This window comes from Microbacterium sp. NIBRBAC000506063 (assembly GCF_017968845.1).
Lineage (GTDB): Bacteria > Actinomycetota > Actinomycetes > Actinomycetales > Microbacteriaceae > Microbacterium.
Genome location: NZ_CP072876.1, coordinates 1,062,794 through 1,175,047 on the forward strand (window position 1 = coordinate 1,062,794; position 112,254 = coordinate 1,175,047).

General features: G+C 67.7%; 114 protein-coding genes, 2 tRNA genes and 22 pseudogenes (1 of these 138 running past the window's edge). 96 read left to right on the plus strand and 42 right to left on the minus strand.

All coding sequences use genetic code 11. The features are described 5' to 3' along the window. From KAE78_RS17420 to KAE78_RS19505, 4 genes are all read left to right on the plus strand, one after another. Positions 1–87, plus strand: the 3' portion of a protein-coding gene (locus KAE78_RS17420) for a copper resistance protein CopC (protein WP_262927781.1). 216 nt of this gene lie to the left of the window's left edge; 87 of the gene's 303 nt are visible here — the last part of the coding sequence; its start codon lies off the left edge, out of view; its stop codon occupies positions 85–87. Positions 88–140: 53 nt separating this feature from the next. Then, positions 141–437 (plus strand): hypothetical protein, encoded by a 297-nt coding sequence (locus tag KAE78_RS06060; RefSeq protein WP_223172162.1) that lies wholly within the window; start codon positions 141–143, stop codon positions 435–437. Between the two features lie 186 nt (positions 438–623). Next, complete coding sequence (locus KAE78_RS17425; protein ID WP_262927782.1) at positions 624–1,712, plus strand: copper resistance D family protein; 1,089 nt, start codon at positions 624–626, stop codon at positions 1,710–1,712. Beyond that, positions 1,652–2,086: a PKD domain-containing protein gene (locus KAE78_RS19505; RefSeq protein ID WP_411156019.1), complete on the plus strand. Its 435-nt coding sequence runs from the start codon at positions 1,652–1,654 to the stop codon at positions 2,084–2,086. Before KAE78_RS17425 ends, KAE78_RS19505 begins: the two co-directional genes overlap by 61 nt. 19 nt (positions 2,087–2,105) lie before the next feature. Here KAE78_RS19505 and KAE78_RS17435 read toward each other — a convergent pair whose 3' ends face one another. Beyond that, complete coding sequence (locus KAE78_RS17435) at positions 2,106–2,240, minus strand: hypothetical protein (protein WP_262927783.1); 135 nt, start codon at positions 2,238–2,240, stop codon at positions 2,106–2,108. Between KAE78_RS17435 and KAE78_RS19510 the strand changes: the two are divergent. After that, positions 2,193–2,324 (plus strand): annotated as a pseudogene (locus tag KAE78_RS19510) (PKD domain-containing protein); the annotation flags it as partial. The gene KAE78_RS17435 and the pseudogene KAE78_RS19510 sit on opposite strands and share 48 nt — an antisense overlap. On the opposite strand, the gene KAE78_RS06080 reads toward KAE78_RS19510, so the two are convergent. Continuing rightward, on the minus strand, positions 2,303–2,467 hold the full coding sequence (locus tag KAE78_RS06080; RefSeq protein WP_223172164.1) for a hypothetical protein: 165 nt from the start codon (positions 2,465–2,467) through the stop codon (positions 2,303–2,305). The pseudogene KAE78_RS19510 and the gene KAE78_RS06080 overlap by 22 nt on opposite strands. A gap of 159 nt (positions 2,468–2,626) precedes the next feature. On the opposite strand from KAE78_RS06080, the gene KAE78_RS06085 reads away from it, so the two are divergent. The 4 genes and pseudogenes from KAE78_RS06085 to KAE78_RS06100 all read left to right on the plus strand — a co-directional run bounded on the left by KAE78_RS06085 (position 2,627) and on the right by KAE78_RS06100 (position 7,084). Then, positions 2,627–3,637: a PKD domain-containing protein gene (locus KAE78_RS06085; protein WP_223172165.1), complete on the plus strand. Its 1,011-nt coding sequence runs from the start codon at positions 2,627–2,629 to the stop codon at positions 3,635–3,637. 124 nt (positions 3,638–3,761) lie between these two features. After that, positions 3,762–3,935: a hypothetical protein gene (locus tag KAE78_RS19515; protein ID WP_411155996.1), complete on the plus strand. Its 174-nt coding sequence runs from the start codon at positions 3,762–3,764 to the stop codon at positions 3,933–3,935. A gap of 239 nt (positions 3,936–4,174) precedes the next feature. Next, positions 4,175–6,313: pseudogene (helR, locus tag KAE78_RS06095) on the plus strand (RNA polymerase recycling motor ATPase HelR). Positions 6,314–6,541: 228 nt separating this feature from the next. Then, positions 6,542–7,084 carry a CGNR zinc finger domain-containing protein gene (locus tag KAE78_RS06100; protein WP_223172167.1) on the plus strand — a complete coding sequence of 181 codons (543 nt, stop codon included), beginning with the start codon at positions 6,542–6,544 and terminating at the stop codon, positions 7,082–7,084. 233 nt (positions 7,085–7,317) lie between these two features. Here the strand turns inward: KAE78_RS06100 and KAE78_RS06105 are convergent, their stop codons facing one another. The 8 genes and pseudogenes from KAE78_RS06105 to KAE78_RS06140 all read right to left on the minus strand — a co-directional run bounded on the left by KAE78_RS06105 (position 7,318) and on the right by KAE78_RS06140 (position 12,074). Further along, on the minus strand, positions 7,318–7,914 hold the full coding sequence (locus KAE78_RS06105) for a hypothetical protein (RefSeq protein WP_223172168.1): 597 nt from the start codon (positions 7,912–7,914) through the stop codon (positions 7,318–7,320). 156 nt (positions 7,915–8,070) lie between these two features. After that, complete coding sequence (locus tag KAE78_RS06110) at positions 8,071–8,943, minus strand: Fic family protein (RefSeq protein ID WP_223172169.1); 873 nt, start codon at positions 8,941–8,943, stop codon at positions 8,071–8,073. A gap of 128 nt (positions 8,944–9,071) precedes the next feature. Then, a tRNA-Ala gene (locus KAE78_RS06115) sits at positions 9,072–9,143 on the minus strand. A gap of 28 nt (positions 9,144–9,171) precedes the next feature. Next, positions 9,172–9,245, minus strand: a tRNA-Ile gene (locus tag KAE78_RS06120). A gap of 54 nt (positions 9,246–9,299) precedes the next feature. Continuing rightward, positions 9,300–9,752 (minus strand): hypothetical protein, encoded by a 453-nt coding sequence (locus KAE78_RS06125; protein WP_223172170.1) that lies wholly within the window; start codon positions 9,750–9,752, stop codon positions 9,300–9,302. Beyond that, positions 9,749–10,045, minus strand: coding sequence for a hypothetical protein (locus KAE78_RS06130; RefSeq protein WP_223172171.1), 297 nt, complete (start codon positions 10,043–10,045; stop codon positions 9,749–9,751). Before KAE78_RS06130 ends, KAE78_RS06125 begins: the two co-directional genes overlap by 4 nt. Before the next feature lie 96 nt (positions 10,046–10,141). Beyond that, positions 10,142–10,819 (minus strand): response regulator, encoded by a 678-nt coding sequence (locus KAE78_RS06135; RefSeq protein WP_223172172.1) that lies wholly within the window; start codon positions 10,817–10,819, stop codon positions 10,142–10,144. After that, positions 10,807–12,074 (minus strand): annotated as a pseudogene (locus KAE78_RS06140) (sensor histidine kinase). Before KAE78_RS06140 ends, KAE78_RS06135 begins: the two are co-directional and overlap by 13 nt. A gap of 147 nt (positions 12,075–12,221) precedes the next feature. Here KAE78_RS06140 and KAE78_RS06145 point away from each other — a divergent pair. Further along, a complete protein-coding gene (locus tag KAE78_RS06145) occupies positions 12,222–12,866 on the plus strand; it encodes an SDR family oxidoreductase (protein ID WP_223172173.1) in 645 nt (214 codons plus the stop codon). Between the two features lie 383 nt (positions 12,867–13,249). Here the strand turns inward: KAE78_RS06145 and KAE78_RS06150 are convergent, their stop codons facing one another. The 7 genes and pseudogenes from KAE78_RS06150 to dnaA form a co-directional block, all read right to left on the minus strand. After that, positions 13,250–13,654: a DUF3566 domain-containing protein gene (locus tag KAE78_RS06150; RefSeq protein ID WP_223172174.1), complete on the minus strand. Its 405-nt coding sequence runs from the start codon at positions 13,652–13,654 to the stop codon at positions 13,250–13,252. Continuing rightward, a pseudogene (gyrA, locus tag KAE78_RS06155) lies at positions 13,651–16,208 on the minus strand (DNA gyrase subunit A). Before gyrA ends, KAE78_RS06150 begins: the two are co-directional and overlap by 4 nt. Before the next feature lie 32 nt (positions 16,209–16,240). Then, a complete protein-coding gene (gyrB, locus tag KAE78_RS06160; RefSeq protein ID WP_317451883.1) occupies positions 16,241–18,190 on the minus strand; it encodes a DNA topoisomerase (ATP-hydrolyzing) subunit B in 1,950 nt (649 codons plus the stop codon). Positions 18,191–18,407: 217 nt separating this feature from the next. After that, positions 18,408–18,914, minus strand: a complete 507-nt coding sequence (locus tag KAE78_RS06165; protein ID WP_411155997.1) for a DUF721 domain-containing protein — start codon at positions 18,912–18,914, stop codon at positions 18,408–18,410. Positions 18,915–18,936: 22 nt separating this feature from the next. Beyond that, positions 18,937–20,083, minus strand: a pseudogene (gene recF / locus KAE78_RS06170) (DNA replication/repair protein RecF); the annotation flags it as partial. Positions 20,084–20,251: 168 nt separating this feature from the next. Further along, positions 20,252–21,394 (minus strand): DNA polymerase III subunit beta, encoded by a 1,143-nt coding sequence (gene dnaN / locus KAE78_RS06175; protein ID WP_223172422.1) that lies wholly within the window; start codon positions 21,392–21,394, stop codon positions 20,252–20,254. Between the two features lie 420 nt (positions 21,395–21,814). After that, positions 21,815–23,290: a chromosomal replication initiator protein DnaA gene (dnaA, locus tag KAE78_RS06180; protein ID WP_411155998.1), complete on the minus strand. Its 1,476-nt coding sequence runs from the start codon at positions 23,288–23,290 to the stop codon at positions 21,815–21,817. Between the two features lie 209 nt (positions 23,291–23,499). Between dnaA and rpmH the strand changes: the two genes are divergently transcribed. The 6 genes and pseudogenes from rpmH to rsmG all read left to right on the plus strand — a co-directional run bounded on the left by rpmH (position 23,500) and on the right by rsmG (position 26,579). Further along, positions 23,500–23,637, plus strand: coding sequence for a 50S ribosomal protein L34 (gene rpmH, locus KAE78_RS06185; RefSeq protein ID WP_022879826.1), 138 nt, complete (start codon positions 23,500–23,502; stop codon positions 23,635–23,637). A gap of 1 nt (position 23,638) precedes the next feature. Continuing rightward, complete coding sequence (rnpA, locus tag KAE78_RS06190) at positions 23,639–23,992, plus strand: ribonuclease P protein component (RefSeq protein WP_223172176.1); 354 nt, start codon at positions 23,639–23,641, stop codon at positions 23,990–23,992. Then, entirely contained in the window at positions 23,989–24,339 is a 351-nt protein-coding gene (gene yidD, locus KAE78_RS06195) for a membrane protein insertion efficiency factor YidD (protein WP_223172177.1), read from the plus strand. Before rnpA ends, yidD begins: the two co-directional genes overlap by 4 nt. 72 nt (positions 24,340–24,411) lie before the next feature. Further along, positions 24,412–25,427 (plus strand): annotated as a pseudogene (yidC, locus tag KAE78_RS06200) (membrane protein insertase YidC). Next, positions 25,427–25,921: a protein jag gene (locus tag KAE78_RS06205; RefSeq protein WP_223172178.1), complete on the plus strand. Its 495-nt coding sequence runs from the start codon at positions 25,427–25,429 to the stop codon at positions 25,919–25,921. Before yidC ends, KAE78_RS06205 begins: the two are co-directional and overlap by 1 nt. A 26-nt stretch (positions 25,922–25,947) precedes the next feature. Next, a pseudogene (gene rsmG / locus KAE78_RS06210) lies at positions 25,948–26,579 on the plus strand (16S rRNA (guanine(527)-N(7))-methyltransferase RsmG). 234 nt (positions 26,580–26,813) lie between these two features. Here rsmG and KAE78_RS06215 read toward each other — a convergent pair. Beyond that, positions 26,814–26,978, minus strand: coding sequence for a hypothetical protein (locus tag KAE78_RS06215; protein ID WP_223172179.1), 165 nt, complete (start codon positions 26,976–26,978; stop codon positions 26,814–26,816). 522 nt (positions 26,979–27,500) lie between these two features. On the opposite strand from KAE78_RS06215, the gene KAE78_RS06220 reads away from it, so the two are divergent. The 3 genes from KAE78_RS06220 (at position 27,501) to KAE78_RS06230 (ending at position 30,961) form a co-directional block, all read left to right on the plus strand. Then, complete coding sequence (locus KAE78_RS06220) at positions 27,501–28,379, plus strand: ParA family protein (protein WP_223172180.1); 879 nt, start codon at positions 27,501–27,503, stop codon at positions 28,377–28,379. Next, positions 28,379–29,326 (plus strand): ParB/RepB/Spo0J family partition protein, encoded by a 948-nt coding sequence (locus tag KAE78_RS06225; protein WP_223172181.1) that lies wholly within the window; start codon positions 28,379–28,381, stop codon positions 29,324–29,326. Before KAE78_RS06220 ends, KAE78_RS06225 begins: the two co-directional genes overlap by 1 nt. Positions 29,327–29,392: 66 nt before the next feature. Further along, on the plus strand, positions 29,393–30,961 hold the full coding sequence (locus KAE78_RS06230; protein WP_223172182.1) for a sugar porter family MFS transporter: 1,569 nt from the start codon (positions 29,393–29,395) through the stop codon (positions 30,959–30,961). Here the strand turns inward: KAE78_RS06230 and KAE78_RS06235 are convergent. The 3 genes from KAE78_RS06235 to KAE78_RS06245 form a co-directional block, all read right to left on the minus strand. After that, positions 30,888–32,228, minus strand: coding sequence for an MFS transporter (locus KAE78_RS06235; RefSeq protein ID WP_262927784.1), 1,341 nt, complete (start codon positions 32,226–32,228; stop codon positions 30,888–30,890). The two genes, KAE78_RS06230 and KAE78_RS06235, sit on opposite strands and share 74 nt — an antisense overlap. Before the next feature lie 89 nt (positions 32,229–32,317). Next, positions 32,318–33,229: an LLM class flavin-dependent oxidoreductase gene (locus KAE78_RS06240; RefSeq protein WP_223172424.1), complete on the minus strand. Its 912-nt coding sequence runs from the start codon at positions 33,227–33,229 to the stop codon at positions 32,318–32,320. Further along, entirely contained in the window at positions 33,121–33,432 is a 312-nt protein-coding gene (locus tag KAE78_RS06245; protein WP_223172183.1) for a hypothetical protein, read from the minus strand. The genes KAE78_RS06240 and KAE78_RS06245 overlap by 109 nt, the downstream gene beginning before the upstream one ends. Positions 33,433–33,667: 235 nt before the next feature. Between KAE78_RS06245 and KAE78_RS06250 the strand changes: the two genes are divergently transcribed. The 3 genes from KAE78_RS06250 to KAE78_RS06260 are packed head-to-tail and all read left to right on the plus strand — an operon-like array spanning position 33,668 to position 35,696. Next, positions 33,668–34,777 carry an LLM class flavin-dependent oxidoreductase gene (locus KAE78_RS06250; RefSeq protein WP_223172184.1) on the plus strand — a complete coding sequence of 370 codons (1,110 nt, stop codon included), beginning with the start codon at positions 33,668–33,670 and terminating at the stop codon, positions 34,775–34,777. Then, positions 34,774–35,190 (plus strand): RidA family protein, encoded by a 417-nt coding sequence (locus tag KAE78_RS06255; protein WP_223172185.1) that lies wholly within the window; start codon positions 34,774–34,776, stop codon positions 35,188–35,190. Before KAE78_RS06250 ends, KAE78_RS06255 begins: the two co-directional genes overlap by 4 nt. Beyond that, positions 35,187–35,696, plus strand: coding sequence for a flavin reductase family protein (locus KAE78_RS06260; protein ID WP_223172186.1), 510 nt, complete (start codon positions 35,187–35,189; stop codon positions 35,694–35,696). Before KAE78_RS06255 ends, KAE78_RS06260 begins: the two co-directional genes overlap by 4 nt. On the opposite strand, the gene KAE78_RS06265 is transcribed toward KAE78_RS06260, so the two are convergent. Both KAE78_RS06265 and KAE78_RS06270 read right to left on the minus strand, forming a co-directional pair. Beyond that, positions 35,671–36,408, minus strand: a complete 738-nt coding sequence (locus KAE78_RS06265; protein WP_223172187.1) for a GntR family transcriptional regulator — start codon at positions 36,406–36,408, stop codon at positions 35,671–35,673. The genes KAE78_RS06260 and KAE78_RS06265 overlap by 26 nt on opposite strands. A 91-nt stretch (positions 36,409–36,499) precedes the next feature. Further along, entirely contained in the window at positions 36,500–37,816 is a 1,317-nt protein-coding gene (locus KAE78_RS06270) for an amidohydrolase family protein (RefSeq protein ID WP_223172188.1), read from the minus strand. 284 nt (positions 37,817–38,100) lie between these two features. On the opposite strand from KAE78_RS06270, the gene KAE78_RS06275 reads away from it, so the two are divergent. From KAE78_RS06275 to KAE78_RS06310, 8 genes and pseudogenes are all read left to right on the plus strand, one after another. Next, positions 38,101–39,957 (plus strand): ABC transporter permease subunit, encoded by a 1,857-nt coding sequence (locus KAE78_RS06275; protein WP_262927785.1) that lies wholly within the window; start codon positions 38,101–38,103, stop codon positions 39,955–39,957. After that, the gene (locus KAE78_RS06280; RefSeq protein WP_223172190.1) at positions 39,954–40,757 is read left to right on the plus strand and encodes an ABC transporter ATP-binding protein; all 804 of its coding nucleotides are present in this window, start codon (positions 39,954–39,956) and stop codon (positions 40,755–40,757) included. Before KAE78_RS06275 ends, KAE78_RS06280 begins: the two co-directional genes overlap by 4 nt. Further along, positions 40,754–41,098 carry an ATP-binding cassette domain-containing protein gene (locus KAE78_RS17440; protein WP_262927786.1) on the plus strand — a complete coding sequence of 115 codons (345 nt, stop codon included), beginning with the start codon at positions 40,754–40,756 and terminating at the stop codon, positions 41,096–41,098. Before KAE78_RS06280 ends, KAE78_RS17440 begins: the two co-directional genes overlap by 4 nt. After that, positions 41,083–41,577, plus strand: coding sequence for an ATP-binding cassette domain-containing protein (locus KAE78_RS17445; RefSeq protein ID WP_262927787.1), 495 nt, complete (start codon positions 41,083–41,085; stop codon positions 41,575–41,577). Before KAE78_RS17440 ends, KAE78_RS17445 begins: the two co-directional genes overlap by 16 nt. Before the next feature lie 339 nt (positions 41,578–41,916). Then, a pseudogene (locus tag KAE78_RS06295) lies at positions 41,917–42,998 on the plus strand (ABC transporter substrate-binding protein); the annotation flags it as partial. 42 nt (positions 42,999–43,040) lie between these two features. Next, entirely contained in the window at positions 43,041–43,298 is a 258-nt protein-coding gene (locus tag KAE78_RS06300) for a hypothetical protein (protein ID WP_223172192.1), read from the plus strand. 88 nt (positions 43,299–43,386) lie between these two features. Further along, positions 43,387–43,911 (plus strand): NAD(P)H-dependent oxidoreductase, encoded by a 525-nt coding sequence (locus KAE78_RS06305; protein WP_223172193.1) that lies wholly within the window; start codon positions 43,387–43,389, stop codon positions 43,909–43,911. Positions 43,912–43,920: 9 nt separating this feature from the next. Further along, on the plus strand, positions 43,921–44,265 hold the full coding sequence (locus KAE78_RS06310; protein WP_223172194.1) for a tryptophan synthase subunit alpha: 345 nt from the start codon (positions 43,921–43,923) through the stop codon (positions 44,263–44,265). Positions 44,266–44,352: 87 nt separating this feature from the next. Here the strand turns inward: KAE78_RS06310 and trxA are convergent, their stop codons facing one another. From trxA to KAE78_RS06335, 6 genes and pseudogenes are all read right to left on the minus strand, one after another. Continuing rightward, entirely contained in the window at positions 44,353–44,676 is a 324-nt protein-coding gene (gene trxA, locus KAE78_RS06315) for a thioredoxin (protein WP_223172195.1), read from the minus strand. A gap of 62 nt (positions 44,677–44,738) precedes the next feature. Beyond that, positions 44,739–45,697, minus strand: a pseudogene (gene trxB / locus KAE78_RS06320) (thioredoxin-disulfide reductase). 67 nt (positions 45,698–45,764) lie between these two features. Next, entirely contained in the window at positions 45,765–46,973 is a 1,209-nt protein-coding gene (gene murJ / locus KAE78_RS06325; protein ID WP_262927836.1) for a murein biosynthesis integral membrane protein MurJ, read from the minus strand. A 110-nt stretch (positions 46,974–47,083) separates the two neighbouring features. Continuing rightward, positions 47,084–47,419 (minus strand): annotated as a pseudogene (locus KAE78_RS17450) (lipid II flippase MurJ); the annotation flags it as partial. Then, positions 47,373–48,422, minus strand: coding sequence for a DUF6049 family protein (locus KAE78_RS06330; RefSeq protein WP_223172196.1), 1,050 nt, complete (start codon positions 48,420–48,422; stop codon positions 47,373–47,375). The pseudogene KAE78_RS17450 and the gene KAE78_RS06330, both read right to left, overlap by 47 nt. A 382-nt stretch (positions 48,423–48,804) precedes the next feature. Further along, the gene (locus KAE78_RS06335) at positions 48,805–49,464 is read right to left on the minus strand and encodes a DUF6049 family protein (RefSeq protein WP_223172197.1); all 660 of its coding nucleotides are present in this window, start codon (positions 49,462–49,464) and stop codon (positions 48,805–48,807) included. 319 nt (positions 49,465–49,783) lie between these two features. Between KAE78_RS06335 and KAE78_RS06340 the strand changes: the two genes are divergently transcribed. From KAE78_RS06340 to KAE78_RS06385, 12 genes and pseudogenes are all read left to right on the plus strand, one after another. Continuing rightward, positions 49,784–50,389: a methyltransferase gene (locus KAE78_RS06340; protein ID WP_223172198.1), complete on the plus strand. Its 606-nt coding sequence runs from the start codon at positions 49,784–49,786 to the stop codon at positions 50,387–50,389. Then, positions 50,305–50,886: a hypothetical protein gene (locus KAE78_RS06345; protein ID WP_223172199.1), complete on the plus strand. Its 582-nt coding sequence runs from the start codon at positions 50,305–50,307 to the stop codon at positions 50,884–50,886. Before KAE78_RS06340 ends, KAE78_RS06345 begins: the two co-directional genes overlap by 85 nt. Continuing rightward, positions 50,883–51,101 (plus strand): hypothetical protein, encoded by a 219-nt coding sequence (locus KAE78_RS06350; protein ID WP_223172200.1) that lies wholly within the window; start codon positions 50,883–50,885, stop codon positions 51,099–51,101. Before KAE78_RS06345 ends, KAE78_RS06350 begins: the two co-directional genes overlap by 4 nt. A gap of 52 nt (positions 51,102–51,153) precedes the next feature. Then, positions 51,154–51,513, plus strand: coding sequence for a hypothetical protein (locus KAE78_RS06355; RefSeq protein ID WP_223172201.1), 360 nt, complete (start codon positions 51,154–51,156; stop codon positions 51,511–51,513). Continuing rightward, positions 51,510–51,845: an NAD(P)-dependent oxidoreductase gene (locus KAE78_RS17455; RefSeq protein ID WP_262927788.1), complete on the plus strand. Its 336-nt coding sequence runs from the start codon at positions 51,510–51,512 to the stop codon at positions 51,843–51,845. The genes KAE78_RS06355 and KAE78_RS17455 overlap by 4 nt, the downstream gene beginning before the upstream one ends. Next, positions 51,779–52,201 carry an NAD(P)-dependent oxidoreductase gene (locus KAE78_RS06360; RefSeq protein ID WP_262927789.1) on the plus strand — a complete coding sequence of 141 codons (423 nt, stop codon included), beginning with the start codon at positions 51,779–51,781 and terminating at the stop codon, positions 52,199–52,201. The genes KAE78_RS17455 and KAE78_RS06360 overlap by 67 nt, the downstream gene beginning before the upstream one ends. Positions 52,202–52,269: 68 nt before the next feature. After that, positions 52,270–53,301, plus strand: coding sequence for an LLM class flavin-dependent oxidoreductase (locus KAE78_RS06365; RefSeq protein WP_223172202.1), 1,032 nt, complete (start codon positions 52,270–52,272; stop codon positions 53,299–53,301). Positions 53,302–53,447: 146 nt separating this feature from the next. Next, a complete protein-coding gene (locus tag KAE78_RS06370; RefSeq protein WP_223172203.1) occupies positions 53,448–54,398 on the plus strand; it encodes a DUF1214 domain-containing protein in 951 nt (316 codons plus the stop codon). Between the two features lie 80 nt (positions 54,399–54,478). Then, positions 54,479–54,745 carry a hypothetical protein gene (locus KAE78_RS17460; protein ID WP_262927837.1) on the plus strand — a complete coding sequence of 89 codons (267 nt, stop codon included), beginning with the start codon at positions 54,479–54,481 and terminating at the stop codon, positions 54,743–54,745. Continuing rightward, positions 54,637–55,067, plus strand: a pseudogene (locus KAE78_RS17465) (GAP family protein). Before KAE78_RS17460 ends, KAE78_RS17465 begins: the two are co-directional and overlap by 109 nt. A gap of 171 nt (positions 55,068–55,238) precedes the next feature. Further along, a pseudogene (locus KAE78_RS06380) lies at positions 55,239–55,427 on the plus strand (alkane 1-monooxygenase); the annotation flags it as partial. Between the two features lie 158 nt (positions 55,428–55,585). Beyond that, positions 55,586–56,032, plus strand: a complete 447-nt coding sequence (locus tag KAE78_RS06385; RefSeq protein WP_223172204.1) for a hypothetical protein — start codon at positions 55,586–55,588, stop codon at positions 56,030–56,032. A 34-nt stretch (positions 56,033–56,066) separates the two neighbouring features. Here the strand turns inward: KAE78_RS06385 and KAE78_RS06390 are convergent, their stop codons facing one another. Then, on the minus strand, positions 56,067–57,383 hold the full coding sequence (locus tag KAE78_RS06390; protein WP_223172205.1) for a hypothetical protein: 1,317 nt from the start codon (positions 57,381–57,383) through the stop codon (positions 56,067–56,069). Here KAE78_RS06390 and KAE78_RS06395 point away from each other — a divergent pair. From KAE78_RS06395 to KAE78_RS06415, 5 genes and pseudogenes are all read left to right on the plus strand, one after another. Then, positions 57,382–58,807 (plus strand): annotated as a pseudogene (locus KAE78_RS06395) (CCA tRNA nucleotidyltransferase). The gene KAE78_RS06390 and the pseudogene KAE78_RS06395 overlap by 2 nt on opposite strands. A 775-nt stretch (positions 58,808–59,582) precedes the next feature. Continuing rightward, the gene (locus KAE78_RS06400; RefSeq protein WP_223172426.1) at positions 59,583–60,842 is read left to right on the plus strand and encodes a DUF5979 domain-containing protein; all 1,260 of its coding nucleotides are present in this window, start codon (positions 59,583–59,585) and stop codon (positions 60,840–60,842) included. A 105-nt stretch (positions 60,843–60,947) separates the two neighbouring features. Then, on the plus strand, positions 60,948–62,252 hold the full coding sequence (locus KAE78_RS06405) for a GAF domain-containing protein (protein ID WP_223172206.1): 1,305 nt from the start codon (positions 60,948–60,950) through the stop codon (positions 62,250–62,252). 139 nt (positions 62,253–62,391) lie between these two features. Continuing rightward, positions 62,392–63,941 (plus strand): annotated as a pseudogene (locus tag KAE78_RS06410) (aldehyde dehydrogenase family protein). Between the two features lie 33 nt (positions 63,942–63,974). Further along, positions 63,975–64,373 (plus strand): DUF779 domain-containing protein, encoded by a 399-nt coding sequence (locus KAE78_RS06415; RefSeq protein ID WP_223172207.1) that lies wholly within the window; start codon positions 63,975–63,977, stop codon positions 64,371–64,373. A 4-nt stretch (positions 64,374–64,377) separates the two neighbouring features. On the opposite strand, the gene KAE78_RS18500 is transcribed toward KAE78_RS06415, so the two are convergent. Then, positions 64,378–65,133, minus strand: coding sequence for a hypothetical protein (locus KAE78_RS18500; RefSeq protein WP_317451884.1), 756 nt, complete (start codon positions 65,131–65,133; stop codon positions 64,378–64,380). Continuing rightward, positions 65,096–65,539: a hypothetical protein gene (locus KAE78_RS18505; RefSeq protein ID WP_317451885.1), complete on the minus strand. Its 444-nt coding sequence runs from the start codon at positions 65,537–65,539 to the stop codon at positions 65,096–65,098. The genes KAE78_RS18500 and KAE78_RS18505 overlap by 38 nt, the downstream gene beginning before the upstream one ends. Positions 65,540–65,702: 163 nt before the next feature. Here KAE78_RS18505 and KAE78_RS06425 point away from each other — a divergent pair, with 163 nt between their 5' ends. From KAE78_RS06425 to rplI, 10 genes and pseudogenes are all read left to right on the plus strand, one after another. Next, positions 65,703–65,984, plus strand: a complete 282-nt coding sequence (locus KAE78_RS06425) for a hypothetical protein (protein ID WP_223172551.1) — start codon at positions 65,703–65,705, stop codon at positions 65,982–65,984. Beyond that, positions 65,879–66,604: a phosphate/phosphite/phosphonate ABC transporter substrate-binding protein gene (gene phnD / locus KAE78_RS06430; protein WP_223172427.1), complete on the plus strand. Its 726-nt coding sequence runs from the start codon at positions 65,879–65,881 to the stop codon at positions 66,602–66,604. The genes KAE78_RS06425 and phnD overlap by 106 nt, the downstream gene beginning before the upstream one ends. A gap of 67 nt (positions 66,605–66,671) precedes the next feature. Next, positions 66,672–67,424 (plus strand): phosphonate ABC transporter ATP-binding protein, encoded by a 753-nt coding sequence (locus KAE78_RS06435; protein WP_223172208.1) that lies wholly within the window; start codon positions 66,672–66,674, stop codon positions 67,422–67,424. Then, positions 67,405–68,265 (plus strand): phosphonate ABC transporter, permease protein PhnE, encoded by an 861-nt coding sequence (phnE, locus tag KAE78_RS06440; protein WP_223172209.1) that lies wholly within the window; start codon positions 67,405–67,407, stop codon positions 68,263–68,265. Before KAE78_RS06435 ends, phnE begins: the two co-directional genes overlap by 20 nt. Then, the gene (locus KAE78_RS06445) at positions 68,262–69,029 is read left to right on the plus strand and encodes a tyrosine-protein phosphatase (protein ID WP_223172210.1); all 768 of its coding nucleotides are present in this window, start codon (positions 68,262–68,264) and stop codon (positions 69,027–69,029) included. The genes phnE and KAE78_RS06445 overlap by 4 nt, the downstream gene beginning before the upstream one ends. A 68-nt stretch (positions 69,030–69,097) precedes the next feature. Then, positions 69,098–69,646, plus strand: a complete 549-nt coding sequence (locus KAE78_RS06450; RefSeq protein WP_223172211.1) for a TetR/AcrR family transcriptional regulator — start codon at positions 69,098–69,100, stop codon at positions 69,644–69,646. 213 nt (positions 69,647–69,859) lie between these two features. Continuing rightward, complete coding sequence (rpsF, locus tag KAE78_RS06455; RefSeq protein ID WP_223172212.1) at positions 69,860–70,225, plus strand: 30S ribosomal protein S6; 366 nt, start codon at positions 69,860–69,862, stop codon at positions 70,223–70,225. Positions 70,226–70,230: 5 nt separating this feature from the next. Next, positions 70,231–70,728, plus strand: coding sequence for a single-stranded DNA-binding protein (locus KAE78_RS06460; protein ID WP_223172213.1), 498 nt, complete (start codon positions 70,231–70,233; stop codon positions 70,726–70,728). Positions 70,729–70,873: 145 nt separating this feature from the next. Further along, a complete protein-coding gene (gene rpsR / locus KAE78_RS06465) occupies positions 70,874–71,128 on the plus strand; it encodes a 30S ribosomal protein S18 (protein WP_223172214.1) in 255 nt (84 codons plus the stop codon). A 9-nt stretch (positions 71,129–71,137) separates the two neighbouring features. Further along, positions 71,138–71,592 (plus strand): annotated as a pseudogene (gene rplI, locus KAE78_RS06470) (50S ribosomal protein L9). A 322-nt stretch (positions 71,593–71,914) separates the two neighbouring features. On the opposite strand, the gene KAE78_RS06475 reads toward rplI, so the two are convergent. Together KAE78_RS06475 and KAE78_RS06480 are read right to left on the minus strand one after the other, a co-directional pair. Next, complete coding sequence (locus KAE78_RS06475) at positions 71,915–73,333, minus strand: chaplin family protein (RefSeq protein WP_223172215.1); 1,419 nt, start codon at positions 73,331–73,333, stop codon at positions 71,915–71,917. Between the two features lie 83 nt (positions 73,334–73,416). Continuing rightward, positions 73,417–74,544 (minus strand): hypothetical protein, encoded by a 1,128-nt coding sequence (locus tag KAE78_RS06480; RefSeq protein ID WP_223172216.1) that lies wholly within the window; start codon positions 74,542–74,544, stop codon positions 73,417–73,419. A gap of 506 nt (positions 74,545–75,050) precedes the next feature. On the opposite strand from KAE78_RS06480, the pseudogene KAE78_RS06485 reads away from it, so the two are divergent. The 4 genes and pseudogenes from KAE78_RS06485 to KAE78_RS06500 all read left to right on the plus strand — a co-directional run. Next, a pseudogene (locus tag KAE78_RS06485) lies at positions 75,051–75,746 on the plus strand (DnaB-like helicase N-terminal domain-containing protein); the annotation flags it as partial. 92 nt (positions 75,747–75,838) lie between these two features. Next, entirely contained in the window at positions 75,839–76,234 is a 396-nt protein-coding gene (locus KAE78_RS06490; protein ID WP_223172217.1) for a hypothetical protein, read from the plus strand. Continuing rightward, complete coding sequence (locus KAE78_RS06495; RefSeq protein ID WP_223172218.1) at positions 76,195–77,451, plus strand: DnaB-like helicase C-terminal domain-containing protein; 1,257 nt, start codon at positions 76,195–76,197, stop codon at positions 77,449–77,451. Before KAE78_RS06490 ends, KAE78_RS06495 begins: the two co-directional genes overlap by 40 nt. A gap of 107 nt (positions 77,452–77,558) precedes the next feature. Beyond that, positions 77,559–81,209 (plus strand): P-loop NTPase fold protein, encoded by a 3,651-nt coding sequence (locus tag KAE78_RS06500; RefSeq protein ID WP_223172219.1) that lies wholly within the window; start codon positions 77,559–77,561, stop codon positions 81,207–81,209. On the opposite strand, the gene KAE78_RS06505 is transcribed toward KAE78_RS06500, so the two are convergent. Then, positions 81,206–81,469: a hypothetical protein gene (locus KAE78_RS06505; protein ID WP_223172220.1), complete on the minus strand. Its 264-nt coding sequence runs from the start codon at positions 81,467–81,469 to the stop codon at positions 81,206–81,208. The genes KAE78_RS06500 and KAE78_RS06505 overlap by 4 nt on opposite strands. Positions 81,470–81,812: 343 nt before the next feature. Between KAE78_RS06505 and KAE78_RS06510 the strand changes: the two genes are divergently transcribed. From KAE78_RS06510 to KAE78_RS06560, 11 genes and pseudogenes are all read left to right on the plus strand, one after another. After that, positions 81,813–82,535 (plus strand): TnsA-like heteromeric transposase endonuclease subunit, encoded by a 723-nt coding sequence (locus tag KAE78_RS06510; protein WP_223172221.1) that lies wholly within the window; start codon positions 81,813–81,815, stop codon positions 82,533–82,535. 569 nt (positions 82,536–83,104) lie between these two features. Beyond that, positions 83,105–83,569 (plus strand): helix-turn-helix domain-containing protein, encoded by a 465-nt coding sequence (locus KAE78_RS06515; RefSeq protein WP_223172222.1) that lies wholly within the window; start codon positions 83,105–83,107, stop codon positions 83,567–83,569. A 118-nt stretch (positions 83,570–83,687) separates the two neighbouring features. After that, the gene (locus KAE78_RS06520; protein ID WP_411155999.1) at positions 83,688–84,254 is read left to right on the plus strand and encodes a hypothetical protein; all 567 of its coding nucleotides are present in this window, start codon (positions 83,688–83,690) and stop codon (positions 84,252–84,254) included. Further along, a complete protein-coding gene (locus KAE78_RS06525) occupies positions 84,218–84,757 on the plus strand; it encodes a Mu transposase C-terminal domain-containing protein (RefSeq protein WP_223172224.1) in 540 nt (179 codons plus the stop codon). The genes KAE78_RS06520 and KAE78_RS06525 overlap by 37 nt, the downstream gene beginning before the upstream one ends. A 17-nt stretch (positions 84,758–84,774) precedes the next feature. Then, positions 84,775–85,035 (plus strand): hypothetical protein, encoded by a 261-nt coding sequence (locus KAE78_RS06530; RefSeq protein WP_223172225.1) that lies wholly within the window; start codon positions 84,775–84,777, stop codon positions 85,033–85,035. Between the two features lie 172 nt (positions 85,036–85,207). Continuing rightward, a complete protein-coding gene (locus tag KAE78_RS06535; RefSeq protein WP_223172226.1) occupies positions 85,208–85,621 on the plus strand; it encodes a hypothetical protein in 414 nt (137 codons plus the stop codon). Next, positions 85,618–86,190 carry a hypothetical protein gene (locus KAE78_RS06540; RefSeq protein WP_223172227.1) on the plus strand — a complete coding sequence of 191 codons (573 nt, stop codon included), beginning with the start codon at positions 85,618–85,620 and terminating at the stop codon, positions 86,188–86,190. Before KAE78_RS06535 ends, KAE78_RS06540 begins: the two co-directional genes overlap by 4 nt. Further along, positions 86,187–86,860: pseudogene (locus tag KAE78_RS06545) on the plus strand (TniQ family protein). Before KAE78_RS06540 ends, KAE78_RS06545 begins: the two are co-directional and overlap by 4 nt. 8 nt (positions 86,861–86,868) lie before the next feature. Next, positions 86,869–88,380: a LacI family DNA-binding transcriptional regulator gene (locus tag KAE78_RS06550; RefSeq protein ID WP_223172228.1), complete on the plus strand. Its 1,512-nt coding sequence runs from the start codon at positions 86,869–86,871 to the stop codon at positions 88,378–88,380. 41 nt (positions 88,381–88,421) lie between these two features. After that, positions 88,422–88,616 (plus strand): LysR family transcriptional regulator, encoded by a 195-nt coding sequence (locus KAE78_RS19520; protein WP_223172428.1) that lies wholly within the window; start codon positions 88,422–88,424, stop codon positions 88,614–88,616. Continuing rightward, positions 88,613–88,888 carry an antitoxin Xre/MbcA/ParS toxin-binding domain-containing protein gene (locus KAE78_RS06560; RefSeq protein ID WP_223172229.1) on the plus strand — a complete coding sequence of 92 codons (276 nt, stop codon included), beginning with the start codon at positions 88,613–88,615 and terminating at the stop codon, positions 88,886–88,888. The genes KAE78_RS19520 and KAE78_RS06560 overlap by 4 nt, the downstream gene beginning before the upstream one ends. 179 nt (positions 88,889–89,067) lie before the next feature. Here the strand turns inward: KAE78_RS06560 and KAE78_RS06565 are convergent, their stop codons facing one another. From KAE78_RS06565 to KAE78_RS06575, 3 genes are all read right to left on the minus strand, one after another. Next, positions 89,068–89,208, minus strand: coding sequence for a hypothetical protein (locus tag KAE78_RS06565; RefSeq protein WP_223172230.1), 141 nt, complete (start codon positions 89,206–89,208; stop codon positions 89,068–89,070). Beyond that, a complete protein-coding gene (locus KAE78_RS06570; RefSeq protein ID WP_223172231.1) occupies positions 89,205–89,867 on the minus strand; it encodes a metallophosphoesterase in 663 nt (220 codons plus the stop codon). The genes KAE78_RS06565 and KAE78_RS06570 overlap by 4 nt, the downstream gene beginning before the upstream one ends. A gap of 78 nt (positions 89,868–89,945) precedes the next feature. After that, complete coding sequence (locus KAE78_RS06575) at positions 89,946–90,359, minus strand: zinc ABC transporter ATPase (protein WP_223172232.1); 414 nt, start codon at positions 90,357–90,359, stop codon at positions 89,946–89,948. 386 nt (positions 90,360–90,745) lie between these two features. Between KAE78_RS06575 and KAE78_RS18510 the strand changes: the two are divergent. The 18 genes and pseudogenes from KAE78_RS18510 to KAE78_RS06655 all read left to right on the plus strand — a co-directional run. Continuing rightward, positions 90,746–91,365 (plus strand): annotated as a pseudogene (locus KAE78_RS18510) (beta-ketoacyl synthase N-terminal-like domain-containing protein); the annotation flags it as partial. 68 nt (positions 91,366–91,433) lie between these two features. Then, a pseudogene (locus KAE78_RS18515) lies at positions 91,434–91,481 on the plus strand (hypothetical protein); the annotation flags it as partial. Positions 91,482–91,517: 36 nt separating this feature from the next. After that, a complete protein-coding gene (locus tag KAE78_RS18520; protein ID WP_317451917.1) occupies positions 91,518–91,928 on the plus strand; it encodes an acetyl-CoA acetyltransferase in 411 nt (136 codons plus the stop codon). 55 nt (positions 91,929–91,983) lie between these two features. Then, positions 91,984–92,571 (plus strand): MBL fold metallo-hydrolase, encoded by a 588-nt coding sequence (locus tag KAE78_RS06585; protein WP_223172233.1) that lies wholly within the window; start codon positions 91,984–91,986, stop codon positions 92,569–92,571. A gap of 2 nt (positions 92,572–92,573) precedes the next feature. Then, the gene (locus KAE78_RS06590; RefSeq protein WP_223172234.1) at positions 92,574–92,873 is read left to right on the plus strand and encodes a hypothetical protein; all 300 of its coding nucleotides are present in this window, start codon (positions 92,574–92,576) and stop codon (positions 92,871–92,873) included. Positions 92,874–93,124: 251 nt separating this feature from the next. Next, positions 93,125–94,416 (plus strand): annotated as a pseudogene (locus KAE78_RS06600) (MFS transporter). 148 nt (positions 94,417–94,564) lie between these two features. Next, a pseudogene (locus KAE78_RS06605) lies at positions 94,565–95,472 on the plus strand (CoA transferase). Then, positions 95,448–95,693 carry a hypothetical protein gene (locus tag KAE78_RS06610; protein ID WP_223172235.1) on the plus strand — a complete coding sequence of 82 codons (246 nt, stop codon included), beginning with the start codon at positions 95,448–95,450 and terminating at the stop codon, positions 95,691–95,693. The pseudogene KAE78_RS06605 and the gene KAE78_RS06610 overlap by 25 nt, the downstream one beginning before the upstream one ends. Positions 95,694–95,770: 77 nt before the next feature. Next, positions 95,771–96,406, plus strand: a pseudogene (locus KAE78_RS17470) (CaiB/BaiF CoA transferase family protein); the annotation flags it as partial. Between the two features lie 98 nt (positions 96,407–96,504). Continuing rightward, positions 96,505–96,888: a CoA transferase gene (locus tag KAE78_RS17475; protein ID WP_262927838.1), complete on the plus strand. Its 384-nt coding sequence runs from the start codon at positions 96,505–96,507 to the stop codon at positions 96,886–96,888. A 297-nt stretch (positions 96,889–97,185) separates the two neighbouring features. Further along, on the plus strand, positions 97,186–97,854 hold the full coding sequence (locus KAE78_RS06620; RefSeq protein WP_223172236.1) for a fumarylacetoacetate hydrolase family protein: 669 nt from the start codon (positions 97,186–97,188) through the stop codon (positions 97,852–97,854). A 187-nt stretch (positions 97,855–98,041) separates the two neighbouring features. After that, positions 98,042–98,191, plus strand: a complete 150-nt coding sequence (locus KAE78_RS06625; RefSeq protein ID WP_262927792.1) for an acyl-CoA dehydrogenase family protein — start codon at positions 98,042–98,044, stop codon at positions 98,189–98,191. A gap of 20 nt (positions 98,192–98,211) precedes the next feature. Continuing rightward, entirely contained in the window at positions 98,212–99,060 is an 849-nt protein-coding gene (locus tag KAE78_RS06630) for an acyl-CoA dehydrogenase family protein (protein WP_223172237.1), read from the plus strand. 15 nt (positions 99,061–99,075) lie between these two features. Beyond that, entirely contained in the window at positions 99,076–99,513 is a 438-nt protein-coding gene (locus KAE78_RS06635) for a MaoC family dehydratase (protein WP_223172238.1), read from the plus strand. A gap of 144 nt (positions 99,514–99,657) precedes the next feature. Continuing rightward, positions 99,658–100,830, plus strand: coding sequence for an acetyl-CoA hydrolase/transferase family protein (locus KAE78_RS06640; protein ID WP_223172239.1), 1,173 nt, complete (start codon positions 99,658–99,660; stop codon positions 100,828–100,830). 45 nt (positions 100,831–100,875) lie between these two features. After that, positions 100,876–102,087, plus strand: a complete 1,212-nt coding sequence (locus KAE78_RS06645; RefSeq protein WP_223172240.1) for an acyl-CoA dehydrogenase family protein — start codon at positions 100,876–100,878, stop codon at positions 102,085–102,087. Continuing rightward, complete coding sequence (locus tag KAE78_RS06650) at positions 102,074–102,511, plus strand: nuclear transport factor 2 family protein (RefSeq protein ID WP_223172241.1); 438 nt, start codon at positions 102,074–102,076, stop codon at positions 102,509–102,511. Before KAE78_RS06645 ends, KAE78_RS06650 begins: the two co-directional genes overlap by 14 nt. Before the next feature lie 28 nt (positions 102,512–102,539). After that, positions 102,540–103,532: an LLM class flavin-dependent oxidoreductase gene (locus KAE78_RS06655; RefSeq protein ID WP_223172242.1), complete on the plus strand. Its 993-nt coding sequence runs from the start codon at positions 102,540–102,542 to the stop codon at positions 103,530–103,532. 16 nt (positions 103,533–103,548) lie between these two features. On the opposite strand, the gene KAE78_RS06660 is transcribed toward KAE78_RS06655, so the two are convergent. Further along, entirely contained in the window at positions 103,549–104,256 is a 708-nt protein-coding gene (locus KAE78_RS06660) for a FadR/GntR family transcriptional regulator (RefSeq protein ID WP_223172243.1), read from the minus strand. A gap of 362 nt (positions 104,257–104,618) precedes the next feature. Between KAE78_RS06660 and KAE78_RS06665 the strand changes: the two genes are divergently transcribed. The 3 genes from KAE78_RS06665 to KAE78_RS06675 are packed head-to-tail and all read left to right on the plus strand — an operon-like array spanning position 104,619 to position 105,837. After that, positions 104,619–104,867, plus strand: a complete 249-nt coding sequence (locus KAE78_RS06665) for a carboxymuconolactone decarboxylase family protein (protein WP_223172244.1) — start codon at positions 104,619–104,621, stop codon at positions 104,865–104,867. Then, a complete protein-coding gene (locus tag KAE78_RS06670) occupies positions 104,864–105,367 on the plus strand; it encodes a cupin domain-containing protein (RefSeq protein WP_223172245.1) in 504 nt (167 codons plus the stop codon). The genes KAE78_RS06665 and KAE78_RS06670 overlap by 4 nt, the downstream gene beginning before the upstream one ends. After that, positions 105,364–105,837, plus strand: a complete 474-nt coding sequence (locus KAE78_RS06675; RefSeq protein WP_223172246.1) for an HtaA domain-containing protein — start codon at positions 105,364–105,366, stop codon at positions 105,835–105,837. Before KAE78_RS06670 ends, KAE78_RS06675 begins: the two co-directional genes overlap by 4 nt. On the opposite strand, the gene KAE78_RS06680 is transcribed toward KAE78_RS06675, so the two are convergent. From KAE78_RS06680 to KAE78_RS06685, 3 genes are read right to left on the minus strand one after another with little or no spacing between them, the layout of a single operon-like run. Further along, positions 105,820–106,320: a nuclear transport factor 2 family protein gene (locus KAE78_RS06680; protein WP_223172247.1), complete on the minus strand. Its 501-nt coding sequence runs from the start codon at positions 106,318–106,320 to the stop codon at positions 105,820–105,822. The two genes, KAE78_RS06675 and KAE78_RS06680, sit on opposite strands and share 18 nt — an antisense overlap. Positions 106,321–106,366: 46 nt before the next feature. Beyond that, positions 106,367–106,513 carry a hypothetical protein gene (locus tag KAE78_RS19525; RefSeq protein WP_411156000.1) on the minus strand — a complete coding sequence of 49 codons (147 nt, stop codon included), beginning with the start codon at positions 106,511–106,513 and terminating at the stop codon, positions 106,367–106,369. Continuing rightward, complete coding sequence (locus KAE78_RS06685) at positions 106,510–107,994, minus strand: thiamine pyrophosphate-binding protein (protein ID WP_223172248.1); 1,485 nt, start codon at positions 107,992–107,994, stop codon at positions 106,510–106,512. The genes KAE78_RS19525 and KAE78_RS06685 overlap by 4 nt, the downstream gene beginning before the upstream one ends. Before the next feature lie 86 nt (positions 107,995–108,080). Here KAE78_RS06685 and KAE78_RS06690 point away from each other — a divergent pair, with 86 nt between their 5' ends. The 3 genes from KAE78_RS06690 to KAE78_RS06700 all read left to right on the plus strand — a co-directional run bounded on the left by KAE78_RS06690 (position 108,081) and on the right by KAE78_RS06700 (position 112,244). Next, complete coding sequence (locus KAE78_RS06690; protein ID WP_223172249.1) at positions 108,081–109,133, plus strand: ABC transporter substrate-binding protein; 1,053 nt, start codon at positions 108,081–108,083, stop codon at positions 109,131–109,133. A 73-nt stretch (positions 109,134–109,206) separates the two neighbouring features. Next, positions 109,207–111,018, plus strand: a complete 1,812-nt coding sequence (locus tag KAE78_RS06695) for an ABC transporter permease (protein ID WP_223172250.1) — start codon at positions 109,207–109,209, stop codon at positions 111,016–111,018. Between the two features lie 179 nt (positions 111,019–111,197). Beyond that, positions 111,198–112,244, plus strand: coding sequence for an ABC transporter ATP-binding protein (locus KAE78_RS06700; protein WP_223172251.1), 1,047 nt, complete (start codon positions 111,198–111,200; stop codon positions 112,242–112,244). Positions 112,245–112,254: the final 10 nt, after the last annotated feature.

Consider the following 112,254-nt stretch of genomic DNA (forward strand, 5'->3'; position numbering starts at 1 on the left):
AGCGGTGCGCACGTCTTCTCCATCGGAGAGCCGAGCGCCCAGATCATCGCCCTGCCCCCGACACGACCGGTCCGTCCTGGCTCCTGAGCGTCAACCAGTGGCTCGGCTATCTCAGCCTGCTGCTGACCGCGGGGCTCATCGTGTTCCTCGCCCTGCTCCTGCCCGCCGGACGCGACGCGGATCGCGGTCGCGTCCGGCTCGTACGCACCGCGCGATACGGAGCGCTCGCCACGGCGGTGACCTGGACTCTCGCTCTTCCGCTCACGGCGATGTACCAGTTCGGCGGCGGACCCGGCATCCTGACCGACGGCGACACCTGGACGACGCTCGCGATCCCGGCGTACGCGGTGTCGGCGACCGTCGTGCTCGGGATCGGATGCGCCGCCTGGCTGATCCGCGACGGACGCCGGGCGGGCCTCGCCCTCTCCTCGCCCTGATCGCCGCCCTCCTCGGCCTGTCCGCTCCGGCCTTCACGGGGCACACGAGGGCGGCGACGCCCGAGCTCCTGGCGATCAGCGCCGACATCCTTCACCTGCTCGCCGGGGCGTGTGGCTCGGCGGTCTCGTGGCGCTGTTCCTCGTGCTGCCCGATCTGGCCGGGCGCCCGGGACGCTCGCGGCCGACGTGCTCGCGCGGTTCTCCACGGTCGCGGCGGGCGTGCTCGTCGCCCTCGTCGTGACGGGCACCGTTCTCGCCTGGCGGATCGCCGGCTCTTGGGAGGTGCTCTTCGACAGCTCTTATGGCTGGCTGCTGCTCGCCAAGATCGCCGTCGCCCTCGTCGCCGTGGTGATCGCCGCGGCCAACCGCTTCATCGTGCTACCGCAGATCGCAGTGGCCACCCGGCGCAAGGACAAGCGCGGCGGTGCGGCGATCCTCACCCGCTACGTCGCCGCGGAAGCGGCGGCCCTGGTGATCGTCCTGCTCATCACCGGCTTCCTCGTCGAGACGAGCCCGCAGCGCGACGAGTCCTCGGGTTCGCGCGGCGTCGCCGTGGAGAGCGTGTCGCTGGGCGACATCGAGGCACGGGCCACGCTCGAGCCCGCCCTGGAGGGTCCGGCGACGGTCCTGGTCGAGCTGTTCGACTCGGCGGGGGCGCCGACGGAGGGCATGGACACGCCACGGGTGCGACTGTCGTCCGGTGACATCGACCTCGGCTCGGTCGAGATGACCTCCATCGCACCCGGAACCTACTCCGCCACCGTCGTCCTTCCCGCCCGGGCACATGGAAGGCCGAGATCGCACTGCGGGTCGGAGAGTTCGACAACCCCGTCGGCGTCGCCGAGTTCGAGGTCGGGTCGCGCTGAGAGCCTCCGCTTGACTCCGGAGGGTGATTCGGCCCAGAATCACAGAGAGCGTGTTCATAGATATGAACTGCGTTCAGCCCGCTGTAGTGCTGCTGAAAGGTCACCGTCGACGATGCCCCGCTCCGTGCGTTCCTCCCGCCCTCCCTCCTGCGCCGCGCGTCTCGCGGACTGCGGTCGGTCTTCGCGCTGCCCGTCGCGGTCATGCTGCTCCTCGGCGGCGCCCTGGTCGCGACCCCGGCAGTCGCGGCACCGGAGCCGGAGGCCGAGGGCCGGACCTGGATCATGCGCGCCGTCGACGACCCCGAGCAGCGGTGGGTCTCGGAGGACACCGGCACCTCGATCGTCATCATCGCCCCCGGCGACACGGTCGAGTGGCGCTTCGATCAGGCGGGGCAAGGGCACGATCTGATCTCGCTCGACACCCGCACTCCCTGGCCGACGGATGTCGCCGAGTACCGTGACATCGGCGGTGAGCCCTTCCGCTACACCTTCGACGAGCCGGGGATGTACGAGTTCATCTGCTCGCTGCACGGACCGACCATGGGCGGAATGGTCGTCGTGCAGGAGAGCAGCGGGAACCAGCCTCCCGCTGCGAGTCCGGTCGTCGCCCCGACGAGCGGATCGGCTCCCCTCGTCGTCCACTTCACCGCGAACGCGATGGATCCCGACGGCGACCCCGTCGAGCTCGTCTGGGACTTCGGCGTGGGCGGGAGCCAGTCGACCGCCGATCACGCGATGTTCGAGTACACGACCCCGGGGAGTACATCGCGAGCCTGCTCGTGACCGATGGCCAGGGCGGCTTCTATGAGCGGGAGTTCCCGATCACCATCACCGACGACGAGGCGCCCACCGTGCTCGCGACGGCCGACCCGACGAGCGGCCCGGCGCCCTGCACGTCGCCTTCACCGCGGAGGCACCGGGAGAGCACGCCCCCCATTACACCTACAGCTGGGACTTCGGCGATGGCACGACGGGAACCGGCCTGTCGCCCGAGCACACCTACGTCGACCCCGCCGAGTACACCGCGGTCGTGACCGTGACCAGCGGCGCCGTGGAGATCGGCACCGCCGAGGTGGAGATCTCCGTCACCGCCGGCGCCCTGCCGCAGATCGAGGCGAAGGCGACCCCCGCGCACGGCGACTCGCCGCTCGCGGTCTCGTTCACGACGGAGGTGACCACGAGCGGGCAGTTCCATTCCTACTCCCACGGCCTGACGGCCGCCCCGAGCTCACCGGCACCGGCACGATCGTCCGCGAACGCGGTGCGACCTCCGCATCCGTCGACGTCACCGGGCTCCAGCCCAACCGGTTCCACCAGGCGCATGTGCACGAAGAGCCGTGCACGTCGAATCTGGGCGGCGCGCACTTCCGCTTCGACGAGTCGCAGCCCTTCGTCGAGGAGAACGAGATCTGGCCGTACTTCACCTCGGATACCGAGGGGCGCAGCGGTCTCGTCGAGGTCGTCCAGCCGCAGCGGGCGGGGCACAAGGCGGTGTCGATCGTGATCCACGATCCCGACAACCCCGCGCTGCGGATCGGCTGCGTCGACCTCGCCCCTTCGATCTCCGGCCTCGAGTACACCTGGGACTTCGGCGACGGCACCACGGGCGAGGGTCCCGACCCCGACCACGTCTACACCGCGCCCGGTCACTACGACGCGACCGTCACGGTCGCCCACGCCGGAGGAGGCCCTTCGGTCACCGCCGAGGTCCACGTGATGGTGCACGGTGCGCCGTCGCCGGGCTCGGTGTCGGGTGTGGTCTCCGCCGCGGGCGGCGCACCGGTGGAAGGTGCCTGCGCCTATCTGTACGCGGACGCCCAGGCGCCGTCGGCGTCGTTCGCCTCGTGCGCGGACGAGCTGGGCGCGTACGAGATCACGGGAGTGACGGCCGGCGACTATGTCCTCGCCGTCGCCGATCCCTCCGGGGTCTTCACGACGTCCTGGCGAGAGGAGCCGGTCACGGTCGGCGCCGGGACCTCCACGATCGTCGACGTCGAGCTCGCGGGCGAGCCCACGGGTCATCTGATCGGGTCGATCGCCGGACCCGAGGGTCCTGCTGGGTCGGTGTGTGTGTTCGCGTATGAGCGGGGGTGTCGGATGCGGCGTCGTTCGCGACGTGTGCGGATGCGGCCGGCGGGTATGGCCTGTATGGGATCGACGCGCAGGGCTATGACGTGGCGTTCTTCGATCCGGCCGGGTGCTTCTGACCCAGTGGTGGGATGGCCAGCCCGGGGTGCGGCCTCGCAGGCCGGTGCCGCGGCGGTGGTCGTTCCTGCCGGGGCGGGACGGTCACGGCGGATGCGAGCATGCTGCCGGTTGCGGCCGGTGCGGTGACGGGGCAGGTCACCGCGGCGGGGCACCGCTTTCGGGGGTGTGCATCTACCTCTATGAGGGGGAGACGGGGCCGGCCACCCATGCCACGTGCACGGGTGCGGACGGGTCGTGGTGGATCGGGGATGTGACCGCGGGTGAGTACCGGGTCGCGTTCGCCGATCACTCCGGCGGCCATCACACCCAGTGGTGGGACGGGACCGCATCCGGTTCTGCCGGGTACACCGGCAGCACCGCGTTGACGGTCACCGGCGGGCAGACGGTCACCGGGGTCAACGCCACCCTGGCACCCACACCCTGACGCATCGCGCGGACCGGGGCGGACGTCGGTCCCTGGGCCGGACGCTTCACCCGTCGCCGCGCGGTCGTCGGGTTCGCCGCTCAGGCGGTGGTCCGACACGGACACGCAAAAAGCAGGGAGCCGCGCTCCCTGCCATGTCCAGGATATCGCGGGAGGGGGTCTTGCGGCAAGGCCCCCTCAGGGCGCAGAATGGGTCCTCGCTCGCGTGAGAGACGCGCGAGTCCGAGGAGGACCATGGCATCCGCCCCACCGCCGACCCCTTCGACCTGCCCGCGCGTCTCGCGGCGAAGGCCTCGACCGATCTCATCGGCGACGACCGCATCCGCTTCGCCGAGATCGCGGAGAGCCTGCGCGTGCAGCGCGCCGAGATCGCCGAACGGCTCGCCGAACTGCGCCAGTCTCCCGCCGGCTACGGCCAGGCGGGAATGGAGCGCGACCAGGAGATCCGGCGACTGAACGCCCGGCTCCGCCTGCTGGGCAGGTTCGGGCTCGACCTGTGCCTGGGGCGGATGACGCCGGCCGAGGCTCCGAGCCGATCTACATCGGGCGCGTCGGCCTGTCGGACGAGACCGGGAAGCGCCTGCTCGTGGACTGGCGCGCCCCCGCCGCCGAGCCGTTCTTCGCGGCGACGCTGGAGGATCCGATGGGCCTGACCGGTCGCCGTCGCTATCGCTGGAGTGACGGCCGGGTGCGCGACTATTGGGACGAGGCGCTCACCCTCGGCGAGCTCGAGAGGGGTGGCGCCCTCGACGACCAGTCGGCGTTCATCGCGAGTCTCGGCGCTCACCGTTCCGCGCGGATGCGCGACGTGCTCGCCACGATCCAGTCCGACCAGGACGCGATCATCCGGCGGGCTCCCGCGGCGCGCTCGTCGTGGACGGCGGGCCCGGCACGGGCAAGACCGTCGTCGCTCTTCATCGCGCGGCGCACCTGCTGTACGCCGAGCGGCGCCTGACCGAGGGCGGAGGAGGCATGCTCTTCGTCGGCCCGAATCGCGCGTACCTCTCCTATGTCGACGATGTCCTGCCGAGTCTGGGCGAGGAGAGCGTGCGCATGTGCACGCTCCGCGATCTCGTGCCGGAGGGGTCGGATGCCGCAGAAGAGACCGATCCGGCCGTCGCGGCGCTGAAGGGCGGGCTGGATCCGGTCGCCGTGATCGAGGCGGCGGTGCGCCGGTACGTCCGGCCGCCGGCGTACGCGATCCGGGTGGAATCCCCTTGGGGCGATCTCTTCCTGAGCCGGGCGGATTGGGCGGAGGCCTTCGAGGCCGCTGCATCCGGCGCTCCGCTCAACGACGCCCGCGACGAGGCCTGGGAACGCGTCCTCGAGATCCTCACCGATCAGCTCGACGATCCGGATGCGCCCGCTCATATCATCCAGCGCTGGCTGCGGCAGGACGACGAGCTCACGGGGATGTTCGTCAGGGCCTGGCGGATGCGGGAGCCGACCGATCTCGTCGCGGAGCTGTGGTCGTCGCCCGGCGTGCTCCGAGAGTGCGCGCCTGAGCTGTCGGCCGCCGAGGCGGAGCTGCTGCGGCGCGAGGATCCGCGCGCGTGGACGGTCGAGGATCTGCCCCTCCTGGATGCCGCGCGTCAGCGCATCGGCGACCCGGAGGCGTCGCGCCTGCGGCACCGGGGCGAGGCGGCCCGTGCGGCATCGCGGGAGCAGATGTCGCATGTCGTCGACCACCTCATCGAGAGCGATGACAGCGAGATGCGCATCATGTCGATGCTGCGGGCGCGGATGCGCAGGCGGTGCTCGACGAGGTCGACACGGTGCCGGTCGAAGACCCGGATGTGCTCGCCGGCCCCTTCGCGCACATCGTCGTCGACGAGGCCCAGGAGCTCACCGACGCACAATGGCGCATGCTGCTGCAGCGATGCCCGTCGCGCAGCTTCACGGTGGTGGGCGACCGGGCCCAGGCGCGGCACGGATTCCGAGAGGAATGGGCACAGCGGCTGGAGCGCATCGGGCTCCGGGACGTCCGCGTCGCGTCGCTGCGGATCAACTACCGCACCCCGGAAGAGGTCATGGAGGTCGCCGAGCCCGTCATCCGCGCCGCGATCCCGGATGCGAATGTACCGACCTCGGTGCGCAGCAGCGGCGTGCCGGTGACGTACGCCGCGGCATCCGATCGTGACGGGATCATCGCCGACTGGTTGGAGAGCCATGCGGACGGCGTCGCCTGCGTCATCGGTGACCCGACCTTCGCGGGTGCGCCACGGGTGCGGTCGCTGTCGCCGGAGGAGGCGAAGGGGCTGGAGTTCGACCTGGTGGTGCTCGTCGATCGCGAGGGCTTCGGCTCCGGGGTGACCGGCGCGGTCGATCGCTATGTGGCGATGACGCGGGCGACGGAGCGGCTCGTCGTGCTGGAGTGATGTCCGGTCGACTCGGCGCTGAGGGCGGTCGGCGGTATCCCATCGCGCTCCTGTCGATCGACGCGGAGTGCGCCGCATCCGGGACAGCGCACGTACACGACGATGCCCTCCGATGTCGGATGCCGGGACTGCGTGCACCAGGCGTGCTCATGGGTCCGTGGTGCTGTGCCGGAGGTTCGGATTTCGCGGGTGGGAGTCGTCATGCTCCCACGGTGCTGTAATGGTCTTATGCATCTCAACCCTTACGGAGAGTATGCGGTCCTGCTCGCCGCCTCTCTCGCCCACGAGTGGCCGGCCGATCGCGCCGGGATCGTCGCGAGGGCGCGGAAGTTCGGGATGACGGTCGAGTTCCCCGAAGCAGAAGACGACCATCGTCGCGTGCGCGAGGTCATCGACGAGTGGCTGACGGTGGTGGATGCCGCGGACGCGCGGGATCGCGCCCGCCTGCTGAATCTGCACATGGCCGCGGCGACAGCGTACCCGCGGCTCACCGACCACGACGAGGAGGGGTGGCATCTGCACTACCGCGACGACGACGCCACCTCGCTGCCGCACGTCCTCTCCGCGGTGATCAGCGTCGGCACGGCCTTGCATCTCACGACGCGCGGGATGCAGCGGCTGGCCCGCTGCGCCGCCGGCGCGACACCGGGCGACCCCTGCACGGCGGTCGTCGTCGACGTCACCCGCAACGGCCGCCAGCGGTACTGCTCGGTGCGCTGCGCGAACCGGGCCGCGGTCCGGCGGCATCGCGAGCGCGCCGCCGTGGCGTAGGAAGATGAGTGGGATATCCGTCTCACGGGGGAGGCGGAGCGCTGCCCGACGCCCGCATACTCGGCATATGAGCGAAACCATCTTCACCCCGGAGCCCAGGTCACCACCACGCGCGGATCCGGCATCGTCGTGGATGTCCGGGCCACTGCCTCGGGCAAGTTCGTCATCGGGATCGAGGCTGCGGACGGCGAGGTGGGCTATTTCACGGAGAAGGCTCTCCGGCTCGCGCAGGATTAGACGCGACCGCTGTCCAGGGACGCGAGCCACTCACTATCTGCTGCCCCGGTGCGGCGAAAGGCTCCATCGGGCCGCTTCGTAGACACCTCGTCGCTGCGACCAGAGAACATGGTCGCCTTGCCCCAGCAGGGTCCATCCCTCCCTTCGAGCGGCGCCAGCTCGCCGACGCCGAGCTGCCAGAGGAACCTCGACATGAGGAAACCGGGATCCCGCAGCGGATCCGCATGGTGCTCGTCGGAGAAGTAGCGGACCGGGGAGGGGCAGGCGAAGATCCGGAGGTTCCCGAATCCCTCCCAGCGGACATGCGTGTAGTCGACCGTCTGCGCCGCCCATGCCGTGAAGTCCCTGGTGTCCTGGAAGTCACGTGCCCCGGCGAGTTTGAACTCCAGCCCGAAGACGGGGTGGGGGTCCTTCCAGCCCGAGGCATCACGCGGAGTCGCGATGGCGTCGATCCGCATCCGACGACCGGAGCAATGCGTGCCCCAGCACTCTCGATGGAACTCGAACACGTCACTGAGTTCGTCCACGACGTGGTCGACGAGCTGCTGCTCCGCATCGAATCGAGGCAGTTGTGCGTAGACCTTCCTGACCATGCCGCTCATCTCCCGACTCCGGGTCCGCGATTCGAGGCACCGGGCTCACCCGCAGGGGTAGTCGGCGGAGGAGGGGACAAGGCCCTTCCTCCGTCACAGCCGCGCAACCGCGCCCAAGCCCGGCCCCACCGTGAGCGCGCCACGGCGATCCGGGGGTCAATGCTCCGCGGCGATCATCCAGCGTCCTCGCATCCGGAAGGCGGGGACGGTCTGGCGCTTCGCCTTGTTCGCCGCGATGCTGCCGCGAGTTCCTGCCTCTCTCGCCCAGTCGGACAGCGGGATCACTCGGCGGCTGGTGATCAACGCGATGCGCTTGTGCAGGGATTCGAGCAACAGGAGGGCGAGGAGCCGGGTCATCCCGTCGTGGGAGTTCGTCTTCGCGTACCCGTCGAGGAGCGAGTAGTAGTCGGCCTCGCGATTCTTCGCACGGACGATCACGGGCGGGAGTCCGAGATCCTGCAGCTGCTTGTTGATCAAGACGCGTCCGACGCGGCCGTTGCCGTCGACGAAGGGATGGACGACCTCGAACTCGCAGTGGAACCAAGCGATGCGATCAAGCTCGAGCATTGAGGTGTCTTCGCGATAGCGCGATAGCGCGTCCGAGACGAGACCCGACACGAACGCCGGATTGGCGCCGAGGTGCCCTCCTACCCGAACCCACTCCCCGGCGCGGCGGAACCGCCCTGCAACGTCGTCGCGGATGCCGGAGAACAGCATCCCGTGCCAGTGCAGAATGAGATCCGTCGAGATCTCTTCCGTCGTAGCCAGCACATCGGCGGTGACTGCGGCAAGATTTCTCGCCTCATACACTTCGCGCAGTTCGTGGCCGCCTGTCGGCAAACGCCCGGCGAGAATCCTCTCGGTGTCATCGAGGGTGAGGGTCGAGTTCTCGATCGCATTCGACTGCTGCACGCTCTCGGCCAGCTCCGCGAGGGAGATCTGCTCGAGTGCTTCCGGGTATCGCTCCGCGATGCGACGGAACTCGGCCACGAGCACATCGATGCGATCCCGCGTCGTCCGGTTGATCACACTGGGCCTCCCCGGCCAACTTACCGTGAAAAATATGAGGAACGAGCAGATTTCACGATCACTGAAGGAGCCAAGGATCCGGAAAAGAGAAATCCCGGTCAGATTCAGCGTCTGACCGGGGAAATTTGTGGAGCCTAGGAGATTCGAACTCCTGACATCCTGCTTGCAAAGCAGGCGCTCTACCAACTGAGCTAAGGCCCGAACGGGATGCGCCTCCGGGGAGGAACGTGGGGCTACCAGGACTTGAACCTGGGACCTCTTCATTATCAGTGAAGCGCTCTAACCGCCTGAGCTATAGCCCCGTCAACCTCCAAGACTTTACCGGAGGATGACCGATTTTCCGAATCGAGCCGCTGTCAGTTCCCTGGGCGCAGCGTCGCGCTGCCGGCCGACACCTGCACGTCGATCGTCCGCGAGGAAGTCGACGCCGTGTCGAGGCGGTTGTCGAAGCTGCCCGCGCTCACATTCGACCTGACGTCGTAGACACTGTTCGGCACGGCGAGGACGAGTTCGCCCGCGCTCACGTCGATCGTCACGTCGTCGGGCGCCGATCCGGTGAGGTCGGCTTCGACCCGGCCCGCGTTGATGTCGAAGCGTGCCTGGGCGACATCGCGAAGGGTCACATCCGCGCGGCCGGCGTTGACCAGGACATCGGCGCGTGTCGCCGAGCCGGTCACATCCGCGCGGCCCGCGTTGACCTCGACGTCCAGCCGCCCGAAGTCGCCCTCGGCCACGAGCCGGCCCGCCGACAACTCCAGCGCCGCGTCGAGGCCGGCGGTCTGGTACGCGGTCGGCAGTGTCAGGGTCACACGCTCCTCGTTGTCGAGCCACCAGCCGAACCAGCGCACCGGGGGTCGCACCTCGAGCGTCGAACCGGCACGGTGCAGCCTCCACTCGCGGCCGCCCGCACGCTGAGCACCGCCTCGTCGACGTTCCCGTAGGTGAGCGTGAACTGCGCCCCCGACGACTCGATGTCGAGCGCGGTCACGCCGTTCATCGTCTCGCTCTGCGTGCTGTCGCCCGTGCCGAGCGTCCGGATGCCGACGAACACCGCCGTCGCGATCGCGAACAGCAGCGCGAACGATCCGACGATCGCGATCACCGGGGTGATCCACGATGCGCGGGCCCGGGGTGCGGGAGTCTGCGGCGCGGGGCCTGCGGAGGGACCTCGGCGGGGGAGGCGTGAGAGGGGTGGTGTTCATGAGGAAGCTCCTGTCTGCGGCGCCTGGCCGGTGATCTCGATGTGGGCGAGGGCCGCGAGGACGCGGCGGTTGCCGTGCTCGTCGGGCTCGAGGCCCAGTTTCTGGAAGAGGGAGGTGATGTGCTTCTCCACACTCGCCTCCGAGACGAAGAGGATCGAGGCGATCGCCTGGTTCGACTTCCCCTCGGCGATGAGCGCGAGGACAGTGCGCTCGCGATCGGTGAGTCGCTGCATCCGATCATCCCGATGACGCCGCGTGAGCAGCTGGGCGACGACCTCGGGGTCAAGGACGGTCGCGCCGCCGGCGATCTGCTCGACGGATGCCACGAACTCGGCGACATCGGCGACCCGGTCCTTCAGCAGGTACCCGAGCGCCCCGCCCTGCGCGGCGATGAGGTCCGACGCGTAGCGCTCCTCGACATACTGCGAGAGCACGAGGAGCGGGAGCTCCGGATGCCGGCCCCGCAGCGTGACCGCGGCGCGGATGCCCTCGTCGGTGAACGTCGGCGGGAGCCGCACGTCGAGGATGCAGAGGTCCGGCTTCTCGGCGTCGACCGACTCGAACAGCTCCGCCGCATCCGGCAGCGCGGCGACCACGTCATGACCGGCGTCGTTCAGCAGACGCACGAGCCCCTCGCGGAGGAGGACGGAGTCCTCGCAGATCAGGATGCGCATGGCACGCTCACCTCCAGAGACGTCGGTCCGCCCGCCGGGCTCTCGAGGCGAGAGGTCCCGCCGGCGGCGAGGATGCGATTCATGATCCCATCCAGGCCTCCGCCCGGCAGCACCTGCGCGCCGCCCACGCCGTTGTCTTCGACCCGCGCCCAGATGGTCCCATCGGGGCGGCTGCGGACGACGACCCGGCACTCACTGGCCCGCGAGTGCTTCGCGGCGTTGGTCAGCGACTCGGCGATCGCGAAGTACACGGCGGCCTCGGCATCACGGCACGCACCCGCCGGTCTCGGGTCCATGCGCACGTCCAGATGCACGGGATGTGCGAGCGGCCGGCGAGTGCCGACAGCGCGGCGTCGAGACCGCGGTCGTCGAGCACCGAGGCGTGGATGCCGCGGGCGAGCTGCCGCAGCTCGGTGATGGCCGCCTTCGTGGAGGTGTGCGCTTCGGCGATGAGATCCTTCGCGGTATCCGGATCGTCGTCGATCTTCTGCTGGGCCAGGCCCAGCGTCATCCCGACCGAGACGAGTCGTGGCTGGACGCCGTCGTGCAGGTCGCGCTCGATGCGCGTGCGCTCGACGTCGGCGGCACGCACGGCGCCGGCGCGCTGCTGCGTAGCCACCTCGGCCCGTTGCGTCAGCTCGGTCCGCCGATGCGGCTCGGCGACGATCGCCTGACTGAGCGCCCAGTGCAGCGTGACGAGGCCGAAGATCACCGCGGCCGAGGCGGCGGCACCGAGCACGCCGACCACCGGGACCCAGCCGGCAGGGATGTTCAGCCCGAAGGGACCGGAGGCCGCTGCGTCTGCGAGCGGGCTGAACGCGTAGAAGACGGAGGCGACGAAGGTGGCGACCAGGCGCAGCACGATGACGCCCGCGATCGTCGCGAGGGTGAAGTTGGCCAGCGCGCGCCACATGCCGCCGTCGATCGACTGGCGGCCGAGCATCCGCAGATATCCGCCGAAGCCCGGCCTCTCCTGCCGACGCCAGCGCAGCGGAGCCAGGCCGAAGCCGTAGAGGCTGTCGACGCGGGCGACCTCGAACCAGGCGACGCCGAAGAGCGCGTACACGAGACCGACGAGGATCACCGCGCCGATCCCGAGGATCAGGATGGTACCGAGACCCGCCCCGAGCAGGCTGCCGAGCACGGAGAGGACCGCGCTGCCGATCACGCCCAGGGCGGCCAGGTGCACCACGGTCAGGAACAGCCGCAGCGGTGGCTTGACCGCCGGCGCCGCGGGTGAGGTCTGAGTTGTCATGCTTCCACGCTAGGTGCGTGCCCCTTCCGGCGACACCCTGGCATCCGGAGACCTGCGTTCGGGTTTTCCCTAATCGGGCCGGGGGTCATCCACAGCCGCTACGCTGGCCGGCGACGGAACGGCGAGCCATCCAGAAGAGGAGACGACATGGCGAAGGTACTCATCATCGGTGCGCACGGCAAGGTGGCGCTGCGGCTGGCACCTCAGCTGACGGCGCGAGGCGACGAGGTGACCGGGGTCATCCGCAATGCCGACCACGCGGCGGACATCGCGGCGATCGGGGCGACCCCTCTCGTCGCCGACGTCGAGCGGCTCGATACCGCCGGGATCGCAGAGATCCTCCGCGGGCACGACGTGGTCGTGTGGTCTGCGGGCGCGGGCGGCGGAAACCCTCCGCGCACCTACGCCGTCGACCGGGATGCGGCGATCCGCTCGATCGATGCCGCATCGGATGCCGGGGTGCGCCGCTACGTGATGGTCTCCTACCTCGGGTCCCGCCTCGACCACGGGCTCCCCGAGGACCACTTCTTCTTCCCCTACGCCGAGGCGAAGGCGGCCGCCGATGAGTACCTGCGGGCTACTGATCTCGACTGGACGATCCTCGCGCCAGGGCCCCTCACCCTCGACGAGCCGACCGGCCTCATCGAGGTCGCCGACCCCGGTGAGGGTCGCGTGTCGCGGGCGGATGTCGCATCCGTCATCGCGGCAACGCTGGTGGAGCCGAGGACGCTGCACCGCACGATCGAGTTCGGCAACGGCGCGACCCCGATCGCGGAGGCCATCGCCGGCTGAGCGTCAGCGGTTTCCGGAATCTCGCCGCGTTTCGTCACTTCGACGCGCTGCGCTTGCTCAGTACACCGCTCGGTCGCCTGCGGCGTCCTCGCTCAACGACCGGAGGGTGGCGTCGGCGCGATCGAGGGCTGAGGACCTACCTCGTCCATGCCGGCCTCGTGCTGCGTTTCGACTCGGTCGCTGCGCGGCCTCGCTCAACGACCGGAGGGCGGCTGGCGCGATCGGGTGACTACCTCATACTCCCCGATCCGCGCGCAGCTCGGCAACGCCGGGCGGAGGGAGGCATGCGCCGAAAGCGCCTCGGGAGGGGCCCGCGCGCAGCGCGGGAAGGAACCCGCCTAAGCTTTCGGCGCATGCCTCCCGGAGCCCGGACCCCGAAAGGATCAGTTCGACATGAAGCCGACGAGCAGCCCGCCGGTGACCTTGACCGCCATGTTGTAGACCCCCGCGACGACCGCGCCGAGCACGGTGACCACGATGAGGTTGAGGATCGCGACGACCGCGGCGAAGGCCATGACCTGCGGCAGGCCCATCATGCTGGCCACCGAGATCGAGTTGTCGGTGAGCATCGCGACGAACTCGTCGGCGCGGGTGATGAGGCCCGTCGTCGACAGCACGAGCTGGATGAGGAAGAACGACACCATCGTGACGATCGCGAGGGCGACGGCCGCGAGGAACGACAGCTTCACCGCCGACCAGAAGTCGATGTAGACCAGGCGCAGACGAACCTGCTTGCCGCCGGTCTTGCGGGTGGACTTCTTGGCCAGCTTGTCGGCTACCGTGCTCATGTGTTCAGGCTTTCCTCAGAGTTCTCGGGGTCTTCGCTCCCGGGCGCTTCGTCTTCGAGACCGCGCTCTCCGTTGCGAGCGATGGCCAGGATCCGGTCGTCATCTCCGGTGCGTGCGAACACGACGCCCATCGTGTCACGACCCTTCGCCGGGACCTCGGCCACGGCAGAGCGTACCACCTTGCCGCTGGCAAGAACCACCAAGACCTCGTCGTCCTCGGCGACGATCAGACCGCCGGCGAGTTCGCCGCGTTCGCCGCTGAGTTTGGCGACCTTGATGCCGAGCCCGCCGCGTCCCTGCACCCGGTACTCGTCGACCGAAGTGCGCTTGGCGAAGCCGCCGTCGGTGACGACGAACACGTAGCCGTCCGAGCCGGCGACGGATGCCGACAGCAGACTGTCGTCGCCGCGGAAGCTCATTCCCTTGACGCCCTCGGTGGCGCGGCCCATCGGGCGCAGCGCCTCGTCGGTCGCGTGGAAGCGCAGCGACATGCCGCGGCGGCTGATGAGCAGGATGTCGTCGGTGCTGTCGACGATCATCGCGCTGACCACCTCGTCGTCCTCGCGGAGTCGGATCGCGATGACGCCGCCCTGGCGGTTGGTGTCGTAGTCGGACAGCCGGGACTTCTTCACGAGCCCGCCGCGCGTAGCCAGGACCAGGTACTCGGCCGCCTCGTAGTCGCGCAGCGCGAGGATCTGGGCGATCGACTCGTCGGGCTGCAGCGCGAGGAGGTTCGCCACATGCGTGCCCTTGGCGTCGCGGCCGGCCTCCGGGATCTCGTAGGTCTTCGCCCGGTAGACCCGGCCCTTGTCGGTGAAGAACGCCAGCCAGTGGTGGGTCGTCGTGACGAAGAAGTGTTCGACGACGTCGTCGGCGCGCAGCTGCGCACCCTTGACGCCCTTGCCACCACGATGCTGCGAGCGGTAGTTGTCGCTGCGGGTGCGCTTGACGTAGCCCTCGCGGGTGACGGTGACGACCATCTCCTCTTCGGGGATGAGGTCTTCCATCGACATGTCGCCGTCGAAGCCGTGCAGGATGTGCGTGCGGCGCTCGTCGCCGAAGCGGTCGACGATCTCGGTGAGCTCATCACGGACGATCGTGCGCTGGCGGGCCGGATCGGCGAGGATCGCCTTGAAGTCCGTGATCTGCCGTTCCAGGTCGGCCGCCAGGTCGATGATCTTCTGGCGCTCAAGGGCCGCCAGGCGGCGCAGCTGCATCTGCAGGATCGCCTCGGCCTGCGTATCGTCGATGTCCAGCAGCTTCTTGAGTCCTTCGCGCGCTTCGTCGGCGCTCGGGGATCGGCGGATCAGGGCGATGACCTCGTCGAGGGCGTCGAGGGCCTTGAGGAGTCCTCGCTGGATGTGCATGCGCTTCTCCGCCTCGCGGAGGCGGTACTCGGTCCGCCGCACGATCACATCGATCTGGTGATCGATCCAGTGCAGGATGAAGCCGTCGAGCGCGAGCGTGCGCGGCACGCCGTCGACGATCGCGAGCATGTTCGCGCCGAAGTTCTCCTGCAGCTGGGTGTGCTTGTAGAGGTTGTTCAGCACGACCTTGGCCACCGCGTCGCGCTTGAGCACGACGACGAGGCGCTGACCGGTGCGATCGCTGGACTCGTCGCGGATGTCGGCGATGCCGGTGATCTTGCCGTCACGGGCGAGGTCGCCGATCTTGACCGCGAGATTGTCGGGGTTGACCTGATACGGCAGCTCGGTGATCACCAGGCAGGTGCGGCCCTGGATCTCTTCGACCTCCACGACGGCGCGCATCGTGATCGAGCCGCGGCCCGTACGGTACGCCTCGTGGATTCCCTTGCTGCCGAGGATCTGCGCACCGGTCGGGAAGTCCGGACCGGGGATGCGCTGGATCAGGCCGTCCAGCAGCTCCTCGCGGGCAAGCCCCGGGTGCTCGAGCGCCCAGAGCGCGGCATCCGCCACCTCACGGAGATTGTGCGGCGGGATGTTGGTCGCCATGCCGACCGCGATGCCGACCGAACCGTTGACCAGGAGGTTCGGGAAGCGCGACGGCAGCACCGTCGGCTCCTGGGTCTGACCGTCGTAGTTGTCCTGGAAGTCGACGGTCTCCTCTTCGATGTCGCGCACCATCTCGAGGGCGAGCGGCGCCATCTTCGTCTCGGTGTACCGCGGGGCCGCGGCGCCCATGTTGCCCGGGGATCCGAAGTTCCCCTGACCCTGAGCGAGCGGATACCGCAGCGACCACGGCTGCACCAGACGCACGAGGGCGTCGTAGATCGCGGTGTCGCCGTGGGGTGGTACTGACCCATGACCTCGCCGACGACGCGGGCGCACTTCGAGAACGACTTGTCGGGACGGAAGCCCCCGTCGTACATCCCGAAGATCACCCGGCGGTGCACGGGCTTGAGTCCGTCGCGCACATCCGGGAGGGCGCGGCCGACGATGACGGCCATCGCATAGTCGAGATAGCTGCGCTGCATCTCCGCCTGGAGGTCGACCTGGTCGATCCGTCCGTGCTCGTGGTCGGCGTTCGGGTCGGGGCGTTCGGATGCCGAGCTTGCCGAGGTGTCGTCAGTCATTGCGTTCTTTCCGTGTCCAGTCGCCGAGCGTGTCAGATGTCGAGGAAGCGGACGTCCTTGGCGTTGCGCTGGATGAACCCGCGCCGCGACTCGACGTCCTCTCCCATCAGCACGCTGAAGATCTCGTCCGCCGCGGCCGCATCATCGATCGTGACCTGGCGGAGCGTCCGGGTCGTGTGGTCCATCGTGGTCTCCCACAGCTCCTTGGCGTTCATCTCGCCGAGGCCCTTGTAGCGCTGCACGCCCGAGTCCTTCGGGATGCGCTTGCCGTTCGCGAGGCCGTCCGCGAGCAGGGCGTCGCGCTCGGCATCCGAGTACACGTACTCGTGCGGGGCGTTCGACCACTTGAGCCGGTACAGCGGGGGCATCGCGAGGTACACGAAGCCGGCCTCGATGAGTCCGCGCATGTAGCGGAACAGGAGCGTCAGCAGGAGCGTCGTGATGTGCTGCCCGTCGACGTCGGCATCGGCCATGAGCACGATCTTGTGGTACCGCGCCTTCTCGATGTCGAACTCCTCGCCGATGCCCGTGCCGAAGGCCTGGATCATCGCCTGGACCTCCTTGTTGGCCAGGGCCTTGTCGATGCGCGCGCGCTCGACGTTGAGGATCTTGCCGCGCAGGGCCAGGATGGCCTGCGTGTGCGGGTCGCGTCCCGACACCGCCGAGCCGCCGGCCGAGTCGCCCTCGACGAGGAAGATCTCGCTGATCGAGGGATCCTTGCTCGTGCAGTCCTTGAGCTTGTCGGGCATCGCGGCCGACTCGAAGACGCTCTTGCGGCGCGCGGTCTCGCGGGCCTTGCGGGCGGCCAGACGTGCGGTCGCGGCATCGATCGCCTTGGTGATCACGCGCTTGGCCTGATCGGGGCTGCGGTCGAACCAGTCGCCGAGCTGGTCGCCGACGACCTTCTGCACGAACGCCTTGGCCTCGGTGTTGCCGAGCTTGGTCTTCGTCTGCCCCTCGAACTGCGGCTCGGAGAGCTTCACCGAGATGACGGCGGTGAGTCCCTCGCGCACGTCTTCGCCGGAGAGGTTGTCGTCCTTCTCCTTCAGATAGTTCTTCGACCGGGCGTACTTGTTGACCAGGGTCGTCAGCGCCGCGCGGAATCCCTCTTCGTGCGTGCCGCCCTCATGCGTGTTGATGACGTTGGCGTAGGTGAAGACGTTCTCGTTGTAGCTCGTCGTCCACTGCATCGCGATCTCGACCGAGATCTTGCGGACCGTGTCCTCGGCGTCGAAGGCGATGATCTCGTCGTTGACCGGCTCGGCCTTGCGCACCTTGTTCAGGTACTCGACGTAGTCGACCAGCCCGCGCTCGTAGTAGAACTCGTCGCCCGGCTGCTTCGTGCTGACGGTTCCCTCGTGCTCGACCTCGTACGCCGAGCTCTCCCGCTCGTCGTTCAGCGTGATCCGCAGACCCTTGTTCAGGAACGCCATCTGCTGGAAACGGGTGCGCAGGGTCTCGTAGTCGAAGTCCACCGTCTCGGTGAAGATCGTCGGGTCGGGCCAGAAGGTGATCTTCGTCCCGGTCTCGTCGGTCTCCTCGCCCTTCTCCAGCGACTGCTGAGGGACGCCGCCGTCGGCGAAGGAGTGCCGCCAGACATGACCCTGGCGCTTGATCTCGACCTCGAATCGCGTCGACAGTGCGTTCACGACCGAGGAACCCACGCCGTGCAGGCCGCCCGAGACCGCGTAGCCGCCGCCGCCGAACTTCCCGCCGGCGTGCAGGATCGTCAGCACGACCTCGACCGTCGACTTCGACGGGTCGGAGGAGTGCGGGTCGACCGGGATGCCACGGCCGTTGTCGATGACCCGGATGCCGCCATCTTCGAGGATGGTGACGTCGATCGTGTCGCAGTAGCCGGCCATGGCCTCATCGACCGAGTTGTCGACGATCTCCTGCACCAGGTGGTGCAGGCCGCGGGGACCGGTCGAGCCGATGTACATGCCAGGACGCTTGCGGACCGCCTCGAGTCCTTCCAGCACCTGGATCTCGTCGGCCCCGTACTCGACGGCGGATGCTCCGGATTCGGGGCTTTCCCGTTGTGGGAATTCGGCTCGTCAGCAGGGATTTCAGGCGTCATCTGAGGGGATACTCCACATCACGTTGGTCAGCGTCCAGTCTAGCCCCTATTCATCGCCGAAAGTGGGTTGTGAGCCCGCGTATCGGCCTGAAAACGCTCGGGGTAGTGCCGTAGGTGGATCAACCGTAGGTATCGCGAGGACCCCGCCCTGGAACGGCTCTGGGCCCCCATTTCCAAGAGGGAACGTCCGGCCCGATGAAACGGAGGTTCTCCACACCCGCATCCGGGTACCGTTTCCCGATCTCGGTGAGGATGACCGCGCGCATGTAGGTGAGGTTCTTCGCCCATGCCGTCGAATCACACCGTACCGTCAGCAGGCCGCGCTCGAGCGAGACCGGCTCGGAGTGCTGCGCGACATCCGCTCCGGCGAGATCGGCCCACTTGAGCACGACCTCCTCCTTCGCGAGGACCGAATCCCACCCGGCGCTGCGCGTCAGCTCGGCGATCGCCGCTCCGAGACCGAGGGGATCCCGCCCCGGCGCGAACGGCACGTTCTCGTCGTCATCGCCGCCGCGCCGCCGCTTCTTCCGCCACGACCGGGAAGACGGCGTGAGCCCGCGCAGCCGCAGATAGGTCGCGACGGTCTCGGGGATGTCGGATGCCGCAGCATCGGATGCCGCACTCACGTCTCCCCTTCCCGCCCGGTGCCGTGCGCTCGTCGCTGATCGTGCCGTTGCTGATCCGGACCACGTGATGATGCAGCGCCTCGGGGATATCCTCCTCCACCGCCGCGGTCACCACCACCTGCTCGTAGCCGACGGTCAACGCGGCGAGGCGGCGCCGACGATCCGCATCGAGCTCGGCGAACACGTCGTCGAGGATGAGCACGGGGTCGCCCGCGGGAGATTCAGCGCGCAGCAGCTCCGCCGACGCCAGCCGCAAGGAGAGCGCGATCGACCACGACTCGCCGTGCGAGGCATAGCCCTTCACCGGAAGACCCCGCACCCGCAGCAGCAGATCGTCGCGATGCGGGCCTACCAGGGTGAGGCCGCGTTCGAGCTCGGCCGCGCGCTTGTCTGCCAGAGCCGCCCGGAACTGCTCGGAGGTCGCGATGGCGCCGCCGGCGGCATCCGCCTCCACGCCTTCTTCCGGGTCGCCGCCGAGCACCGACAGCGCCCACCCCAGCTCCGGGTCATGATCGGCACCGGCGATGGCCGTGTACGCCGCGCGCAGGGGCTCCCTCAGGTCGTCGCTGAGGCGCCGGCGCATGTCGATGATCTCGGATCCGAGTGCGACGAGCTTGTCGTCCCACACGTCCAGCGTCGTGAGCGCGTCGGGTCGGATGCCGCGCGCCCGCGCCGATTTCAGCAGCGTGGTGCGCTGCTTGAGCACCCGATCGTAGTCGGCGAGCACTCCGGCCATCCGCGGCATCCGCTGGATGAGGAGCTGATCGGCGAAACGACGGCGCGCAGAGGGATCACCGCGGACGATCTGCAGATCTTCGGGGCGAAGAGCACGACATGCGCGTAGCGCGGAAGGTCGGCGGTCTTCGCAGGGGAGCCGTTGATCCGCGCCTTGTTCGAGCCCTGCCGGTTCAGCTGCACCTCGACCAGCACCTGCCGCCGGCCGTGCGCGAGACGGGCACGGATGATCGCGAAGTCCTGACCGTCGCGCACCATGGGGGCATCCGCGGAGACGCGGTGCGAGCCCAGCGTCGCCAGGAAGACGATCGCCTCGGCGAGGTTGGTCTTGCCCTGACCGTTGCGCCCGACCAGGACGTTGGGCCCGGATGCAGGGTGAGATCGGCGGTCGCGTAATTGCGGAAGTCGACCAGGTTCAGGTGCTCCACGATCACGTGAGTCACCTTACCTTTCGGAACGGACACCGCCCACGGTGTGAGGGATACCCCGAGGTTCGCCGAGGGTCCCTCCCCGCAAGCGGGGCCCCTCCCGATGCTCACATCGGGGGTATCCCTCACACCTCTCCACGTAGAGAAACTGGTGGAAGGGGTGGGGTAGAAGGGTCAGCGCAGGAGCAGGTTCGGCTGCAGCAGGTACTTGAACGAGTCGGAGCCGGCCTGCTCGACCGAGGTCTGGCTCGTCACGAGCACCGGGCTGAGCTTGTTCGCGTTGTCGCTCGAGGTGAACGTCACCCGCACGAACTCGCTCTTGACCGCACCCAGGGCCTCGGTCAGGTACTGCGGGTTCAGCCCGAGCGTGACCTCCTCGCCGCCGGAGAGGTGTGCGTCGACGGACTCGGATGCGCGCGCCTGCTCGCTGCCGGAGGCATCCATCGTCACGGAGTCGGTGCTGAAGGTGAACCGCAGCGGCGCCGAGCGGTCGAGCACGAGGGAGACACGACGCACCGCCTCGACGAAGTCGGCGGTGTTCACGACGGCGTAGTGATCGGTCTGCTCGGGGAACAGGCGCCGGACCGGAGGGAAGTTGCCCTTGATGAGCAGGGAGGTGACCGTCTTGTTGCCCGCGGTGAAGGCGACGATCTCACGATCGCCCTCGCCCGAGAAGGTGATCTTGATCTCGCCCACATGACCGAAGGTCTTGCCGACCTCCTGGATGGTGCGTGCGGGGACCAGCGCTGTCTGCTCCGCGGCATCGCCGTCCCACGGGACGTCGCGGAGCGACACCCGGTAGCGGTCGGTGGCGACCAGGCTCAGCTGGTTCTCGGATACCGAGAGCTGCACACCGGTGAGGACCGGGGTGACGTCATCGCGCGATGCGGCGAACCCCACTTGGGAGATCGCCGTGCTGAAGTCCTCGGCGGGGACGACGCCGGAAGGACCGGAGACCTCGGGAATCGTCGGATACTCCTCGACGGGCATCGACGCGAGTGTGAACCGGGCCGAACCGCAGGTGACGGCGACGCCGCCGTCTTCGGCGACGGCGATCTCGATCGGCGCGTTGGGCAGGCGGCTGGCGATCTCGGAGAGGAGCCGGCCGTGCACGAGGATCGTTCCGGCCTCTTCGACGGTCGCTTCGATGGTCGTCCGTGCCGACGCCTCGTAGTCGAATGCCGAGAGCGTGAGTCCGTCGGCGCCGGCTTCGATCAGCACACCAGCGAGGATCGGCTGGGGATTGCGCTGAGGAAGCAGCTTGACGACGAACGAGACGGCTTCGCTGAAGACGTCGCGATTGACCTGGAACCTCACGGATGCTCCCTTTGTCGTCGTGTTCATGCACATCAGAGGATGCGCAGAGTCAGGGACTCCCATGCTAGTGCCCTCGTCCGATCACGCCACCCGCACGTCCAGTTCGCTTTCGAGGTCATCGATCGACCCTCTTCCGGTTAAGGACTCGTTAATGGTGTTAACAGCTGTGGATACTGTGGATAAGTCGGTGGATATCAGTCGCGAGTAGGAAACTACATCGTTGTGAGATGTGGAAATCCTGAGGAAACCGCGGGATGACGCGGATCCGGGGCGATCGGGTTCTGCGGGAGTTATCCACAACTCAGAGGTATCCGCTCACAATCGTCCCCACGGCCGTGAGCTCCATCCACAAGTTATCCACATGTGCAAAGCCGCATTAGTGGAGGTCGCCGAGTGCTGTCAAGAAGGCAACGGAAGATTTCAGCGGCGACCGAGCTGCGTGGTGATCTCAGTGACCTGGTTGTAGATCGAACGCCGCTCACGCATGAGGTCGCTGATCTTGCGGTACGCGTACATCACCGTGGTGTGGTCGCGGTTTCCGAAGAGCTGGCCGATCTTGGGCAGCGACAGGCTTGTGCGCTCACGGCACAGGTACATGGCGATCTGTCGTGCGGTCGCGATCTGCTGGGACCTGCTGGATCCGTACAGGTCGTCGACCGTGAGCTTGAAGTACGCTGCGGTCGCCGTGATGATGTCGGTCGGCGAGACGACGTTGTCGTCGGTGTGGTCGATGATGTCGCGCAGGACGGTCTGGGCGAGGGTGATGTCGAGCGTCGATCGGTTCAGGCTCGCGAATGCCGAGACGCGGATGAGCGCGCCCTCGAGCTCGCGGATGTTCGAGGAGACGGCCGAGGCGATGTACTCGAGCACATCGTCGGGGATGTGAAGAGCCTCGCTCTGCGCTTTCTTCCGGAGGATCGCGATGCGCGTCTCCAGATCAGGTGCCTGCACGTCGGTGATCAGACCCCACTCGAAGCGGCTCCGCATCCGATCCTCGAATCCGGTGAGGTGCTTCGGCGCGACATCGCTCGTGATCACGACCTGCTTGTTGTGGTCGTGCAGCGTGTTGAAGGTGTGGAAGAACGCCTCCTGCGTCTCGGCGCGACCCTGCAGGAACTGGATGTCGTCGATGAGGAGGATGTCGACGTCGCGGTAACGGGCCTGGAAGGCGGCACCGCGGTTGTTGGCGATCGAGTTGATGAAATCGTTCGTGAACTCCTCGCTGGAGACGTAGCGGACCCGGATGCCGGAGTAGAGATTCGACGCGTAGTCGCCGATCGCGTGCAGCAGGTGGGTCTTGCCGAGCCCCGAGTCGCCGTAGATGAACAGCGGGTTGTAGGCCTTGGCCGGTGCCTCGGCGACCGCGACCGCGGCGGCGTGGGCGAAGCGATTGGACTGGCCGATCACGAAGTTGTCGAAGGTGTACTTCGGGTTCAGCCGGGACTCGTCGCGGATCGGCGTCGGGGCCTCCACCGGCTGCTCGGCGTGGATCTCGGAGGGCGTGAAGTCGGAGATCTGGATCGGGGCGGTGTGATTGTCGACCAGGTCGTGGTTGACGACGACACGGAAGGCGGTGACGTCGTCGCCGGCGCTGGTCAGCGCATCCATGATCGGCATGCGGAGCCGCTTGTTGATCTGTGCGGCCGTCAGGTCGTTGGGAACGTCCAGGTACAGCGTCGATCCCATGACGCCGGCCGGCACCGCCAGACTCAGGAAGCCCTGCAGCTGAGGTGTGACGCGCTCGTCGTTCTCGAGGATCCCCTGCACTGTCGCCCAGATCGGGACATCGGGTTGGGCAGGAGAGGACATGGTGCTCCGGACGAGGCAAAAAGGGGAGGAGCGGTTACCGGCTCCCCTGTGGATAACGTGGTTGCAACGGTAGTCATTGCGCGTCATTTGGGCAACTGGGGATGTGGACAACTTACGCGTGTCGAGGAGCGCTCCGGCTGTGCGGACTGTGCATAATGACAGAGTCGCCAGGCGGCCGGTTTGCCTTGCGTGCCCGCAGGACGTACCCTTAATCGGTTGACTTATGCCATTTTCTTGGCAGTTCCCTATGTCTCCGGTCGTCGTGATCCCGGTGGCAGATTTTCCGGAGTGATCTCATGAGCAAGCGTACGTTCCAGCCCAACAACCGTCGTCGCGCCAAGAAGCACGGCTTCCGCGCCCGTATGCGCACGCGCGCCGGTCGTGCCATCCTCTCGGCACGTCGTGCGAAGGGCCGCACCGAGCTTTCGGCGTAGTGTGCTGGCGCGGCGGCACCGTCTGACGCGCGGCAGCGACTATCGACTCGTCGTTCGCCGCGGCATCCGCTCTGGCGCGCCCCACGTGGTCACCTCGGTGCTCACGACCGGGGAGCACCGACCGCCGCGATTCGGCTTCATCGTCAGCAAGCAGGTGGGTACGGCTGTGACCCGGAACACTGTGCGTCGTCGCCTCAAGGCGGTGTGTGCCGCAGCGCTTCCGAGCGTCCCCGAGGGCACGGATGTCGTCATCCGTGCCCTTCCTGCATCCGCCCGCGCGACCTTCGCCGAGCTCGCCGCCGATGTTGATCGGGCCTTCGCCCGGGTCGAGGCGAAGACGGGCACACGGTCATGACGACGCTCCCCGCCTCCTCGCGCGGAACCGCCCAGCTCCGACCGAGGGATCTTCTCCGGGCCGTTCCGCTCGTGCCCCGCAACCTCGCACTGGGATTCCTCGCCGCGTATCGCACGGTGATCTCACCGATGTACGGAGACGTGTGTGCGTACTACCCCTCCTGTTCCGCCTACGCTGTAGGTGCGGTGCAACAGCACGGTGCGGTCAAAGGCGCGGTGCTGGCCGCGTGGCGGATCCTCCGCTGCAACCCCTGGACCACGGGCGGCGTCGATGACGTGCGCCCTCACGCACACTTCCGATACTCCCTCACACCCCGAGGGTTCGTAGTACCCGCGCGAAAGGACTGACACGTGGGCTTTCTCTCCTCGCTCACCGGCGTGACGAGCGTCGTGGCCTCGGCCGAAGAACAAGGCGGCATCATCGGCTTCTTCGGGACCATCCTCTGGCCGCTGAAGTGGCTCGTCGAGGTCGTGCTCGTCGCGTGGCACTGGCTGTTCACCACCGTCGGCTTCGCGCCCGACGCCGGCTTAACCTGGGTGCTCTCGATCATCGGTCTCGTCGTGGTGGTTCGCGCGGCGATGATCCCGCTGTTCGTCAAGCAGATCAAGAGCCAGCGCAAGATGATGGAAATCGCTCCTGAACTGCGAAAAGTTCAGGAGAAGTACCGCGGCAAGAAGGATCAACTCTCCCGCGAGGCGATGAGCCGCGAGACGATGGCGCTGTACAAGAAGCACGGCACGACGCCGGTGTCGTCCTGCCTCCCGCTCCTGGTGCAGATGCCGGTGTTCCTGGCGCTGTTCTACACCCTGCTGGACATCTCCTTCAACGCGACCCACGGCCGTGGTGGCGTGGGACTGCTCAACGCCGAGCTCACCCGACAGTTCTACGACGCCAAGCTCTTCGGCGTCGCCCCGCTGCACATCCGTCTGACCGAGGCCGTCTCGGAGCGGCCGGAGGGCTGGGAGATCACGACGATCATCCTCGTCATCCTCGTCATCCTCATGATCGCCTCGCAGTTCATCACGCAGCTGCAGATCATCTCGAAGAACCTGTCGCCCGAGGCCAAGACCGGCCAGGCGTACCAGATGCAGAAGATCATGCTGTACGTGCTGCCGCTGGCGTTCATCTTCTCCGGTGTGTTCTTCCCCTCGGTGTCGTCATGTACTGGTTCACCTCGAACCTGTGGACGATGGGTCAGCAGTTCCTCGTCATCCGCGAGATGCCCACGCCCGGATCCGAAGCGGCCAAGCAGCGCGAAGAGCGTCTGGCGCGCAAGGGCAAGGCGATCGACTCGAGCGGCAAGGTCGTTCCCATGGCCGTCTACGAAGCCGAGCAGCAGCGTCTGCTCGAGGAGGCGGAGAAGGCGAAGCGGGAGGCTCCCAAGCGTCAGCAGCCGGTGGGCAAGAAGCGTGCCAAGAAGAAGGGCGGCAAGTGATGACCGATTCCGTCGTGACCTCTCGTGAAGAGCCGACCGTCGAGCAGTTGGAGAAGGAAGGCGACATCGCCGCCGACTTCCTCGAGGGCCTCCTCGACATCGCCGATCTCGACGGCGACCTGAATCTCGACGTGCGCCAGGGTCGCGCCTATGTCTCGGTCGAGGCGGAGGGCGACGGGCTCTCGCCGCTCTCGGCGCCCGACACCGTGCAAGCGCTGCAGGAGCTGACCCGTCTCGCCGTGCAGAGTCAGACGGGTGCGTTCTCCCGGCTCATCCTCGACGTCGGCGGATCGCGTGACCAGCGTCGCCGGCAACTCGAACGACTCGTCGACGCCGCCGTGGTGAAGCTCGATGAGGGTGCTTCGCAGGCGTCGCTGCCGTCGATGACCAGCTATGAGCGCAAGCTCGTGCACGACATCGTCGCCGATCGCGGCCTCGTCTCGGAGTCGTATGGTGAAGGCGTCGACCGCCACACGGTCATCCGCCGGCGCTGAATGTTTCACGTGAAACATCGGATGCCATGAGCACTGTGGAACAGGAACCACCCGTCGCCGAGACGCTCTTCGGCGACCGGATCGGTGCGGCCCGCGAGTTCGCGGACGCGCTGGCAAGAGAGGGGAGGAGCGTGGACTCATCGGTCCTCTCGAACTCCCCCGACTCTGGACACGGCACATCCTCAACAGTGTGATCGCGGCACCCCTGTTCCAGGGTTCGGTCGCGGACGTCGGAAGCGGCGCCGGCCTTCCGGGGCTTGTTCTGGCGATCGCGCGCCCGGATGTGCGGTGGACGTTGATCGAGCCGATGGAGCGGCGCATCACCTGGCTGAACGAGCAGGTCGCGGCGCTGGGTCTCGACAACGTCGAGGTGCTTCGCGCACGCGCCGAGGAGGTGCGTCGACCGGAGAAGTTCGACATGGTGACCGCCCGTGCCGTCAGCGCGCTGCGTACCCTGATTCCGCTCGTTGCGCCTCTCGTGCGCGACGGTGGCGAGCTCGCGCTGCTGAAGGGGATGAACGCACCGGCGGAGATCGACGCCGCCGCGAAGCAAATCCGCAAGTTCGGCCTCAGCGATGTGCGGGTCGAGGTGCTCGGCGAGGGCGTGCTGTCGGAGACGACGCGCGTCGTCCGCGCCACGGTGACCCCCGGTCGTTGAGCGAGCCGCAGGCGAGTCAAAACGCAGCGGCCTCTTCCGATGAACTGACTGCGTTTCGACTCGGTATCGCTACGCGATTCCTCGCTCAACGACCGGACCTGTCTCTTCCCGGTCGTTGAGCGAGGAGCGCAGCGACGAGTCGAAACGCGGCGGTGTCCTCCGGTGGGTTCGGGAGCGGCGTCTTCCGGTCGTTGAGCGAGCGCAGCGAGTCGAGACGCAGAGCATGCCCTGATCTCAGCCGGCGCTGCCGGCCCGCTGTTTCTTGCTCCACCCGACCACCGCGTCGATACCACCCTCGGCGAACGCCAGACGCTTGGCGTGGCTCCAGCCCTGGATTCGCTTCTCCCACGCGAACGCTTCCTCGATGCGTGCGTACGGTGCGCTCCAGAACAGGTACACCGGGAGGCGTGTGCGCGTGTACTCGCTTCCTTCGCCGGCCTGATGCTGGGCGGCCGGAGGTCGAGATCCCTGGTGCTGCCGACGTAGAGGGTGCCGTCGGCGCAGCGGAGCATGTAGACGTAGGCCATGGAGGGAGGGTAGGCGCATCCGCCGACATCGGGAGTGCGCTGCGTTTCGACTCGCCTGCGGCTCGCTCAACGACCGGGAACCGCCACATCCGGTCGTTGAGCGAGGAGCGCAGCGACGAGTCGAAACGTGGCGAGTGTTTTACGTGAAACATCACGGCCGGTGATTGCCCCGTTTCGACTCGCTGCGCTGTGCCTTGCCGGTCGTTGAGCGGAGCGCCGCAGGCGCGGAGTCGAAACGTGCTTGCGCCCGGAGAGACTGTCGTCAACGACCGGATTCGGGCTCCGTCGTGGCGGGGAAGGTCGGGCCCAGCGATTAGAGTGGAACACGGTCTGGAAGGAGCGGATGTTTCACGTGAAACACTCCGCGAAGAGAGCAGTGAAAGAGGTCGCCGAGATGGACACTCCGCTCGCGCGCGAACTGGCCGAGCTGACGGCTCGGCGCCGTGCCCTGGAAGACGTGTCCGTCGAGTTCTCCGGTGACACCCGGATCCTGACGGTCTCCAATCAGAAGGGCGGCGTCGGCAAGACGACGTCGACCGTGAACATCGCGGCGGCCCTGGCGCAGCTGGGCGCTCGCGTGCTCGTGATCGACCTCGACCCGCAGGGCAACGCGTCCACGGCGCTCGGCGTTCCGCACGATGCCGACACCCCGAGCGTCTACGACGTGCTGATCGAAGAGTTCCCGCTCGCCGAGATCGTCCAGCAGAGCCCGGAGTCCGAGAATCTCTTCTGTGCACCGAGCACGATTCACCTCGCAGGCGCCGAGATCGAGCTGGTCGCTCAGGTCGCCCGCGAGCACCGTCTGCGCCGTGCGCTCAAGGACTACCTGAAGACGACATCCTTCGACTACGTCATCATCGACTGCCCGCCCTCGCTGGGCCTGCTCACGATCAACGCCTTCACCGCGGCGGACGAGGTGTTCATCCCGATCCAGTGCGAGTACTACGCGCTCGAGGGCCTCAGTCAGCTGCTGGGCAGCATCCAGATGATCCAGAAGCACCTGAACCCTGAGCTCCGGCTGTCGACGATCCTCTTGACCATGTACGACGGTCGCACGAATCTCGCCCAGCAGGTCGCGGAGGAGGTGCGCACGCACTTCCCCGAGCAGGTGCTCGAGACGGTCATCCCTCGTTCGGTGCGCGTGTCGGAGGCACCGAGCTTCGGCCAGACGGTGATCGCCTACGAAGCGGCATCCGTGGGGGCCGTCGCCTATCGCGAGGCGGCGGTCGAGCTCGTGAAGCGAGCCTCAGCAGTGCAGAAGAAGGAGAACTGATGGCGAAGCGCACCGGACTCGGGCGGGGGATCGGCGCCCTGATCCCGACGGCGGATCAGGCGGAGCGTCCTGTCGACGTCTTCTTCCCGGGAAAACCGACACCGACGACCGAGGCGGCGCCGGAGGAGCTGGAGGCTGTTCCCGGCATCCGACTGGTGCACATCGATCCCCATCAGATCGTGCCCAACCCGCGTCAGCCGCGCACGCACTTCGACGAGGCTGATCTGTCCGAGCTGACGCACAGCGTGCGCGAGTTCGGTGTGCTCCAGCCTGTGGTCGTCCGCCTCAACGAGGCGGGTGCCTACGAGCTCATCATGGGGGAGCGCCGCACTCGCGCCGCCCGAGCCGCCGGGGTCGAGACGATCCCCGCGATCGTGCGCGAAACCTCCGACGACGATCTGCTGCGGGACGCGCTTCTGGAGAACCTGCACCGCTCGGAACTGAACCCGCTGGAAGAGGCCTCGGCCTACCAGCAGTTGCTCGAGGACTTCGGCATCACGCAGGAGCAGCTCGCCGAGCGCATCGGGCGCTCGCGCCCGCAGATCTCGAACACCATCCGGCTGTTGCGCCTGCCGGTTCCCGTGCAGCAGCGCGTCGCCGCGGGCGTCATCAGTGCCGGACACGCCCGCGCGCTCCTCGCCCTCGACGACGCCGAGGAGATCCAGCGTCTCGCCGACAAGGTCATCAATGAAGACCTCTCCGTGCGCGCCACGGAGGAGGCCGCAAAGCTCCGCCGTGGCGGTTCGCCGAAGACCAAGAAGCCCCAGGCCGGCGCCCGCCGAGCGCACCTCGACGAGGTGGCAGCCACGTTGGGCGACCGCCTGAACACGCGCGTGAAGATCACGCTCAGTGCAAAAAAAGGCCAGGTCACGATAGATTTCGCGACCATCCAGGATCTCAACCGCATCCTTGCCGAGCTCGGGGTGGAAGAGTACGGATCGCGCTGACCTCTCGCCTCAGACCGCACTGAGCACCTAGACTCGCGCCTACTCAGCGTCGAGAGAAGGGTCGTCATGTCCGTCTCCTCACCCCGCGCCTTTCGGGGCAAGGTCATCGCCGTCAGCATCGCGGCCGCCCTCGGCGGCTTCCTGTTCGGCTTCGACACCGCAGTGATCAACACGGCCGTCGACGCGCTCGCCAGCCCGCCTCCCTCCGGGTTCGACCTCAGCGTCGGACTGAAGGGCTTCGCGGTGTCCTCCGCGCTGATCGGATGCGCGGTGGGCGCCTGGTTCGCGGGCGTCGTCGCCAACAAGCACGGGCGCATCCCGACGATGGTGATCGCCGCGATCCTGTTCTTCGTCTCGTCGGTCGGATCCGCCTTCGCCTTCGGCGCCGTGGACTTCATCCTCTGGCGCATGATCGGCGGTCTCGGCGTGGGTGCCGCATCCGTCATCGCCCCCGCCTACATCGCGGAGGTCTCCCCGGCGAAGATCCGGGGCCGGCTCGGGTCGCTCCAGCAGCTGGCCATCGTCACCGGCATCTTCACGGCGCTGCTGACCGGGGCGATGATCGCCAACGCGGCCGGAAGCGCCGAGAACGTCATCTGGGGGCTGGAGGCGTGGCGGTGGATCTTCCTCTCGGAGATCGTCCCCGCCACCGTGTACGGGATCATGGCGCTGAAGCTTCCCGAGTCACCGCGATATCTGGTGGCCAAGGGCGACCTCAAGAGGGCCGAGGAGGTGCTCACCACCGTTACCGGAGTCGTCGACGTGGGTCCCAAGATCACCGAGATCACCGGGACCATCGAGACCGAGAAGAAGGAGTCGCTGCGCGACCTGCGCGGTTCGGCACTGGGACTGAAGCCGGTCGTGTGGATCGGCATCCTGCTGTCGGTGTTCCAGCAGTTCGTCGGCATCAACGTCATCTTCTACTACTCCACGACGCTGTGGAGATCGGTCGGGTTCGAGGAATCGGATGCCCTGACCATCACCGTGATCACCTCGGTCACCAACATCGCCGTCACCATCGTCGCCATCCTGCTCGTCGACAGGATCGGCCGGCGCATCATGCTGCTGGTGGGCTCTGTGGGCATGACCGTCACGCTCGGGCTGATGGCCGTGGCGTTCTCCTACGCGGAACTGGTGACCGATGCCGACGGGACGGCGACCGCGGTCCTGGAGGCTCCCTGGTCGATCGTCGCCCTCATCGCGGCGAACGCCTTCGTCGTGTTCTTCGGCGCCACCTGGGGACCGCTGGTGTGGGTGCTGCTGGGCGAGATCTTCCCGAACCGGATTCGTGCCAGTGCGCTGGCGGTGGCCGCAGCGGCGCAGTGGACGGCGAACTTCTTCATCTCGACGACGTTCCCGACCTTCGCCGACATCGGCCTGACCTTCGCCTACGGCTTCTACGCCTTCTTCGCGGCGCTGTCGTTCCTCTTCGTGTACCTCAAGGTGCCCGAGACCAAGGGGATGGAGCTGGAGCAGATGGGCGATCATCCCCGGGTCGTGCGTCGTGTTCGGACAGGACTAGCGCCGGTCGCTGTGCGCCCGTGGGGACAGGCGTCCAAGCTCAGGAACGCCCCCTCGTCGTGCGCAGATCCCAGACGGCGATCCACAGGACGAGGAGAAGGCCCAGGATGCTGAAGCCGATCGGCAGCAGCACGGCGAAGTATCGCTCCGGGAAGGCCGTGTCGGCGCCCAGGTACACGAGGGCGATGACGATGGCGCTGCCGATGGAGGTTCCCACACGCTGTCCCAGTTGGAAGAGCGAGCTGGCGAGCGAACCGAACTCGCGCGGTATCGTCATCATGGAGACCGACTGGTTCGGCGCCGTGATCAGGCCGGCGCCGGCGCCGAGGATCATCTGCGCGGGGATCAGCCAGAGGGTCCATCGCTCGTCCGCCGAGGCTCCGACGCAGACGAGCGCCGTCGCGATCACGCCGACGACGAGGGTGCACAGGCCCACGATGATGACGGTGCGTCCGAGCCGGTAGGAGTGCTTGCTCCCGAACCACGCCGTGATCGTGCTCGCGAGGGCCCCGCCGATCAGCAGCAGAGCGACCTGGAGAGCGCTGAGCCCGAGGATCCGCTGCAGGTAGAGGCCGACCCCGATCTGCGCTCCGGGCAGGAAGAAGAAGAACAGCGTCCCGATGAGGGCGCCGTTCCTGAAGCGACGGTTGCCGAGCACCGTCGGCGAGATGAGGGGGGTTCCTCCCCGGCCCTCGAAGCGGCGCTCCCAGGAGATGAGCCCCACGGCCGCACTCACGGCGACCAGCAGGGAGCAGACGGTCACGACGAGGTGGAAGGCAGGGTCGGGATCGATGGTGATCGGCAGCAGGATCGCCGAGACGAGGAGGGTGAGGAGGAGCAGGCCGATGGGATCGAGGGAGGTGAGCCTCGGTCTCGCGCGGTTCGCGGAAACGGTGAGGGTCACCGCGAGGAGTGCGGCGAGAACCACGGGCACGTTCGCCAGAAGCGCGATCCGCCATCCCCACTCATCGCCGAAGACGCCGAGCAGGGCACCGGTGATCGGCGGGCCGAGGAGCGAGACGGTGCCGACCGTCGCACCCCAGCCGCCGTAGGCCTTCGCGAGCGAGGGCCCTTCGAAGAGGTCCTGGAAGACACCGGTCGTCTGCGGCAGGATGAGCCCGCTGGCGAACCCCTGGAAGAGACGTGCGATCACGAGCGTCTCGGGGTTGGGCGCGAGGCCCGCGACGATGCTGCAGAGGGCGAAGACGCCGATCCCGATGATGAGCATGCCTCGCCGAGACCAGGCGTCCGCCACCCGGCCGGCCGGAGTGAGGGTGATGGCGAGTCCGAGCGCGTAGAGCGAGATGACCAGCTGCTGCTCGGAGACGCTCGCTCCGATCGAGGCCTCGAGTGCGGGAAGGGCCAGCGTCAGCCGGTTCACCTCGAGGATGGCCAGTGTTCCGGCCGCGACGACCGCCGCATAGGCCAGAGAGCGGGGTCGACCTGCGGCGTCGTCCTCGGCCGCGGCGTTCAGGAGCGGACCAGCGGAGGCAGCGCACCCTGAAGGCGGGTGCCATAGCCGTTGGCCTCGAGGAGCGGAAGCACCTCCTCACCGAGCACCTGCAGGTCGGTGACGAAGTCCGGCATGATGAAGATGAGGGAGTCGAGCTCCGCCTTGTCGGAGAGGTCGGCGAGGCGCTCGGCGAGCGTGGCCGGGCTGCCGTGGATCGTGCCCGTGGACAGCGCCATCGTCTCGGCCCAGCGCTTCAGATCGGCCGTGTTGGAGGTGGGATCGAGGGCGGCGCTGCGCATCCCGAACTCGCGCGCCATGTTGTCCAGCGCGACGGTGTCCTTGGCCTGGCTGTAGAGCTCGACCCGCCGCGCGGCGTCGGCATCGGTCTCGCCGGGAACGACCATGAAGATGCACAGGCTCTGCAGGTCGGGCTTGTCGTTCGCCTCGGCGATGCGGCGGGTGCGCTGGCCGAGCTCGATGACGCGTTCGTCCGTGGTCCCCTCGAACATGACGCCGTCGAGCTGCTGGGCGACGAACTCGAGGCCGATCTCCGATGTGGCCGCGCAGATCATACGGGGCACGCCCTGGATGGGCTTCGGGCTCGACTGGCAGTCGAGGAGGGTGTAGAACTCGCCGTCGTAGTCGACGACGTTCTCCGTCCAGAGGGCCTTGACGACCTCGACCCATTCCTTCGCCCTGCGGTACTTCTCCGGGTTGTCGGCGTCGAAGCCGATGCCCATCTGACGCTCGGAGGAGCGGTTCCCGCCGGCGACGATGTTGAGGCCGGAGCGGCCGAGGGAGATCTGGTCGGAGGTCGCGATCATCTTCGCCGCGACGGCGGGGTGGAGGAGGGAGGTGTTGACGGTTCCCCACAGACCGATGTCGTTCGTGGCCTCGGCGAGGCCCGCGGCGGTGGTGAGCGACTCCAGGTTGTCGTCGAAGTGCCGGGTCGCACCACCGTGGCCCGCCAGACGGCCTGACTCAGTGCGAAGTGGAAGCCGTACTGCTCCGCGGAGATCGCGACCTGTCGGTTGTAGGAGTAGGAGCCGTCGAGGACGGGTGCGTTCGTCGATGGGATCCAGCCGCCGCTGCCGACGGGAAGGAATATCCCGTACTCGATGTTCCGTGCCATCTCGATGTCTCCTTGCGTTCGAGCCGTGTCTGAGTCCCTGATGGACAGGCGATCGGAAGGGATCGCCTCGGTCTCATCTTGCGGACCCGTCGTTGCCGTCCAATGAAAGCTGTGTTGCTAATAAGTTACAAATTCGAATTTCGTTTTGATATGAGAAGGAAGACCATGAAGATTATGGCGAGGGGACCGCCCGCCCCAGCGCGTCGGCGGACCATGAATCGAGAGCGAGATGCACATGGGCAGCACCACAACAGAACGGACGATCGACACCGGAGTCTTCCTCCCGGTCGGCAATGGAGGATGGATCATCTCGACGACCACTCCGGACGTTCCCGCCACCTACGGATACAACCGGGAGGTCACCCGGCTGGCGGAGGAACTGGGATTCGACTTCGCACTGAGCATGGCGAAGTGGCGGGGATACGGCGGTCCCTCACAGCACTGGGACTACACGATCGAGTCCTTGTCGACGATGGGCGCGCTCGCCGAGGCGACGGAGCGGATCAAGCTCTGGGGCACCGTGCACACGATGGTGTGGCACCCCGCCGTCGTGGCGAAGATGGTGGCGACGCTCGACCAGGTCTCGGGAGGGCGCGTCGGCCTCAACCTCGTCTCCGGCTCCAATCCCTTCGATCAGGGGCAGATGGGTCTGTGGAAGGACATCGGTCACGCCGAACGCTACGCACTCGCAGAGGAGTGGATCACCGTCGCCAAGCGGCTCTGGAGCGAGGATCGCGTCGACCACAGCGGCACGCACTTCACGCTCGAGGACTGCGTGTCCCGGCCGAAGCCGAGCGCCATGCCGACCATCATCTCGGCGGGCACCTCCGACACCGGGCTCGAGTTCGCCATCCGCAACTGCGACGTGTGCTTCGTGAGCGGAAGCGACGATCAGACGCTGCGCCAGATGGGCGAGCGGGTGAGGCGCATCTCCGCCGAGGTCGGGAAGGAGGCGAAGATCTACGCGCTGTTCATGGTCATCCCCGGGGCGACGGACGAAGAGGCGCGAGAGCGCGTGATGCGCTACGACGCGGGCGTCGACGTCGAGGCGATCGAGCGACAGGCCTATGAGTACTCCACCGACGTCAAGGAGAACTCGATGCGGACGAAGAACCTCCAGCGCCTCGAGGATCCGCGGGCGGTGTCGCGGTCGGCGGTCGTCGGATCGCCGGAGTCGATCGCAGAGCAGCTCGCCACGCTCATCCACGCCGCCCCGCTCGACGGGGTCACGCTCACCTTCCCCGATTTCATCGGCGACCTGCGCACCTTCGGTGAGGAGGTCGTGCCGCGGCTGCGCGATCACGGCATCGTCACCGGCGCCGAGAAGCTCAAGGTCGCACAGTGAGCGGGCGACGTCACATCGATCCGGTCGCGCTGCGGAAGACCCCCGGCTACACGCACGCGGTCGTCGCCGAGGGCACTCAGGTGCATCTCACCGGCCAGGTGGCCTGGGATCTCGAGGGCAAGGTCGTCGGCGTCGGCGACATCGACCGGCAGCTGGAGCAGACCTGGTCGAACCTGCGCGCGCTCGTGGAGGCGGTCGGCGCCACGATGGACGACGTCGTCAAGCTCACCACGTACGCGGTGCGTCGCGAGGACATGCCCGCGATCGGTGCCGCGAAGAGGGCCCAGTTCGCCGCCGAGCGGATGCCGGCGAGCACGCTCGTCTTCGTCGCGGGCCTCGCCGACCCCGATCTGCTCGTCGAGATCGAAGCCATCGTCGTCCTATCCGATTCAGCACTGGAGAACGAATCATGAACCACGCCCCCGACCTCGTCGCCGTCGATCCGTCGACCCTGCGCAACGCCTTCGCGCAGTTCCCCTCGGGTGTCGCCGCGCTCATCGGGCAGGCCGGCGGACAGACCCATGTCATGGTCGCCTCCTCCTTCGCGGTGGGGGTTTCCCTGGAGCCCGCCCTCGCGATGTTCGCCGTCCAGCGCAGCTCCACGACGTGGCCGGATCTCGCCAAGGCCGACCGGATCGGCGTCTCCGTGCTCAGCGACATCCATGCGCCGATCTGTCGTCAGCTCGCGGGACGGGACAAGGACCGACGGCTGAGCGGCGTCGCCCATGAGCGCCGTCCCGGGGGCGCGATCGTGCTGCCCGAGGCGAGCCTTCGGATGGACTGCCGTGTCTACGCGACCCATCCTGCGGGGGATCACGACGTGGTGATCCTGGAGGTGCTGGCGGTCCAGTTCGACGACGAGTGCGAGCCCCTGATCTGGCACCGCTCCGCGTTCAGAGCGCTTGCGCAGGCTTCCTGACCGGAGACTCCACGGACTGCTTGAGCAGCATCCCCTCGACGACCTCCCATGTGGGCCTGCGGTGCTCGATGAGGTGCGCGGAGATCTGGGCGGCGTCGCGGCGCTTGATCGCCTCGATGATGAGACGGTGTTCGTGGATGCCTTCCCAGAGGCGTCGCGGAACCGCGTTGAGCGCGGCGTTGAGGATGAGCTGCGAGGTGCTGTTCAGCGAGACGATGAAGGAGTTCACGCGCTCGGAGTGCGTCGCCTCGCTGAGCAGGCTGTGGAAGCGGGAGTTGAGCTTCGCGTAGTCGTTCGGATTCTCCTCGATCTGCTGCTGCACCGTTTCGAGGGCCGCGATGTCCTCCTCGGTGGCGCGGAGCACGAGCAGCTCGGCCATGACCTGGCTGCAGGCGTTGAGAAGGAGGTGGACGTCCTGGAACTCCTCCAGGGTGATCCCGGTGACCACCGCGCCCTTGTGGGCATCCATTCGGATGAGGCCCTCTGAGGCCAGATCCCGCAGCGCTTCGCGCACGGGGGTGACGCTCACCTCGAGGCGTCGCGCGATCTCGGTCTGCAGAAGCTTCGAGTTCGGCGGGAACACCCCGGAGACGATCGCGTTGCGCAGTGCGTTGCGCACCCGTTCGTGCACGGTCCGTCCGCGTGCGGTGTCAAGCGAGGGGAGCTGCTCGAGCTGATGGGCGATGTCGGTGGGTATGGCGCCGGCGTTCATGCCTTGTCCAATCTGCTGCGACGCCTGATGTGCGTGCGACGTCAATACATTCGACTTTACCTTTTATGGTCGCCTTGTCCACCACTCCGCGTCAATGCCTGCTCATCGCGAAGCGCCGCTGGGCTCTCTTCAGTGCGGATGCGGCTTCGAGGGCGACCTCGTTCTCGTCCACCTTCGTCAGGCGTCGTCCGGACATCACCACCTCGCCGTTGATGATGCTCGTGTCGACGTCGGCGCCGCTCGTGCCGAGCACGAAGTAGTCGAGCACCATGGCATGGTTCGTCCGGTCCAGGAGTGCGTACTTCACCTGGTCGACGTCCACCAGGACGAGGTCGGCGCGCTTCCCGGGTGCGAGCACGCCGGCGTCGAGGCCGAGCGCGGCGGCGCCGTTGCGCGTCGCCATCGTGAGAGCGGTCTTGTTCCGGGTGGCGGTGATGTCCTGAACGGTCGCGCGATGGAGGAAGGTCGCCCAGCGCATCACCTCGAACAGGTCGAAGCCGAGACCGGCGTCCGATCCGAGGCCGACGTTGATGCCCGCGTGCCGGTAGTCGTTGAGGCGCGCGATGCCGTTGGCGAGGAGGGAGTTCGATGCCGGGTTGTGCGAGATGTGCGTCCCGGTCTCGGCGATCATCCCGATCTCGGAGTCGTCGAGCTGAACCGCGTGGGCGGCGATGACATCCGTTCCGAGGAAGCCGAGCTCGTAGGCGAGCTGCGTGGGGCGCTTGCCGAAACGGGAGAGGGCATCCTCCACCTCGGACATCGACTCGTTGAGGTGGATGTGGATGAGCATGCCGAGTTCGCTCGCCGCCTCGCGGACCTCCGTGAGGAGCTCGGGGCTCGCGCAGGGGAGCCACTCGACCCCCATCGCCACTCGCACGAGACCGTCTTCGTCCCGGGCGACGTCGTGGAACGCGCGGATGTTGTCCGCCACGGTGTCGATTCCGGTCTCCGGAGTGGCGATCTCGTTCGAGAGCACGGCGCGCATGCCCACCTCGCGGGCGGCCCTGGCCCGCGCCGGCGTCTGCACGTACATGTCGTTCACGGTGGTCGTGCCGCTCTTGATCGACTCGGAGTAGCACGCCAGCGAGGCCCAGTAGGCGTCCTCGTCGCTGAGCGATCCGATGTACGGGTACCAGTTCTGGAAGAGCATCTCCCACATCGGCGCCCGCTCCTCCGGCTCGCCCGCGGTCTTGCCGAGATCGACGTGGTAGTGCAGGTTGACGAGCCCGGGGGCGACGATGCGCCGACTCGCGTCGATCACCCGGTCGTCGGGCAGGGCCACCAGCTCGGAGGCCGGCCCGATCCAGGTGATGCGCGAGCCCTCGATCACGATGCTGCCATCGCTGTAGAAGGGGTTCGCCGGGTCTTCGGTGAGAATCGCGCCGTTGACTATGACCGTTCTGGACAAGGTCTCCTCCGTAGCATCCTGGGTGAAATGGATTGTGCAAAATCGAAGATATCACCTCGGAGTCGCGAGCAGAGGAGAGGATCCTCGGCGGGAGAGGCCCGAAACATCCCGCTAACACAGTCTTCTCGTCCTGTTTACGGGCGGTGGTGGGTTCCGTGGAAATCAACATATAAATTCGAAAGTGCATTGCACCCCGATGGAAAGACAGCTACGGAGACAGAATGTCCGGTTCTTGGATAGTCGTGAAACGCATCCTCTGGGTGTTTCCGGTTGCCTTCGGAGTCGTGACCCTCACGTTCTTCCTCGCGCGCATCTTCGGCGGCGATCCCGTGGATCAGTATCTGCCCGTCGACGCCGATGACCAACTCCGCGCCACGGTGCGCAGGGAGCTCGGACTGGACAAGCCCATCTGGGACCAGTACATCGGCTATCTCCTCGGAATCCTCCAGGGCGACTTCGGCACATCGTTCGAGACGCGCAAGTCGGTGACCTCCGATCTCCTGCTCCGGATGCCCGCGACGATCGAGCTCGCGATCTGGGGCCTGACGATCGGTGTCATCCTCGGCCTGGTCCTCGGCGTGATCGGCGCGGCGAAGAAGGACGGGTTCGCCGATCAGATCGTCCGCGGCGTCGTGATCGGCGGGATGTCGATCCCCTCCTTCTGGATCGGCCTGGTCCTGATCTTCTTCTTCGCCGTGGTCCTGCAGGTCATGCCCGGACCGGTGGGCCGGCTCCCCATCGGCATGAGTCCGCCGCAGGGGATCACCGGCCTGTACGTCCTCGACTCCCTCCTCGTCGGAGACTGGTCCCGCTTCTGGCTCTCGGTCCAGCACCTCATGCTCCCGGCGATCACGCTGGGCATCGGGATCATGGCGCCCATCGCGCGCGTCACGCGGACGGGCATGGTGGAGGCCCTCCAGTCCGACTACACCCGCACGGCCGTCGCGATGGGATACCCGCGGCACCGGATCCTCTTCCGGTACTCCCTCAAGAACGCGATGCTGCCCGTGATCACGATGCTCGGCGAGGTGCTCGCGTTCGCGATCGGCGGCGCGCTGCTCGTCGAGGCGGTGTTCGCCTGGCCGGGACTGGGAGCCTATGCGCTCCACGCGATCAACAAGTTCGACTTCGGGGCGCTGCAGGGATTCGTCGTCTACACGGCGCTCATCTACGTCTTCGCCTATCTCCTGGTCGACCTTCTCTACATGGCGGCGGATCCACGTACACGCACCGGACTCAAGGGGCGCGATGAGCAGCGAGGTGATCAAGATCGCGAAGAACGCGGCAGTGACGACATCGGCCAGTCCCGCACGGACGAAGGGCCCCGACGGTCATCCCGGTGGAACCCTTCGCTCCTCGGCGGGATCGGGGTGCTCGGCGTGTATGCCGTGCTCGGGCCATCGGCCTGTTCTGGACCCCGTACCCCCGGGAGCCAGCGGCACCGGACCCTCCTTCGCCCCGCCGAGCGCAGAGCATCTCTTCGGGACCGACCGGCTCGGCAGGGACATCGCCTCCATGGTCTGGGCGGCCACCCCCTCGACCTGGGCATCGTCATCACGGCCGTGCTCGCCGCGTTCGCGATCGGAACCGTCATCGGCACGCTCGCCGGCTTCTACGGCAGCGGGCTGGACACGCTCATCACCCGGCTCCTGGAGGTGCTGCAGTCCTTCCCCGCACTGCTGCTCGCCCTCCTCGTCGTGCAGGTGATCGGGCCCGGATTCGCCAACGTGGTGATGGTGCTCGTCCTCATCGGCGTCGCCAACTACATCCGGCTCGCGCGCGCCGAGGTCCTCAGCAAGAAGACCATGCAGTACACGGAGGCGGCCAAGCTCGCCGGGGCGAGCCCGCTGCAGGTCGCATTCCTGCACATCCTCCCCAACAGCTGGGGTCCTCTGATCGCCTACAGCTCCGTCAACGCGGCGTGGTCGGTGCTGATCGTGGCGAGCCTCGGCTTCCTCGGCGTCGGGCTCCCGCCGGGAACGCCGGAGTGGGGTTCGCTGATCGCCCAGGGGCAGACGGCGATCACCTCGGGTCTGTGGTGGGTCTCCCTGTTCCCCGGTCTGGCGATCGTGGGCCTGGCCACGGGGTTCTATCTGCTCGGCGACGGACTCACCGAGCTCACGGATCCGAGGAGGCGATGACCGTGGACGATGATGTGGTGCTCCGGGTGAGGGAGCTGCGCGGACGCTTCGACGGACAGGAGCACGACACCCTCCACGACGTCGGCTTCGACGTGCGATCGGGCAGGATCACCGCGATCGTGGGCGAGACCGGAAGCGGCAAGTCGCTGACCGGGCTGTGCGCACTGGGCATCCAGCCCGCCAGCTTCCGCGTGCTCCAGGGTTCGATCGACTTCATGGGCGTCGAGCTCCTCGGCGCCCCCGGATCCGTGATGCGCTCGATAAGAGGTCGGCGGATCGCCATGGTGTTCCAGGATGCGCGCACGGCGCTCAACCCGGTCTTCACGGTCGGAGCGCAGCTCGCAGAGGCCTATCGGGCCCACACGGGGGCGTCCCCGCGGGAGGCGGCCGCCGAGGCGGTGTCCGCCCTGGAGCGGGTCAGGATCAACGACCCCGCCCGCCGCGCCAAGCAGTATCCGCACGAGTTCTCGGGCGGCATGGCGCAGCGGGTGATGATCGCGATGGGCCTGATCTGCGCGCCCGAGCTGGTCATCCTCGACGAGCCGACGACCGGGTTGGACGTGACGATCCAGGCGGGCATCATGGACCTCCTCGCGGAACTGGCCGAGGGCGGCATGACCGCGATCCTCATCACCCACGATCTCGGGGTCGTCGCGGAGACCTGCGACGACGTGGTCGTGATGCGCGAGGGAAGGGTCGTGGAGACCGGGAGCGCGAAGCAGATCTTCACGGCGGCCCGGGACGAGTACACGATCGCCCTCCTCGAGGCGAGCCGTGCGATCGAGGATGTGGTGGCATGAAACCGGCGCTCGAAGTGAAGGATCTCGTGAAGGTCTACGGCGGCGGGCTCAGGAAGAGCACCGCGGTCACGGCCCTGGACGGCGTCAGCCTCGAGGTCCACCGCGGCAGGACCACCGCCATCGTCGGCGAGAGCGGATCGGGCAAGTCCACGCTCGCGAAGTGCATCCTCGGTCTCGCCGAGCCGACCTCGGGAACGATCGAGATCGAGGGACTCGACCCGATCAAGCGGGGTCAGCATGTGCCGATCAACCTGTATCGCACCGTGCAGATGGTCTTCCAGGACCCCCACGCCTCCCTCAACCCGCGGATGACCGTGGGGCGATCGTGGGAGAGCCCCTGAAGCGGCATCTGCACATGAGACCCGCTGCGCGCCGCGCACGCGTGGCGGAGCTGCTCGAGCTCGTCCGGCTCGAGCCCTCGCACGCCGAACGCTATCCGCATCAGCTCAGCGGCGGGCAGCGACAGCGCGTCGGCATCGCCAGGGCGCTGGCTCCCAACCCGAAGGTCCTGGTCCTGGATGAGCCGACCTCCTCCCTGGACGTCTCCGTTCGACAGCACGTCCTCGACCTGCTCGTCGACATCCAGCGACAGCTCTCGCTCGGATACATCTTCATCAGCCACGATCTGGCCGTGGTGCGCCGCCTGGCCGATCACGTGCACGTGATGCACAGAGGAAAGGTCGTCGAGTCCGCGACGGCCGAGGAGGTCTTCAGCAATCCGCAGCACGAGTACACGAGGGCGTTGCTCGACGCGATCCCGATTCCGCAGTGGCGGGAGTCTCGACGCCGCCACCGCATCGCCGCAGAGACGGCCCCGTAGTCCCGTCTCCGTGTCACCACCCCTGCAACCGAGTACCGAACCCAAGAAGGAGTGTCAATGAGCACCACATCACGAAACCGGCGGCTGTACGCCGGCGTGGCGGGCGCAACGTTCGTCGCCCTCGCACTGGTCTCCTGTGCGCAGTCGCCGAACGAGGATCCGGCGGAGACCGACCCGAGCGAGAGCCGCACCGAGGTCGTCGTCGCATGGACCGGCGACATCAACAGCATGGACCCGCCGAACAACCCGATCGAGTGGAACCGCGAGCTGTCGTTCGCCACCTACGAGACCCTCGTCAATCACGAGTTCGTCGAGTCCGAGGCCGGATCCCTCGTCTGGATGGGTCTGGATGTCGCGCCGGGCCTGGCCGACTCCTGGGAGATCGACGGGCCCACCGTCACCTTCCATCTCAACGAGGACGCGGTCTTCTACCCGAGCGGGAACCCCGTCACCGCGGAGGACGTCTACTGGTCCTTCGACCGGGCGCTCGAGCACCCCGGCGGCTACGGCCTCTTCAACTTCAACCTCGCCGGAATCTTCAGCGCACCCGACCAGATCGAGGTCATCGACGACAAGACGGTCTCGATCACCTTCCAGAACTCGTCCGGCGACCCGCTGCTGCTGCCGTTCTCGGTCACCTCGCTCCGATTCCCCCACTTCGGGATCATCGACTCGGTCGCGGCTCAGGAGCACGCCACGCCGGAGGACCCCTGGGCGGTCTCCTACCTCGACTGGAACACCCTCGGCTCGGGCGCGTACTACGTCGCGGAGCGCAAGGAGAACGAGGAGATCATCTTCGAGGCCGTGCCGGACTACTACCGCGGTCAGCCCGCGGTGACCCGCGTCGTCGCCACGATCAGCGCGAACGCCGACCTCGTCGCCCTCATGAAGAGCGGCGCCGTCGACATCGCTCGCGCCGGCCTGAGCAATCAGCAGCTCGATGAGCTCGAGGCCAGCGGATTCACGGTCCTCACCGAGGCGGTGCCGAACATCGTCCGGCTCGCGCTGGCAATGGACGACGAGCGCCTCGCCGATCCTCTCGTGCGAAAGGCGATCGCGTACGCCATCCCCTACGAGCAGATCAACAACGTCGTGTACTCTGGCCGAGGCGAGAAGGCCGAGTCGATCGTCAACCCGCTCTCCCCGGATTCGTCGAGACGTGGGCGCAGTACGACTACGACCTCGCCGAGGCGCAGAGCCTCCTCGAGGAGGCTGGCGTCTCGTCCCTGGAGCTGCCGGTGTTCTACGACATCGGCATGGTCGGCCTGGAGGACATCGCACTGCTCATGCAGGAGTCCTTCGCCGAGATCGGGATCACGCTCGAACTCATCGGGCAGCCGACTACGCAGCTGGCCGCCGATCGACTCGCCCGCATCCAGGGAGAGGACTCCCCGCAGACCGGGCTCTTCCTCTCGCAGAGCACGATCTGGCTCGACGACCCCGACCCGACGATCGACAGTGCGGTGAAGTCGACTGGCTCGTTCAACTGGTCGCGGTACGACAACCCCCAGGTCGATGCGCTGCACCTCGACAACCGCTTCAACCAGGACTTCGACGCTCGGGCGGACGCCTACGCGGAGATCCAGGAGATCCTCGCGGAGGAGGTCCCGCTCATCCCGATGATCGTTACAGGGCGTTCCGCCGTCGTCGCACCGGGGCTCGAAGGCTTCGCCTTCACCCCCGACGTGATGACACGGTACAACCTGCTCGAGTGGAAGTAACGGTATGAACGCAGGGTGCCGGTGGACAGGGGAAGCCCTTCACCGGCACCCTCCCCGTGTCGGAGATCGCTGAAAGGAACAGCACACCATGGACGTAGTCGTTGTCGCCGGAAACCCCAAGCCGGCATCCCGCACGCTGTCGGCCGGAGTTCGGCTCGCCGAGCTAGTCGCCCCGGACGCCGAGATCGGCACCGTCGACGTTATAGAGCTGGGAGCGGGTCTGCTGGGCTGGGGGGACGCGACGGTCGCGGAGGCGGTGAGCCTCGCGAAGCGGGCCAAGCTGCTCGTGGTCGCCTCTCCGACGTTCAAGGGGACCTACACCGGTGTGCTCAAGCTCTTCCTGGACCAGTTCGAGACGGCGACCGGTCTTGCCGGCGTCACCGCCGTGCCGCTCATGCTCGGCGCGGGCCCGGCTCACGCCCTGGCGCCGGAGCTGCTGCTCAAGCCGGTGCTCGTCGAGGTGGGGCCGTGGTCCCGCACAGGGCCTCTACGTGAGCGACAAGAGATACGACGACCCCGAGGCCTACGCCGAGTGGCTCGATCGCTGGGGCGGGATCGTCCGCCGATTCATCGAGTGACGAGGGCGCCCTCCCTGCGGTGCGGCTCCGCGTAGGCTGGAGGGATGAACGACGCCATCCCTCGCCGCGCCAGTCTCGAGGTGCTGCGTGCCGAGGCGATGGACGAGCGTGCCGTGCTCATCCAGGAGCGGCTCCTCGGCGGAGAAGACCCGTGGGAGTTCATGGAGGAGCTGCCCAGCGTCGACGAGCTCGTCGTGTTCCTGCTCCGGGCGGAGAACATCGTGGCGAACAACGGCGCGATCCCCGGCGAGGCGCGCAACTATCGGGTGCTGCGGCAGATCGCGCTGGAGTACCCGGAGCTCACGCCGACCGTGTGGCGGCTTCTGGGCGCGACGAACACGCACCGGAAGTGGGACACGCGCATCGCGCAGTTGCCGGACGCGTCGTAGGCGCGATCGTTCGACGGTTCGGGCCCTTCGACCGGTTGCTGAGCCTGTCGAAGCACAGGGACCGAACCGGCTCAGGGACCGGGGTCGCTAGGCGAGGATGCCGGCGAGGTCCTGCTCGAGCGCGGCCTTGGGCTTGGCGCCGATGATCGTCTGGGTCACCTGACCGCCCTGGAACACCTTCATCGCCGGGATCGACGTGATCTGGTACTCCATGGCGAGCTTCGGGTTCTCGTCGACGTTGAGCTTGACGATCGTGATCTTGTCGCCGTGCTCGTCTTGGATCTGGTCCAGGATCGGTGCGACCATGCGGCAGGGTCCGCACCAGGCGGCCCAGAAGTCGACGAGGACGGGTCCTTCGGCCTCCAGGACGTCCTGCTGCCAGGTGGACTCGCTCGTTGCCTTCGCAGTCATGAAATCTCCTTGGGGTTGACGCTCACCGGGGTACAACGCCGAAGAGCTCGCGGGTGTTCCCGTCAGACCGCGGCGGCCAGGGGCGAGGTCTCTGCGGCATCCGACAACTCCGCGAGGTAGTGTTCGGCGTCCAGGGCCGCGACGGTTCCGGATGCCGCGGCGGTGACCGCCTGCCGGTAGGTGGGGTCGACGACGTCGCCGGCGGCGAAGACGCCGGGCACCGAGGTCTTCGAGGAGCGGCCGTCGACGGCGATGGTGCCCTCGGCGGTCAGGTCGAGCTTATCGTGCACGAGGTGGGTGCGCGGGTCGTTGCCGATCGCGACGAAGAGGCCGTCGAGGGGCAGCTCGCGCTCGGAGCCGTCGACCGTCGAGCGCAGCTTCACGCCCTTCACGCCGTCGTCGCCGAGAACCTCGACCACGTCGTGGTTCCAGAGGAACTCGATCTTCTCGTTCGTGAAGGCGCGCTCCTGCATGATCTTGGAGGCACGGAGCGTGTCGCGGCGGTGGATGACGTAGACCTTGTCGGCGAAGCGGGTGAGGAAGGTCGCCTCCTCCATCGCCGAGTCACCGCCGCCGACGACGGCGATCGTGCGCTCGCGGAAGAAGAAGCCGTCGCAGGTGGCGCACCAGGAGACACCGTGTCCGGAGAGGCGCTCCTCGCCCTCCACGCCGAGCTTGCGGTACGCGGAGCCGGTGGCGTAGATGAGGGCCTTCGCCTCGTGGGTGGTGCCGCTGCCGAGCGTCACGCGCTTGACGGCCCGTCGACGTCGAGCGCGGTGACGTCGTCGTAGACGACCTCGGCGCCGAAGCGCTCGGCCTGCGCCTGGATCTTCTCCATGAGCTCGGGGCCCTGGATGCCCTCGGGGAAGCCGGGGAAGTTCTCCACGTCGGTCGTGTTCATCAGTTCGCCGCCGACCTCGACCGAGCTCGCGATCACGAGCGGCTTCAGGTTCGCGCGCGCCGCGTAGATGGCGGCGGTGAACCCGGCGGGGCCTGATCCGATGATGATGACGTCGCGCATGTGCTCTCCTCGTTCCACGGTGACAACCCATGGTAGCCGCGGGACATTCCCGCCGCCGACACGGCGCTCAGCGACGCGGGAGGAAGCGCCGCATGATCTCGGTCGCCGCCGACAGTTCCGGCACGCGCATGAGCGCCATGATGCCGATGTACACGGCCAGAACCACGAGCGCGATGACGCCCGAGCCGACGGCGCCGAAGAGCTTGTCCGCGGTCATCCATCCATCCGGGCCGCTGAGCAGCAGATAGGCTCCCCATCCGGCGAGTCCTGCAGGCGCGGCGGCGACGGCGAATCGCAGAAGTGAGGGCATCCACGCCCGCGACCGGATGCTGCCGATGCGGCGACGCAGCAGCAGGCTCGCCGCGACGGTCTGTGCGATGGAGGCGAGGGCCTGCCCGAAGGCGATTGTCACCGCCAGGTACTCCAGCGGGAGGATCTCGGCGGTGGCCAGTGCGCCGGCGCCCAGCGCGGTCGCGACCACGAGCGCGCATTGGAACAGGGTGAAGAAGAACGGTGTGCGGGTGTCGCCGTAGGCGTAGAAGGTGCGTTGCACGATGAACAGCACCGACAGCGGCCACAGCGCGAGCAGGTAGCACAGCAGTACGGGGGCGAGGGCTTCGGCCTCGGAGGCGTTGTTGGTGAAGACACGAGACGCGGGAACGGATGCCGCGGCCATCGCCGCCACCGCGACGGCCAGGAAGAACCCGAGGGCGCGGATGCTGCGTTCGATGTCGTTCTTGACCTCATCCTTCCGGCCCGCATGGGCGTGCTCGCTGAGCTGGGTGAAGTACGGCGTCCCGATGGAGAGCACGATCAGCGAGTACGGGAGCATGTACAGCAGCCAGGCCTGCTGCATGGCGAAGACCGAGACGCCCTCACCGGAGGCGAGGTTCGCGATCCGCGTCTGAACCAACCCGGCGAGCTGTCCCGCGATCACCATGAGGAAGGTCCAGCCGGCGAGCTTCCCGGTCTGGGCGAGACCGACGCCGCGCCAGCGGAAGTCGGGTCGCAGGCTCAGACCCGTGCGCTTCCAGAACAGCAGCAGGACGACCGCCTGTGCGACGATCCCCAGCGTCGCAGTGCCGCCGAGGAGGGCGATGGCATCCGGGGTCCACATGCTCACATCGGTGAGCTCCGTGCCGAACAGCAGGATCAGCAGCACGAACCCGACGATGGAGACGAGGTTGTTGACGATGGGCGCCCAGGCGAACGGCCCGAAGATGCGGCGGGCGTTGAGCGCCTCGCCGACGAGCGCGTAGAGACCGTAGAAGAAGATCTGCGGGAGGCACCAATACGCGAATGCGGTGGCGAGGGCGTGCTGGGCGGGTCATAGGACGGGGCGTAAAGCTGCACGAGCCACGGTGCCGCTGCCATCGCGATCCCCGTGGTGACCAGGAGCACGACGGTGCCGAGCGTGAAGAGTTTGGAGATGTACGCCCGCCCGCCGTCCTCGGCCGTGCTCGCCTTGACGATCTGCGGGACGATCACGGCGGTCAGGATCCCCGTCGAGATGATCGCGTAGATGTTGTTGGGCAGCTGGTTGGCGACGCCGAAGGCGTCGGCGGCGCGGGAGCTCACCGAGCCGATGGCGGTGACGAGCACGATGCCGCGAAGAAGCCCCGTGATCCGCGAGACCATGGTCCCCGCCGCGATCATCGTGCTCGCGCGGCCCATCTCACTCATCGTCATCCCCCGAGGTTCCGGAGGCGGATGCCGCGGCATCCGCCTTTCGCCGCCGCCTGACCGTCCGGATCACGCCGAGCACGAGCAGCAGTCCGACGCCGACGCCGAGCACGACCAGGCCGATGCTCTCCCACTCGGCGCGCACGATCACGTGGGTGACCTGCGGTTCGCCGATCGGCACGCCCGTGGGGCTGGTCAGGTGCAGGTGCACGTCGACCTCGCCGCTGCCGACGCGCGCCTGCACGGGGACGCGCACGCGGGTGTTGTTCATCGGGATCGACTCCACGGTCGTCTGCGCCTGCACCTCCAGGCGAGGGTCGGCCGGCCGCGCCCCGAGGGTGACGGTGATCGGCCAGGGCAGCTCGTTGTGCACCCAGACGGGCAGGTCGACGGCGGCGCTGAGGATCTGCACGTCGCTGGAGGGCTGGATGCCGACCGAGGAGAGGATGGCGGCGGTGCGTTCGCGATGCGCGGCGACCGCGGCGACGAAGCCGCCCTCCGGCTCTCCGACGCCGATGACCTGCAGCAGGCGGATGCGCTCGAGGTCGGTGAGGACGGCGGGGTCCTCCAGGATCGAGGAGAACGCGAGCAGGTCTTGCTCGTCCGCGAGCATCTCGCGCAGGGCGTCCGCGCGTGCGGGGTCGTCGACGGTGTCGATGTCGGTGGGCGCGGGGTCCTCGGCGAGCAGCTCGGCGAGGGTGACGGGCGTCGCAAGCTCTTCGAGGGCGTCCATGGCGTCGCGCAGCGCATCGACGGTGCGTCCTTCATCGCGCTCGAGCGCCAGGAGCACCGTGCCCGGGGTCTCGGCGAGGGCGATGTGGGCGATGGCGTCCGCGAGCGCGGAGGAGCGCGGGGCGGCATCCGATTCGGAGATCGCCCGCGACAGGGCGGCGGAGGCGGAGGAGTCGTGGATGAGCACGCGGTGCCCGTCGACGTCGGCGAGGGCGGGCGGTGCGGTGCCCGTCGAGGCCGAGGAGGGCAGCACGGTCGTCGTGTCGGGGCCGAAGAAGTCGGCGAAGGTGGCGAGGTCCTCGGCGTCCACGCCACCGCGGGGCCACAGTAGACCGGGGGTGGAGTTCCGGATGCCGGTGAGCTCGTCGAGCGTGGGCAGGGCGACCTCATCGGACTCCTCGGGGTGGTGTCGTCGAGGTCGTCGTCTGCGGGGGAAACGAAGTCGGCGGGGTCGAGGTAGGAGGTGAGGCCGGGAGCGTCCAGCGGGGCGTCAAGACCGGCCTGCACCTGCGCGGTCGCATCGGCGTCGGCGAACTGCAGGGCGAAGCGCTCGTTCGGAAGAGCCTCCAGCGCCGTCAGCCACGATGCCGCCGATGCGGGCGCGGCCTCCCCGAGAGCACGGATCGCCGCCGGGATGGACGGGTCCACGGCGAGGATCGCCGCGCTGCCGCTGAGCGCCTCCAGCTGGGCGGTCAGCACCCCTCCGGGCCGGTCGCCTCGGCGAGCTCCTCCGCGGTGAGCAGGCCGCCGTCGACCGGGGTGAGCGTGATCGGCACGAGCAGCGCGACGGATCGTTCGACCCTCGTGAACAGCACGACGCTGCGGGCGTCCAGCACATGGTGCACGAGGGCGTCGTCAGGCCCCGTCGTGGCGCCGGTGATCTGCGCGCGCAGCGGGTAGACCCCGGATGCGGGCTCCCCGAGCTGGTCGGGTCCGGCGAACAGGTCGATCGTGAGCTCCTCGCCGGCCGCAACGGCGTCGGTGGGCGTCGAGTCGATGACGCCGAACCCTCCGGACGCGGTGCCGGAGGCCAGCCAGGTGGCGAGTGCGGCGCTGCTCGCCAGGGGCGTGCGGCCGAGCTCGAGCACGGCCCGCGCCTCGCTGAGGGTGTCGCCGGTGCTGTTGACGATCGTGACCTTCGCGTGTGCGGTCTCTCCCTCGGAGAGCACGCCGCCGCCGGTCGGAGCCAGATCGACGGTGATCGTCGCGGCTTCCTCGGTCTCCTCGGTGGTGTCGGCCCAGGCGGCCGAAGCCGGGAGCACCATCGCCGCGATCGCGAGAGTCGCCGCCGCGGCCCGTGCCGCACGGCGAAGGTGCGTGCGCAGGCCGGTTCGGGGGACTGTGGCGGTCATGGCATCTTTCTCGGCGGTGGCGGTGCGCCCCGCGGCGGAATGCTGGCTCCTGAGATTCTAGGTGGCGTGTGCAGGGGTTCCCTGAAGGCGCGTAGAGTTGCGGCCGTGTCCGACGCCTCTGCCCCCGTGCCCGACAGGCAGCTCGCCGCCGCGCTCGCCGCCGACCTCGATGCGGCCGATTTCCGCTCCGAGCCGCTGCGGCGACTGTGGGGCGAGGAGGCCGACGACGCGCTGGGCGGGGCCTGCGGCATCCGATCCTCCAGGCGCTGGGGCGGATGCCGGTGCGCTCGCCACTCTCGGGCGCCTCTTCGTGCTGGGCATGACGCAGCCGCTCGACGCGGTCGCCGCCGCGGTGCCCCGGTGCGGCGTGGACGGGCTCGTGGCACTCGGGATCGCGCGGCTCGACGGCGACGCGGTGGCGCCGACGGCTCTTCTGCGCCCGCAGTCGTTCGTCGACGCCGACGGGATCGGTGAGTGGTGGATCGCCAGCGACCTCGATGAGGTGGCGCTGGGCGCAGAGCTGCCCGCCGATCACGTGCTCGGCGTCGGCGGTGCCACCCGAACCCTCGCCGAGCTCGTCATGCCGACCCCTGTCGAACGCGCGCTGGACCTCGGCACCGGATGCGGCATCCAGGCGCTGCTGGTCTCCCGCCATGCCGGGCAGGTCGTCGCCACCGATATCTCGCGGCGGGCCCTCGCCTTCGCCGAGCTCAACGCACAGCTCAACGGCGTGAGCAATATCGTCTTCCGGCGCGGGAGCCTCTTCGAGCCCGTCGCCGGGGAGGCCTTCGACCTCATCGTCTCGAATCCGCCCTTCGTGATCACCCCGCGGGCGCAGGGGTGCCCGACTACGAGTACCGTGACGGCGGACTCGTCGGCGACGCGCTCGTCGAGGAGTTCGTGCGCACGGCGCCCGCCCACCTGACGCCCGGCGGCGCCGCACAGCTGCTCGGCAACTGGGAGTCGCGGGGCTCTGTCGCGGGACTGGACCGGGTCCGCTCGTGGATCCCCGCAGACGCGGACGCCTGGGTCGTCGAGCGCGAAGAGCTCTCGCCTCTCGCCTATGCCGAGCTGTGGATCCGCGACGGCGGCACCCTGCCGCGCGATGCCGGGTTCAGCACGCTGCTGGCGGCCTGGCTCGACGACTTCGCCGCGCGGGAGGTGACCGCGGTCGGGTTCGGATACATCCTGCTGCGGCGGCCCCGTCGGTCCCTGTGCAACCGGTCGAAGGGCCCGGCGTCACGGCTCGCTTCCGTCGCTTCGAGCGCGTTTCCCAGCCGCTGCACGATGCCGGCCGGGCCTTCGCGGCCGGGCTCGCGGCATCCGACCTTCTTCGCTCGGGGCTGCCGGAGACCCTCGTCGCGGCATCCGACGTCACCGAGGCGCGGCACTTCCTGCCCGGCTCCGACGACCCGAGCGTGATCGAGCTGCGGCAGGGCGGCGGGTTCGGGCGCACGATCTCCGTCGATCCGGCGCTGGCCGGATTCGTCGGGGCCTGCGACGGGGAGCTCACCGTCTGGCAGATCGCCGCCGCGCTCGCCGACCTGTTCGAGGTGCCGTTGGCCGACCTCTGGGCCGATCTCGAGCCGCGCATCCGGCAGCTCGTCATCGACGGCTTCCTTCTGCCGGAGGGGTGAGAGCGGTACGTCGTCCCCGGCGAGGCCGGGTAGCGTGAAGGCGGAGGTTTCGATGACTGAACGACTGCGCGTGGCGATCGCCGCGCCCCTGGAGCCGGAGCTGTGCGAGCTCCTCGTCGCCCGCGAGCCGCGGATCGATCTCGTAGTGGATCAGGAACTGCTGCTGCCACCGCAGATGCCCGGAGACTCCTTCGGCGACAGCTCCCACCGGCGCACCGACGACGAGCAGGCCCGCTTCGACGCGCTGCTCGACACCGCCGATGCGCTCTTCGGCGTCCCCGATCAGCGTCCGAAGGCGCTCGCGCGGGTCGTGCGCGCGAATCCGCGACTTCGCTGGGTGCACACGATCCCCGCCGGCGGAGGGCGCAGGTCAAGGCCGCCGAGCTCACCACCGAGGAGCTGGAGCGGGTGACGTTCACGACATCTGCGGGTGTGCACGGGGAGCCGCTGGCCGAGTTCGCCCTCTTCGGGGTGCTGGCCGGCGCGAAGACGCTGCCGCGGCTGATCGATCAGCAGCGACGCAAGGAGTGGCCGGCGCGCTGGCAGATGGGGCAGGTCTCCGATCAGACCGTGCTCATTCTGGGCGTCGGTGGCATCGGGCGGGCTCTCGCCCCCAAGCTCGCCGCCCTCGGCGCGACGGTGATCGGCACTTCGCGCTCGGGTGCGACCGTGCCGGGGTGCACCGCACCGTGCACCCCGACGACCTCGCCCAGGTGCTGCCGGAGGTCGACGCGGTCGTGGTGACCCTGCCCGGAACGGATGCCACCTTCCACCTGGTCGGCACCGAGTTCTTCGCGGCCCTGCGACCCGGGGCGACGATCGTGAACGTCGGTCGTGGCACGGTCATCGACGAGGCCGCGCTCCTGGAGGCGCTGGAGTCGGATGCCGTCGGCTTCGCCGCTCTGGATGTCACCGAGGTCGAGCCGCTGCCTGCCGACAGCCCGCTGTGGGAGCACCCGCGCGTGCTCCTCAGCCCGCACACCGCCGCGACCACGCGAGGGGAGTCCCGCCGGATCGCGGAGTTGTTCGCCGCCAACGCGACGCGTCTGCTCGACGGCGAGGAGCTCGTGAACGTCGTGGACACGGTGGAGTTCTACTGAGCATGCCTCGGCCGGCGCAGGCGGCCTTGGCCGGAATACCCGTGACGAAGCATCCGTTTGCATAGATCATGAAAGCTTTCGGATTCCTCTCCTTCGGCCACTACGGCAACGTGCAGGGCTCGACGACCCGCACGGCCGGCGACATGCTCCGCCAGACGATCGACCTGGCGGTCGCCGCCGATGAGATCGGGGTCAACAACGCCTCGGTGCGGGTGCACCACTTCGCCCGGCAGGCGGCCTCGCCCATGCCCTTGCTGGCGGCGATGGCCGCCAAGACCGAGCGCATCGAGGTCGGCACGGGCGTCATAGACATGCGCTACGAGAACCCGCTCTACCTCGCGGAGGAGGCGGCCGCGCTCGACCACATCGCCGACGGACGGATCGCCCTGGGCATCAGCCGCGGCTCACCCGAGCCGGCACTGCGCGGCTGGGAGGCGTTCGGGTACCTCGGCTCGGAGGACCCGCGGGGCGCCGACATCGCCCAGGAGAAGTTCGACCTCTTCCTGCGCGCGATCGAGGGCGAGCGCCTTGCGCCCGGCGACCCGCAGATGGTCGGCGAGGGGCAGTACCTGGCGATCGAACCGCTCTCGCCCACGCTGCGCGATCGCATCTGGTGGGGATCCGGATCGCGCGCGACCGCCGAGGAGACCGGCCGCCGCGGGCTCAACATGATGAGCTCGACACTGCTGACCGAGGCCACCGGCCGCCCCTTCCATGAGCTGCAGCGCGAGCAGATCGACCTGTACCGCGCGGCCTATCGCGAGGCCGGTCATACCGGACGCCCGCGGGTGTCGGTGAGCCGGAGCATCTTCCCGATCATGGACGACCGCGACCGCGCCTACTTCGGGCTGCGCTCCGCCGAGAACGGCGACCAGATCGGTGTCATCGACGGATTCCGTTCCACCTTCGGCAAGACCTACGCCGCCGAGCCCGATGTGCTCATCGAGCAGCTGCACGCGGACTCGGCCGTGATGGCGGCCGACACGGTTCTCCTGACGATCCCGAACCAATTGGGAGTCGATTACAACGCGCATGTGCTCGAGTCCTTCGCGAGGCATGTCGCTCCCTCATTGGGCTGGATCCCCAACAACGCCGACTGACAATCCAGCACATCTTCACCACTTCTGATGGTGACCTCGGCATGTTCACTCGCGCCCGCGGCTCGGGTGTCGGAGTCAGGGAGTCACCTGAAAGATGGGAGACTGGACACATTGGCACCTCTGTGCCCGAATAAGAAGGAACGACCATGACCGCAGTGGTGAACGTCGACAATTTCGTGGAGATCGAGACAGCGCGGATGTTCGCGGATCTCCAGGCCGCTGCGGGTGGTGTGAACACCTTCCGCCACAACTCCCGGCCTGCGCCCATCGACGAGCAGACGGTCATTCGCCTCAACCGCGACACTTTGTACAGCTTCGCCATCATCGACATCAGCCAGGGCGCTACGCTCACGCTGCCAGATGCCGGTGACCGCTACCTCTCTGCGATGATCGTGAACGAGCAGCACCTGATCAACCGGATCGTGCACACCGCGGGCACGGTCGAACTCACCACTGACGAGTTCGACTCGAAGCATGTGTTCGTGGGCGTGCGCATCCTTGCAGATCCCGAGGATGAGTCCGATCTGGCCACCGTCGCTGAGCTGCAGACGGGCATCAGCCTCAGCGCCGTCTCAGCGACGCCATACGCCCCACCCGCGTACGACACTGTGTCGCTGGACGAGACCCGGGATGCCCTGCTGAGTCTCGCTAAAGGTGTCGGGGGTTACCGTGGAATGTTCGGTACCGCCGAGGAGATCATCCCGGTTCGCCATCTCATCGGCACGGCATCCGGCTGGGGCGGCCTGCCCGAATCCGAGGCAGCTTATGTCAGCGTTGACCCGGGGCTCTCGCCCGGTAGCTACTCTCTGGTGATCAAGAACGCACCGGTCGACGCTTTCTGGTCGATCTCGGTCTACAACGCCGAAGGGTTCTTCGAACCCAACCCCGCGGGTCGTTACACGATCAACAGCATCACCGCGGCTCGGGAGGACGACGGTTCGGTCGTCGTTCGATTCGTGGAGGATCCATCGACGAACGTGCCGAACGCGATCCCCGTGACAAAGGGATGGAACTTCCTCGTGCGTCTGTACCGCCCGCGGGCGGCCTACTTCGATGGCACTTGGACCGTGCCGCCGATCGCCGCCGCGGCATCGTGATGAACTACATAATCGGAGAGATTCTCCCTCTCGCCCTGGGCATCGCGATTAGCCCGATCCCGATCATCGCCGCCATTCTTATGCTGCTGTCGCCTAGAGCGGGCCGAATGAGCATAGGATTCCTTACCGGTTGGGTGCTTGGCATCCTGATCGCTATCGTCGCATTCACCCTTCTCGCATCTGTCTTGCCGCAAGACGAGGGGGCGAGTCGGTGCTCATCACGGGCGTGGTCAAGATCGTGCTCGGCGCGGCCCTGCTGCTATTGGCGATCCGCCAATGGCGCAGTCGTCCCGCCGACGGTACCGAACCGGTGCTCCCGAAATGGATTGCCGCGATCGACAAGATGAGCCCGGCCAAAGCCGTGGTCCTCGGCTTCCTCTTATCAGCCCTGAACCCGAAGAATCTCTTGATGGGGCTGCCGGCGGATTGGCGATCGGCTCAGCCGGTATCTCGGTCAGCTCCTCAGTGCTCCTGATCGCGATTTTCACCGTCTTCGCCGCGTGCAGCGTTGCCGTCCCCATCGTGGCTTATCTAGTGGCGTCACAGAAGATGACTGGCCCACTGGAATCGCTCCGGAAGTGGTTGGTGCACAACAATGCCACGGTCATGGCTGTGCTCTTCCTCGTCATCGGTGTCATGCTGATCGGCAAAGGGATCGGCAGCTTCTAGCGTTGGGTCTCTCACTGGTGTCGCCAGCCACGAGCTTGGGTTGAAGACCAACACTGCAGGGCATGTTGAGTGCTATCAGACAGGCTGATCGAGCGCAGTACGAGGCCTCAGGGGATCGTACCGCCGGCTGACGGGACGGCTCCGACCCCAGAACGCGTCTTCGCCGGCCTGGTCCTCGCCGAGCAGCTGCGCGCGGACTCCGCCGTGATGGCGGCCGACACGGTTCTCCTGACGATCCCGAACCAGCTGGGCGTCGATTACAACGCGCATGTGCTCGAGTCCTTCGCCACGCACGTCGCTCCCGCGCTCGGGTGGAAGCCGAACACGGAGGGACCCGTCGAGGGCTACGCAACAGACTGATCGATCGGGAAGAGCAGGCGGAAGCGCTCGCACACCACCGGCATGTCCGGTTCGAACCCACGAGAGTTCTCGCACACTCGCCCACCGTATCCGTGGCGCGAGGTCGGATCCGCGCCTGCGTTGGATCGGTGGGAGCGCGGCGGGTGCAGAATCGGAGCATGGACGATATCCGCTTCCTCGTGTCGCATGAATCGCTCGGCGGCGGCGAGGGGCGATTCCTGACCATCCAGCCGGTCGTCAACGGGTCCCTCCTGCGCGACCTCGCCCGCGCCGCCGAAGCGCCGGCCGCCGCTGGAGACGGACAGCCCGATCTGGCGGGCAGTTACGCCGGACTGTGCGATGTCGACGTGCTCCGGTGGCCGTCGCGGCACTATCTCGGCGACCCGGTGCTGCAGTGGTTCGACGAGGGCGACACCGTGCTTCTCGGGTGCCTCTGCGGTGAATGGGAATGCTGGCCGCTCACAGCCCAGATCGAGGTCACGGAGCCGTCGATCCGGTGGCACGGGTTCCGCAACGGTCATCGGGAGTGGGATCTCTCCGCACTGGGCCCGTTCGAATTCGACCGAGCGCAGTACGAGGGCGCATGGGAGCGTACCGCCGGCTGACATCCGGGTCACGCTCAGGCGGCGTCTTCGAGGATCAGATGCCCTCCGGAACCGGCTCGCCCGGCATCCATCCCGGGAAGGGCCGGGCGGACGCCTCCGCCTGGCGCGCCTGCCGTCGCCTGTTCTGCGCAGCCTCGTCGAGAGCGTCGAGTTCCCCCTGGGTCGCAGGGATCCGATCCAGGGCGTCGTCGCAGAAGGAGAGGAACCCCTCGAGGTCGAAGTCGTCCTGCGGGGTGAGTCGTTCGCGCAGCAGCTCCAGGGCCGCCCGCACCTCCGTGCACGCCTGTCGGAACAGAGGGACCGCGGTGCTCGCATGTCGCGTGCGCAGCCTCGGGGCGTTCAGCCCGCTGGACGCGCGGATGAGCACGCTGCCGGCCGAGCGGCGGAAGCGGATCTCGGGAAGCTGCTCGCGGAAGGAGTTCCATCTGCGGATGCGCGAAGCGAACTCGCCGCGCGGATCCTCCTCCGGGAAGAGGTCGATCTCGATCCTCGTCACCGCTGAGCCGAAGTCGGGGCGCCGTCCAGCAGGATGTCGCCGACCATGTAGACCGGATAGAACCCGCCGTATCCGGTGGCCATCGAGCAGCGGACCTCGAGTTCCAGCGCGGAGGGGAGCGGCACGGCGTCGTCGGGAGGAGCGACCTGCTGCGGCGTCCGGGGTGGCTCTTCTCGGGGGAGTGATCGGTCTGCCGACCACTTCTCGGACATGCTCGGCGACGGCCGTGGGCACCTTGATCGCGGCCCACTGGAAGGCGAGGAGCGTCGGGTGGTCGCGGATCCGCTCGACGTCGCCCGGAGCGAGCGGGACGGGACCGCGCAGCTCGAGCATCTCCAGCCGGGGAGCGGACAGGGCCGGGGCGATCGACGGTGCGACGTCGAGGGGACCGATCTCGATGTCGGTGAGCCTCGTCGCGTGACCGAGGTCGGGCACCTCGCGCAGCTGCCGGCAGGAGGTGATCAGCAGCTGCTCCAGCCCGGCGGCGTCCTCGAGCCCACGGATGGCCTCCAGCTTGCTCGCGTAGGTGAGGTACAGCTCCCTGAGACTGCGGCATCCGCTCAGGTCGAGCTCGGTGCCGCGCGGATAGCTGATGACGAGGCGCTCCAGCGCGGGCAGCTTCGCCAGCTCGCCCGCGGGGATCGTCATCTTGTCCAGGACCAGCCAGCGCACGCCCGGATCGAGCGCCGACGCATCCAGCACCTTGTCCTGCGGCATGATCATGGGAGGGTCACCCGGGAGGTTCTGCAGCGGCTTCACCCTCCCAGGGTAGGTGCGTGCGGGCGATCTCGCCCGCACCGCACGGCCGGGCGAGCCCGTGAGGCACCGCGCCCCGGCGACTACGCTGGAACCCATGCTGAACATGGCCGAGGGGATCGCGCGCCTGGGCGCCCTGGCCGAGGGCCCGGTGGTCGCCGCGCTCGCCGCCGCGTTCGCGAAGGAGGGCTTCGAGCTCGCCGTCGTCGGCGGGCCGGTCCGCGATGCGCTGCTCGGCCGCGACACGCACGATCTCGACTTCACCACGAACGCGCTGCCTGACGACATCCTCCGCATCGTCACGCCGATCTCGACCGCGCAGTGGGACATCGGCCGCGCCTTCGGCACGATCGGCGCCCGCGTGCAGGGCGAGCAGGTCGAGATCACGACCTACCGCGCCGACAGCTACGACGGCACCACCCGCAAGCCGACGGTCGAGTTCGGCGACACGATCGAGGGCGACCTCGCCCGCCGCGATTTCACGGTCAATGCGATGGCGCTGCAGGTTCCCGACCGCAGGCTCGTCGACCCCACCGGCGGCGTCGAGGACCTCGTCACCGGGCGCCTGCGCACCCCCTCCGACCCGGCGGTGAGCTTCGGCGACGATCCGCTCCGGATGCTGCGGGCCGCCCGCTTCTCCGCCCAGCTCGGTTTCGACATCGACCCGGCGACCCTGCAGGCGATCGCCGACCTCGGCGAGACGCTGAAGATCGTCAGCCCCGAGCGCATCCAGGGCGAGCTCGTCCGGCTGCTGCAGACCGATGATCCGGTGCGCGGCATCCGGGTCCTCGTCGACACGGGCCTCATCGAGCAGTTCCTGCCCGAGGTCAGCGCGCTGCGTCTGGAGGTCGACGAGCACCACCACCACAAGGACGTGTACGAGCACTCCCTCACGGTGCTCACCCAGGCGATCGAGCTCGAGCACGCGCGCAATCCCGGACAAGAGCCCGACGTCGCCCTGCGCCTGGCCGCGCTCCTGCACGACATCGGCAAGCCCCGCACGCGCAAGTTCGAGCCCGGTGGTGGTGTCAGCTTCCACCACCATGACGTCGTCGGCTCCCGGATGGCGCGCAAGCGCCTGAACGCCCTGCGCTTCGACGGCGACACGACGGATGCCGTGGCCACCCTCATCGAGCTGCACCTGCGTTTCTTCGGCTACGCCGAGGGGCGTGGACGGATGCCGCCGTCCGCCGCTACGTGCGCGACGCCGGCCAGTACCTGGAGCGCCTGCACATCCTCACCCGCGCCGACGTCACCACGCGCAACCGCCGCAAGGCCGCGCGCCTGGCCTCCGCCTACGACGACATCGAGGCGCGCATCGTCGCCCTCCGCGAGCAGGAGGAGCTCGACAGCATCCGCCCCGAGCTCGACGGCAACCGCATCCAGGAGATCCTCGGCATCGGTCCCGGCCGCGACGTGGGTCAGGCCTACAAGTTCCTGCTGGATCTGCGCCTGGACGAGGGCGTGATCGGAGCGGATGCCGCAGAGCAGCGCCTGCGGAGTGGTGGGCGACCCGCAACTGACAGCCCCGTTACCAGAACGTTACCAACGGTATCGTCATGGTTTCGACACTTCTCCGTCTCTTCTCCTGGGGAGCGCTTCTCGGATCCACGACACCCGAAGGACCGGGCGCAACTCGCTGATCAGGGAGGATCAACGATGTCTATTGCTGTGCCATCTCGCGTGCGCCGCCGAACCGGGCGACTGTTCGCGATCATCATCACCGCGCTGCTGGCGGCGGTCATCCATCCGGCCGTCCCGGCCCACGCCGATGCGCCGAACCCGCCGGTGGACGCGCCGTTCAGCGCACCGCTGTGCGAGGGCGCCACCGACTCGAACCCGACGAACGCCACCGGCCCGGTGCCCGACCTCTCGCTCGTGTTCGGTCAGCGCCTTGTGAGCTACAACGCCGGTGAGGTCGTTCCGCTATACACGACGTGGGGCACCAACACCAACAACCAGGTGCCGCTGTGCGCCGTGCGCCACGTGGAGGGCGTCGGCGCCGTCTCCGAGTGGATCTACTGCACCGACGTGTACTCCGCCACCTGTGCCTTCACCAACGAAGACGGTGCGCTCGAGTACAACGGGCAGGTGGTCCCCGGCAACGAGCGCCTCGAAGGCAACAGCCGGCTCACCACCGATCAGGAGCGCGTCATCGCCTACATCGTGCGCAACGACATCACGCTCGCGAGCGGCTCGGTGGCCTCCAACGACACGTCATGGACCCGCTGGGATCGGCAGAAGCTGGTCTGGTGCGTCTCCGACCCGGGCTACGACGACGCCTTCTGCGCGCCCAACATGGGTGAGGACGAGCAGGCGCGCATCCTCGCGCTCGTTCCGGCCGAGGTCGAGCTGACCCTGGAGCTGGACGCCGACAGCACCGACCTCGAGGTGGGCGACACCGCCCGGGTCGACGTGACCACCAACGTCTACAACCAGCCGATCGCGCTGACCGTCAGCGGCGGACAGGCCGAGGTCTGCGCGGGCGACGACGCGACCTTCGAGGGCGGCGAGCTCGTCGTCGCCGGCGACGACGCGGGCGAGACCACGACCGTGAGCCTGTGCATCACCTCCGACACCGCCGGCGAGGTCACCGTCGAGGGCGAGACCGCCCCGGTCACGCGCGAGCAGATCACCTGGTCGCAGTCGCCGGGCGTGGGTCGCACCGTCTGCCAGGTGTACGCGACCTTCGACACGACGACGGATGCCGCAGTGCGCTCCGCCGCGGTCGTCTCCTTCAGCGCCCGCACCCTGGAGGGCGGGTTCAGCCTGCAGAAGGCGGTCGAAGGCACCGGCGCCGACCTGGTCGACGCCGACGTGCTCTTCACGGTCGAGTACCGGATCGACGGCGGTGCGGCCGAGCAGGTGACGCTGTCGGCGGACGGCACCCCCGAGCTCGTCGACGGCCTGGAGGCCGGTCTCACCGTGACCCTCGAGGAGATCGACCTGCCCGAGGTCGAGGGCATCGAGTGGGGTACCCCGGTGTTCACGGTCGACGGTGTCGAGACGACGTCGTTCGAGGTCGTGGGCGATGAGACGGTGGAGATCGTGCTCACCAACGACGCGATCCTCCTGCTGGGCGGGTTCAGCCTTCAGAAGCTGGTCGAGGGCACGGGTGCCCACCTGGTCGGCGACGATGCGGTCTTCACGGTCGAGTACACCGTGGACGGCGCCGCTGCCGAGAGCGTGACCCTGTCGGCCGACGGCACGGCGGAGTTCGTCGAGGGTCTCGAGCCGGGCGTGACGATCACGCTGGCGGAGATCGATCTGCCCGAGGTCCACGGCGTCGAGTGGGGCACTCCGGTGTTCACGGTCGACGGTGTCGAGACGACGTCGTTCGAGGTCGTGGGTGACGAGACGGTGGAGATCGCGCTCACCAACGACGCCGTCATCGTCGAGGAGGTCATGGGGACCGACGACGGCGGGAAGACCATCGGAACGGACGAGCAGCTGTCCGAGACCGGAGCCGACATCCCCTGGCTCCTGGGCGGCGCTGCCGCAGCCGCGGTCCTCGCCGGTATCGTCCTCCTCCTGATCCGCCGTCGCGCGACGGTCTGATCGAGGCGAACACTGCGGAACAGCGCTCAGCGACCGGTGGATGTGATCATCCCCGGTCGCTGAGCGCTGTCCGGACGTACACTGGGAGCATCTCCGCCGCTGTGGATGGGAGGCGCCGTGTCCTCGCCCTGGTCGTCCCCGCGCGATGTGCCGCCCGAGGCCTCGCGCCTTCTCATCGAGCGCGCGCACGAGGAGCTCCTGGCCGGCAACCTCGAGGATCAGCGGCTGCAGCACGTGCGCCCTCTGGTCCGCGATTCCTGGCTGCGGTCGTGGAAGCAGCGGGTGGAGGCGGAGGCCTCCGCGGAGTTCGAGCTCGCTCATGATGAGCTGGAGGCCTATCGGCGCGCGCACCCGCTCGCACCCATGATGGACCTGGTCCGCGGCCTGCTGCTGCCCGGGTCGGCGGAGGACTCCGGCGTCATCGTGGCCGTCGGCGATCACACCGGGCGCCTGCTGTGGGTGGAGGGCGACCGCCGCGTACAGCTGCTCACCGGCGACATGGGGTTCGTCGCCGGGGCGGACTGGGCGGAGGGCACCGTGGGCACGGCGGCCCCGGGCACGGCGATCGAGTTGGATCAGTCCGTGCAGATCCACGGCGCGGAGCACTACAACCGGCTCGTGCAGCCGTGGTCATGCACGGCGGCACCCGTACATGACCCCGAGACCCGGCGCATCCTCGGTGTGATCGACGTGACCGGGGGCAGTGAAGCGGCCACCCCGCAGGCGAGGATGCTCGTCGACGCCACGGCGCGCGCGATCGAGTCGGAGCTCCTCGTGGCGCGGCTGCGCGCCCGCAGCGAGGCCCCGTCACCGCCGCGCACCCGCCGCCCGGCGGTGACCACGAGCGCACAGCTGCATGTGCTCGGCCGCGACCGCGCGCGGCTCGAGCTCATCGCCGAGCACAGCGAACGGGTGATCGAACTCAGCGCCCGGCACGCCGAGATCCTGCTCCTGCTGGCCGTCCACCGTCACGGGCTGTCGGCGGCCGAGCTGAGCGAGCTCGTCTACGGCGAGGGCGCCTCGGCCGACACGCTTCGCCCGGAACTCGTCCGTCTGCGCAAAGCGCTCGAACGCGACGCCCCCGAGCTCGTGCCGCAGTCGCGTCCCTACCGGCTGACCACACGCGTCGAGACCGATGCCCACAGCGTCCTCTCGCTGCTCGGCCGCGGCGCTTACCGCGTCGCGCTCAGCGCCTACCACGGGCCGGTCCTCCCCGACTCGGTCGCGCCCGGCGTCGAGGAGTACCGCGAGTCGGTGCGCGCCGCGCTGCGCGAGGCGCTCCTGGCGGAGGCGAGCGTGGACGTGCTCCTGGACTACGCCGAGATCCCGAGGGCGCCGAGGATCCTGAGGTGCTGCGTCTGTGCCTGGAGATGCTGCCGCCGCGCTCGCCGAAGCGTGCGGCGCTGGTGAACCGGATCGAGCGGCTCGAGCGCGGCTGACAGGCTGCCCGCAACCTTCCGCAACGTGCTGCACCGGGGTGCAACGGGCGGCGGCGTACCGTCGACGGCACACCTGCAGCAGAGACGCTGCGCCCGTCGAAGGAGACAACATGACCATCGTGGAAGAGGCCGTGTCCACGGCCTACGCCGCTCCCGGACAGCCGGGAGCCGTCGCCGACTACCGCCCGCGCTACGGCCACTACATCGGCGGGGAGTTCGTCGAGCCGATCAAGGGGCAGTACTTCGAGAACATCAGCCCCGTCAACGGCAAGCCCTTCACCGAGGTCGGGCGCGGCACCGCGGAGGACATCGACCGCGCCGTCGACGTCGCGTGGAAGGCGTTCGCCTCTTGGGGCAAGACGACCCCGGCCGAGCGCTCGATCATCCTGAACCGGATCGCCGACCGCATCGAGCAGAACCTCGAGAAGATCGCCGTCGCCGAGACCTGGGAGAACGGCAAGCCCGTCCGTGAGACGCTCGCCGCCGACATCCCGCTGGCCGTCGACCACTTCCGCTACTTCGCCGGTGTCCTGCGTGCGCAGGAGGGCTCGCTCAGCCAACTCGACGAGAACACGGTCGCCTACCACTTCCACGAGCCGCTGGGCGTGGTCGGCCAGATCATCCCGTGGAATTTCCCGATCCTCATGGCGACCTGGAAGCTCGCTCCGGCGCTCGCGGCCGGCAACTGCGTGGTGCTCAAGCCGGCCGAGCAGACTCCGGCATCCATCCTCTTCCTCTTCGAGCTCATCGGGGACCTGCTGCCGGCCGGCGTCGTGAACATCGTCAACGGCTTCGGCATCGAGGCGGGGGCACCGCTCGCGCAGCACAAGCGCATCCGCAAGGTCGCCTTCACCGGGGAGACGACCACGGGACGCCTCATCATGCAGTACGCCTCGCAGAACCTCATCCCGGTGACGCTCGAGCTCGGGGCAAGTCGCCGAACGTCTTCTTCGAGGACGTCGCGCGCTCCACCGACGATGCCTACTACGACAAGGCGCTCGAGGGCTTCACGCTCTTCGCGCTCAATCAGGGCGAGGTCTGCACGTGCCCCTCGCGGGCCCTCATCCAGCGCTCGATCTACGACGGTTTCCTCGCCGACGGGCTCGAGCGGGTCGGCAAGGTCATCCAGGGCAACCCGCTCGACAAGAACACGATGATCGGTGCGCAGGCGTCGAACGACCAGCTGGAGAAGATCCTCAGCTACATCGACATCGGCAAAGCCGGAGGGGCGCGCCTGCTCACCGGTGGCGAGCGGGTCGACCTCGGCGGCGACCTCAGCGAGGGCTTCTACGTCGCCCCGACGGTGTTCGAGGGCACGAACGACATGCGCATCTTCCAGGAGGAGATCTTCGGACCGGTGCTGTCGGTGACGAGCTTCGACGACTTCGACGACGCGATCTCCATCGCCAACGACACGCTCTATGGCCTGGGCGCCGGTGTCTGGAGCCGCAGCGGAGACACCGCCTACCGTGCGGGTCGCGCGATCGAAGCCGGCCGGGTGTGGACGAACACCTACCACCAGTACCCGGCGCACGCCGCGTTCGGTGGATACAAGCAGTCGGGCATCGGCCGTGAGAACCACCTGAAGATGCTCGACCACTACCAGCAGACCAAGAACCTGCTCGTGTCCTACGCCGAGGGCGCGATGGGCTTCTTCTAGACCGATGGCCGACTCCCACACAGCAGGGTCGCCGTGACGGATGTCGCGGCGGCCCTGCTGCGCCGATTGACCGCGCAGCACGGACCGCTGATGTTCCATCAGTCCGGCGGATGCTGCGACGGGTCATCGCCGATGTGCTACCCGATCGGCATGTTCGTCACGGGCCCGAGCGACGTCCTGCTCGGCACGATCGCGGTGGGCCTCGACCCTTCGACAGGCTCAGGGCGGGCGTCGACCGGCGAGCCGATCGACGATATCGAGGTGTACATGTCCGAGTCGCAGTTCGAGTACTGGAAGTACACGCACCTCACGATCGACGTCGTGCCCGGTCGCGGCGCGGGTTTCAGCGTCGAGGGGCCGACCGGCATGCGCTTCCTCATCCGCTCGAGGATGCTCACCGACGCGGAGCTCGTCCACTTCGATCTGGCGTGACGCCCTACCAGGGGTCTCGCACCGAGAACACGGCCCCGACGATCTGCGCGACGATCCAGGCCGACGCGAGCGCGAAGGGGATGAGCACCCACCAGGCGACGCGCTTGCGGAGGCGCCGGCCCTCCGGGGCCACGCCCGGCGGCGTGAGCGCGGCGGGCGGCGCGGTGAAGGGGAGGGCGGATGCCGCATCCGATCCCTGCTCCCGGCGCAGACGCTCGTCACGCCAGCGCGCCCACTGATCGAGTTTCGTGAGGAGCGCGCCCACGACCGAGAACAGCCACGCCCAGGTCGCCGGGTCGAGCGTGGAGAAGTCGCGCTTGGCGTAGAGGAACAGCCAGTCGTCGACGATCTCGACGTCGAGCTCTGCCGCGTGATCGACGAACCGGGCCATGATGTCGGGCGTGAACAGGTACAGCGCATCCTGTTCGTAGCCGGCGGGACAGTACAGGGAGAAGTGGCGGTCGAAGTCGCCCTCGAGACCCAGCCGCTGCTCGCGGCGGAACGACATCGGCAGGTTCGAGTTGAGCAGCCCGTTGTTGCCGACCGCGTCGAGCACGATGTGCGGCAGGGGCACGTCGAGGTGCACCGCGACATAGCCCCACTTGTGCGTCGTCTGGTTCTTGCCCGATCCGGTGACGTACCGGTAGTTGGCGAACTCGACGAACCGGGGTTGCTGCCCCGCACGGCATCCGATGCGACGCGGCCGTTGCCCAGCGAGAAGATCATCCCCGGAAGCGCGGGCTGCGTGATCTCGGGACATAGCTCATGCCGTTGGCCTCGGCGAAGCGCCATAGCCGGTAACGGCGGGCGGCGGTGCGACGCCGGGTGGTGACGAAGATCCAGACGAAGGCGGCGGGGATCAGCAGCACGAAGGCGAGGGGGATCAGCGCCACGACCATCATCGTTGCGCCGCCCTGCTGACTGTCCATGCCGGTCACGGCGGCGATGACGATGCCGAGGAACACCATGCCGATCGTCAGGAAGGCGACGCCGACAGCCAGTGTCGCGATGATCGTCACGGCGGTCGAGGCGTTGCCGGAGACGGCCCCGGCCGCCCGCAGCCGAGCGGTGTGCTCCTTGGCGGCGCGCTGGTCGACGGGCAGGGTGAGGGCGCTCGAGTCGAAGGGCACGGAGGTCGGATGCGGCGGGGTCGTCACGCGTGCCACGCTACCGGGCCCGGCGGAGAACCATCTGTTCACCGTCCGTTCCATTCGATGTATGGCGGTCTCGTAATTCCCCGTCACCTTCGAGCGATTCGATACTCGTGTTCCCGCAATCATCCCGGAACAGGCTCGACCCTCACCCTCCCTGATCTCGAAAGGTCGCACCATGCGTCGATCCGCTCTTCCCCTCCTCGCACTCCTCGGTGCGGGCGCCCTCGCACTCACCGCCTGCGGTGGCACCGCCACGGCCGAGGAGGCCGACCCGAACGCCCCGATCACCTTCGCCACCGCCCCCTCGGCGACGACCCCACCGCCGCCAACCCGATCGTCGCCTTCGCCGAGCTGCTCAGCGAGGCGACGGGTCGCGAGGTCGAGGTCGTCGACGTTCCCGACTACCTCGCCGTGGTCGAGGCCATCCGGTCCGACCATGTCGACATCGGCATCATGAGCGGTTTCCCGTCCGCGCTCGCCGTCAACACCGGCGAGGTCGACGCACTGCTGGCGTGGCCCGGCGCGCAGGATCCCGTCTCGACCTGCGTCGTGCTCGAAGGCTCCCCGGTGCAGACGCTCGAGGACCTGCGTGGCGGGACCGTCGCCTTCGCCGACCCCGCCTCCAGCTCCGGCTACTTCATGCCGGTGCACATGCTCGACGCCGCGGGCCTGAAGCGGGGCGTCGACTACGAGCACATCTTCGCCGGCGGTCACGAGGGCAGCTTCGCCGCTCTCGAGCAGGGGCAGGTCGACGCGGCATGCACCGCCGTCATGCTCACCCAGCTCGGTGCGCCCATCTTCCCCTTCGAGGACGGTGAGTGGCGTGCCGTCGGGGAGAGCGCCGCCATGCCCGTGTCGATGACCGTCCTCTCCCGTCAGTCGCTCGACCCGGAGACCGCGGCGCTCATCCAGGACGGCCTCCAGAAGGTGTTCTCCCCGGAGAACGCGGAGGCGCTCGGTGCGCTCGGCGCCGGCACGATCGGTGTGGAGACCATCGTCAACCCGGACAAGAGCATCTTCCAGCCCTTCGTCGACATCGCCGCCGTCGCCGACGTCGACATCTCGGATCTCGGCTGATGAGCGTCGACGCAGGGCTGACCCGCCTCAGCACCGCGGAGGTGCGGCAGATGCTCCCCTGGTCTCGGTGCGTGAGCTCACCGTCTCCTACGACGGCGACGCTCCGGTGCTCGACGGCGTCGATCTCGACCTCTTCCCCGGTGAGATCGTGGCGCTGCTCGGATCCTCGGGGTCCGGCAAGTCCACCCTCATGAAGAGCCTCACCGGATTCGCGCCGATCGGCTACGGCACGGCGCGAGTCGCCGGCCACGACGTCCGCAACCTCCAACGCGGAGAGTTGCGGCGGCTGCGGGCGGAGGTCGGCCAGGTCTTCCAGCAGTTCAACCTGATCCCGCGGCTCAGTGTGATGACGAACGTCCTCACCGGCGCGCTGCACGGCGCGGGCCCGCTCAACCTCGTCGGCAACTTCCGCCGCGAGGACCGGGAGCGAGCATTGCAATACCTCGACCGCGTTGGGATCGTGCACAAGGCGAACGAGCCGGCCCGCTCGCTCTCGGGCGGACAGCAGCAGCGGGTGGCGATCGCCCGCGCGCTCATGCAGCGACCGAAGGTGATCTTCGCCGACGAGCCCGTGGCCTCCCTCGACCCCAAGCTCGCCGACTCGGTGCTCGAGCTTCTGGCCGAGATCGCCCGGGAGGACGGCATCCCGGTCCTGATGAGCCTGCACGTGCTGCCGCTGGCCCTGCGGCACAGCGACCGCATCGTCGGGCTTCGCCACGGGAGGATGCTCGTGTCTGCCCCGACGGCCGAACTGACCGCCGAGGCCCTCTCGGTGCTCTACGAGAACGAGGAGGACGAGCATGTCGACGACATCGCCTGAGACTGCGGCGATCAAGCCGGGCGGAACCGCGCCGGTCGCTCCCGAGCTCGACGTCGCCGCGCGGGCACGACTCGAGCGGGCCTTCAACGTGCCGCGCGCACGGTTCCTCCTCGGGATCCCGGTGGCGCTGGCCGTGCTGGCCTGGTCGTTCATCGGCGCCGAGTTCAACTTCGGCAAGCTCGGGCAGGGCGCGATCAACATGGCCGACTTCCTCGGGCGCCTGTTCCCGCCGGACTTCGGGAAGTTCCCCACGATCGTCGCGCTGCTCATCGAGACGCTGCAGATGGCGATCGTCGGGACCGCCCTCGGGGCTCTGTTGTCGCTCCTGGTCGCCTTCGGCGCCGCCTCCAACATCGCACCGAAGTGGCTCTACTACCCGTCGCGCTGGGTGATGAACATCATCCGCTCCGTGCCCGACCTCGTGTTCGCGCTCATGTTCGTCTCGGCGGTGGGCCTGGGTCCCTTCGCCGGCATCCTCGCGATGACGCTCGGGTCGATCGGATCCATCGGCAAGGTCTACGCCGAGGCCATGGAGTCCGTCGACACGGGCCCGCTCGCCGCGATGCGGGCCGTGGGTGCATCCGATCGCCAGGTCGTGCAGTACGGCGTCCTGCCGCAGGCGGCACCGCTCCTGGTCTCGTACACACTGCTGCTGTTCGAGGGCAATGTGCGCGGTGCGACCATCCTCGGCCTCGTGGGCGCCGGAGGCATCGGACTCGAACTGACCACCGCGATGAAGATGTACGACTACGGACACCTCAGCGCGATCATCATCTGCATCATCGTGCTCGTCACGGCGATCGACCAGGGCAGCGCCCTCATCCGAAGGAGAATCACATGACCACGGCAACGATCGACCTGTCCCCGGCGGTGAACCTCCGCGACCTCGGAGGGATCCCCATCGCAGAGGGTGTGCTCCGCAAGGGCCTCGCGATCCGCGCCGACGACCTGTCCATCCTCGACCCGGAATCGGCCCGATCGCTGGTCGACGCCGGTCTCACCAGCGTGATCGACCTGCGCTCCGCGGACGAGGTCGCCGTCACCGGCCGCGGGCCGCTCGCCGAGCATCCGGTCGCCTACCACCACCTGTCGCTCATGACGAGCATCGGGAAGGGCATGGAGAAGAGCGGGAACGGGATCGCCCTCGATCACGCGATGTTCGGCGAGATGTACTGGCGCATGTACCAGGACAGCGCCCCCGCGCTCGCCTCGGCCCTCACGATCATCGCACTCTCGCCGGGCGCGACCGCCTTCCACTGCGCCGCCGGGCGCGACCGCACCGGCGTGCTCGCCGCCTCGCTGCTCCTGGCGCTCGGGGCCGACGACGACGCCATCGTCGCCGACTACGTGCGCACAGAGGCGAACATGGCCGCGATCCACGCCCGCACCCGGAACGTGATGGGCGCGGTCATGCTCCGTCTCGGCTTCGACCTGGACGCCATGACGGGCGCGACGAGAGGACTCGGCGTCGGGTCGGAGGTGGCCATGCGGGCGCTGCTCGCGCGCGTGCGGGCGAGCGATCCCGAGCCGCTGCGCCCACTGCTGGACGCCGGCCTCAGCACCCAGACCGTGCAGATGCTGCGCGACCGGGCGCGTTCGGCATGAGCGGGAGCACGACGATGGATGCCGGGACCGCTGTTCGCCGCGGTCCCGGCCGACCCCGCAACGAGGAGATGGACGATCTCATCCTCACCGCGACGCTCGAGCTGATCGACGCGGACGAGGATGTCACGGTCGCGAGGATCGTCGAGCGCAGCGGCGTCAGCCGGGCCGCCCTGTACCGCCGCTGGCCCTCCCTCAACAAGCTGATCGCGGCGGGCCTCGACGTCGGCAGGGAGGTCCCCCGTGTCGACGACGCCGACGGCGACCTCCGGCAGAGCATCCTCAGCGCCTTCCTGATGCCCGAGCTCTCGACCGACGGCAAGTACACCGAGCGTCGCCTGCGGCAGCGCCTGCGCCTGACGATCAACGACCCGGCGCTGCTGCGCGAGTACTGGCTGTCGCACGTCACGCGGCGCCGGGAACCGCTGCGCCGACTGATGCGGCGCGGAGTGGACACCGGCATCCTCCGAGCCGACACCGACATCGAGGCGGCGCTCGACCTCATCGCCGGCGTCGTCTACTACCAGTTCCTCGTGCGCGGCGACGAGCTGTCGGATCCGGCGACGCGGGCGCGATGCCAGGCGGCGCTCGAGACCGTGTGGCGCGCCATCGCAGCCTGAGCCGGAGTGGGGCTTTCCTGACGTCTGCGCTCGCTCAACGACCGGCGGGCGAGACGGCCACAGCCGCGGTTCGCGCCGGTTCGCGGCATCCGATACACTATGAAGGTTGTCCGCACCGAACCCTGATCTGGGGAACGACGCGGGCGACGTGCACACACCCTCCTGCTTCCGGGAAAGTCCCGGAAGCCGTTCTAGTCCGAAGGAGGTGGGTAAGTGACGCACCAGTACGAACTCATGGTCATTCTGAACCCTGAGGTCGATGAGCGTACGGTCGCTCCTACTCTCGACAAGTTCCTGAAGGTCATCACCAACGATGGTGGCTCGATCGACAACGTCGACATCTGGGGGAAGCGCCGTCTCGCCTACGAGATCCAGAAGAAGACCGAGGGCATCTACGCCGTCGTGAACTTCACCGCCACCAGCGCTGCCACGCAGGAGCTCGACCGTCAGCTGAAGCTGAACGAGCAGATCATGCGCACCAAGGTGCTGCGCGCCGAGGAGGCCATCGCGATGGTCGCCGCCGAGGCCGTGCGCTCCGAGGAGAAGGCCGCTCGCAAGGCCGCGAAGGCGAAGGCCTAAGGCTCATGGCCGGCGAGACCGTCATCACCGTGGTGGGCAACCTCACCGCCGACCCCGAGCTGCGCTACACCCAGAACGGGCTGCCGGTGGCGAACTTCACCATCGCATCGACTCCCCGCACGTTCGACCGTCAGGCGAACGAGTGGAAGGACGGCGAGGCGCTGTTCCTCCGTGCATCGGTGTGGCGCGACTTCGCCGAGCACGTCGCGGGCTCGCTGACCAAGGGGATGCGCGTCGTCGCCCAGGGCCGGCTGCGTCAGCGCTCGTACCAGGATCGCGAGGGCAACAACCGCACCGCGATCGAGCTCGAGGTCGACGAGATCGGCCCGTCGCTCCGCTACGCCACGGCGCAGGTCACCCGCGCCCAGAGCAGTGGCGGCGGCGGTCAGTCCCGTCCCGCGCAGCAGCAGGTGTCGGAGGAGCCGTGGTCCACGCCCGGTTCGTCCACGAGCGCCGACGCCTGGGCCACGCCCGGCAGCTTCGGCGACGAGACGCCGTTTTGATCCGGGCCGGGTCACGGTCGCCCAGCGACCTTGACGCGGCAGCGGATCAAGGTTGAGCAAGCCCGCGCGAAGCGCGAGCGCGTCGAAACCTCAGCACACAATCTCCGGATGCCCCACGGCATCCGCTCATCGATAAGGAAACACAATGGCTGGAAAGTCGAGCGGCGACCGCCGCAAGCCGCGGAAGGGCGGCAAGCCCGTCGCACCCGCGAAGTCCATCCGGGTCGGCGTCATTGACTACAAGGATGTCGCCACCCTCCGCAAGTTCATCTCGGAGCGCGGCAAGATCCGTGCCCGTCGTATCACCGGTGTCTCGGTGCAGGAGCAGCGTCTGATCGCCAAGGCGATCAAGAACGCGCGCGAAATGGCGCTCCTGCCTTACGCCGGCGCCGGCCGCTAAGGAGCCCACATGTCGAAGCTGATTCTCACGAACGAGGTCGCCGGGCTCGGTAGCGCAGGCGACGTGGTCGAGGTCAAGGACGGGTTCGCCCGCAACTACCTCATCCCCAGGGATTCGCCGTCGCGTGGACGCGCGGTGGCGAGAAGCAGGTCGCGTCGATCCGCGCCGCCCGCGAGGCGCGCGCGATCCACGACCGCGACGATGCCGTTGCCCTCAAGGACAAGCTGGCGAGCACCAAGGTGCGCCTGGCCGTCAAGGCCGGCACCGAGGGTCGCCTGTTCGGCTCGGTCAAGACCGACCACATCGCCGCTGCGGTGAAGGACGCCGGCATCGGCGAGCTGGACAAGCGCAAGATCCACATCTCCGCGCCGATCAAGGTCGTCGGTGAGCACGAGGCCACCGTCCGTCTCCACGAGGACGTGACCGCCGTGATCACCCTGCAGGTCGTCGCCGCGAAGAAGTAATCGCGCCGGTCCCTGAGCGTGTCGAAGGGCCGGACGGATGCCCCGGAGTCAATGACTCCGGGGCATCCGTCGTCTCCGGCGCTCTGGGAGGCAGGCCGGAGACCCGGAGCGGTCGCCGCACTTTGGGGATGCGACGACCGCCCTCTGGATCCGCGATGTGGGAGGACACGCGGATCCGGAAGCGTCGTCAGGGGAGTTCGACGACGCACGTCTGTTCGGAGGCGGGGCCACCCCGGAACCCCTCGCACCCGGGGTGACCACCACCTCCCGCGCCGTCACACGACGCGTACACGGCGCCGCAGAAGCGCGCCGCCTCCCAGCATCAGCAGCAGGGCGAGCATCCAGAAGAGCGAGAGATCCGCTCCGCCGGTGGCCGCCAGCTGCCCACCGGGCGCCGAGGCGCTCGCGCCTCCGCCCGCCCCGCCCGGGTGGCCTGAGCCGCTGGGAGTGGTGCCGGGGTTCGTCCCGGGTCGGTGCCCGGGTTCGTCCCGGGATCAGTGCCCGGATCCGTCCCGGGGTCTGTCCCGGGGTTCGTTCCGGGTCCCTCGACGGTGCTCTCGCCCAGCACGGAGATGGCGTTGCCGCCGATCGTGATCGGGATGCTCACCGGCAGTGCCAGCTGCGTGCCGCCCAGCAGTCCGTTCAGGCCCGAGGTGAGGATGTCGCCGGACGGCCCTGCCTGTGCCGGTGCGGCGCCACCTCCCTGCACCGAGCTCGTGCCGAGGACGGCGAGAGCGTTGCCGACGGCGGTCACTGGGACCGAGATCGGGGCGACCACCTGGGATCCGCCGGCGATGCCGCCGGATCCGTCCGTGACGGCATCCGTTCCGCCCGCCGCCGGCACCGTCGATCCGGAACCCGACGCCACGCTGCTGCTGCCCAGCACCGAGACGGCGTTGCCGAGGACGCTCAGGGGAGCGTGCACCGGGGCGACCAGCTGTGTGCCGCCGAGGACGGCGTCTGCGCCGTCGGTGACGGCACCGGTGTCACCGGCCGCCGGAACACCGGAGCCGGATCCGGCATCCGACGACGCCGTGCTGCTGCCCAGCACGGAGATCGCGTTGCCGAGGACGCTCAGGGGAGCGTGCACCGGGGCGACCACCTGGGAGCCGCCGGCGATGCCGTCTGCGCCGCTGGTCGCGGCATCCGTTCCGCCCGCGGACGGAGCCGAGGCGGTGCTGCCGGCATCCGATGTCGAGGCGGCCTCGCTGGTCCCGAGCACCGAGATCGCGTTGCCGCTGACCGTGATCGGCACCTTCACGTCCAGCAGCGCCTGGGTGCCCGAGAGCACGCCCTTCGCTCCGGACGTCGTGACCTTCGGCGCGGCGGGCGCCGTGCCGGCCGTGCTCGAGGACGAGTCGGATGCCGTCGCCGACTGCTTCGACGAGGACGTGCCGAGCACCGCGACCGAGGTGTTCTTGACCTCGATCGGCACCTCGACCGTCACCACGGCCTGCGTGCCGCTGGCGACGCCCTTCTCGCCGCTGGTCTGCGATGCCGACTGCGTCTGAGTCGGGGCCGGTTCGGCCGGCGCCGACGTGCTGGCCTTGGAGGTGCCCAGGATCGAGAGTGCGTTGTCGACGACCGTGATGGGCACGGAGATCGGCAGGATCGCCTGGGTTCCGGAAAGGATGCCGTCCTCCCCGTCTGTTTCGGCCGCCTGGGCCGTGGTGGCGCCGAGCAGGGTGATCCCGCCCGCCACCAGCACGCCCCAGAGGGCGCGCTTCGCGAATGTACGCATGATGAAACTCCTGACTGAGTGGTGGTGTCGATGGGTCGCGCACGGAGTGCGCCGTTCGTCGTGCGGGCACGACGCGACACGGCTCAGTCAGGTGAGACGTCGGCATCCTCGACCGGAGACGCAGGCAGCACGTCGCTGGTCGAGGACGGGGTGCGCTCGGAGTAGGCGAGCGCACCGAACGAGGCGGCGTGCAGACGCGCACCCTCGTGGAAGGATCCTCCTGCAGCGTGGGCGGAGGAGGAGGCAAGAGGCGCCGGTGGGGCGTGAGCGGGCGGGCCGCCCAGCGGCGCGGTTGCGCCGGACGCTTCTGAAGCGACTGCGGCAGAGTGGCCGAGCGGGGTGAACGCCGCGCCTGTGAGAGTGTTCGCGTCGAGGGCGAGCGACGGCGCCGGGGCGATGCTCGCCGCATCGGCTGCCGGATCGTCGGCCTCGCCCGAAGCGGGTCCGGGTGCGGAGGTGCTGCCGTCTCCGCCGGTCTCGGCCGACTCGTCCGGTGCTCCGGGTGTGCCCGGCTGCCCCGGTGAACCCGGGCTGGGATTCACCGACTCGACGATCGGGGGAACGATGCCGTCGATCACGCCGCCGACCCCATCCGTCGCGCCGTCGACGACGCCGGTGACGGCATCGACCAGATCGCGCACGCCGCTGTCGACGACGACATCGCCGACGATCGGGACCTCCTGGACCAGATCGAGGACCGGGGTGGTGATTTTCGACAGCGGGGCGTCGCCGAGCAGATCGGTCGCCTTCCCCGTGGTCTTCGTGACGACATCGGTCGCCTTGTCCACCGTCTTCGAGGTGACCTTGCCGACCGTGGGGCCGACGACGGGCACGGAGGAGACGGCATCCGTGGTCTTCTTGGTGACGGCGGACGTCGTGTCGGTCACCGTCTTGACGATCGGAGCCGTGACCTTGCCGGCCGTGTCGGTGACCTTGTCCACGACCGGTGCGACCTTCTGGACCGGCGTGGTCACGGTCTCGACCACCGGCTTCACGACCTCGGTGACGGGCTTGACGACCTCAGTGACGGTGGAGGTCGTCTTGCTCACGATCTTGCCGAGCAGCGAGCCGCGGGTGTCGGAGTCGTCATCGGCGGCCTGTGCCGGCGAGCCGCCGAGGAGCACGAAGAAGAACGCGATGAGCAGGACGGCGAGACCACCCCAGGCAACACCAGGGACGGCACGACGGCGCCGCACAGTCGTCATTGTCACGTGCACCGCCTCCCCGGAATGACTCCCGGTCCCTCGTGGGCCGTTGCCGTTGAGAGTACGCCGTTCGCGCCGTTCGCGCTAGACCCGCCGTCACATTCGGAAGCCGGAGCGGGGTCGGATGCCGCGACACGCCGAGGGATGCCGCGACTTGACTTTCCCCCAGGGTTGTACACATGCATCTCGCGCGCTCGCAACCTTCAATGGACAGTTTAAGCAGGATGTTGTCCACAGGTTGGGGATAGAAGGAAAGCCTGGTCAGAGCAATTTCTATGACCAAACCCCGAAGATTCGCGGATCTTGTCCACAGGCGTTCTGCACAGCCCACTCGGAGTTTCCCGCAACCTCTCCACAAGGTTATCCACAGGGCGTGTTGCGGGCGGGAAAGGGCGCTTCTAACGTGAGGGAGCGACCAGATGTCGGGGGTTCGTGATTCTCTTGTGCGATCACGGAAGACGGGTCGATCGGGGCCATGAGAGGCCCGATTCTTTGCAGCAGGAGGGAGCCCAGTGTCGATCGCCGATATCTCAGACGACCGCCTCGGTCCGGCGCCCGCGCACGAGCGCACACCGCCGCACGATCTTCTCGCCGAGCAGAGCACGCTGGGCGGCATGCTGCTGTCGAAGGACGCGGTCGCCGATGTCATCGAGACGCTGCGCGGTGCCGACTTCTACGTTCCCAAGCACGAGCTGATCTTCGAAGCGATCCTGTCGCTGTACTCGCACGGCGAGCCGACCGATGTCGTCGCCGTCACCGACGAGCTCATCAAGACCGGCGACCTCGCGCGCGCCGGCGGCGCCGACTACCTGCACACCCTCACCTCGATCGTGCCGACGGCGGCGAACGCGGGCTACTACGCGTCGATCGTCTCGGAGCGGGCGATCCTTCGCCGTCTCGTCGACGCGGGCACGCGCATCGTGCAGCTCGGCTACGACGGTCAGGGCGATGCGACCGACCTCGTCAACAACGCGCAGGCCGAGATCTACTCGGTCACCGGCAGTCAAGAGACCGAAGACTATGTGCCGCTGAACATCGCGGTCGACGCCGCGATCGAGGAGATCGAGGCCGCCAGCGGCAAAGACGGCACGATGACGGGCGTGCCGACCGGTTTCCGCGAGTTCGACGAGCTGACCAACGGCCTGCATCCCGGTCAGATGATTGTGGTCGCCGCACGGCCGGCGATGGGTAAGGCGCTCGCGCTCGACACCCGCCTGGCGACCCCCACCGGGTGGACGACCATGGGGAGGTGCAGGTCGGCGACGAGCTCTACGACGCCGACGGGCGCCCGACGCGCGTCGTGGCTGCGACCGAGGTGATGGTGGGTCGCCCCTGCTACGAGGTCGAGTTCTCGGACGGTTCGACCATCGTCGCCGACGCGGAGCACCAGTGGCTGACCGAGACCAGGGCGTCGCGTCGCTCGCCGGAGGGCGGTTCCGCGGTCGTCACGACGGAGCAGATGCTCGCGACGCTCACCGTCGGTGCCGAAGCACGCGCCAACCACTCCGTCCGCAACGCGGCACCGTTGCGCGCGCCCGACGCCGCCCTCCCGATTCCGCCGTACGCCCTCGGCGCGTGGCTGGGCGACGGTCACAGCGACGGTGCGCGGTTCACCAGTGAGACCGATGAGATCCCCGGCTCATCGCCGGCACCGGCGTGCGCACTGAGGCGCGCGGGCAGATGCTTTACGCCTTGAAGCTCGCGGAGCGCCCGTCACTCGTCCGCGAAGATGCGTTCACGGCGCTGCTTCGCACGCTCGGCGTGCTCGGCGACAAGCACGTGCCCGCGCAGTATCTTCGCGCTTCGAGTGAGCAGCGCCGCGAACTGCTCGCCGGTCTGATGGACACGGACGGAACCGTGGTCCGCGGGGTCGGGTCCTGCCAGTTCGCCGTGACGAACAAGCATCTGGCCGACACCGTGTACGAGCTGATCGTGAGCCTCGGCTACAAGTGCGGGCGCACGACGAAGCGGGTAGCGGGCAGATCCGAGGCGTCGTCGACCTGCTACATCCTGAACTTCTCGACGGTCGATGACGTGTTCCGGATGGAGCGCAAGCGCCGTCTTCACGAGCAGGAGCGCCCGTCGAGCGAGATCCGTATCGGCCGGCGCTATGTGAAGGCGATCCGCCCGATCGCCAGTGTGCCGGTGCGGTGCGTCCAGGTCGACAACGCCGAGCACCTGTATCTCGCCGGCGAGTCGATGATCCCGACGCACAACTCGACCCTGGCTCTCGATTTCGCCCGCTCGGCGGCGATCGCCAACCAGAAGGCGACGGTGTTCTTCTCGCTCGAGATGGGCAAGTCCGAGATCGCGATGCGTCTGCTCAGCGCCGAGGGCGCCGTGCCCCTCCAGAACATGCGCAAGGGCCGGCTCGATCAGCGCGACTGGCGCACGGTCGCCCAGACTCAGGGCCGCATCCACGACGCGCCGCTGTTCATCGACGACAGCCCGAACATGACGCTCGTCGAGATCCGCGCGAAGTGCCGGCGGCTCAAGCAGCGCAACGAGCTCCAGCTGGTGATCATCGACTACCTCCAGCTCATGACCAGCGGCAAGCGCGTCGAGTCGCGTCAGCAGGAGGTCTCGGAGTTCTCCCGTGCGTTGAAGCTGCTCGCGAAGGAGCTGCAGGTGCCGGTGATCGCACTGTCGCAGCTGAACCGTGGCCCGGAGCAGCGTACCGATAAGAAGCCCGCGATCAGCGACCTGCGCGAGTCGGGCTCGATCGAGCAGGACGCCGACATGGTGATCCTGCTGCACCGCGACTCCGTCTACGACGCCGACACGCGCCCGGGCGAGGCCGACCTCATCGTCGCCAAGCACCGAAACGGCCCGACCGCAACCCTCAACGTCGCCTTCCAGGGCCACTTCTCCCGCTTCGCCGACATGGCGCCGGCGGGCGACTTCGGGCTGTAGGTTCCACGTGAAGATGGCATTTTCTATCGCAAGGTGGCCCACAGTTGGCCATTGGGCCAGGTCTCGTGGACGGATCGTGTGTGCGTTGGGTGATCTGGGGTAGCTGAATGGCGGGCGTGGCTGGGGACGGGGCCGGAGTGGGCTTGGTACCGCTGATTCCGGTGCATGAACCGGTGCAGCACAAGCTCTACAGCGACGAGCTCGTGTCGCTCTTGGAGGACGACGAGCGCCGCAAGCGGGTCTGGAATATCGCGCTGACTGGTGGGTACGGGAGCGGCAAGAGCAGTGTCCTCGCAGGGGTTCGTGAGCGTCTCGCATCTCGGGTAGTTGAGATCTCGCTGTCGTCGTTGAGCGATGTCGGGGTGCAGCCGTTCGATCGGCAGAGCAGTGAGCTGACGAACTACATTCAGAAGGAGATCGTCAAGCAGCTGTTGTACCGGGAGCGTCCGATCGCCGTGCCGGGATCTCGGTTCCGGCGGATCAGCCGGCTGCCCGTGCGCCGTGCTCTTGTGACTTCGGTGCTTGCTGGGGTGCTGGTGGCCGCGGTGTTCTGGGTGACTGGCTGGGGCGCCCCTCTTCAGCTTGCCCCGGATGCGGAGTGGTGGCAGCGTCCGACGATTCTGACTGCGATCGGGCTGCTGGCCGCGGCCGGCGCGTTCGTGACGCGGGTGCTGTTGTCGAACCGGGTGCGGATCGACAAGCTGGGCACGTCGGCGACGTCGGTCAGTCTGACCGGAGACGCAGACGGGAGCTATTTCGACGAGTATCTGGATGAGATCGTCTACTTCTTCGAGATGACCGGGCGCGACGTTGTGATCATCGAGGATCTGGATCGCTTCGAGGACCCAACGATTTATGCATCGCTGAGGGAGCTGAACACGCTCTTGAACTCCTCGGGTCAGCTCCGTAAGCGCCCGGTTCACTTCATCTACGCGGTGCGAGACAGCATCTTCGAGGATCTGGAGGAGGCGCGACGCGACCGGAACGGCACGGCGCTCGACCAGACGGAGGATGCGGATCCTGGGGTGTGGCAGGCGCGTCCAGTGTTGTCGGAGCCGGCGACTCAGCGGACGAAGTTCTTCGAGCTTGTCATCCCGATCGTGCCGTTCATCACGCACCGCTCGTCTGCGGACTTGCTGTCCGGCATGATGCGGGAGATCGATCCAGAGGTTTCCTTCGATGTGATCCGTGTGGTCGCCAAGCATGTGACGGACATGCGGCTTCTGCGGAATATCGCGAACGAGTATCGGGTGTTCAGAGCGCGGATTCTCGCGCCGGGGCTGCTGCGCGGCCTCACGCCCAGCGGGTTGTTCGCTGTCGTGGCGTACAAGAACACGCATCTGCAGGACTTCGAGCAGATCCGGGTGGGCGCGAGCGTTCTCGACACGATGTACCGGCGGTCGCGCCGGATCATCGCGGCGGGGTTGGCGACGCTCGCGGAGTCGTTGGCTGAGCTGGAGGCGTCGCAGGTTCCGCACACGGCGACGGTCGATCGTGCCGAGCAGCTGGGCGCTGAGCTTCAGAAGTTGGTGGAGCGTTGGCTCTCCCGTATGGGCCGTCCCATTCATAACGCGTCGTTCGTGCTCGCCGGCCGCCAGTGGACTTCGAACGAGGTCATGACGGTCGAGTTCTGGGAGCAGGCGATCGACTCCGGTCACCCCATCGAGGTCCGCGACTCCTCTGATCTCGTGTTCACCCTCTCCGCGGCGACGCTGCGCGAAGACCTGGGCTCGATCGTCCCGGGGAGCTGGGTGGCGCGCGCGTCAGGCGACGTGCGGCTGGCGATAGAGAAGGCCCGCCAGGATCAGCAGGAGCTGCGCCGGGCGGACTTCGTCGACCTCGCCCGTCCGCCTATGCCGCTGGAACTGGACGGGGAGGATGCGGACTTCGCCGGCTGGGTGAAATCCACCGTGGACGGTGATCCGCTGCTGGTCGATCTGATCTGCGAGGGACTCCTCGACCGGAATTTTCCACTGTACGCGTCACAGTTCTACGGCGTCATCGCCTCCGCCAACGCGATGACCTATGTCGTGCAGCACTTGCAGACCGAGAGTCCGGACATCAACTACCCCCTTCTGCCAGACGAGGTTCCCACGGTGCTCACGCTGGGTGGCGAGCATGTCTTCGAGTCCGTCGGCATCTTCAACGCCGCGATCTATGACCAACTGCTGGCCGACGACGACCCGCGACTGGATACCCACTTGCAGATCATCGCCGCCGGGCAATCCGACGGGGTCGCATTTCTCAAGGCATACCTTCGTCAGGGTGCCCACCCCGACATCCTCGTGCGACGGCTCGCGCTCCACTGGACGGGCATCTTCGACTTCCTCGACGCTGAACTCACCGATCTCCCCGAGGCGAAGGACGCGCTGGCCCCGGAAGCGTTCCTCGGCGCGGACCCGGAGCGCGACTATCACGTCCCCGATCCGATGAAGTCCACGATCGCCGCGGCCCGCCTTGGGTATCCGGACCTGGTGGATGCGACTCGGTCTCCCGACCGGGCGGTCGCGGCGTTGCAGCGACTGGGCATCCGACTCCCTTCGCTGGACGGCCTGTCACGATCCGCGCAGCGCGCCGTCGTCGCAGCACGGCAGTATGACGTGACCGCTGAGAACTTGCAGGTCGCGGTCGGAGATGGGGAGAACGTCGCGCTGGATACGATCCTCGACCTGGGCGATCCGACGTTCGATCACGTCGTGCACTTCTTCGACGACTATCTCGCCGTGCTCGATGCGACGGGCCGGTCGAGCGTGACGCACGCAGATGGGATCGTCGAGGTAATGGCGGCCGTCGAGAGATCCGCCCCGGGCCGATCGGCCGACGTCGAGCCGCGCATGCCCGAGATGCTGCAGGTCGAGGACGTCCAGGGCGTTCCCGAGGAGGTGCTCGCAACACTCGCCCTCGGCCGGCGCTTCCCGCTCACCTTTGCGAACGTCACGAGCTACATCAACGACCGGTCACTGGACGAGCAGCTGATCGGGTATCTGCGAGCGTCTCCGGAGCTCGATGTGCCTGCCGCGGCCGATACCGGTCAGCGCCAGTCACTGGCCGTCGCGATCGTGAACGTCACGGAGCTGCCGGTCGAGGTTCGGGTTCGGCTGGCAGCCCAGCTCATCGACACGCTGCCGATCGGTCGGGATACCTCGAAGGAGCCGGAGCTGATCGCGGAGCTCCTGCGAAGCGAGCTGATCTCCGACACAGCCGACACGTTCAACGCGCTGAGCCGCTCGGCGGCAGCGCAGGAGGCGTTCGTGGCCACGTCACCGACGGTGTCCGAGTTCTTCTTGTCGCTGTCGGTGACCGAACCGCTGCTGATCCGTCTGCTGCGCAACCCTGACGTGGCCGACGAGATCAAGGTGGCGATCGCCGTCAACCTGCCGCGCAACCCCGCATGGCAGACCGTGGACATCATCGAAGCCTTGGGCGACTGGGTGCAGGGTCGCCCGTTCGTGTTTCCCGCAGACAGTGTGCAGGTGATCCAGAACGCGGCTGTCGCGACGTCGACGAAAGCGGCGGTGCTCAACGCGAGCGCACAAACCCTCGGCTTCGACGCGGTGGCGGGGTACACGTCCCAGCTTCCCGGCGACTACGCCCGACTGGTGGCCCGCAGTTACAGCCCTGTCGACGTCCCCGCCTCCCCGGACTTCGCCGGCGCGCTGACCGTGCTCGAAGGCGCAGGCAGCGGACCCGTGTCGTCCTGGACACCGGAGACCTATCCGACTCGGGTATGGATGCGCCACCCGCCGGCCGATGACTAGCTCGCGACTCGGTGCTGCGGGGTGTCCGTGGCGGCCTGCGCGTACTCGCGCGCGGCGCGCATGTAAGGGTTGTCGCGCACCTGGTACAGCGTGGTCTTCTCGCCGGGCACGCGGCCGAGGTACTCGATGAAGTGGCGGGACTTCAGCCTCTTGATGAGCGGGTGGACGATCCCGCCGGGAAGCCCTGTGGCGTCGATGATCTGCTTCGGGGAGAACGGCTCATCGCCGTGCCGGGTGATCTCGACCAGCACGGTGTGCATGTAGCTGTTCCCGAAGAGCGCCTTGGAGTCTTCGGGGCAATCGGGTGGATCGCCGTCATGTTCCGAGTGTCTCATATGCGTCCGACGCCGCCGACGGCGCGGCGCAGGTTTGTTGTGTATCTGACAGGCACAACACCGGCTATGGTAGTGAATGTGACATTTAGTAGTGATTAGCTTTTTAGTGTTTTAGTACAAAGTTGATCGCTGCTTTTTGTTGCGCCGGTGAGTTCCGCTCCGACGGGGCTGGGCAACAGCATGTGTACATGCGCGCGCAGCACCGTCAGGCTCCGATCGGGGACACGGGCGATGGCGGCTGGCTGTGGGTCGGGGAGCCGGGTCGGGGATGAGCTCGGCGGCGTCGATGATCCGGATCCGCTCGGTGCAGGGTCATGTCGACGTCGTCGCGTTGGCGGATGCCCGGTTGGGGGTGTTCGCGGCGGCGGTGCCGTGGCGTGAGTTCCGCTGGTACCGCAGGCAGCGGCATTTCTCGGGCTCGTATTGGTCGGCGACGATGCGGGCGCCGGTGGGGTACGAGTCGCGGCTGGAGTACGCGAATCTGCTGCTGTGCGACTTTGACCCGCGGGTGGAGTGGATCCTGTCGCAGCCGTTCCTGATGGAGGGCGACGATCACGGCACGACCCGCAAGCACATCCCGGACTATCTGCTCTCGCGCCCAGACGGGTCGGTGTGCGTTGTCGATGTGAAGCCGGCGGCGAAGCTGCAGATCCCGGCGGTGCTGGATTCGCTGGATTGGACGCGGCGGGAGGTCGAGGCGCATGGCTGGGAGTACCGAGTGTGCTCCGAGCCCGATCCGGTGCCGCTTGCGAATGTGCAGTTCCTCGCCGGCTATCGGCGCGGCTTCCAGTTCGATCCCGGGCAGGTCGACGCCGCGGCGGATGTGCTGGGAGCCCCTGTGACGTTCGGGGAAGCGGTGCGCGCCGTGACCCCGATCGCGGGTGAGCCACCGTTCGCCCGTTCCCTCGTGCTGCACCTGCTGTGGACCCAGCGTCTGCGCACGAACCTGTCCCACCTGTTGAGCACGACGAGCGTATTGGAGCCGACATGAGCGCACGAGACGACCTTCGACCTGGCACCACCTTCCTTCCTTTCGAGGATCCCGCCGGCAATGGCCGGCCGGTGAGGTCGGAGCGCGACCGCGAAGCCGACACGGCACGGGCATGCGAAGTGCTGGGCATCCCCGCGGCGTTGCCGGTGCCCCGCAGTCACTCGCGGAGGACAAGGAAGCGGTAGCCCAGCTGTTTCACGACGTTGAGGAGTACCTGCGGGAGGTGTTCGGCATGCGCATCGTGCGGCCGGCGGCGCGGCATCGTCGAGCGACGGCGGAGAGCGGTTCGTCCCTCCGTGACGCGGCCTGAGCGACGGCACCCGATCACCGACCATTCACTTGAGAGGAACCATGACGATGGACAGTTGGACGCTGCGACCTGGGATGGATTTCGTCTATGACGGGGAGGCGTGCACGGTTGTGGAGATCGCTGACGGGGCGGTGATCATCCGCGACCGCACCGGCCGGCACCGCCGACTGCGGATGATCGACGTGCTGCGTCCTGCCGCCGAGGGCGGGAAGGCCCACATCCCCGGCCACACAAGGGAAGGGGATGCTACTCCGCTGGGGTGCTGTGGGCGGACGCGACCGACTCCGCGAAGGCGCGCACCATGGAGCGCGCCGACCATGTCCGGGAGGTGCTCACCGGATACAAGTCCGGCACGGCGCAGATCCCGCGGGAGGGTGAGCCGCGCCTGGAGTACCACCCGCAGCACAGTCTGCGACAGCGGACCGCGGCGAAGGCTGCCGAACTGGGGAAGGGTGAACGGACCGTGCGCCGCTGGGTGGCGCAGTACCGGGAGTCCGGGGAGGCGGGTCTGATGGACTACCGGTCCTCCCAAGCCGGGAACGCGCTGACCGGGTTCGACCCGCGGTGGATCGCCACCGCACAGACGGTCCTGGACGAGCAGACCCCGAAGCGAAGGTGTCCAAGAAGATCATCATCGACCGGATCAACGCGCGCACCGAGCGCGTCCACGGCCCGGGGCGGTGAAGCGTCCGTCGCGTGCGAGCGCGTACAACGCGTTGGCTGAGCTGGATCGAGGGCGCGGCACGTTCACCGGTCCCACCAAACGCAAACGGTCCACCGCGAACCGACCCCCGGCGCCGTACGGACGACTGTCGGCGGTCCGGCCGGGCGAGTACGTGCTGATGGACACCACCCCGCTGAATGTGTTCGCCGTGGCCCCGGTGACCGGGAAGTGGGTGTCGGCGGATCTCACGATCGCGATGGACTTGTATTCGCGGTGCATCCTCGGGCTGCGGCTCACACCGGGGTCGACGAAATCGATCGACGTCGCCGGGGTGCTGATGGAGGCGCTGCAACCGTTCGACACGCCCACGGATTGGGCCACATCCGCCCGCTGGCCGTACCACGGACTGCCCGACACGCTGCTGGTGGACCCGACCCGCACAAAAGTGTCACGCTTCACCCGCGCCGGCATCCTGCCGGAGACCGTGGTCGTCGACCACGGCTCCGCCTACCTGTCGGAGCATGTCACGAGCGGGTGCGCCCGGTTGGGGATCTCCATCCAACCCGCACGGGTGTATCAACCCACCGACAAGAGCCCCGTGGAACGGTTCTTCCGAACCCTCGACGACCTGCTGCAGGAGTTACCCGGCTACAAGGCGCCGACGTCGCCGGCCGCGGAGAGGACCCCGAAGCAGAGGCCGTCTACACGGTGCCGCAGCTGGAGCAGATCATCCGGGAATGGGTAGCCACCGTCTACCACCTTCGCCCGCATAATTCGTTGGAGGACCCGCACCTGCCCGGGGTCAAGCTCAGCCCCGCGCAACGCTACGACCAGGGCCTCGCCGTGGCGGGGCAGCTGCGCCTGCCGACTGACCGGAGCGTGCTGTTGGAGCTGCTGCCGGTGGTGAAGCGGCAGTTCAACCACTACGGGGTGGAGATCCACAAGCTCCGTTACACGGGCGAGTCGGTGGCGAAGTACCGCAACCGGGCCCGGTCGATTCACCGCGACAAGGGCACCGAGTGGCCGTTCGTGGTGAACCCGGACGATCTCACCCGGATCTACTTCCACGACCCGGAGGACCATACTTGGCACACCCTCGATGGGAGCACAAGGGCAGCTTCGACGTTCCGTTCAGTCTGGACGCGTTGGAGTATGCGAAGAAGATCGCGATGCGGCAGGGCCGCCCCGCCCAGGTCGATGACGTCGCCGCGCAGCTGCTCGAGGACTGGGGCGCCGGCCGCGGGCTGACCCCGTCGGAGCGGCGGATGAGCGCGCGGATGGCCGCGCAGCTGAATGACAAGGACCCGGACCCGGACGGGGTGTGGTCGCTGCGCACCGTGCAACGGATGCTCGACGCGGAACTGACCGCTTCGTCGGATCTCGCCACTGAGCTGACCGGTTCCGTCCGCGACCCGCGCCGACGCGTCGACCTGCCCGAGACGGGGGATGACGACGATGAAGACGAGATCGACGAGCCCACCATCCGCGGCGACTACCACTTCGAGCCGATGGAGATGCTCCGATGACCACCCCACCAGCGAACCGCAGCTGTCGACGCGCCAACGAAGCCTGTCCACCTACGAGGGCTGGACGGACTTCGCCGAACGACCCGCGCGCGGCCGCCCCGAACCGCTCACCCGCGACCAGCTCGACGGCATGTCGCGGCAGGACCGAGCCGTCTACGACTTGGAGAGGCGGGTGTGGCACGCGAATATCCTGCTGCGCACTCGGCAGGTCGAGGACATCGAGTTGCAGCTGGCGGACATCCTCGATTCGAACCTGCAGGACTCCGACCGGGTCAAGTCCGCTGCGGCGATCGACGCCCCGCCGGCGCTGGGGAAGTCGACCGTGGTGAACAACTTCGGGCGAGTCTTCCACCAGCAGCGGATCGCGGAGGCCGGGGAGTGGCTGGATGCGGATCGGGATGTGCGGCACCTGCCGGTGTGTCACGTCACGTTGACGGGGCGGCTGACGATCAAGGGCCTGCACATGATGATCCTCGGCTTCTACGCCCACCCGCCACCGCCGGGATCCTGCACCGCTCCATGGCCGGTCGGGATCTGGCGCGGGCGGCGGCGGAATGCATCGAGCGGCACGACACCCGGCTGGTGATCGTCGACGACTTGCACTTCCTGAACATGCGTACCCGCGACGGGGTCGAGGTCGCGAACCAGCTGAAGTGGCTCGCGAACGAGTACAACGCCACCTTCCTGTTCGCCGGTGTCGCCCTCCGCGCCCGCGGCCTGGTCGGCGAAGGACACACCGGGCAGGAAGCGGCAATGGCGCAGACATTCCGCCGATGGACTGTCCTCGGGCTGAGCCCGTTCACTCTCACCCACAAGAGGGCCCGGGAGGAGTGGGACCGGCTGTTGTTCGGCATCGAACAGGCCCTCGTCCTCACCGACGCCCGCCCCGGGATGCTGGTCGACCTGTCCCGATACTTGTTCGCGCGCACGACCGGCAATATCGGCTCCCTGATGGACCTCATCCGGCGCGGGGCATCCCGCGCAATCCGCACCGGCCGGGAGGTCATCGACCGGGAACTGCTCGACGGCATCCGCATCGACGAGGGCGCCGAGACGGAACGTCGTGAACTTGAGGCGAAGCTCGAACAGCAGCTGCGAAACCAGAGAGCACGACGCCGCCGCAAGACCGACGAGAGCGAGGCGGCCGCCGCATGACAACGAACAACGTATTGCGCTCGGACGATGTGCGGGTGCTGCCGTTTCGGGTGCGTCCGCTTCCGGATGAGCCGTTTGATTCGTGGGTGGAGGCGTTGGCGGCTGCGAACCGGGCGACGATCGCGGAGGTCGGGTGCGCGCTGGGTCTGATCGAGCAGCGTCATGGTAGGGCGGTGTCGGCGACGTGGTGGATGGCGAACGCGTGGGCGACCGAACTGACCGACGCGCAGGCGGGTCGGGTGGAGCAGGCAACGGGTATTCCCGCGGCACAGTTTCAGGAGATGACGAGGATGCGGTTCGCACGCCACGCGATCCGCCGCACCCGCAATGGGAGGATCAGCGTCCGGTGCGCTGCCGCGGGACGGCAGGCCGGTACTGCCCGGAGTGTCTGGCTGACTCGGGTGGGCGGTGGCGGATGTCGTGGCAGTTCCCGTTCGCGTTCGCATGCGCCCGGCATCGTCGGATCCTCGTCGACGCCTGCCCCGCATGCGGGCGGCATCCACGCCATGTCGGCCATCCGCTTGCCGTGATCCCCGTCCCGGGCAGTGCCACAACAGGGTGCGAGGTGCGGCGATCGGCCCAATCGCGAGCCGTTGCCGCGCCGACCTCACCGTCGACACAGATCGGATCCCGGCGTCGGAGGCGGTCCTGCATGCCCAGCGGACGATGATGCGGGTCGTGTCCACGGGGGAGGGAAGGTTCGGGATCTACGCGGACGCCCCGCAGCCCGCGGTGCGTGTCCTCGAGGACGTCCGCCTGCTCTCCCGCGCCGCGCGCGTCGCGTTGAACGACGGCCATGTTGACGGCACGATGCTCGGCGCGGACCTGCTCGACCATCTGCACAGGGGAGGCGTCGACACATCCTGGTCTTCGTCGTCGACCTCGGCCGCCTCGGCCGCAGGGACGGCGATCGCCATCGCGGCATTGGGCGGCTCCGGTCGCACGATCGAGTTGCTGCGGGGGCGCGTCGCTGCCAGCACGTCCTACACGTTGAGCACTCCGCAGGTGCAGTCGCTGATCGCGGCGTCGTTCGGTCGCACACGCCGCCCCACCGGGTTCCTCCAGTCCGCTGCCCCGGTCGATGTCGACGCGAGGGAGCGGGCACGGAAGGTGCCCGCGCAGTTGTGGGACGAGTGGACGGCCGTGCTCGCCCCCGGCCGTATGGACAGGGAGATCGCGGCATCCGCTCTCGCCGCGGCCGTCGTGTTCGCCGGTACCCGGCTGACCCACGCCGCGGCCCTCGCCCTGCTGGACTCGGAAGCGCCGGTGCGACAGGTCACCAACGTGATGCGCGAGTTCGGGCGCGGAGAACATGAACACCTCGCGCTGGGCGTGATCCTCCGCCTCGTCGCCTACCTCGACGCTCACGGGTCACCGATCGACTACGCACGCCGACGCGCGCTCGACTGCAGCGCACTGCTACCCGACACGCAGTGGCGCGAGGTATGCCGCGGGCACAATGTGCACCCCGGGGCGGGGCGCCGACACCGGCACGCTCGTGCGCACCTGTTCCGTCTGATCACCGGGAACCCGTTGCGAGCAATGCCAGGAGGCTGGGATGCCGCCGACGTCACTCTCGCGTCCGAGGCGAGGTTCGTGGGCCGCATCCCCGAGAAACTGCGCGTGGACCTTAACCGGATTGGCGATGAATTCCTCGCCTCCCACGGTATTGACGAACCGCTCACTTGGACGCCACCGTTCGCACAGTTCGACATCGGCACGGCCATGGATGTCCCCGGCGAGCTGTCGTGGCCTCCTGCACGGCCTTCCCGCACTCGGATCGATGCGAGCGTCGGCGCGGACGGCATCGCTGATCGGTATCAGGCTGGTTCCAGCATGTACGAGCTCGCAGGGCTGGCCGGGGTGTCCCGACAGACCGTCTCCCGGCTGCTCGCTGACCGATCCACCCCGACGCGTCGTGGCCGACCGCCCATGCATGTGATCGATGAGCGGTGGCTCCGCCACCAGTACCTCGACCAACGGCTCACCATCGGCCAGATCGCCGCCCTCGTCGGATGCACCACCCAGACGATCAGTCGCCGACTGCGGGATGCGGGGTCCCGATCCGGCCCGCCGGGAGTGCGAGCGAAGTCGCGACCCTGCACCTGCATCCCCTCGCGGGAGCATCGCCGCTCCTGCGCCGTACCGTCATCGGAAGGTACCCGATCGAGCGTGCCCGTCGCTTCCTGATCGTCACCCGGCACGACAGCATCCGGGCCGCGGCCACCGAAATCGGGACAACCCAAAGCACGCTCAGCAAGCAGTTGGCACGGCTCAGTCGCGATGCGGGCGGTCCCCTTCTGACTGCAGGAGCCCGCGGCCGCCCGATGACTCTCACACCGCTCGGCGTGCGCCTGGCTCGCGAGCTCAAAACAGTGCTGCCGAACGGGAGCGTCGACCTCGAACAGGGAAGGACGTCAGCATGACCGGCGAGAAGAGCACCCCGGGCAAGGGCCCGCTGTTCGGCGACGATGCCGCGCGGCTTGGACGCGACATCGTCGAGCAGAGCGTCACGCACGACGTCGCCGCCGTTCGGGCACGGTTGCGCGAACTCTGGACCGATCCCGTCATCGACGTCTGGCTGACCAGCACCAACTCGCATCTCGATGGAACCCGCCCCGTCGACGTACTTGCCCTGCGCGGTGTAGAGGCCGTGATGGATGCCATCGATGTGGAAGTAGCCGGCGGATCACGCTGAGGTGACGCATAGAAAGGCGTCGACGTCGCCGTCGGGGCAGAACGTGACGACAATGCATTGGCGGCGCGACAGCTGGATCCGCTTCCGAGCTGAACCGCGAAGTCTCCCAATCCGGTCCCCGCCGGCGGCGAACGGTTCACATCTACCGCGCCGTGGGGCATGCCACCGCAGCGGTCCCTTCAAGTGATGTTCGGGGGCGAGTCAGGGTGGGAGGAGTCGAGCGCGCCGAGGAGTTCTTCCAGCACGACCCGCAGCTCGTTGTAACCCATCATGTAGAACAGCGCGTCGGAGTTCGAGGTCTCGCTGCCGTCGAGGTTCACGATGGTCTGGCGGGCTTCACGGATCGCGACATCGAGCCACGGTTCAACGTCCGACAGGCCGCGGATCCAGGCATCGATGACGGCGAAGGGGACGGGCCGTAGTCGTGGGCGTCGACGCCGACGTGGAACTGGTGCCCGTTCGGGCCGTGATCGCGGGCGTGGGTGTGACCGTGCAGCAACGGGATCCCGTCGTCCCACCGCGGCCGGTGCGTAGTGTGCCGGTCCGACTCCTGCGAGTCGCCCTTGTACGGATAGTGGGAGGCAAGGACACGGTACCCGCGCCGGGTGCCCTCGATCACCTCCGGCAGAATCGTCCACCCGGCCGCCTCGTAGAGCGGGACGAACCGCTCGATCGCCTTCCTTGACTGAGTCGCCGGTGACACCCGGTCATGGTTGCCGGGTACCAGGTATCGGCGACCGTGCAGTTGCGCGGTGAGGGCGATGGATTCTTCGACCGGCCCGAGCGCGACATCCCCGAGGTGCAGCACCACATCCGTCGGGTCGACCGTCTCGTTCCAACGGCGGATGAGCTCGGTGTTCATCTCGGCGACGGTGGTGAACGGTCGTGCAACGAGTTCGCTGATCCGGGCATGGCTGAAGTGGGTGTCCGCGGTGACGAAGTCGACCTGGTCGAACTCGAACCACGGATACTCACTCACGACTTGTGCTCCTCGCAGGTGTGGTGTCTTGCAGAATCTATCGGTGTCTAGCGTTTCGATAGACACCGCTAGATGTTCCTAGAGTTCGTCGAGATCGATCCCGAACTTCCGGGCGAGATCGGCGAGCGGGACCTCGGCGCTGTCGGCGGGACGCTCCCGGGCGATGCGGGCGATTTCCTCGTTCTCCGCTGCTTCCTCCGCGTCGACGATCAACGTCAGCTCATTGATCAGGACATGAACGGGTGTGCCGGCCGTGGTCGCGCGGCGCCGGATCTCCGCGGCGGCGTGTGCGAGGGTGTACATCCGCTCCCACGGATGGTCACTATGACGGGCGATCGCGACGGTGTCGCGGGTGTAGGTGCGCTCATCTCCTGGGACGGGCCACCGTTCGGTGCCGTCGGGGGCGTGGAAGAAGTCGACGTAGCAGTTCCCGCAAGGCATCCGGTAGACGCCGGGCTCGGTGGGCGCGAACGCGGTGCTACGCGCGATCATGTCACGGATGATCCGTTCCCAGCCCATGGTGCTATCAGCGTCTGACATCGGTCAGACCCTCCGTCTGGCGAACAGAGAAGTTTGTCACGCCCGGTAACGCGTCGTCCACACCATGAGTCACCGACGAGGGTCGTGGACTGACCGAACAGCGGCCAAACTGGCCCCTCCCGGGAAGCACGCATGCACTGCGTTGGCGGAAATCAAAGTCTGACTGGGTCGAGGGTTACTTCTGCTAGAAGAGCCACAATATCGGTGCTCGGTCATGGCATCAGGTGAGTCGCGCGGAGGAACAAGCCATCGGCCTCGGTCGGTATGAACTGTTATCATCAATTTGTGCGAGGACTCAGTGTTGCAAGGAAAACTCGATGTCGCGAGAGGACTCAGACATGAGCGTCGGCAAGGTCGTCATCGTCGCGGGGGCGCGCACGCCCGTAGGCAGCTTCGGCGGTGTCTTCCGCGATTCGCCCGCCCATGAGCTCGGCGCAATAGCCGCGCGTGCTGCGATCGAGCGCGCTGGCGTAGACGCCGACGATATCGGCGAGGTCGTGATGGGATGTATCGGTCAAGTCGGCCCGGACGCCTACAATGCGCGACGTGTCGCTCTTGCCGCGGGTCTGTCGGTGCGCACGCCCGCGTTCACGGTGAATCGCCTCTGCGGATCGGGTCTTCAGGCAATCTGGTCGGGGCCCAGGAGTTGCTCTGGGGTGGTGTCGACGTCGTGCTCGCGGGCGGTGACGAGAATATGTCGCGGATGCCGTTCTACGATTTCAACGCCCGATTCAACGACCGGCTCGGCGACCGCACCCTGGTAGACGGCACAGTCGGGATGCTGACCGATCCGTTCTCGAACACGCACATGGGTGTCACGGCCGAGAACGTCGCGTCCCGCTTCGGGGTCTCTCGTCTCGAGCAGGACGAGTTCGCCGTCGAGAGCCAGCGTCGTGCGGCGACGGAAGAGGCTACCGCGGCCTTCGCCGAGGAGATCGTGCCCGTCGCTACCGGCGGGCGAAAGCCGGTAGAGGTGACCGCCGACGAGCATCCGCGCCCCGGAACCTCTCTCGAGACGCTCTCGGGCTGCGGGCGGCGTTCGTCGCCGAGGGCTCGGTTACCGCGGGCAACTCGTCGGGGATCAACGACGGCGCCGGCGCGCTCGTGCTGATGCGGGAGGACGACGTCCGGGAGCGGGGGCTTGCGGGACTTGCCACGATCGAGGCGGTGGCGACGGCAGGCATCGAGCCCGAGATTATGGGCTACGCGCCGGTGCATGCGCTGGCGCGTCTGTTCGACCAGACCGGCCTCGCGCCGGCCGACGTCGACGTCGTGGAGCTCAACGAGGCGTTCGCGGCGCAGGCGGTCGCCGTCATCCGCGACGCCGGCCTCGATCCGGAGAAGACGAATCCCTACGGCGGCGCGATCGCCCTCGGACATCCCGTCGGCGCGACAGGTGCGATCCTCACCGTGCGCGCGGCGCTGGATCTGCAGCGCCGCGATCTGGAATTCGCGGTCGTGACAATGTGCATCGGCGGAGGACAGGCGCTGGCCGCCCTGATTCGCCGATACCCCTCATGACGGCGGCCACGGCGCTGCCGGTCCAGCACAGCCCGGCAACCGGAACCTGCGCGCGATGATCCCGACGAGCGAGGTTCAGGCGCGGGCGCAGGAGCGGGGCATCCTTCCTCCCGTCGAGGAAGTACGCGACGGGGTCTACGCTGTGCCCCTCGCGATGCCGTTCACGGGACTGCCGTACTCGTTCAGCTATGTCATTCGAGCCGCTTCGGGCGAGCTGCATCTCATTGACACCGGACTGGACACGGACGAGAACTGGGCACGGCTGACCGACGCGTTCCGATCGATCGGATCCTCCGCGTCGGATGTCGCGACGCTGACCCTCACGCATCTGCATCCCGACCATGCGGGTCTGGCGGGGCGTCTGCGGAGGGCGTCAGATGCGCGCGTCGGCATGCACATCGCCGACCAACGTGCCATGCATGCCGGAGCCCACTTCGTCGAGCCGGTGTCCGCCAACACGGTGATAGCGGGATGGGATGTACCGGAGGGTCGCATGGAAGAGGTCCGCGACGCGGCGATTCGGCCCGTCGCGGGTTCGCCCGTCGAGGTGGATCGGCCGCTCGTCGACGGCGACCGCATCTCCGCCGGCGACCGCGAGTTGCGCGTGCTCCACACGCCTGGTCACACGAGGGACACATCGTAATCGTGGATGATCGCGATCGTCTGGTGTTCACCGGCGACCATCTGCTGCCGATGATGTTCCCGGGATCGGCCTGGGTGGTCGCGCGCCAGGAGACGATCCGATCGAGGACTACGTCGCATCGCTCGGGAGTCTCGCGCGCGTCGGCGACTACGAGGGGTGCCCAGGCCACGGCCATCGGTTCGCGGCCGTCGGTGACCGTTGCGCTGCCACCGCAGCGCATCAGGGTCACCGTGCGCAGGAAGTGGCTGCCGTGCTCGCGTCGGATGCCGCGGCCTCAGTGTGGGCGATCGCGAGTCGGCTGACCTGGACCGCCGGTTGGGAGAACCTCGGCGGAACCCATCTGTTCTCTGCGCTGGCCCAGACCGCGATGCACCGCGATCACGTCCTCAGAGGACCCAAGGCCGGTCGGCCGCGTGTGTGAGCCACTGTTCCCCGGTCGTCCGACGGCATCATCGTGTCCACGCCTCTGCCGCTGAGCGGAAGCGGTGGCCGGTGGCTGCTGCGGGCGCTGGTGTACACGGCGCTGACGGCGGCGGTCGCGAGCTCGCTGGGCATGCCTCTCGTTCCCACGATCGCGGAAGAGTTCGGCGTCTCGATCAACGCGGCACAGTGGATGCTGACCGTCAATCTGCTGGTCGGCGCCCTCGCCACCCCGATCATGGGAAGACTCAGCGACGGGTCGCACGTCAAGGGCTGCTTCTGGGAGGGCTCGGCGTTCTGCTCGTGGGGTCGGTCGTGGCGGCGATCGCGCCGACGTTCTCTGTCTTCCTCGTGGGCCGCGCGCTGCAGGGCGTCTCGTATGCGATCAATCCGATGACCATCGTGATCGCACGATCGCAGCTGGAGCCGCGCCGCGCTCAGCATGGGATCTCCACTCTCTCCGTGACGGTCGCGGCAGGGCTGGGCATCGGATACCCGCTCACCGGAGTCATCGCAGCCTTCCTCGACTTCAGGTTCGCGTTCTGGTTCGCCGTGGTCTTCGCGCTCAGCGCGATCCTTGTCGTCGCCTTCATCGTCCCGTCAGGCGCCGAGCTGGATCTCGAGCGCCGTACTTTCGACTACCTGGGCGCCGTCGTGCTCAGCGTGGCGCTCGGCGCGCTGCTGCTCGGCATCAGCGAAGCGCCGATCTGGCCCCTGCTCGCCACGTTCGCGACCCTGAGCCTGTCGGTCATCGCATTCGTCGTCTGGGTTTTCGTCGAACTGCGTACCGAGCATCCTCTCGTCGATCTCCGGCTCTTCCGGTTGCCGGACGTGTTGCTCGCCAATGTCACCGCCATCGCGCTGGGCACCGCCATGTACATTGCGCTGTCGATTGTCAGCCTCGTCGCCCAGGCGCCGACGAGCACGGGATACGGGATCGAGCTTCCGCTGGCGGTGGCAGGCTTGTTCATCCTGCCTCTCTCCGCCGGTAGCCTCGCGGCGAATCGCCTCGTGCGGATCGCGTCGCGGCGGACGTCGATGTCGAGCCTTGTCGTCGTCGGCTCGGGGATGCTCGCCGTCTCCACCGTCTTCCTCGCCGTCGCGCACAGCGAGCTCTGGGAAGTCCTCGTCGGGATGCTGTTCTTCGGGCTGGGCGTCGGGGCGACCTTTGCCGCGATGCCGGCCGTGATCGCACGCCGCGTGGCGTCGGCGGAGCTCGGTGGCGCGGTGAGTTTCAACCAGGTCCTGCGCACGGTCGGCGGCTCGTTCGGAAGCGCGATCACTTCCTCCGTCATCGCCGCCAATCTGGCTCCTGACCGGTATCCGAGCTCCGGTGGTGTGGTGCTCGCCCTGTCGGCGGGAGCCGCGATCTGCGTCGCGGTCCTCGTCGCGCTCGTCGCCTCGGCAGGGCGGTCCCGGCGATAAATCGTGAAGGAGCTCGATCAATTAGTGATAATCTATGGCATAGAAGTGATCGGGATGCCGGCTCTATCGTTGCTGGCGACGAAGATGTCCGCGAGCGGGAGTGAGTGACGTGCGAGTAGTCGACTTTTCCACCCATCTCTCCGGTCCCATGGCCAGCCATCTTCTGGCCGAGACCGGCGTCGACGTCGTCAAGGTCGAGCACCCGGTCATCGGAGACGGCAACCGGGGGATGAGTCCGAAGATCGCCGGTGTCGGCGACTTCCATGTGGGCCTCAACAGCGGCGTGCGATCGCTGGCCGCGAGCACCCGATCCGAGCACTGGCCCGCGCTTCTCGAGGCGTGTGCCCGGTGGGCGGACGCCGTCATCGTGGGCTCCCGCCCGAGTGACGCCCGACGCCGAGGGCTCGATTTTGCATCGCTGGCCCAGCACAACGACCGCCTGGTCTACACCGCGATCAGCGGATACGGCATCCGGGGCCGTGGCAGGAGTTCACCGCTCACGGGCAGAACGTCGACGCCCGCGCGGGGCAGGTGCCTGTCCAGGAGATCGATGGCAAGCTCGTCACCGGCGCAGGGTGGCGATCGTCGGGCACGACCCTTGCGGGCATCTTCGCGGCCCTCGGCACCCTCGCCGCCGTGCAGAAGCGCGACGAGGTGGGCCGGCCGCAGTTCGTGCACGTCTCGCTCTGGCACAGCGCGATGTGGTGGAAGTGGCGCGACATCAACGACCTTGCCAACCTCGGGCACGAATGGCCCGACTATCGCGACCTCGGCCCGCGCTACGCGCTATACAAGACCTCCGACGGCCGGGCCATCCTCGTCTGTCCGCTCGAGGAGAAATTCTGGACGAGGTTCGCAGACCTCATCGGCCTCGCGCCAGAGCAGGTCGCCCGCGGCAGTTGGACGCGGGAGAACAGCGGCATGGACTACGGATACGAGGGCGAGTACGAGCTGATCGCAGCGAGGATGGCGACGCGTGCGCGGGAGGAGTGGGTCGCCGAGCTGGAGCGCCTCGAGATCCCCTTCGCCCCGTGCTCGACGTCGCCGAGGCGATGAACAGCGAGCACGCCGCCCAGAACGATCTCCTCCGGCCGACCACCGTAGACGGCCAGGAGGTCCGCGTCGTGGCCTCGCCCGTCCAGTGGCACCTGGACACGGAGGGAGGCGTGACGGCGCCGTTGCCGCCCCTGGCGTCGCCGCCGGACATCGGGGAGCAGTCGGCCGACATCCTGCGCGAGTTCGGCCTCGACCTCGACCCAGAAGACATTCGACGTTGAATGGAAGTGACCGCCAAATGGGAGCGCCCACTGTGAGACCACTCGACGGCGTACGGATCCTCGACCTCAGCCGGCACATGTCCGGCCCCTACGGGACGGCGCTGCTCAGCGACTACGGGGCAGAGGTGATCAAAGTGGAGTCGGCGGGCTCCGGCGATCCGAGCAGGCAGACCGGTTCGGTGATGCAGGGCGATCAGAACGCCCTCTACCTCATGTGGAACCGGGGCAAGAAGGGCATCGCGCTCAACCTCCACGCCCCGGAGGGCGTCGAGGTCGTCAAGCGCCTCGCGGCCGAGAGCGACGTCTTTGTGGAGAACTACCGCCCCGGGGTGGCCGAGAAGATCGGCCTGGGGTACGACGTGCTGAAGAAGCTCAATCCCGGTCTCGTCTACATCTCCGTCTCGGGTTTCGGGCACGGCTTGCTCGACGACTGGCCGGCCACCGACCCCGTCGTGCAGGCGATGTCGGGAGTCATGTCCCTCACGGGCGAGATCGGCGGTCCGCCCATTCTCGTGGGAGTGCCGATCGCCGACTTCGCGGGGGCGATGGCCACCATCCAGGCGGCGCTCGTGGGCCTCATCGCGCGGGGTAAGACGGGCGAGGGCCAGTACATCGAAGTCTCGATGATGCACGCGCTCATGACATCGCTGACCACGCGGCTGGCGATGTTCTGGGGGACGGACATCGATCCCGAGCGGCTGGGCGGGTCGCACAGCGCCGTGGCGCCGTACACTGTCTTCCGCACGAAGGACGGGTACATGGTGGCCGGCGTCTGGGGGCGGGAGAGGCCTGGCCGCGCTTCTGCGAGGCCATCGACCGACTCGACCTCGTCGACGACCCTCGCTTCCTCACGAACACCGACCGTGTCGCTCATCGCGACATCCTCAATCCCCTCATCGAGGGCATCACCGTCACGAAGACGACGGATGAATGGCAGGAGGCCTTCCGCGCTCAGCACGTGCTCTTCGGCCCGGTGCTGAGCCTGCGCGAGCTCATGCATCACCCGCATGTGCTGCAGAAGGAAGTGGTGCAGACCCTCGAGCACCCGACGGCGGGCACGATCCGCCAGCTGGCGCCGATGCTGCGGCTGTCGCAGACGCCCGCCGAGATCGCCGGCCCCCGCCGCGACTGGGAGAGCACACCGCGCAGGTGCTTGCGCTGGCCGGGTACGACGCGGCGGAGATCGACGAGCTGATCGCGGCCGGCGTCGCGCAGACCGCCGACGGCGTCGTCGTCTCGGCGGGCGCGGGCGAGGGGGCTCGGTGAAGCTCGTCCAATATGACGGCGCCGACGGGCGGCCGCGAGTCGGACGCCTCGAGGGCGACGAGGTCGTCGCGCTGCGGATCCCCGACGGCCTGACGAACGACGATGCGGTCGTCGCGTTCGCGATGGGCGACCGGGAGGCCGAGCCAGATGCGGATGCCGGGACCGCCCGGATCGACGAAGTCACCCTCCGCGCCCCCTCCTGCGGCCGCCGTCGATCCGCGACTTCATGCTGTTCGAGGGCCACGTGGCGAACTCGCTGCGGCGCTGGAACCGCGACGTGCCGGCGCAGTGGTACGCGGAGCCGAGCTTCTACTTCACCTCGCCGCACACCCTCAAGGCGTCCGGCGAGGTCGTGACGGTTCCCGCTCGCGATGTCGAGCTCGACTACGAGCTCGAGCTCGGCGTCGTGATCGGCCGCGAACTCGTCGACGCGACGCCCGACGAGGCGGCGGACGCCATCGCCGGGTTCATGCTTCTCAACGACTTCTCCCTCCGCGACCGGCAGTCGCGGGAGCGCCCGCTGGGCCTCGGCCCGAGCAAGAGCAAGGACTTCGCGACCGCCCTCGGGCCGGCTCTCATCACGGCCGACGAGGTACCAGGCACCGCGCGCAGGCCCGAGCTCCTGATGGAGGCCTGGGTCAACGGCGAGCGATGGTCGAGCGGCGAGAGTCGGACGATGCACTTCGACCTCGCAGAGGCCATCGCCCACGCGTCGGCGGGCGCGCGGGTCGTGCCCGGCGATGTCATAGGGTCGGGCACCGTGACGACCGGCTGTGTCATGGAGCTGCTCGCCTTGGGCGACGACCGGGCGCGCTGGCTCGTGGCCGGCGACACCGTCGAGCTCAAGGTCGCACAGATCGGCACCCTGACCACCCGGCTCGTCGCCCGAGCGTAGTCAGCCCATATATCCACAGACAAGAAACCACGGAGACGTGCATGGACTTTCAAGAATCCAGCGAACATCGGCAGCTGCGCGAGCTCGTGCGCGACATGTGCGCACCCTTCACCGATGAGTACTGGATGGAGGTCGACGCCGAGCACCGCTTCCCCAGGAGTTCTTCGACGCCTTCAAGAATGCCGGCATGCTCGGCCTGTGCATCCCCGAGGAATACGGCGGCCAAGGCGCCGGTGTCACCGAGGCATCCATCCTCATGGAGGAGATCGCGGCGGCGGGGGCGGTCTCAACGCGTGCACGACGATCCATATCCAGCTCTTCGGGCTCGAGCCGCTGATCAGGCACGCCTCCGAGGAGATGAAGCAGCGGTTCCTTCCGGCGGCGGCTGCGGGAGAGCTCGCCATCTCGTTCGGAGTGACGGAGCCGGATGCCGGATCCGACACGACCCGGATCACCACGACGGCCAAGAAGGTTGACGGCGGGTACATCGTCAACGGGCGGAAGGTGTGGATCTCGCGCGCGGGCGAGGCGGACCGCCTACTCCTCGTGTGCCGGACCACGCCGCGCGAAGAGGCGGAGAAGCCGACGGACGGAATCACGCTCCTGTTCGCGGAGGTCGACCGCGAGCACATCGAGATCCAGCCGATCCCCAAGATCGGCCGCAACGCGGTCGCCTCGAACTCGCTCTTCATCGACAACCTCTTCGTGCCCGACGAAGACCTCGTGGGAGAGGAGGGCAAGGGGTTCCGCTACCTGCTCGCCGGGCTCAACCCCGAGCGCATCCTCGTGGGATCGGAGTGTCTCGGGATGGGTCGCGCGGCGCTCGCTCGCGCGACCGCCTACGCGCAGGACCGGCACGTCTTCGGCAGGGCGATCGGCCAGAACCAGGGCATCCAGTTCCCCCTGGCCGACTCGCTCGTGAACCTGGACGCCGCAGAGCTCGTCATCCGCAAGGCGTCCTGGCTGTACGACAGCGGCGAGCCTTGCGGGCGCGAGGCGAACTCCGCCAAGTACCTCGCCTCGAACGCGGGGTTCGAAGCGGCTGACCGGGCGATGCAGGTGCACGGCGGCTTCGGCTACGCCGAGGAGTACCACATCGGCCGGATCTGGCGCGAGGTGCGGCTGCTGCGTATCACGCCGCTGTCGAACGAGCTCATCCTCTCCTACCTCGCCCAGCACGTGCTGGCGCTGCCTCGCTCGTACTGACGAAAGGAACGCGACATGCCCGGACTGTGGTTCGAGGAATACGAGGTCGGCAGGACCTATCGGCATGGCCCTGGTCGTACCGTGACCGAGACAGACAACCTGCTCTTCACGGCGCTGTCCATGAATCCGGCGCCGCTGCACCTGAATGCCGAGTACGCGAAGACGACGCCATACGGCCGGCAGCTCGTGACGAGCGTGTTCACAATGGGCCTCATCATGGGACTGAGCGTCTCCGACCTGTTCGAGGGCACCTCGTACGGCAACCTCGGCTTCGACAAGATCACCTTCCCAAACCCCGTCTTCATCGGCGACACCCTCCGTGCCGAGACCGAGATCGTGAGCAAGAGGGAGTCCAGGTCCCGCCCCAGGCGGGCATCATCGTCGTCGTCCATCGCGGCTACAACCAGCGCGACGAGCTCGTCGTCGAGATGCATCGAGCGGGCCTGTCGATGAGGCGCCCGAGGGACCTGTGACCGTGCCCGGGATCGCGCTAACGGACTACCTACGGGAGGGCGACCTCATCGTCACCGGCTCGGGCATAGGCGAGCCCGAATCGCTCGTCCGCGCCCTGGGGAGCAGCTGGACGCGCTGCCGCCGGTGCAGGTGTTCGCGGGCATCAGCTACTCGGGCGAGTTCACTCCGAGGATCGCGGAGGCCACCCGTCTGTCCTCGTTCGGCGCCATGGGGGAGATCGCACAGCTCGCCGCGGCAGGGCTCGTCGACGTGCTGCCGGTCCACTATGTCGACGTCGCCGGACAGCTCCGGGTGCGAGGCGGCGCAGGCCTCGTGCTCATGATCCAGGTGGCGCCCGCCGACACCGACGGCTTACACAGCCTCGGGCTTGCCGTCGACTACACGGCCGAGCTGCTCGATGTCGCCCGGCTCGTCATCGCGGAGGTCAACGATCAGCTGCCGACGGTCGGCGGGCCATCCGTTCACCGCAGCCGCATCGATGTGGCCGTGCCGATCTCGAGGAAGGTTCGCGAGGTGGCGTCCGGCGCCGTGGACGACGTGCACCGAGCGATCGCCGACAATGTAGTGCAGCTCGTCCCCGAGCGCCCGGTCCTCCAGCTGGGCATCGGCGGCGTGCCATCCGCCGTCGCGACCCTGCTGGCCGGAAAGAGGTCCGGCCTGCGCGTTCACACGGGACTCGTGGGCGACTGGCTGCTCGATCTGGACCGGCAGGGCGCGCTCGATCCGAACGCCCCGATCGTTGTCGGAGGCGCCGCGGGGTCGGCCGTGCTCTACGACTTCCTCGCCTCCGATCCTCGCGTGGAGACGCGCACCATCGCGACGCTGACTCGCCCCGACGTGACAGCATCCATCGATCGGCTCGTCGCCCTGAACTCCGCCGTGCAGGTCGACCTCACCGGCCAGGTCAACGCCGAGCTGGCCGGCCCGCGCTATGTCGGCGGTGTCGGTGGCCAGATCGACTTCCTCCGCGGCGCCCAGCTGTCGGCGGGCGGCGTGTCGATCATCGCCCTTCCGGCCACCGCGAGCGGGGGGCGCCGCTCGCGGATCGTGCGCGATCTCGACGGCGGGGTGGTCACCACGCCGCGCTCCGGCGTCGACTTCATCGTGACCGAGTTCGGAATCGCGGATCTGCGCGGGCAAGGTCTGGCAGCGCGGTCGGAGGCGATCTCCGCAATCGCGGCGCCGGAGTTCCGAGGGCGCTGTCCGGGTCGGAATGAGTGGACATTCCCAGCCGGTATAAATCATGAGTACTATAATCATGGAACTGCTGGCGCGCGGATGTTTGCGCGCATGTAGAGTCCAGAACTAGGTTCATGAATATTACTGAAGAAGGGCCCACGCATGGTAACGGCCGTCGCAACCGATGAAGTCACGGAGATCCGTCAGCTCGCCGCAGACGTCGCGGCGGAGGCCTACGGGCCGATCGCCGATGAGCTCGATGCGACGCGAACGCCCATCTCCGTGCCCCAGCGCTTGCAGCTCGGCGAGCTGGGATTCTTGGGGATCGCCCATGAGGAGCAGTACGGCGGCAGCGCCGCGCCCTTCTCGCACGCGCTCGCGGTGATCGAGGAGTTCGCGAAAGTGTGCCGGCCGGCCGCGTTCCAGATCTTCGAGGCGAACACCGGGCCGGCGCAGGTCATCGCCCGCCTTGGCACACCCGAGCAGCGGGAGCGCTGGCTGCCTGAGATCATCTCGGGCGCGAAGACGATGGCTGTGGGCATCTCGGAGCCCGACGCCGGTTCGGCGGCCACCGACATGAAGACGACCGCGAAGGTGTCCGGCGACGATCTTGTCCTCAACGGCACCAAGCGGTGGATCTCCAACGGCGGCGAAGCCGATCTCTATCTCGTCTATGCGCGACTCAGCGACGCACCCGGATCGCGTGGCATCGGTGCCGTCGTCGTCGAGAGCTCGACGCCCGGGGTGAGCTTCGGCGCTCCCGAGCGCCTCATGGGGTTCCGAGGCATCCCGTCAGCCGATGTCATCCTAGAAAACGTCGTCGTGCCCCAGGCGAACATCGTCGTCGCCGCCGGCGGCTTCAGCAGGCTGTTCGGCGCGTTCTCGATCGAGCGGATGGGCAACGCGACCATGAGCCTCGCGATCGGTCAGGCCGCGCTCGACAAGACCGTCGCCTACGTGCAGCAACGGCGCCAGTTCGGCAAGGACATCATCGAGTTCCAGGCCGTGCAGACGATGCTCGCTGACATGGTTCTCCAGGTCGAAGCTGCACGGTTGCTCATAGAACGTGCGGCCCGCTCGGTGGACGGCGCCCTGCCGGATTCGCTGCAGGTGTCTCTCGCCAAGTGCACGGCCAATGAGATGGCGAAGAAGGTGACCGATCTCGCCATCCAGGTGCACGGCGGCAACGGATACACCGAGGAGTACGGGCTCGAGCGCCTGCATCGAGACGCGCATGGCTGGGCGATAGCCGGGGCACGCCCGCGATGCAGCGGACGCGCATCGTCACCGAACTGCTCGGCCGCAAGTTCGACCAGCGACGATGAGGACCCGGCCGGACGACCTCCTGCCGCCGAGCACGATGACAGATCTTGAGCAGCGCCTCCGATGGCTCGAAGACGAGCGCGCCATCATTCGACGCCTCTACCGCTATGGCCATTGCATCGACTACGGGCTCGAGGAGGAATGGGCCGAGTGCTTCACGTCTGACGGTGTGTTCGAGGTGAAGCGCACGCACCCGCCGGGTCACGTCTACCAAGGGCGGCAGCAGCTACTGGAGTTCGCCCGTTCGCATACGCGAGCCCCTGCGAACTTCCACAAGCACGTCGTCGTCGACCCGATGATCGAGGTCAACGGCGATCGCGCGACCGCCGTGAGCTACTTCGTCCGGCTGGACGTGATCGATGCCACGCCGGTCGTTCGCACGTTCGGTCGCTACCGCGACACGTTCAGGCGGACCGGTGCCGGATGGAGGATCGAGCACCGCACCGTCGAGGTGGAGGGACGGATCGGTCGATGATCATGGCAAGGGCTGAGGTGAGATTACGGTGACGTTCTCGGTGGGATACGGCCCCATCACGGTGCAGCGCGCGGCAGACGACCCAAGGCAGACCGAGATGATCTGGCAGGACGCTCTTCGCAACGCCCGCGAAGCCGAAGACGCGGGGTTCACGAGCATCTGGGTCGGCGAGCATCATTTCACTCCCGACGGCTACCTCTCGGGAGTCTTTCCGTTCCTCGGCGCGCTAGCGGCGGCCACGAAACGCGTGCTGCTGGGGACGAAGGTGCTGCTCGCGCCCCTGCACCATCCGATCCGCGTCGCCGAAGACGCTGCGGCCATACAGCTGCTCAGCGGCGGTCGGTTCGTACTCGGCGCCGCTATCGGGTACAGGGAGGAGGAATTCGAGGGGCTCGGCGTCTCGCTGAGAGACCGGCGTGCCCGTTTGGAGCGCTTCGTGCGCGTCTGCCGGGCGGCGTGGGCAGGAGAGCCGATCCCTACCGGCGGCGACGTGAGAGGGAGCGTGGACATGCCCGCCGTCGGCGCGCCGATCCCCATCTGGCTGGGCGGACGGGCGGCTCCAGCCCTGCGCCGCGTCGGTCGAATGGCAGACGGTTACGTTGCGCCCGTCGGCCCGGTCGGCGACCTGATCGCGCAGGTCCGCGCAATCGACGAGGCGTCGAGCGAGGCCGGCCGGCACGAGCTACCGGTCGCCTCGAGCTCCTTCGTCGTGCTCCGCGGCCCCGGGCTCGGGGCCGACCGAGTCCGGCAGAGGCTTGACGGGCTGCTCGGATTCTACGCACAGCACAAGGCCGACGATCCTTATTCACGAGTCGGGAGACCCGGACGATCCCAGACGATGGTCATCGACGGCCCTCCCGAAGAGGTCGCGACGAGGCTGCTGGAGTTCAAGGACGCATTCCCGACACGACGTGAGCATCATCACGTCGTGCGCATCGAGTTCCCGGGAATGACGGGCGATGAGGTGGCTCGGAGCACCGCGGCGTTCTCGGAGCGCGTGCTGCCAGAGTTGATCGCCTGAGCGGGCGAACGTCGTGTCAGCTGCTTCCATTGCCCCACGAGATCGGGGCATCGAGCGCGTCGGGAAACTTGCGCTCCGCATGGTGAGTGAACTCGCTGATATGCTCACGCATCGCGTCTGCCGCGCCCTGCGGATCCCGCGCTGCTAGCGCGTTGTAGACGCGCACGTGCGCGGCATGGGTGGCCTGCCTGCGCGGCTGGGTGTAGGTGATCCCCACCACCGATCCTTCGAGGATCCCGGCGACAGCGTCAATGAGGTGAGTGAACAAGACGTTCTTGGAGCCGTGAGCGATGAGGTCGTGGAATTCCTGGTTCACTTCGAGAAAGACCGACTCGTCGTCGAGATGCTCGCCCATGCGGTCCAGATTGCGTTTGATCTCGACCAGCTCATCGTCGGTGAGGCGCGTGGCCGCGAGTCTCGCCATCATGGGCTCGAGGCCGGCGCGAGCCTCGACGATGGTGCGGAACGGCGCGTTCTCGAACTGAAGCAGAAGGACGAGCGCGGTCTCCAGACCGGTTCCATCGGGCTGCTCGACCACGGGACCTCCGCCCGGTCCCGGTTTGAGGGAGATCAGCCCCTGCAACTCCAGGAACCTCAAAGACTCGCGCAGGGTTCCTCGCCCGACCTGGTACTGCTCGAGCATGACCTTCTCGTGAGGCAGACGGTCTCCCGCGTTGTTGCCGTTCCGCTGGATGTCGGCGACGATGCGCTGCGCGACGAGCACCGCCGTCTTCTGCGGTCTGAACTTCGTGGTGGCCATGGCTTGTCCCTGCGCGGTTCTATGGATGAGCTCGCTCAATTGTATGAGTAATGCTGGTCATGGTTGTGAGCAAAGAGGCGCGCGGCGCGAGGAATAGCGCTGGCGCGCACTACCGATTCGATCGGAGACAATCTAGAATAATGATTAGACACAAAGCTCCAACGCGGATCGAGGACAACGATGAGCCATTATGACGAGCGTGCGCATGCGGGCTGGAGTTCATCCGTCAGTACCGAGGCGACGACGCCGTTGCGGCGATCATCGAACGGCTGAGCTCGCGGGGGAGCAGGTTCAACGACTACTCGATCGCCTCGTCCTACGGGGATGTGTACCTCCGAGACGGCCTGGAGCCCAGATCGAGGCAACTGGCGACTCTCGCGATCCTGGGAGCACTCGGAGGAACCGCCGACCAGATCACGACGCACACCGAACTCGGGATTGCCATGGGGTTGACGCCTGTGGAGATCACCGAGGTGATGGTCCAAGTGTCGGCCTATGCTGGCGCCCCGCGCGGAAGCGTCGCGATGAAGGCGGTCGTCACGGCGTTCGATCGCCTCGAGATCGATGCTCCATGAGCGCGAGTGAACGTCCGGACCCGCAGGCCGAGCCTCGCCGGTTCGTGATCGGGCATGACGACGCCGCGCTCTCGGCCGTCACGCATCGGGGATCGACCCCGCCGCTCGTGCCTCATCGACTGCCCGGCGTGTCGACGGCGATGCTCTGGAAGGAGACGGAGCTTCTGGACATCGGCGATGGCAGCGACCACGCCCTGCTGTGGTCGGGAACGCTCGTGCCGCCGGGCGGGACGCGGTTCTTCATCACGCGCATCGACCCCGGTGCCCGCATCCCTGTCCACACAACCCCGACGGTCGACTATCACGTCGTCGTCGAAGGGCGCGCCGTGGTGCTGCTCGAGTCCGGCGATGTGGAGTTACAGGCGGGAGACGTCATGGTGATGCGCGGAGTGGCGCATGGCTGGCACAACCCGAGCGCGACCACGGCGTTCGTATGCGTGTCGACGATGGTCGACATGGCGTCGAGCGTCCCGGTCGCGCAGGATGCGCCGCCGAAATGAGCGGCCTGGCGACTCCCGAGCCCCTTTCAGGAGGGCTCCTGCTGTGGCGGGTCCGCCGCAGCCTCCTGGAGTACGTGCAGCGCGTTGGAGGCGAGGTCTCGTATGACGCGCCGACCACGTGGGCCGAGGACGCCTTCCGCTTCCCTTCCGCCGACTGGGATGCGGGGCAGTTCGTCGGTGACGTGAGGTTCGCTGCGTACGGGCGGCTACTCTCGATCGCGGTGATCGACCCATGGATCGAGACGGGGCATGCCGCGGTCTGGCTTAGCGTCGCCAATGCGGAGCACACGAACAGATTTCGGGTTGTAGAGCTCGACGACGCAGGCGACTGGCGCAGCGGTGGCACCTTCTCGACGCGCCTCACCGCGAGCGGGGCGGAGTTGTTCGGCGGCACCTACCCGGCCGGCACCGACATGGCTCCCATCCGTGTCGTGGCGGACGTCGCCCCGGAGTCAGTCCGCCACGGGTAGGACGGGCAGCTCTCCGCGTGCCCATGCCGACCGGTGCGCGTCGACGCTGCCGACCGCTGAGGGTCGATACGGGTCGACGCGGATCCGTGAGAGGCGCATGATCGCGATCCGCCACCTGCCGTCCGCTCCACGGCGATATTGCTCCCGGTAGTGTCCGTATCCCTGCCAGGCGAAGTCGCGTACGGGGTTGTCCACCCAGTCGAACATCGCCCACACACCGTCCGCAGTGTCGGCCTCGACGGTGATCTCGGGCGTGTGGCCTTGGTGCACCGTGACGGAGTGCTCGTGACGGTTGCGCACGTTCTGCACGAACTCGTCCGCTCCGACGACGGACGCCTCGGCGGATGGCGTGCGGAAGTCGATGTCGCGGAAGTACCGCAGGTCGTCTTCGAAGACGTCCCGCAGATCATCCCATGACTTCGTGTCGATGGCGCGGAAGTAGGAGGCCTTCAGCGCCTGGATCAGCTCGATGTCGGTCGGCATGTGCCTCATCCCGTCTTTGTGTCTTGTTCGTCGTCGGCTGGGTGCGCTATTTTCCGCCCGAGATCCTCTTCGCGCTGTTCCACAGGCGGTGTTTCACACGCTGGTCGATCCGGACGTCCATCACCAGGGGCGCTTGCGACGGGCGGATTCGGCGGATTGCCTCCCGCGCCTCCTCGGCGGAGCGCACCGTCACGCCTTCTGCGCCCAGAGCCGTCGCGATCGGCGCCAGATCGGGGGTGTCGAAAAGGGCGAGGTCGGGGGCAGCGACCAGTTCGCGAGGTAGTGCACCTCGGCACCGTACGCTTCGTCATTGAGCACAACGAACGTCACTGGGATGCTCTCGCGCACGGCCGTGTCGATCTCGGAGGGACTCATCATGAACGCGCCATCGCCGAGGAACGCAACGACGGGCCGGGTCGGATCGGCGACGGCCGCCCCGATGGCGAGGGGAATAGCGACCGACATCGCTGAGAAGTCCGCACCCCAGATGCGGCTCGCCGGATCGCGGTTGGGGATGCGGTCGAGGACGAAGAAGACCGCGTGGCCGGCATCGGTCACCACGACGCGGTCTTGTGGCGCCTCGACTTGGAAGATGTCCAGGAACTCCCTCGGATCGAGCTGTCCCGTTTCGCGGGTGTACTCGACCTCTGGCACAGCTGGCTCCGACGGGGCCAGCTCGTCTGGCCACGACGCTGTGCCCGGTTCGGAGCCGAGGGCGTCCAGGATCTGTCGCAGCGCGACCCCGGCGTCGCCCGGGACGGTGATGTCGACTGCGATGGAGGGATGAGCCGCCTCGGCATCATGGTCGAGATGCACGACCTTCGCCCCCGGTGAGAAGATCCTGCCGAAGTCGGTCGTGAACGTGGTGAGACTCGCCCCGACTGCCAGGATGGCGTCGACCTGCGTCAGCAGCTCCTTCGTGGCAGGAGTGCCGAGTCCTCCCACCAATCCGATGTTGCGTCGGTGGTCGCTCAGGGCGCCGTCGGCCTGGAGCGTGGTGCCGATCGCCGCCCCGAGACGGTCGGCGAGGGCGGACGTCTCGGCCTTGGCGCCCAGACCGCCGCGGCCGAGCAGGATGAGCGGTCGCCGGGCGTTCGTGAGGACGGCGACCGCCGCGTCGATCGTCGCCGTGGGTGCGGCCTCGGCGGTCGCAGGAGTCGAGACGACCGGACTCCAGCCGTCGGGCAGGTCGCCTTCGAGGAGCGCCAGGTCGCAGTTGACGACGGCAGGACCGATGCCCGCCGTCGTGCGCGAGAACGCCGAGTGAAGCGCGCCAGAGAGTGAGGCGCCGTCGTGTGCCGAGAAGCACGGGGCACCGGTCACGCCGAAGTACCCCTCCTGATCGAAGTGCTTGATGTTCCCCGGCTCATCCTTCGGCGTGTCGGCGGAGATGAGCAGGACGGGAGAGCGCCGTCTGCTCGCGGTCATGAGCGCCACGGCTGTGAACGCGGCTCCCGGTCCGTCTCCCACGCTCACCACGCCGGGGCGGCCTGTGACGCGCGCATAGCCGTCTGCCATACACACCGCTCCATGCTCGGTCCGCGAGCGGATCACCCGGATTCCATGCTTCTGAATCTCCGCCATCAGTGGCATGTTGTCGATGGCCATGAGACCGAACACGACGTTCACTCCCTCGTCAGCAAGCGTCTTCGCAATGCCCTGATAGCCCTTCATCGGGTTCCTTTCGGCTCTTTGACACCATCCGACAAACATGAGTATAGTTCTCATAGAATCGCGATGGCGGTCTTACGAAGGGTTCAATGATGAAACGACGTTCGTACGCAGTTCTGGGTGCCGCTCTCGTCTGCGCGGCTCCGCTGCTGGTCAGCTGCAGCTCTGGCGGTGCCCCGGGTGATGGTGCATCGAGCAGCGTCTCCTGCCCCACCGACTGGGATGAGACGGTCGAGGCCGCGAAGAAGGAGGGTGCGCTGACCTGGTACACATCAGTGCCAACAGAGCCCGCCGAGGGGATCGCTACGGCGTTCCGCGAAGAGTACGGAATCGCCGTCGCTACGCTCAAGCTTCCCTCGAGCAATTTGCTTCAGCGCTACGCGGCCGAGGCGCAGGCCGGCAGGATCGGGGGCGACGTGCTCAGCGCGGGCGACGCCGAGGCGTTCGCGACGAACGAGGGAGCCGAGGCAGGATGGATCGCACCGTTGGAAGACCTTGATCTGCCGAACTTGCCGAACGTGCCGGAGCAGTTCGTGCGGGAGTACTCGGCGACGATACAGACGCAACCGTGGTTGTTCTCCTACAACACCGACCTGGTGAGCGAGGCGCCCACCAGCTGGGAGGATCTCAACAACCCCGCATTCGCGGACACCACATTCCTGCTCCCCGATCCTTCCGCGTCGGCGGCGTACATCGAGTTCTGGGACTTCATCGAGGCTCAGTACGGTGCGGACTTCATCACGGAGTTCGCGGAGAATCACGACATCCGTGTATACAGCAGCGGTGGAGCGGTGATGGAAGCCCTCGCCGCTGGTGAAGGCGGATTCAGGGTTCCGTCGACCGCGAGTTCGGCCAGCGGCGTGATCGAGGCCGGAGCGCCCGTGGCCAACAGCCTGCCTGCACTGACGACCGGAGTCGAGATACAGACCTCCGTGACCGCATGCGGTAAGAGCCCGGCGCCAAATGCCGCCCGGGTCTTCGTGAACTATCTCCTCAGCGAGGAGGGCAGTGCATTGCTGGCCGAGCTAAGCGGAGACATCTCCCCCTTCGACGCGGCCGGGCTCCCCGCCGACTATGAGGCCCCGCGGCCCGGAGCATCCGAGCGGACCGACGAGATCCTCGCCATGCTCAACATCAACTGATTTCCGGAATCGCATCCGACGTTGGATGGGGCGATGAGTCGTCCCATCCAACGTCCTTGACGAGGAGGTAGACATGACGAGTCTGATGAGCGATCAACCCACCGCGCCGGCATCCGCGCCCGAATCCGACCCGACCATCGGTCGGGGCAGGAGTCTAGGCGATCGCGTGATGCGCGGAGTCGACTCGGTCCGACGAGGCGGACCGTTCCGCATCGTGGTGGGGATCCTCCTGGCCGCCTACGCGGTCCTTGTCGCGGTCACGTTGGGACGAGTGGTCCTCTCGCTGGTCTTCGTGGACGGCGTATTCGATCCGTCCCCGCTCGTGGAGGCGTTCACGCAGCCCGATCTGCTCGAACTCCTCGGGAACACTTTGCTCATCGTCCTCACCAGCATGGTGTTGGCGATCATCATCGGATCATTCTTCGCGTGGATCGGGGAGAGGACGGATGCGGCGATGCCGCGCCTCACCGCCATCATGCCGATGCTGCCGTTCCTCATGCCGCCCATCGCCGGCGCGATCGGGTGGACGCTTCTGCTGTCGGACCGTTCAGGTTTCCTCAACGTCCTCGCCCGAGGCGCCCTCAGCTGGGTCGGGATCGAATTGGACAGCGGACCGGTCAACATCTACTCGTGGTGGGGGATGATCTTCCTCTATACGCTCTACCAGATTCCGTTCGCCTATCTCATGATCGGCACAGGACTGCGAAACGCGGATCCGGCGCTCGAGGAGCAGGCGCGAGTGGCGGGGACCTCGGCATTCACGACGCTGCGGCGCATCACGATTCCCGTGCTCAGGCCGAGTCTCGGTGCGGCGGCCCTGTTCATGGCATGGTTCGGATTCTCGTTCTTCTCGGTGCCCGTCGTGATCGGCACACAGAGCGGCATTGATGTGCTGTCCGTCCGGATCGTGCAGCTGATGAGCTTCAGCTACCCGGCCGAGACGACGCTCGCACTCGGGCTGAGCCTGTTCCTGATGCTGTTCGTGGGGATCGCCTGGTATCTGCAGGGACGTGTCCTTCGAGGCGGCCGCTACGCGGTGCTCGGCGGGAAGGGTTCCCGGGCCGCCGTCGTGAGACTGGGGAAATGGCGTCGTCCAGCGCGAGCGCTGCTGGTCATCTATCTGCTGATCGCAACGGTCATCCCGCTCTCCGCGCATCTACTCGTCGTTCTCAACGGCTACTGGACGCCCAACATCCGCTGGGGTGATCTGAGCTTCGAATACCTCATCAACTATCTCTTCAACGACCCGCTCACACGCGAGTCGCTTGCGACGAGCCTGCAACTCGCGACGATCGGCGCGACGATCACGGTGATCATTGCCGCCGTTTTCTCGCACTACCTCAAATCCTCCCAGAGCAGGCTCGCTAGAGCCCTGGACGGAGTCATCAAGCTCCCCGCCGTCTTCTCGGGAATCGTCGTCGGACTCGGCTGCATCCTCGTCTTCTCAGGCCCACCGGTGAACATAGGCGGCACGATCTGGATTCTTCTGCTCGCCTATGTGATCCTCTTCACCCCGCAGGTATCGGTCGCGGCGGACGCCGCCGCGGCGCAGGTCGGCAACGAGCTCTCCGAGGCTTCGAGGATCTCGGGAGCGGGAGGCGCTGCCACCTTCTGGAAGGTGAACCTGCGGCTCATGCTGCCGTCTCTGCTCGCAGGCTGGGGTCTGGTGTTTGTTTGGATGGTCGGCGAGCTCGAGGCGTCCTCGATGCTCGCCACGACAACCACTCCGGTCGTCGGGTTCCGGATTCTCGACGTCTTTATCAATGGCGACTTCGCTCTGCTCGCAGCGCTGTCGATCGCACTCACCGTCATCAACGTCACCGTCCTCAGCGTGGTCGGGCTGATCTCGAGAAGACTGGGCGGAGTTCCCGCCGCACGGCGATGACCATTCACCCACCCGAGCTACGGAAACGAAACCAGGAGAAGATGATGAGGTCGAGTACCAGCGCGACTGTCACGGTGCCGGGCGACTCCACTGTGCCCAGCGCGTCAACGGCGGCACAGCAACCCACAGTCTCGGTGTCGGGACTCCGGAAGATGTTCCGCCGTCGCGACGGTGAGACGGTGCCGGCGGTCGACTCGATCTCCCTCGACGTGAAGAGCGGCGAGTTCGTCGTCCTTCTCGGGCCGAGCGGCTGCGGGAAGAGCACGCTCCTGCGATGCATCGCGGGGTTGGAGCAACCCGACTCGGGGGTGATCAAACTTCACGGCCGGACGAGCTTCTCATCCGCCGAATCGGTCGATCTGCCACCGGAGAAGCGACGGCTGGGAATGATGTTCCAGACGTATGCCCTCTGGCCGCACATGTCGGTGTTCGACAACGTCGCCTATCCGCTCCGCGCCCGCAGGACGCCTCGCCCAGAGGTGGAGCGTCGGGTCCAGCACGTCCTCGATCTGGTGGGGATCAGCGAATTGCGCCGTCAGTACTCGGGTCAGATGAGCGGCGGGCAGCAACAGCGCGTCGCCCTGGCACGTGCCCTTGTGTCGAACGAGGGTCTGATCCTGTTCGACGAGCCGCTGTCGAACGTCGATGCCAAGGTGCGCGAGCTGCTGCGCCGCGAGATCATCAAGATGCAGCAGGAGATCGGCTTCACTGCGATCTACGTGACGCACGATCAGACAGAGGCGATGGAGATGGCCGACAGGATCGCCGTCATGGAGCGCGGCCGGATCGCCCAGATCGGTGCGCCGCGCGAGATCTACGAACGCCCCGTGAGTCGGTACGTGGGGCGGTTCATCGGCACGACGAACGAGCTCGCGGGGCGGGTGACCCAGATCGTCGACTCCGAGACGGTACGAGTGGCGACCGATCTCGGGGATGTCTTCGCGGCGCGTGGCGACGACGGCGTCAAGGTCGGAGCCGAGGTCGTAATGCTGGCCCGCCCTGAGAGCTGCCGACTCGAGCCCCGCAGCGACACTGCCGATGACACCGTCAACACGTGGGATGTCACGGTGACCAAGTCGATGTTCTTGGGTATGCACACTGAGCATCTGGTCCGGCTGCAGGGTCGTCGATCGACTTCCTCGTGCGCCAGGATCCGGACCGAGGGCTGCGGTCGGCTGGAGACAGCCTGCGCCTTCGCCTCGGACGCGGCAACCTGCGAGCGTTGAGTGCGTGAGG

Bases quoted from the DNA above. Each gene is read 5' to 3' on its own strand.
- KAE78_RS17435 (WP_262927783.1), bottom strand. From the start codon at position 2,240: ATGGGGGGCGTGCTCTCCCGGTGCCTCCGCGGTGAAGGCGACGTGCAG.
- KAE78_RS06100 (WP_223172167.1), top strand. From the start codon at position 6,542: ATGCATCTCAACCCTTACGGAGAGTATGCGGTCCTGCTCGCCGCCTCT.
- KAE78_RS06105 (WP_223172168.1), bottom strand. From the start codon at position 7,914: ATGGTCAGGAAGGTCTACGCACAACTGCCTCGATTCGATGCGGAGCAG.
- KAE78_RS06135 (WP_223172172.1), bottom strand. From the start codon at position 10,819: ATGCGCATCCTGATCTGCGAGGACTCCGTCCTCCTCCGCGAGGGGCTC.
- KAE78_RS06145 (WP_223172173.1), top strand. From the start codon at position 12,222: ATGGCGAAGGTACTCATCATCGGTGCGCACGGCAAGGTGGCGCTGCGG.
- KAE78_RS06150 (WP_223172174.1), bottom strand. From the start codon at position 13,654: ATGAGCACGGTAGCCGACAAGCTGGCCAAGAAGTCCACCCGCAAGACC.
- dnaA (WP_411155998.1), bottom strand. From the start codon at position 23,290: ATGACGCGCAATGACTACCGTTGCAACCACGTTATCCACAGGGGAGCC.
- rpmH (WP_022879826.1), top strand. From the start codon at position 23,500: ATGAGCAAGCGTACGTTCCAGCCCAACAACCGTCGTCGCGCCAAGAAG.
- yidD (WP_223172177.1), top strand. From the start codon at position 23,989: ATGACGACGCTCCCCGCCTCCTCGCGCGGAACCGCCCAGCTCCGACCG.
- KAE78_RS06205 (WP_223172178.1), top strand. From the start codon at position 25,427: ATGACCGATTCCGTCGTGACCTCTCGTGAAGAGCCGACCGTCGAGCAG.
- KAE78_RS06220 (WP_223172180.1), top strand. From the start codon at position 27,501: ATGGACACTCCGCTCGCGCGCGAACTGGCCGAGCTGACGGCTCGGCGC.
- KAE78_RS06225 (WP_223172181.1), top strand. From the start codon at position 28,379: ATGGCGAAGCGCACCGGACTCGGGCGGGGGATCGGCGCCCTGATCCCG.
- KAE78_RS06230 (WP_223172182.1), top strand. From the start codon at position 29,393: ATGTCCGTCTCCTCACCCCGCGCCTTTCGGGGCAAGGTCATCGCCGTC.
- KAE78_RS06245 (WP_223172183.1), bottom strand. From the start codon at position 33,432: ATGGCACGGAACATCGAGTACGGGATATTCCTTCCCGTCGGCAGCGGC.
- KAE78_RS06250 (WP_223172184.1), top strand. From the start codon at position 33,668: ATGGGCAGCACCACAACAGAACGGACGATCGACACCGGAGTCTTCCTC.
- KAE78_RS06260 (WP_223172186.1), top strand. From the start codon at position 35,187: ATGAACCACGCCCCCGACCTCGTCGCCGTCGATCCGTCGACCCTGCGC.
- KAE78_RS06265 (WP_223172187.1), bottom strand. From the start codon at position 36,408: ATGAACGCCGGCGCCATACCCACCGACATCGCCCATCAGCTCGAGCAG.
- KAE78_RS06280 (WP_223172190.1), top strand. From the start codon at position 39,954: ATGACCGTGGACGATGATGTGGTGCTCCGGGTGAGGGAGCTGCGCGGA.
- KAE78_RS17440 (WP_262927786.1), top strand. From the start codon at position 40,754: ATGAAACCGGCGCTCGAAGTGAAGGATCTCGTGAAGGTCTACGGCGGC.
- KAE78_RS06305 (WP_223172193.1), top strand. From the start codon at position 43,387: ATGGACGTAGTCGTTGTCGCCGGAAACCCCAAGCCGGCATCCCGCACG.
- KAE78_RS06310 (WP_223172194.1), top strand. From the start codon at position 43,921: ATGAACGACGCCATCCCTCGCCGCGCCAGTCTCGAGGTGCTGCGTGCC.
- trxA (WP_223172195.1), bottom strand. From the start codon at position 44,676: ATGACTGCGAAGGCAACGAGCGAGTCCACCTGGCAGCAGGACGTCCTG.
- KAE78_RS06335 (WP_223172197.1), bottom strand. From the start codon at position 49,464: ATGACCGCCACAGTCCCCCGAACCGGCCTGCGCACGCACCTTCGCCGT.
- KAE78_RS06340 (WP_223172198.1), top strand. From the start codon at position 49,784: ATGACGCAGCCGCTCGACGCGGTCGCCGCCGCGGTGCCCCGGTGCGGC.
- KAE78_RS06355 (WP_223172201.1), top strand. From the start codon at position 51,154: ATGACTGAACGACTGCGCGTGGCGATCGCCGCGCCCCTGGAGCCGGAG.
- KAE78_RS06365 (WP_223172202.1), top strand. From the start codon at position 52,270: ATGAAAGCTTTCGGATTCCTCTCCTTCGGCCACTACGGCAACGTGCAG.
- KAE78_RS06370 (WP_223172203.1), top strand. From the start codon at position 53,448: ATGACCGCAGTGGTGAACGTCGACAATTTCGTGGAGATCGAGACAGCG.
- KAE78_RS17460 (WP_262927837.1), top strand. From the start codon at position 54,479: ATGCTGCTGTCGCCTAGAGCGGGCCGAATGAGCATAGGATTCCTTACC.
- KAE78_RS06385 (WP_223172204.1), top strand. From the start codon at position 55,586: ATGGACGATATCCGCTTCCTCGTGTCGCATGAATCGCTCGGCGGCGGC.
- KAE78_RS06390 (WP_223172205.1), bottom strand. From the start codon at position 57,383: ATGGGTTCCAGCGTAGTCGCCGGGGCGCGGTGCCTCACGGGCTCGCCC.
- KAE78_RS06400 (WP_223172426.1), top strand. From the start codon at position 59,583: ATGGGTGAGGACGAGCAGGCGCGCATCCTCGCGCTCGTTCCGGCCGAG.
- KAE78_RS06405 (WP_223172206.1), top strand. From the start codon at position 60,948: ATGGGAGGCGCCGTGTCCTCGCCCTGGTCGTCCCCGCGCGATGTGCCG.
- KAE78_RS18500 (WP_317451884.1), bottom strand. From the start codon at position 65,133: ATGTCCCGAGATCACGCAGCCCGCGCTTCCGGGGATGATCTTCTCGCT.
- KAE78_RS06425 (WP_223172551.1), top strand. From the start codon at position 65,703: ATGCGTCGATCCGCTCTTCCCCTCCTCGCACTCCTCGGTGCGGGCGCC.
- phnE (WP_223172209.1), top strand. From the start codon at position 67,405: ATGTCGACGACATCGCCTGAGACTGCGGCGATCAAGCCGGGCGGAACC.
- KAE78_RS06445 (WP_223172210.1), top strand. From the start codon at position 68,262: ATGACCACGGCAACGATCGACCTGTCCCCGGCGGTGAACCTCCGCGAC.
- KAE78_RS06450 (WP_223172211.1), top strand. From the start codon at position 69,098: ATGGACGATCTCATCCTCACCGCGACGCTCGAGCTGATCGACGCGGAC.
- KAE78_RS06460 (WP_223172213.1), top strand. From the start codon at position 70,231: ATGGCCGGCGAGACCGTCATCACCGTGGTGGGCAACCTCACCGCCGAC.
- rpsR (WP_223172214.1), top strand. From the start codon at position 70,874: ATGGCTGGAAAGTCGAGCGGCGACCGCCGCAAGCCGCGGAAGGGCGGC.
- KAE78_RS06475 (WP_223172215.1), bottom strand. From the start codon at position 73,333: ATGCGTACATTCGCGAAGCGCGCCCTCTGGGGCGTGCTGGTGGCGGGC.
- KAE78_RS06500 (WP_223172219.1), top strand. From the start codon at position 77,559: ATGGCGGGCGTGGCTGGGGACGGGGCCGGAGTGGGCTTGGTACCGCTG.
- KAE78_RS06505 (WP_223172220.1), bottom strand. From the start codon at position 81,469: ATGCACACCGTGCTGGTCGAGATCACCCGGCACGGCGATGAGCCGTTC.
- KAE78_RS06510 (WP_223172221.1), top strand. From the start codon at position 81,813: ATGAGCTCGGCGGCGTCGATGATCCGGATCCGCTCGGTGCAGGGTCAT.
- KAE78_RS06520 (WP_411155999.1), top strand. From the start codon at position 83,688: ATGGACACCACCCCGCTGAATGTGTTCGCCGTGGCCCCGGTGACCGGG.
- KAE78_RS06530 (WP_223172225.1), top strand. From the start codon at position 84,775: ATGAGCGCGCGGATGGCCGCGCAGCTGAATGACAAGGACCCGGACCCG.
- KAE78_RS06560 (WP_223172229.1), top strand. From the start codon at position 88,613: ATGACCGGCGAGAAGAGCACCCCGGGCAAGGGCCCGCTGTTCGGCGAC.
- KAE78_RS06575 (WP_223172232.1), bottom strand. From the start codon at position 90,359: ATGATCGCGCGTAGCACCGCGTTCGCGCCCACCGAGCCCGGCGTCTAC.
- KAE78_RS18520 (WP_317451917.1), top strand. From the start codon at position 91,518: ATGCGGGAGGACGACGTCCGGGAGCGGGGGCTTGCGGGACTTGCCACG.
- KAE78_RS06585 (WP_223172233.1), top strand. From the start codon at position 91,984: ATGATCCCGACGAGCGAGGTTCAGGCGCGGGCGCAGGAGCGGGGCATC.
- KAE78_RS06620 (WP_223172236.1), top strand. From the start codon at position 97,186: ATGCTGTTCGAGGGCCACGTGGCGAACTCGCTGCGGCGCTGGAACCGC.
- KAE78_RS06625 (WP_262927792.1), top strand. From the start codon at position 98,042: ATGCTCGGCCTGTGCATCCCCGAGGAATACGGCGGCCAAGGCGCCGGT.
- KAE78_RS06630 (WP_223172237.1), top strand. From the start codon at position 98,212: ATGAAGCAGCGGTTCCTTCCGGCGGCGGCTGCGGGAGAGCTCGCCATC.
- KAE78_RS06635 (WP_223172238.1), top strand. From the start codon at position 99,076: ATGCCCGGACTGTGGTTCGAGGAATACGAGGTCGGCAGGACCTATCGG.
- KAE78_RS06645 (WP_223172240.1), top strand. From the start codon at position 100,876: ATGGTAACGGCCGTCGCAACCGATGAAGTCACGGAGATCCGTCAGCTC.
- KAE78_RS06650 (WP_223172241.1), top strand. From the start codon at position 102,074: ATGACAGATCTTGAGCAGCGCCTCCGATGGCTCGAAGACGAGCGCGCC.
- KAE78_RS06670 (WP_223172245.1), top strand. From the start codon at position 104,864: ATGAGCGCGAGTGAACGTCCGGACCCGCAGGCCGAGCCTCGCCGGTTC.
- KAE78_RS06675 (WP_223172246.1), top strand. From the start codon at position 105,364: ATGAGCGGCCTGGCGACTCCCGAGCCCCTTTCAGGAGGGCTCCTGCTG.
- KAE78_RS06680 (WP_223172247.1), bottom strand. From the start codon at position 106,320: ATGCCGACCGACATCGAGCTGATCCAGGCGCTGAAGGCCTCCTACTTC.
- KAE78_RS06685 (WP_223172248.1), bottom strand. From the start codon at position 107,994: ATGAAGGGCTATCAGGGCATTGCGAAGACGCTTGCTGACGAGGGAGTG.
- KAE78_RS06690 (WP_223172249.1), top strand. From the start codon at position 108,081: ATGATGAAACGACGTTCGTACGCAGTTCTGGGTGCCGCTCTCGTCTGC.
- KAE78_RS06695 (WP_223172250.1), top strand. From the start codon at position 109,207: ATGACGAGTCTGATGAGCGATCAACCCACCGCGCCGGCATCCGCGCCC.